General features: G+C 67.2%; 85 protein-coding genes and 1 pseudogene (2 of these 86 running past the window's edge). 39 read left to right on the top strand and 47 right to left on the bottom strand.

What is annotated here, in order from left to right:
• Positions 1–875 carry the 3' portion of a YyaL domain-containing protein gene (locus ULB03_RS25240; RefSeq protein ID WP_322485838.1) on the top strand. The gene continues 202 nt to the left of window position 1, outside the view, so only the last 875 of its 1,077 coding nucleotides appear in the window; the start codon falls outside the window, past its left edge; the stop codon is at positions 873–875.
• 12 nt (positions 876–887) lie between these two features.
• Here the strand turns inward: ULB03_RS25240 and ULB03_RS25235 are convergent, their stop codons facing one another.
• Complete coding sequence (locus ULB03_RS25235; protein ID WP_322485837.1) at positions 888–1,118, bottom strand: hypothetical protein; 231 nt, start codon at positions 1,116–1,118, stop codon at positions 888–890.
• Between the two features lie 414 nt (positions 1,119–1,532).
• Between ULB03_RS25235 and rfbB the strand changes: the two genes are divergently transcribed.
• The 3 genes from rfbB to rfbA are packed head-to-tail and all read left to right on the top strand — an operon-like array spanning position 1,533 to position 4,445.
• Entirely contained in the window at positions 1,533–2,603 is a 1,071-nt protein-coding gene (rfbB, locus tag ULB03_RS25230) for a dTDP-glucose 4,6-dehydratase (protein WP_322485836.1), read from the top strand.
• Positions 2,604–2,613: 10 nt separating this feature from the next.
• Positions 2,614–3,504 (top strand): dTDP-4-dehydrorhamnose reductase, encoded by an 891-nt coding sequence (gene rfbD / locus ULB03_RS25225; protein WP_322485835.1) that lies wholly within the window; start codon positions 2,614–2,616, stop codon positions 3,502–3,504.
• Between the two features lie 56 nt (positions 3,505–3,560).
• Positions 3,561–4,445: a glucose-1-phosphate thymidylyltransferase RfbA gene (gene rfbA / locus ULB03_RS25220; protein WP_322485834.1), complete on the top strand. Its 885-nt coding sequence runs from the start codon at positions 3,561–3,563 to the stop codon at positions 4,443–4,445.
• 131 nt (positions 4,446–4,576) lie between these two features.
• Here the strand turns inward: rfbA and ULB03_RS25215 are convergent, their stop codons facing one another.
• The gene (locus ULB03_RS25215; protein ID WP_322485833.1) at positions 4,577–5,377 is read right to left on the bottom strand and encodes a helix-turn-helix transcriptional regulator; all 801 of its coding nucleotides are present in this window, start codon (positions 5,375–5,377) and stop codon (positions 4,577–4,579) included.
• A gap of 194 nt (positions 5,378–5,571) precedes the next feature.
• Between ULB03_RS25215 and ULB03_RS25210 the strand changes: the two genes are divergently transcribed.
• Together ULB03_RS25210 and ULB03_RS25205 are read left to right on the top strand one after the other, a co-directional pair.
• Entirely contained in the window at positions 5,572–5,919 is a 348-nt protein-coding gene (locus tag ULB03_RS25210) for a ribbon-helix-helix domain-containing protein (RefSeq protein ID WP_322485832.1), read from the top strand.
• 209 nt (positions 5,920–6,128) lie between these two features.
• On the top strand, positions 6,129–7,574 hold the full coding sequence (locus ULB03_RS25205) for a methyl-accepting chemotaxis protein (RefSeq protein ID WP_322485831.1): 1,446 nt from the start codon (positions 6,129–6,131) through the stop codon (positions 7,572–7,574).
• 91 nt (positions 7,575–7,665) lie between these two features.
• Here the strand turns inward: ULB03_RS25205 and ULB03_RS25200 are convergent, their stop codons facing one another.
• Genes ULB03_RS25200 through dctP form a run of 4 tightly spaced genes read right to left on the bottom strand, consistent with a single transcriptional unit; the run spans position 7,666 to position 10,616 of the window.
• Entirely contained in the window at positions 7,666–9,012 is a 1,347-nt protein-coding gene (locus tag ULB03_RS25200; protein WP_322485830.1) for a TRAP transporter large permease, read from the bottom strand.
• Positions 8,999–9,547, bottom strand: coding sequence for a TRAP transporter small permease (locus ULB03_RS25195; protein ID WP_322485829.1), 549 nt, complete (start codon positions 9,545–9,547; stop codon positions 8,999–9,001). The genes ULB03_RS25200 and ULB03_RS25195 overlap by 14 nt, the downstream gene beginning before the upstream one ends.
• The gene (locus tag ULB03_RS25190) at positions 9,544–9,762 is read right to left on the bottom strand and encodes a type 2 periplasmic-binding domain-containing protein (protein ID WP_322485828.1); all 219 of its coding nucleotides are present in this window, start codon (positions 9,760–9,762) and stop codon (positions 9,544–9,546) included. Before ULB03_RS25190 ends, ULB03_RS25195 begins: the two co-directional genes overlap by 4 nt.
• A gap of 2 nt (positions 9,763–9,764) precedes the next feature.
• The gene (gene dctP / locus ULB03_RS25185) at positions 9,765–10,616 is read right to left on the bottom strand and encodes a TRAP transporter substrate-binding protein DctP (protein ID WP_322485827.1); all 852 of its coding nucleotides are present in this window, start codon (positions 10,614–10,616) and stop codon (positions 9,765–9,767) included.
• A 389-nt stretch (positions 10,617–11,005) separates the two neighbouring features.
• On the opposite strand from dctP, the gene ULB03_RS25180 reads away from it, so the two are divergent.
• The 3 genes from ULB03_RS25180 (at position 11,006) to ULB03_RS25170 (ending at position 14,337) form a co-directional block, all read left to right on the top strand.
• Entirely contained in the window at positions 11,006–11,158 is a 153-nt protein-coding gene (locus ULB03_RS25180; RefSeq protein ID WP_322485826.1) for a hypothetical protein, read from the top strand.
• A gap of 52 nt (positions 11,159–11,210) precedes the next feature.
• A complete protein-coding gene (locus ULB03_RS25175; protein ID WP_322485825.1) occupies positions 11,211–12,719 on the top strand; it encodes a malonyl-CoA decarboxylase in 1,509 nt (502 codons plus the stop codon).
• Positions 12,720–12,795: 76 nt separating this feature from the next.
• On the top strand, positions 12,796–14,337 hold the full coding sequence (locus tag ULB03_RS25170) for a malonate--CoA ligase (protein ID WP_322485824.1): 1,542 nt from the start codon (positions 12,796–12,798) through the stop codon (positions 14,335–14,337).
• 113 nt (positions 14,338–14,450) lie between these two features.
• On the opposite strand, the gene ULB03_RS25165 is transcribed toward ULB03_RS25170, so the two are convergent.
• Entirely contained in the window at positions 14,451–14,618 is a 168-nt protein-coding gene (locus ULB03_RS25165; RefSeq protein ID WP_081486311.1) for a YdcH family protein, read from the bottom strand.
• A gap of 408 nt (positions 14,619–15,026) precedes the next feature.
• Here ULB03_RS25165 and ULB03_RS25160 point away from each other — a divergent pair, with 408 nt between their 5' ends.
• On the top strand, positions 15,027–16,370 hold the full coding sequence (locus tag ULB03_RS25160; RefSeq protein ID WP_322485823.1) for an MFS transporter: 1,344 nt from the start codon (positions 15,027–15,029) through the stop codon (positions 16,368–16,370).
• A 293-nt stretch (positions 16,371–16,663) separates the two neighbouring features.
• Here ULB03_RS25160 and ULB03_RS25155 read toward each other — a convergent pair whose 3' ends face one another.
• Positions 16,664–18,196: a hypothetical protein gene (locus tag ULB03_RS25155; protein ID WP_322485822.1), complete on the bottom strand. Its 1,533-nt coding sequence runs from the start codon at positions 18,194–18,196 to the stop codon at positions 16,664–16,666.
• Positions 18,193–18,918, bottom strand: a pseudogene (locus ULB03_RS25150) (ABC transporter ATP-binding protein); the annotation flags it as partial. The gene ULB03_RS25155 and the pseudogene ULB03_RS25150, both read right to left, overlap by 4 nt.
• Positions 18,919–19,223: 305 nt before the next feature.
• Between ULB03_RS25150 and ULB03_RS25145 the strand changes: the two are divergent.
• A complete protein-coding gene (locus tag ULB03_RS25145) occupies positions 19,224–20,897 on the top strand; it encodes an alkaline phosphatase family protein (RefSeq protein ID WP_322485820.1) in 1,674 nt (557 codons plus the stop codon).
• 21 nt (positions 20,898–20,918) lie between these two features.
• Here ULB03_RS25145 and ULB03_RS25140 read toward each other — a convergent pair whose 3' ends face one another.
• Positions 20,919–21,890, bottom strand: coding sequence for an ion channel (locus ULB03_RS25140; protein WP_322485819.1), 972 nt, complete (start codon positions 21,888–21,890; stop codon positions 20,919–20,921).
• A 305-nt stretch (positions 21,891–22,195) separates the two neighbouring features.
• Here ULB03_RS25140 and ULB03_RS25135 point away from each other — a divergent pair, with 305 nt between their 5' ends.
• From ULB03_RS25135 to bfr, 3 genes are read left to right on the top strand one after another with little or no spacing between them, the layout of a single operon-like run.
• Entirely contained in the window at positions 22,196–23,506 is a 1,311-nt protein-coding gene (locus ULB03_RS25135; protein ID WP_322485818.1) for a potassium transporter Kup, read from the top strand.
• A gap of 14 nt (positions 23,507–23,520) precedes the next feature.
• Positions 23,521–24,090 (top strand): KUP/HAK/KT family potassium transporter, encoded by a 570-nt coding sequence (locus tag ULB03_RS25130; RefSeq protein ID WP_322485817.1) that lies wholly within the window; start codon positions 23,521–23,523, stop codon positions 24,088–24,090.
• Positions 24,091–24,134: 44 nt separating this feature from the next.
• Positions 24,135–24,611 carry a bacterioferritin gene (gene bfr / locus ULB03_RS25125; RefSeq protein WP_322485816.1) on the top strand — a complete coding sequence of 159 codons (477 nt, stop codon included), beginning with the start codon at positions 24,135–24,137 and terminating at the stop codon, positions 24,609–24,611.
• A 151-nt stretch (positions 24,612–24,762) separates the two neighbouring features.
• On the opposite strand, the gene ULB03_RS25120 is transcribed toward bfr, so the two are convergent.
• Together ULB03_RS25120 and ULB03_RS25115 are read right to left on the bottom strand one after the other, a co-directional pair.
• Positions 24,763–25,914, bottom strand: coding sequence for a catalase family protein (locus ULB03_RS25120; RefSeq protein WP_322485815.1), 1,152 nt, complete (start codon positions 25,912–25,914; stop codon positions 24,763–24,765).
• Positions 25,915–26,073: 159 nt separating this feature from the next.
• Positions 26,074–28,164 carry a di-heme-cytochrome C peroxidase gene (locus ULB03_RS25115; RefSeq protein ID WP_322485814.1) on the bottom strand — a complete coding sequence of 697 codons (2,091 nt, stop codon included), beginning with the start codon at positions 28,162–28,164 and terminating at the stop codon, positions 26,074–26,076.
• Positions 28,165–28,406: 242 nt separating this feature from the next.
• Between ULB03_RS25115 and ULB03_RS25110 the strand changes: the two genes are divergently transcribed.
• The 6 genes from ULB03_RS25110 (at position 28,407) to ULB03_RS25085 (ending at position 34,071) form a co-directional block, all read left to right on the top strand.
• A complete protein-coding gene (locus tag ULB03_RS25110; RefSeq protein ID WP_322485813.1) occupies positions 28,407–28,958 on the top strand; it encodes a hypothetical protein in 552 nt (183 codons plus the stop codon).
• A 10-nt stretch (positions 28,959–28,968) separates the two neighbouring features.
• On the top strand, positions 28,969–30,327 hold the full coding sequence (locus ULB03_RS25105) for a carbohydrate porin (protein ID WP_322485812.1): 1,359 nt from the start codon (positions 28,969–28,971) through the stop codon (positions 30,325–30,327).
• Between the two features lie 68 nt (positions 30,328–30,395).
• Positions 30,396–31,388: a hypothetical protein gene (locus tag ULB03_RS25100; protein WP_322485811.1), complete on the top strand. Its 993-nt coding sequence runs from the start codon at positions 30,396–30,398 to the stop codon at positions 31,386–31,388.
• A gap of 461 nt (positions 31,389–31,849) precedes the next feature.
• Positions 31,850–33,004 (top strand): helix-turn-helix domain-containing protein, encoded by a 1,155-nt coding sequence (locus ULB03_RS25095; RefSeq protein WP_322485810.1) that lies wholly within the window; start codon positions 31,850–31,852, stop codon positions 33,002–33,004.
• Positions 32,997–33,593: a hypothetical protein gene (locus ULB03_RS25090; protein ID WP_322485809.1), complete on the top strand. Its 597-nt coding sequence runs from the start codon at positions 32,997–32,999 to the stop codon at positions 33,591–33,593. The genes ULB03_RS25095 and ULB03_RS25090 overlap by 8 nt, the downstream gene beginning before the upstream one ends.
• Before the next feature lie 262 nt (positions 33,594–33,855).
• On the top strand, positions 33,856–34,071 hold the full coding sequence (locus tag ULB03_RS25085; protein ID WP_322485808.1) for a (2Fe-2S)-binding protein: 216 nt from the start codon (positions 33,856–33,858) through the stop codon (positions 34,069–34,071).
• A 130-nt stretch (positions 34,072–34,201) separates the two neighbouring features.
• Here the strand turns inward: ULB03_RS25085 and ULB03_RS25080 are convergent, their stop codons facing one another.
• Positions 34,202–36,478 (bottom strand): S9 family peptidase, encoded by a 2,277-nt coding sequence (locus tag ULB03_RS25080; protein WP_322485807.1) that lies wholly within the window; start codon positions 36,476–36,478, stop codon positions 34,202–34,204.
• A gap of 352 nt (positions 36,479–36,830) precedes the next feature.
• Between ULB03_RS25080 and ULB03_RS25075 the strand changes: the two genes are divergently transcribed.
• The 5 genes from ULB03_RS25075 (at position 36,831) to ULB03_RS25055 (ending at position 40,910) form a co-directional block, all read left to right on the top strand.
• Positions 36,831–37,298 (top strand): response regulator, encoded by a 468-nt coding sequence (locus ULB03_RS25075; protein ID WP_322485806.1) that lies wholly within the window; start codon positions 36,831–36,833, stop codon positions 37,296–37,298.
• Positions 37,299–37,315: 17 nt separating this feature from the next.
• Positions 37,316–37,489: a response regulator transcription factor gene (locus ULB03_RS25070; protein ID WP_322485805.1), complete on the top strand. Its 174-nt coding sequence runs from the start codon at positions 37,316–37,318 to the stop codon at positions 37,487–37,489.
• Positions 37,490–37,670: 181 nt separating this feature from the next.
• Positions 37,671–38,063, top strand: a complete 393-nt coding sequence (locus ULB03_RS25065) for a response regulator (RefSeq protein ID WP_322485804.1) — start codon at positions 37,671–37,673, stop codon at positions 38,061–38,063.
• Positions 38,047–38,646 carry a PDC sensor domain-containing protein gene (locus ULB03_RS25060; RefSeq protein ID WP_322485803.1) on the top strand — a complete coding sequence of 200 codons (600 nt, stop codon included), beginning with the start codon at positions 38,047–38,049 and terminating at the stop codon, positions 38,644–38,646. The genes ULB03_RS25065 and ULB03_RS25060 overlap by 17 nt, the downstream gene beginning before the upstream one ends.
• The gene (locus ULB03_RS25055) at positions 38,643–40,910 is read left to right on the top strand and encodes a hybrid sensor histidine kinase/response regulator (protein WP_322485802.1); all 2,268 of its coding nucleotides are present in this window, start codon (positions 38,643–38,645) and stop codon (positions 40,908–40,910) included. The genes ULB03_RS25060 and ULB03_RS25055 overlap by 4 nt, the downstream gene beginning before the upstream one ends.
• Here the strand turns inward: ULB03_RS25055 and ULB03_RS25050 are convergent.
• Entirely contained in the window at positions 40,907–42,115 is a 1,209-nt protein-coding gene (locus ULB03_RS25050) for a PAS domain-containing sensor histidine kinase (protein WP_322485801.1), read from the bottom strand. The genes ULB03_RS25055 and ULB03_RS25050 overlap by 4 nt on opposite strands.
• A 255-nt stretch (positions 42,116–42,370) precedes the next feature.
• Positions 42,371–43,699, bottom strand: coding sequence for a porin (locus tag ULB03_RS25045; RefSeq protein WP_322485800.1), 1,329 nt, complete (start codon positions 43,697–43,699; stop codon positions 42,371–42,373).
• Positions 43,700–44,353: 654 nt separating this feature from the next.
• Here ULB03_RS25045 and ULB03_RS25040 point away from each other — a divergent pair.
• Positions 44,354–45,760, top strand: coding sequence for an ammonium transporter (locus tag ULB03_RS25040; RefSeq protein ID WP_322485799.1), 1,407 nt, complete (start codon positions 44,354–44,356; stop codon positions 45,758–45,760).
• Between the two features lie 168 nt (positions 45,761–45,928).
• Positions 45,929–46,267: a P-II family nitrogen regulator gene (locus ULB03_RS25035; RefSeq protein WP_145731416.1), complete on the top strand. Its 339-nt coding sequence runs from the start codon at positions 45,929–45,931 to the stop codon at positions 46,265–46,267.
• 208 nt (positions 46,268–46,475) lie between these two features.
• On the opposite strand, the gene ULB03_RS25030 is transcribed toward ULB03_RS25035, so the two are convergent.
• Positions 46,476–48,791 (bottom strand): S8 family serine peptidase, encoded by a 2,316-nt coding sequence (locus ULB03_RS25030; RefSeq protein ID WP_322485798.1) that lies wholly within the window; start codon positions 48,789–48,791, stop codon positions 46,476–46,478.
• 134 nt (positions 48,792–48,925) lie between these two features.
• Positions 48,926–49,813, bottom strand: coding sequence for a MipA/OmpV family protein (locus tag ULB03_RS25025; protein ID WP_322485797.1), 888 nt, complete (start codon positions 49,811–49,813; stop codon positions 48,926–48,928).
• Between the two features lie 266 nt (positions 49,814–50,079).
• Here ULB03_RS25025 and ULB03_RS25020 point away from each other — a divergent pair, with 266 nt between their 5' ends.
• Complete coding sequence (locus ULB03_RS25020) at positions 50,080–51,669, top strand: S10 family peptidase (RefSeq protein ID WP_322485796.1); 1,590 nt, start codon at positions 50,080–50,082, stop codon at positions 51,667–51,669.
• Between the two features lie 64 nt (positions 51,670–51,733).
• On the opposite strand, the gene ULB03_RS25015 is transcribed toward ULB03_RS25020, so the two are convergent.
• From ULB03_RS25015 to ULB03_RS25005, 3 genes are all read right to left on the bottom strand, one after another.
• On the bottom strand, positions 51,734–52,258 hold the full coding sequence (locus ULB03_RS25015; protein ID WP_322485795.1) for a hypothetical protein: 525 nt from the start codon (positions 52,256–52,258) through the stop codon (positions 51,734–51,736).
• Between the two features lie 125 nt (positions 52,259–52,383).
• Positions 52,384–55,410, bottom strand: a complete 3,027-nt coding sequence (locus ULB03_RS25010) for a TonB-dependent receptor domain-containing protein (RefSeq protein WP_322485794.1) — start codon at positions 55,408–55,410, stop codon at positions 52,384–52,386.
• Between the two features lie 587 nt (positions 55,411–55,997).
• A complete protein-coding gene (locus ULB03_RS25005; RefSeq protein ID WP_322485793.1) occupies positions 55,998–56,927 on the bottom strand; it encodes a LysR family transcriptional regulator in 930 nt (309 codons plus the stop codon).
• 167 nt (positions 56,928–57,094) lie between these two features.
• Between ULB03_RS25005 and ULB03_RS25000 the strand changes: the two genes are divergently transcribed.
• The 5 genes from ULB03_RS25000 (at position 57,095) to ULB03_RS24980 (ending at position 66,128) form a co-directional block, all read left to right on the top strand.
• A complete protein-coding gene (locus tag ULB03_RS25000; protein WP_322485792.1) occupies positions 57,095–57,331 on the top strand; it encodes a hypothetical protein in 237 nt (78 codons plus the stop codon).
• 100 nt (positions 57,332–57,431) lie between these two features.
• Positions 57,432–58,634, top strand: coding sequence for a serine hydrolase domain-containing protein (locus ULB03_RS24995; RefSeq protein ID WP_322485791.1), 1,203 nt, complete (start codon positions 57,432–57,434; stop codon positions 58,632–58,634).
• Between the two features lie 250 nt (positions 58,635–58,884).
• Complete coding sequence (locus tag ULB03_RS24990; protein WP_322485790.1) at positions 58,885–61,284, top strand: ABC transporter permease; 2,400 nt, start codon at positions 58,885–58,887, stop codon at positions 61,282–61,284.
• 10 nt (positions 61,285–61,294) lie between these two features.
• On the top strand, positions 61,295–63,700 hold the full coding sequence (locus ULB03_RS24985) for an ABC transporter permease (protein WP_322485789.1): 2,406 nt from the start codon (positions 61,295–61,297) through the stop codon (positions 63,698–63,700).
• 13 nt (positions 63,701–63,713) lie between these two features.
• Positions 63,714–66,128 carry an ABC transporter permease gene (locus ULB03_RS24980; RefSeq protein WP_322485788.1) on the top strand — a complete coding sequence of 805 codons (2,415 nt, stop codon included), beginning with the start codon at positions 63,714–63,716 and terminating at the stop codon, positions 66,126–66,128.
• Positions 66,129–66,138: 10 nt separating this feature from the next.
• Here the strand turns inward: ULB03_RS24980 and ULB03_RS24975 are convergent, their stop codons facing one another.
• Positions 66,139–67,014, bottom strand: a complete 876-nt coding sequence (locus ULB03_RS24975; protein WP_322485787.1) for an alpha/beta fold hydrolase — start codon at positions 67,012–67,014, stop codon at positions 66,139–66,141.
• Positions 67,015–67,120: 106 nt separating this feature from the next.
• Between ULB03_RS24975 and ULB03_RS24970 the strand changes: the two genes are divergently transcribed.
• Positions 67,121–68,173, top strand: coding sequence for a P1 family peptidase (locus ULB03_RS24970; RefSeq protein ID WP_322485786.1), 1,053 nt, complete (start codon positions 67,121–67,123; stop codon positions 68,171–68,173).
• Here the strand turns inward: ULB03_RS24970 and ULB03_RS24965 are convergent.
• The 9 genes from ULB03_RS24965 to ULB03_RS24925 all read right to left on the bottom strand — a co-directional run bounded on the left by ULB03_RS24965 (position 68,161) and on the right by ULB03_RS24925 (position 80,742).
• Positions 68,161–69,762 (bottom strand): dipeptide ABC transporter ATP-binding protein, encoded by a 1,602-nt coding sequence (locus ULB03_RS24965; RefSeq protein ID WP_322485785.1) that lies wholly within the window; start codon positions 69,760–69,762, stop codon positions 68,161–68,163. The genes ULB03_RS24970 and ULB03_RS24965 overlap by 13 nt on opposite strands.
• 3 nt (positions 69,763–69,765) lie before the next feature.
• Entirely contained in the window at positions 69,766–70,614 is an 849-nt protein-coding gene (locus ULB03_RS24960) for an ABC transporter permease (RefSeq protein ID WP_322485784.1), read from the bottom strand.
• Entirely contained in the window at positions 70,611–73,190 is a 2,580-nt protein-coding gene (locus ULB03_RS24955) for an ABC transporter substrate-binding protein (RefSeq protein ID WP_322485783.1), read from the bottom strand. The genes ULB03_RS24960 and ULB03_RS24955 overlap by 4 nt, the downstream gene beginning before the upstream one ends.
• A gap of 4 nt (positions 73,191–73,194) precedes the next feature.
• Positions 73,195–74,592, bottom strand: coding sequence for a tetratricopeptide repeat protein (locus ULB03_RS24950; protein WP_322485782.1), 1,398 nt, complete (start codon positions 74,590–74,592; stop codon positions 73,195–73,197).
• A gap of 30 nt (positions 74,593–74,622) precedes the next feature.
• Positions 74,623–76,842: a TonB-dependent receptor gene (locus ULB03_RS24945; protein WP_322485781.1), complete on the bottom strand. Its 2,220-nt coding sequence runs from the start codon at positions 76,840–76,842 to the stop codon at positions 74,623–74,625.
• Positions 76,843–77,126: 284 nt separating this feature from the next.
• On the bottom strand, positions 77,127–77,426 hold the full coding sequence (locus tag ULB03_RS24940) for a helix-turn-helix domain-containing protein (RefSeq protein WP_322486239.1): 300 nt from the start codon (positions 77,424–77,426) through the stop codon (positions 77,127–77,129).
• Positions 77,427–77,452: 26 nt separating this feature from the next.
• On the bottom strand, positions 77,453–77,920 hold the full coding sequence (locus ULB03_RS24935) for a response regulator transcription factor (RefSeq protein ID WP_322485780.1): 468 nt from the start codon (positions 77,918–77,920) through the stop codon (positions 77,453–77,455).
• A complete protein-coding gene (locus ULB03_RS24930) occupies positions 77,913–79,367 on the bottom strand; it encodes a sensor histidine kinase (protein WP_322485779.1) in 1,455 nt (484 codons plus the stop codon). The genes ULB03_RS24935 and ULB03_RS24930 overlap by 8 nt, the downstream gene beginning before the upstream one ends.
• 736 nt (positions 79,368–80,103) lie before the next feature.
• On the bottom strand, positions 80,104–80,742 hold the full coding sequence (locus ULB03_RS24925; protein ID WP_322485778.1) for a GNAT family N-acetyltransferase: 639 nt from the start codon (positions 80,740–80,742) through the stop codon (positions 80,104–80,106).
• A gap of 289 nt (positions 80,743–81,031) precedes the next feature.
• On the opposite strand from ULB03_RS24925, the gene ULB03_RS24920 reads away from it, so the two are divergent.
• Both ULB03_RS24920 and ULB03_RS24915 read left to right on the top strand, forming a co-directional pair.
• A complete protein-coding gene (locus ULB03_RS24920; RefSeq protein ID WP_322485777.1) occupies positions 81,032–81,448 on the top strand; it encodes a hypothetical protein in 417 nt (138 codons plus the stop codon).
• Positions 81,445–84,180, top strand: a complete 2,736-nt coding sequence (locus ULB03_RS24915; RefSeq protein ID WP_322485776.1) for a KGGVGR-motif variant AAA ATPase — start codon at positions 81,445–81,447, stop codon at positions 84,178–84,180. The genes ULB03_RS24920 and ULB03_RS24915 overlap by 4 nt, the downstream gene beginning before the upstream one ends.
• A gap of 152 nt (positions 84,181–84,332) precedes the next feature.
• Here the strand turns inward: ULB03_RS24915 and ULB03_RS24910 are convergent, their stop codons facing one another.
• The 5 genes from ULB03_RS24910 to ULB03_RS24890 all read right to left on the bottom strand — a co-directional run bounded on the left by ULB03_RS24910 (position 84,333) and on the right by ULB03_RS24890 (position 92,476).
• Positions 84,333–86,528 carry a malate synthase G gene (locus ULB03_RS24910; protein WP_322485775.1) on the bottom strand — a complete coding sequence of 732 codons (2,196 nt, stop codon included), beginning with the start codon at positions 86,526–86,528 and terminating at the stop codon, positions 84,333–84,335.
• Positions 86,529–86,701: 173 nt separating this feature from the next.
• The gene (locus ULB03_RS24905; protein ID WP_322485774.1) at positions 86,702–89,554 is read right to left on the bottom strand and encodes an FAD-binding and (Fe-S)-binding domain-containing protein; all 2,853 of its coding nucleotides are present in this window, start codon (positions 89,552–89,554) and stop codon (positions 86,702–86,704) included.
• 6 nt (positions 89,555–89,560) lie between these two features.
• Complete coding sequence (locus ULB03_RS24900) at positions 89,561–90,214, bottom strand: LutC/YkgG family protein (RefSeq protein WP_322485773.1); 654 nt, start codon at positions 90,212–90,214, stop codon at positions 89,561–89,563.
• Positions 90,211–91,707, bottom strand: a complete 1,497-nt coding sequence (locus ULB03_RS24895) for a LutB/LldF family L-lactate oxidation iron-sulfur protein (RefSeq protein WP_322485772.1) — start codon at positions 91,705–91,707, stop codon at positions 90,211–90,213. The genes ULB03_RS24900 and ULB03_RS24895 overlap by 4 nt, the downstream gene beginning before the upstream one ends.
• Positions 91,697–92,476, bottom strand: a complete 780-nt coding sequence (locus ULB03_RS24890; protein ID WP_322486238.1) for a (Fe-S)-binding protein — start codon at positions 92,474–92,476, stop codon at positions 91,697–91,699. The genes ULB03_RS24895 and ULB03_RS24890 overlap by 11 nt, the downstream gene beginning before the upstream one ends.
• 621 nt (positions 92,477–93,097) lie before the next feature.
• On the opposite strand from ULB03_RS24890, the gene ULB03_RS24885 reads away from it, so the two are divergent.
• The gene (locus ULB03_RS24885; RefSeq protein WP_322485771.1) at positions 93,098–94,747 is read left to right on the top strand and encodes a lactate permease LctP family transporter; all 1,650 of its coding nucleotides are present in this window, start codon (positions 93,098–93,100) and stop codon (positions 94,745–94,747) included.
• 545 nt (positions 94,748–95,292) lie between these two features.
• Entirely contained in the window at positions 95,293–96,444 is a 1,152-nt protein-coding gene (locus ULB03_RS24880; RefSeq protein WP_322485770.1) for a hypothetical protein, read from the top strand.
• Between the two features lie 86 nt (positions 96,445–96,530).
• On the opposite strand, the gene ULB03_RS24875 is transcribed toward ULB03_RS24880, so the two are convergent.
• From ULB03_RS24875 to ULB03_RS24835, 9 genes are all read right to left on the bottom strand, one after another.
• Positions 96,531–97,106: a histidine phosphatase family protein gene (locus ULB03_RS24875; protein ID WP_322485769.1), complete on the bottom strand. Its 576-nt coding sequence runs from the start codon at positions 97,104–97,106 to the stop codon at positions 96,531–96,533.
• A 182-nt stretch (positions 97,107–97,288) separates the two neighbouring features.
• Entirely contained in the window at positions 97,289–98,209 is a 921-nt protein-coding gene (locus ULB03_RS24870) for a DUF6602 domain-containing protein (RefSeq protein WP_322485768.1), read from the bottom strand.
• 70 nt (positions 98,210–98,279) lie between these two features.
• Positions 98,280–99,053, bottom strand: a complete 774-nt coding sequence (locus tag ULB03_RS24865) for an FCD domain-containing protein (RefSeq protein ID WP_322485767.1) — start codon at positions 99,051–99,053, stop codon at positions 98,280–98,282.
• Between the two features lie 228 nt (positions 99,054–99,281).
• Positions 99,282–100,028 carry an energy transducer TonB gene (locus ULB03_RS24860; RefSeq protein ID WP_322485766.1) on the bottom strand — a complete coding sequence of 249 codons (747 nt, stop codon included), beginning with the start codon at positions 100,026–100,028 and terminating at the stop codon, positions 99,282–99,284.
• Positions 100,029–100,037: 9 nt separating this feature from the next.
• Positions 100,038–100,463: a TonB system transport protein ExbD gene (gene exbD / locus ULB03_RS24855; protein ID WP_322485765.1), complete on the bottom strand. Its 426-nt coding sequence runs from the start codon at positions 100,461–100,463 to the stop codon at positions 100,038–100,040.
• A 3-nt stretch (positions 100,464–100,466) separates the two neighbouring features.
• Positions 100,467–101,324 carry a tonB-system energizer ExbB gene (exbB, locus tag ULB03_RS24850; protein WP_322485764.1) on the bottom strand — a complete coding sequence of 286 codons (858 nt, stop codon included), beginning with the start codon at positions 101,322–101,324 and terminating at the stop codon, positions 100,467–100,469.
• Positions 101,325–101,392: 68 nt separating this feature from the next.
• Entirely contained in the window at positions 101,393–102,661 is a 1,269-nt protein-coding gene (locus ULB03_RS24845) for a PepSY-associated TM helix domain-containing protein (protein ID WP_322485763.1), read from the bottom strand.
• 4 nt (positions 102,662–102,665) lie between these two features.
• Positions 102,666–103,346, bottom strand: a complete 681-nt coding sequence (locus tag ULB03_RS24840) for a Fe2+-dependent dioxygenase (RefSeq protein ID WP_322485762.1) — start codon at positions 103,344–103,346, stop codon at positions 102,666–102,668.
• A 37-nt stretch (positions 103,347–103,383) separates the two neighbouring features.
• Positions 103,384–105,615, bottom strand: coding sequence for a TonB-dependent receptor (locus ULB03_RS24835; RefSeq protein WP_322485761.1), 2,232 nt, complete (start codon positions 105,613–105,615; stop codon positions 103,384–103,386).
• A 357-nt stretch (positions 105,616–105,972) separates the two neighbouring features.
• Here ULB03_RS24835 and ULB03_RS24830 point away from each other — a divergent pair, with 357 nt between their 5' ends.
• A complete protein-coding gene (locus ULB03_RS24830; protein WP_322485760.1) occupies positions 105,973–106,683 on the top strand; it encodes a hemerythrin domain-containing protein in 711 nt (236 codons plus the stop codon).
• Positions 106,684–106,762: 79 nt separating this feature from the next.
• On the opposite strand, the gene ULB03_RS24825 is transcribed toward ULB03_RS24830, so the two are convergent.
• The 3 genes from ULB03_RS24825 to ULB03_RS24815 form a co-directional block, all read right to left on the bottom strand.
• A complete protein-coding gene (locus tag ULB03_RS24825) occupies positions 106,763–107,404 on the bottom strand; it encodes a GLUG motif-containing protein (protein ID WP_322485759.1) in 642 nt (213 codons plus the stop codon).
• Positions 107,405–107,628: 224 nt separating this feature from the next.
• Positions 107,629–109,344: a thiamine pyrophosphate-dependent enzyme gene (locus ULB03_RS24820; RefSeq protein ID WP_322485758.1), complete on the bottom strand. Its 1,716-nt coding sequence runs from the start codon at positions 109,342–109,344 to the stop codon at positions 107,629–107,631.
• A gap of 5,564 nt (positions 109,345–114,908) precedes the next feature.
• Positions 114,909–115,343, bottom strand: partial view of a hypothetical protein gene (locus ULB03_RS24815; RefSeq protein WP_322485757.1) — the 3' end only. Its footprint extends 10,011 nt past the window's final position; the window shows 435 of its 10,446 coding nt (coding positions 10,012–10,446); its start codon lies beyond the right edge, outside the window; its stop codon occupies positions 114,909–114,911.

The raw sequence follows: 115,343 nt of genomic DNA, 5'->3' as shown, positions 1-115,343 counted from the left end.
TCGCCAGTCCGCCCTTGCCCCCCGGCTGGTGGGATGACGCGGCCGGCCAGTGGGCGGAGGACGCCTATCAGGATGGCAGCGCCACGGGCAATGTCATCTGGGCCGCGCTGGCGATGCTGACCTTGCATGAGGCGACGGGCCAAGCCATCTACCGCGACCGGGCCATCAGCCTGATGCGCTGGGTCGCGGACTTGATGGCGGACCCGGCCCAGCCGGGCGGGTTCATCGGCGGCCTGGATGGTTTTGATCCCGCCCAACGGCGCCTGAACTACAAGGCCACGGAACACAACATCGATGCGGCGGCGGCCTTCACCTGGCTGGCGCGCTTGACGGGTGACGCCGCGTGGACCCGCCACGCCGCCCTGGCGCGCGGCTTCGTGGCGGCGGCCTGGGACGGGACCGAGGGGCGCTTCCGTATCGGCACCAAGCCGGACGGCCGCAGTTGGGCGCCCGGGGCGGCGCTGGACATCCAGCTGTGGGCGCACCTCGGCGTCGCCGATGCGCTGGCGGAGTGGCGCCGGTCCCTGGCCTGGGTGGAAGCGCATCACGCCGTGGGAGGTGGCTTCGATTTCAATGACGATCGCGACGGCGTCTGGATCGAAGGCACGGCGCAGGCGGCGCTGACTTATAAGATGGTGGGGCAGGGCCAGAAGGCGGCTGCCGCCCTGGCCGTGATCCAGGCGGCAAAGGGACCTGACGGGCTTTTGTATGCCACGGCGGCCGGCACGGTCAGCACCGGGCTGGCGGTGGGGCCGTCCTCCACCACCGACGACTTCCGCTATTACCACCAGCCCCACCTGGGAGCCACGGCCTGGGCCGCCCTGGCGGAAACCGGCTGGAATCCGTTCACCGGTCGCCGCGTCGGTGGTAAATGAACTCGGGGTAGGTCAGCGGCGCACCAGCGCCGCGCCCATCAACACCACGCCCAGGATCAGGGCGGCGGGGCCGACGAAGGGGGGAATGACGTGGGTGTTCTCCTCCTTCGCGGTCACCTTCAGGTCGCCGATCTTGGCCAGTTCCTTGGTGTCCTTCGTGGTGAACATCGGTACGGCCAGGGCCAGCACACCCAGGCCCACGATAACGGCGCCGGTGATCAATAATCCGCTTTTGCCAGCCATGTCGTTCTCCACTTCTGTGTCGCTCTTGGTGTCCGTCGCCCTATATTCGTGGGCTGATTTGTCGCTCTCATCATTAACGGATTGGGGGTTCCCGTCACGGATGCTTTTGTCGTACGTCAATATCAAGGGCGACGGTGGTGTGATTTATAACGTTGGCTCATTGGCCTAGGCTTGCGTACTATTTTTAATTACCATCCGCCGGGATGATCGGCGAAGCGGCTAAGACCTGTGTTGGGGGGCGCCTCCTTCTCGGTCCACGTATGGTGCGCGGCGCTACCGGCATCCCCAGGGGGGGCGTTCCGGGCATGGCGTCGTCGGATTTGCATTTGCCTGGGGCTGAGTTGTATTTTCGGCCGCATTGTAGAGATCTGCCGCCCCCGGATGGCAGGACGTGGTCTTGAAGGAGTTTGGCGCGTGAAGATAATGGTGACGGGTGCGGCCGGTTTTATTGGGTCCGCGGTGTGCCGCCTGCTGGCGTCCGAAGGTCAGGACGACCTGGTGTGCGTGGACAAGCTGACCTACGCGGCCAGCCTGGAGTCCATCGGCGAGGTGTTGGCCGGCGGCCGCGCCGTGCTGGAGAAGGTGGACGTCGCCGATGTCGACGCGATGCGCGACGTTTTCAAGCGGCACCAGCCCGACGCGGTGATGCATCTGGCGGCGGAAAGCCACGTTGATCGCTCGATCGAGGGCTCTGGCGTCTTCATCCGCACCAACATCAACGGCACCCACGTGATGCTGGAAACGGCGCGCGAGTACTGGCAGGCCCTGCCGGAAGAGCGCAAGGCCGCTTTCCGCTTCCACCACATCTCCACCGATGAGGTCTACGGCTCCCTGGGTGAGGAGGGGCTGTTCCGCGAGGATACCGCCTATTCCCCCAACTCGCCCTATTCCGCCAGCAAGGCGGCGTCCGACCATCTGGTCAACGCCTGGTACCACACCTATGGCCTGCCGACGCTGCTGAGCAACTGCTCCAACAACTACGGGCCCTTCCACTTCCCGGAAAAGCTCATCCCCCTGATGATCCTGAACGGGATGGAGGGCAAGAAGCTGCCGGTCTATGGCAAGGGCGACAACATCCGCGATTGGCTGTTCGTGGAGGACCATGCGCGCGCCCTGGTGCTGATCGTGCGCAAGGGTGTGCCGGGCGAGCGCTACAACGTCGGCGGCAATGCCGAACAGCGCAACCTGCACGTCGTGGAAACCATCTGCGACCTGCTGGATGAGCGTTTGCCCAGCAGCACCAAGCGCCGCGACCTGATCACCTTCGTGACCGACCGCCCTGGCCACGACCAGCGCTATGCCATCGATGCGTCCAAGATCAAGCGGGAGCTGGGATGGGAACCGTCGGTGACCTTCGAGGAAGGCATCCGGCGCACGGTCGACTGGTATCTGGCGAATCGCTGGTGGTGGGAACCCATCCGTGAGGCCAAGTATTCCGGCCAGCGTCTGGGCGTGACCGCCCCCACCGCCGCCGCTGTCGGCTGAGGGCCAGGGCATGACCGGTGCGGGGAAGAACGTTCGCGTCTTGTTGCTGGGTGGTGCCGGCCAAGTGGGCCTCGCCTTTCAGCGGGTGGTGCCCACCGGATGGCAGGTGACGGCGCCCGGTCGCGAGGCGCTGGACATCGCTGATGCCGATGCCGTCCAGGCCGCGGTGTCGGCGGCTGATCTGGTGGTCAATTGCGCTGCCTACACGGCGGTGGACAAGGCCGAGACTGAGGTCGACGCGGCCTATGCCGCCAACCGTGACGGTCCGGCGGCGCTGGCCCGCGCCTGCGCCGTGCACAACACCCCCCTGCTGCACCTGTCGACCGATTACGTCTTTGATGGCACCAAGGTGGGCCCGTACGTGGAAACCGACCCCGTCGGCCCGGTCAGCGTCTATGGCGCCTCGAAAGAGGCGGGGGAGCAGGCGGTGCGGGCGGCGCTGCCGGCCCATGTCATCCTACGGACGGCCTGGGTCTATGGTCCCGACCGCGCCAACTTCCTCAAGACCATGCTGCGCCTGGGGGCGGAGCGTGAGGAACTGCGCGTGGTGGCGGACCAGCATGGCTGCCCCACCGCGGCGGCGGATATCGCCGACGCCTTGGTGGCGGTGGGCACCCGCATCCTGGATGGTCAGCGCGACGGTTTCGGCACGTATCACCTGTGCGGCACCGGTGCTACCACCTGGCATGGCTTCGCGGCGGAAATCTTCGCCCAGGCGCAGTCGCGGGGCGCCAAGGTGCCGCGCCTGGGGGCGATTGGCACGGCGGACTACCCGACCCCGGCCAAGCGGCCGGCCAATTCGGTGCTGGACTGCGCGCTGCTGGAACAGGTCTTTGGCTGGCGGGCGCCGGCCTGGGCCGACAGCCTGGCCCGCAGCCTGGACGTGCTGCTGCCGACCTGACCTGAGGCCGGACTTTAAGATTTTCCCTTAACCCTATAAGATATAAGGCTATTGATATGAAGGGCATCATTCTGGCGGGCGGCTCCGGCACCCGGCTGCATCCCCTGACCAAAAGCGTCAGCAAGCAGTTGCTGCCCATCTATGACAAGCCGATGGTCTACTACCCGCTGTCTGTCCTGATGCTGGCCGGCATCCGCGACATCCTGGTGATCAGCACGCCGCATCACCTGCCGCTGTTCCAGGATCTGCTGGGGGACGGCGCGCCGTGGGGTATCAACCTGTCCTACGCCGAACAGGCGGCCCCCAACGGCTTGGCCGAGGCCTTCATCATCGGCAAGGACTTCATCGGCAACGACCCCTGCGCCCTTGTGCTGGGCGACAACATCTTCTACGGCCATGGGCTCAGCGCCCAGGCGCAGCAGGCCACCCGCGTGGAAAAGGGTGCCACCGTCTTCGCCTACTGGGTGGAAGACCCGCACCGCTATGGCGTGGTGGAGTTCGATGAGCGGGGCCGCGCCATCAGCATCGTCGAGAAGCCCAAGGACCCGAAGTCCAACTGGGCTGTGACGGGCCTGTACTTCTACGACAACCAAGTCGTGGATATCGCCCGGGAGATCAAGCCGTCCCCTCGGGGCGAACTGGAGATCACCGATGTCAACAATGTCTACCTGCAGCGGGGCGAGCTGCTGGTGGAACGCCTGGGCCGGGGCACGGCCTGGCTGGACACCGGCACGCACGATTCGCTGCTGGAGGCGGCGGAATTCGTGCGCACCATCGAGCACCGGCAGGGCCTGAAGATCGGTTGCCCCGAGGAAATCGCCCTGGAGCTGGGCTTCGTGGATGAGGAGGCCGTGCTGGCCCAGGCCCGGGCCTATAAGAACAGCCCCTACGGCCAGTACCTGCAACGCCTGGTCAGCCGCCGTCGCGCGGCCCAGTTCTGATCCAGTTCTGATAGCGCGTTGTGCGGCGCCCACTCTCGCGAGGCCGTGCTATCGCCCAATGAGAAGGGCCCCCTGGAAGACCTCCGGGGGACCCTTTGCCGTTCAAGGTCAGAAATGGGGGCAGGCCGGGCTCAGGGATGGATCAGTCCCATCTGGATGGCCTTGGCCACCGCGTGGATCTTGGAATAGCAACCCAGCTTCTCCAGCGCGTTTTGCAGGTGGAAGGTCACGGTGCGGCCGGAGACGCCGATGATCTCGCCGGTTTCCTCCACCGTCTTGCCCCGGCTTGCCCACACCAGGGCCTCTTGCTCGCGCTGGGTCAGCGTCGGCAATTGGGTTACCGGTGTCAGCCTCATGCTGACCATGCGTTCATGCATATAAAGGGCGCTGAGGCGTAGCCAGGAGGGGGCCGAGTCCGGGTTGGTCAGGCCCTCCGGCTTTTGCGTCCAGAACAGGCTGACCACGGCGGATGCCAGGCGGCCCAGCGGATCCACGGTGTGCGTCGGGATGACGTACCCTTGCGTGTAGCCATGCTCGGCCGCCGCCGTCATGACGGCGATGGCGCGTTGCGTGTCCTGCTTGCTTCGCCCCCGGCTCGTCGACTCCAGTTTTGACACCGCCTGTCGGGTTGCCAGCTGGCTGGCGTGGTATTCCGGGACGTCGGCCCAGGTCAGGGGGGCCGCCTGGCGCTTCGCCATCGCGATCAGCGGATCATGATTGATGTACCCTTCGGACAGGTAGGTGTTGAGGAAGTCCTCCCGCACCGTCGTGCGCACGAAAAGCTCCGGTTCCCCGGGGGCGGGCTTGGGCCGGTTGTCAATATAACTGACGGCGGCATACCCGAGGTCACTGGCCAAGGCGCTGAAAGTATCGAATAAATCGTCCGGATTATCGGGCTGGCTCAACCGGTGGAGGGCTTCGTCCAGGATCATGGGGAACGTCCGAGGGTCGCCGTGGCGGTATGGGGTCGCGGGTCGCGGCACCCCATTTTCCCGAGAGGCGCCTAACCCTGTATGAGTCTACAGTTATGTAACGACGTTTTCACCGGTTTGATGAGGACTGCTACCATACCTCCCGAAAAACGTGCGTGGGCGCGTAATGGGGGGACTTGTTACGGAGTACGGACATGACCGTTCTGACCAGCCATCGCCTTCCGTTCCCGGTTATGGCCGCTGTCCATCAGGCAACGGCGCCGCGGTCCCTGGTGCCGCGCAGTGTCCGCGTGGGCAGCCGCCGCACGTCCATGCGCCTGGAGCCGCAGTTCTGGACGGGCCTTGACCTGCTGGCCCGCCAGGAGGGGTGCCAGATCTCGGAACTGCTGGACGTGATCGACCGCTCCCGCGATGCGGAAACCAGCCTGTCCAGCGCCGTGCGCGTGGTGGTTGTCAGCTATTTCCAATGGCTGGCGTCGGTGGAAACCCTGGCGACTCCGGTCCATGCGCCGCAACCCAACCTGAGCCAGGCGTTTTTCTGAGCGGCCCTGGCTTTTCCACCTCTGGTTTCCCGGGCGCCGGGTGCATGAAATCGCAACCCTGTTCATTGCGCATTAGTGATCCAGGTCAAGGCAGGGCGTACCGTGGAACGGTTATCTGGGAAAACCTTTTCCGGGAGATTGGCCCAATGCCTGCCGCATCCATCGCCTCCGACCCTCAAATCGATGTCCAACAGTCCCCTTTGGAGCGTGTGCGCCGTACCACCACCCTCTTGGTCCTGACGCTGCTGGTGGCGCAGGTCTTTGTTCTGGTCGCTGCCCAACTGGTGGTTCTGGGCGGGTTTGATTGGCGGCAGCCGGTGGCGACGCTGCTGGTCGTGATCGTGGCGGCGGGGGCCTGGGTGATGTTGCCGGCCACCGCCAGCCGTCTGGTCCTGGCGGCCTGCCTGCCCTTGGCGGGCGCCTTGTCCATCTGGGCGTTCGCCGGCAATCCCTGGCAGACCGGCATGCAGATCTATGTCTACATCCTGGTCGCCGTCTCCGCCGGCTTCTGTGACGCGCGCACGCTTGCGGCTTCGGCCGCGGCCGTGGCCCTGTTCTTCATCGTCGGCGGGCTGACGGTGCCCGAGGCGGCGGGTGTGCACGGCGGGGAATACCTGCGCATCCTCATGTATGTCTGGCTGGTGGTGTTTGAGGGGGCCTTGCTGGCCTGGCTGGCCCAGACCATGGCCCGGTCCTTCCAGCGGTCGGACGAGGCCCTGGCCGATGCCCGTCTGGCCCATGAGGAACTGGCCCGGGCCACCGCCGCGCGCGAGTCCGTCGCCGCGCAGGCGCGGGAGGAGCGCAGCCGCCTCATGATCGCCCTGGCGCAGCGTCTGGAAAGCGATGTCGGCGGCCTGGCGGGTGAGGTGGCGGGGGCCGCCACCGATGCCCGGGGCTGCGCCGACGACCTGCGCGCGCTGGTCCGCCGCGGTTCCGACAACGCCGGCGCCATCGCGGCCTCCGGCGGGGATGCCCTGGACAGCGCCTCTCAGGTGGCCGACGCCGCCTCGCAACTGTCCGAAGCCATCGCCGAGATCAGCAGCCAGGTCGCGCGCTCCTCCGGCGTGACGCGCCAGGCGGCGGAGCGGGCGCGGTCCGCCCAGGCCATCATCAGCGGCCTGTCGGACGCGGCGTCCAGCATCGGCAGCGTGCTGGCTACCATCAGCGAGATCGCGGAGCGCACCAACCTGTTGGCGCTGAACGCCACTATCGAGGCGGCGCGCGCCGGCGTGGCGGGCAAGGGCTTCGCCGTCGTGGCGTCCGAGGTCAAGAACCTGGCCGGCCAGACGGGCTTGGCGACGTCCGAGGTGGCGCAGAAGGTGGCCGCCATCCGGGACAGCACGCATGAGGCGGCGGAGGCCATCGAGTCCATCGCCACCGTCATCTTCGACGTCGATGCCGCCACCTCCGCCATCGCGGCGGCGGTGGAGGAACAGGACGCCGCCACCAAGGAAATCGCCCGCAGCGCGGCCGAGGCGGTACAGAGCGCCGGCGCCGCCGCCCGGGGATGTGAGGAGACGCTGTCGGCCTGGACCGATACCAACGGCTCCGCCGACGGCATCGCCGACCTGTCGAAGCTGCTGTCCGGCCGGGTGCAGCAGCTGCAGTCGGTGGTGACTGGCGTGGTGAAGCAGATCCGCACCGACGCGGCGTGAGGGTGGGCCGCTGGTCGGCGTGTGAGCCTGGAAAAGCGAAGGGGCGGCCCCATGTGGGACCGCCCCTTTTCTTTTTGAGGTCCAACACCCTTTAGCCGGCATAGACGGCGGCGGGCAGCCAGGTGGCCAGGCCGGGCACCAGGCACAGCGCCAGGATGGACACCAGCATCAGGGCCACAAAGGGCAACACCCCCATCACCACGTCGCGCAGGGGGATGTCCGGCGCGATATTCTTGATGACGAAGATGTTCAGGCCCACCGGCGGATGGATCAGGCCCATCTCCATGACGATGGACAGGATGATGCCGAACCAGATCAGGTCGAAGCCGGCGGCCTTCAGCGGCGGCAGGATGATGGGGGCGGTCATCAGGATGATGCTGACGGGCGGCAGGAAAAAGCCCAGAACCACCACCAGCAGCAGGATGGCGGTCAGCAGCACCCATTTCGACAGGTGCATGCCCACGATCCACTCGGCCGCCCCCTGGCTGATGTGCAGGTAGCTCATCACGTAGGAATAGAGCAGCGACATGCCGATGATCATCATCAGCATGGTGGATTCGCGCAGGGTGGACATCAGGATGGGGGCCACCTGCGCCGGCCGCCAGACGCGGTAGATGCCGGCCACCATCAGCAGGGCCAGCACGGCACCCAAACCAGCCGTTTCCGATGGGGTGGCGATGCCGCCGTACAGCGCGAACATGACGCCGATCAGCAGGATGACGAAGGGCAGCACACGCGGGATGGCGGCGAACCGTTCCCGCGCGGTGAAGGTGTCGGTGCGCAGTATCTCCGACCAGGCCCCGCCTTGTGCGTAGGCCGCGGTCGCCGCCACCTTTTCCTGGCGATAGCGGACGACGGCATAGATGGCGAACAGGACGACCATCAGCACGCCTGGGCCGATGCCGGCCAGGAACAATCGGCCCAGCGACTGTTCCGCCGCCACGGCATAGAGGATCAGGGTGATGGAGGGCGGCAGCAGGATGCCCAGCGTGCCCCCGGCCGCGATGATGCCGGCGGCGAAGCCCGGGGAATAGCCGCGACGCCGCATCTCGGGGATACCGGCGCTGCCGATGGCGGAACAGGTGGCGGGGCTGCTGCCGGCCATGGCGGCGAACAGGGCGCAGGCGAAGACGTTGGCGACGCCCAGGCCGCCCGGTACCCGGCCCATCCACACATGCAGCGCGGAATAGAGGTCCGAGCCGGCGCGTGACCGGCCGATGGCGGCCCCCTTCAGGATGAACAGGGGAATGGTCAGCATGGTGATGCTGGCCATCTCCTCATAGACATTCTGGGTGACGGTATCCAGCGAGGCCGCCGGCATGAAGACGTACATGAACACCACGGCGACGGCGCCCAGCGCGAAGGCGATGGGCAGGCCGGCGAACAGGGCCACCAGGGTGGCGCCACCATAGAGCAGGCCGATCTCAGCCGTGCCCATGGGCGTGTCCTTCCATGGCCTCGTCCGGCGCTTGTCGGGCCAGCAGCTGCAGGGCGATCTGCAGGGTCAGCAGGGTCATGCCCACCGACATGGCGAGGTAGGGAATCCACAAGGGGGGCGCCCAGGATGAAGAGGTGACATAGCCCTCCACCCAGGCCTCATGGCACAGCGCCCCCGATTTCCAGGAAAAGAAGCCGCAGAACAGGAGCGAGATCAGGTCCGCCACCCAGCGCCGTATCCGCTCCGCCGCCGGCGGCAGGAGGCCGCCCACCACCTCGATGGCGATGTGGCCCCTGCGGGACTGGACATAGGCGGCCGACAGGAAGGTGGCCCCCACCAGCAGGAAGATGGCGGCCTCGTCCTGCCAGTCCGCGGCCTGGTGCAGGAAATAGCGCGCAATCGCCTCCTCCGTCATGACGCCGCCGGCGGCGACCACCGCCATCGCCGCCACGGTGGCGATGGCGCGGTTGGTCCAGGCCAAAAGCGTGCCCGCCCAGCGCAGGGCGGCGGGCAATGCCGGTTCCGCAGCCCTCATGCCACGTCCTCGGCCAGCTTCAACAGGGTGGCCCCTTCGGGCACGCGTTCGGCGAAGTCCCTCCAGGCGGTGTCGCGGGCGATGGCGCGCCATTCCTTCATCACCTTGTCGTCCATGTCCACGACCGTCACCCCGGCCTTGGCGAAGATCTCGGCCGCGCGCTGGTCGTCCTTCTTGGCTTCTTCCTGCCCGAACGGCTCCAGCGCCTCCCCCACCGTCAGCAGCGCCTTCTGCTGGGCGGGGGGAGGGCGTCGAACACGATCTTGGACATCAGCAGCGGTTCCAGCATGTAGCAGAAGCCCTTTTGCCGTGCGGAAGTCAGGCTCTTGCACTGCTCCTCCAGCTTGAAGGAGATCAGGCTGGTGGAACTGGTGACGGTGGCGTCCAGGGCGCCGGTCTGCATGCCGGCATAGATCTCGTTGGATGGAAGGGACGAGACGGCGGCGCCGGCGGCCTTGAACATCAGGTCCATCTCCCGCGCCCCGCCCCGGATCTTGATGCCCTTGACGTCGGCGGGGTGCAGCACCGGGGCGCCGCGCGCCGCGACGCCGCCCGCCTGCCACACCCAGCACAGGATCTTCATGCCCTTGGCTTCCAGCGCCTTGGTCAGCGCCTCGCCAATCGGCTTTTTCTTCCAGGCCAGGCCCTGTTCGTACGTCGTCACCAGGCAGGGCATGAGGCCCAGGTTCATTTCCGGCACCTCACCCCCGCCGTAGGGCAGGGGGTAGAGGGAGAGGTCCAGGGCGCCTTTCCGCAGGGCCTGCAACTGCGCCACCGTCTTCATGAGGGAGGAGGCGGGATAGACCTCGAACTTCAGGGCGCCCTTGGTTTCCGCCTCCACCTGGACCGCGAACTTGCGGCATAGCCGATCACGGAAGTCCCCTTCCGTCAGCGTGCCCCCCGGGAATTGATGGGAGATCTTAAGGGTGGTCTGGGCCTGGGCCAGGGTGGGGAGCAGGCCGCCGGCGCTCAGCACGGTGCCCCCCAGGGTCAAGGTGGGGACGGCCGCCATACCCCCCAGCAGGGCGCGGCGCGACAAGGCGATGGTGGACGTCTGATCGGTCGACATGGGGGCGTGTTCCTTACCGTGGGCTGGCGCCGGCATTTTTCAGGAGCCGGCGTGAGGGTGGCCAGTAGCGTCGGTTAAAAAGGAAACATGAAATAATAACCCTGCTTCGACAATTCTATCAAGTGCAATACTGCTAAAGATCAGGCGTGCTTAACTGCTATTTTCCGTAATTGCTCAACAAAAGCCGCGACCATGAAAGGTTGTTATTTGCGTATACTTGGGATAGGTGGACGGACGAGGGCAATCTATGGGTGTCGAATCTGTGAAATGCCTCGTGGCTTTTCTTGCATGCATAGGGCCCACGGGTGTATGCGTGACCGTGGGAAGACTGCATCGGGCTCCGCCGGCCTTCAGGGGCTGGTCCGTCCCGCATGCGCCCTCGGATGAGGATGAGTCATGGTCCTGCCCGAACCCTGATGCGCCATCATATCGGCATCCAGGGCGACAGCCTGTCCGACTTCGTGTCCAATATGTCGACACCCCAGGCGGCCCCTCAACCGGCCTTGGCGGGTGCGCCGGGGCGGCCTACCATCGCCCGCTGACGGTACGGCGCAATCTCGTCTCCCCTGGTTCGCAATCCGCGAGGCCCAGCCCATGAGCAGCAGCACCTTCTTCCGGTCCATGTTGACCACCATCGCCGACCGCGGCCGCGCCCTGTTGCGCCGCCATGGACCGACGGTGGAGGATTTGCTGGAGGACGCGGCCAAGCTGATGCCGCTGTCGGGCAAGGCGCCGCCGCGCCGCGACCTGCCCAGCCTGTGCGACACCCTGCTGTCCGGCCGGGGAGAGGCCTCGGGCGTGGTGTTGGCTGGGCAGATCCTGGACCAGTGGGCGGCCCTGGACGCCGCCGGCCAGCGCGCCTTTCTTTTGGATTTGGCTTATCGTTTCGGTCCCGATCCCATCAAGCTGGACAGGGCCATCGACGCCTACCGCGCCGCCCCGGGGGCGGGCACGGCGCTGGTCCTGCACAACGCCGCCGAGGCCCGGCGGCAGGAGCTGTTCCGCCGCCTGAACCTGGCGCCGGGTGGGACCGAGGCCGTGGTGCGCATGCGCGAGGTCCTGTTCCGGGTCATGGCCGATGCCCAGGGGGTGGAGAAGACGGCGCTGGAGGCGGTGGACGCGGACTTCAGCCACTTGTTGGCGTCGTGGTTCAACCGTGGCTTCCTGGTGCTGCGCCACATCGACTGGACGACGCCGGCCAACATCCTGGAAAAGATCATCCGGTATGAGGCGGTGCACACCATCCGCGATTGGGATGACCTGCGCCGCCGCCTGGCCCCGTCCGACCGCCGCTGCTTCGCCTTCTTCCATCCCCAGCTGCTGGATGATCCGCTGATCTTCGTGGAGGTGGCGCTGGCGCCCGAGATACCGGCCAGCATCGACGCCCTGCTGGCCGAAGGGCGCGCGCCCATGGCGGCGGAGGAGGCGACCACCGCTGTCTTCTATTCCATCTCCAATTGCCAGGAGGGCCTGCGCGGCGTTTCTTTCGGTAACTTCCTGATCAAGCAGGTGGTGGAGGATTTGCGGGCCGAGCTGCCCAACCTGCGGACCTTCGTCACCCTGTCGCCTGTGCCGGCCTTCGCCAAGTGGCTGGGGCAGCAGCGCGCCGATCCGGCGTCCACCCTGCTGGCGCCGGCCGACAAGGATATCCTGGCGGCGCTGGACCGCCCGGGCTGGAACCAGGATCCCGCCGTGGCCGCCACCGTCTCGCCGGTGCTAATGCAGGCGGCGGCGCACTATTTCCTGAAGGCCAAAGCCCGGGGCAACAAGCCGGTGGACCCGGTCGCCCGCTTTCACCTGGGCAACGGCGCCCGGTTGGAGCGCATGAACTTCCTGGGCGACCTGTCGTCCAAGGGCTTGGCCCAATCCCATGGCCTGATGGTCAATTACCTTTATAAGCTGGACGACATCGAGACCAACCACGAGCGGTATGCCGACAAGGGGGAGGTGGTGGCCGCCGCCGCCGTCCGCCGCCACCTGAAGGCCGACACCACGCCCGATGATCCCAAGCCGCCCAAGAGCGATGGATCCAAGCCCGGCCGGCCGGACGCGGCGGCCAAACGGCCCAGTCCCGCCGCGGCCGACGCGTCAAGCCCCGTTTAGCCAACCGCCGTTTGATTGCCACCGTTCACCAGCAACGATAAAAAGCGCCTCAAGAAGAATCCGGAGTGTGACTGTCATGGCCAACCATCTCTTTTCCCTGATCCTGGGCCGCATGCCGGCGCGGGAGAAGCCGTTCATCATCCTTCCGGAAACCAAGGGCCAGCCTGAGCGGACCCTGACCTATGGCGACATGGTGGACCTGTCGGCGCGCATGGCGAACCTGCTGGTGGCCCGGGGCGTGAAGCCCGGCGACCGGGTGGCGGTCCAGGTGGAAAAGAGCGCCGAGGCCATCATGCTGTACCTGGCCTGCGTGCGGGCGGGCGCCATCTACCTGCCGCTGAACACCGGCTATACCTTGGCGGAGCTGGACTATTTCATTGGGGACGCCACGCCCCACCTGGTGGTGTGCGATCCCGCCAAGGCGGTGGCCATGACGGAGCTGGCCCGGGCCAAGGGTGTCGCCGCCGTGGAGACGCTTGGGGGGCAGGGGGCGGCGGACGCGGGCACCCTGTTGGCGGCGGCGCTGGAACAGTCCAGCACCTTCGCCGATGTCGCCCGGGGGGCTGACGATTTGGCCGCCATCCTCTACACCTCCGGCACCACGGGCCGGTCCAAGGGCGCGATGCTGAGCCATGACAACCTGGCCTCCAACGCCCTGACCCTGGTGGACTACTGGCGTTTCACCGAGGGCGACGTGCTGCTGCACGCCCTGCCCATCTTCCATACCCATGGGCTGTTCGTCGCCACCAACACCCTGCTGCTGGCCGGCGGCACCATGATCTTCTTGGCCCGCTTCGACGCGGACGAGGTGCTGCGGCTGCTGCCCCGCGCCACCACCATGATGGGCGTGCCCACCTTCTATGTCCGCCTGCTGCAGCATCCCGGCCTGACGAGCGAGGCGACGGCCCATATGCGGCTGTTCATCTCCGGCTCCGCCCCCCTGCTGGCCGAGACCCATGACAGCTGGCGGGCCCGTACCGGTCTCGCCATCCTGGAACGGTACGGCATGACCGAAACCAACATGAACACCTCCAATCCCTATGACGGCGACCGCGTGGCCGGCACCGTGGGCTTTCCCCTGCCGGGCGTGGCCCTGCGCGTGGTGGAACCGGAGACGGGGGCCGCCATACCCCAGGGCGAGATCGGCATGATCGAGGTGCGCGGCCCCAACGTCTTCAAGGGCTACTGGCAGATGCCGGAGAAGACGGCGGCCGAGTTCCGGCCCGACGGCTTTTTCATCACCGGCGATCTGGGCAAGATCGACGCCCGGGGTTATGTCCATATCGTCGGCCGGGGCAAGGACCTGGTCATTTCCGGCGGCTACAACGTCTATCCCAAGGAGATCGAGACGGAGATCGACGGCCTGCCCGGCGTGGTGGAGAGCGCCGTGATCGGGGTCCCCCACCCGGATTTTGGTGAGGGCGTGACCGCCGTGGTGGTGCGCAAGAAGGATGCGGCGGTGGACGAGGCCGCCGTGCTGGCCGCCCTGGACGGACGCCTGGCCAAGTTCAAGCAGCCCAAGCGCGTGCTGTTCGTGGACGATCTGCCGCGCAACACCATGGGCAAGGTGCAGAAGAACCTGCTGCGCCAGGAATACCAGGACCTGTACCGCAAGTAGGTCGGGACAAAAAAAGACCGGATGGGGTGCCCATCCGGTCGGTTACTTTTACTGTCCAGGGCCGGCGCCCGTCTTCGACGGGGCGCCGCCTGGGGGGTGATGGCCCGCGGCGCTTAGTGCCGCGTGTGTTCGTCGATCTTCTCTTTCAGCCTGAGCTTTTCAAATTTCATGCGCTGCACCAGGGCGCTGTCATGATAGGGGCGTGCCAGTTCGCTGTGGATGCGGTCTTCCAGACTGGCATGCTTTTGACGCAGGCTTTCGACGAAATTGTCAGTGGCCATAGTTCCCTCCAGCTATCTGTTCAAGGGATAAAGGCGACGGTGCCGTGAGTGCCTTAGACGATGGTCCGGTTCTGGCAGTGGTTCCATCCCGCTTTTTGTCAGCGCAACAAAGTTGGTGCGGACATATATTTGCTTTTATTGACGCATCCGTCACTGGGCGACGATCGTCGCCTTGAAGCGGTCATGCCGCGTTTCAAAAGCTTACGCCCCTCATAGGCCGAAGTCTTCAACAAAATTGGATAGTGCTAGACGAAGGGCAGGGGCGCGCTAAGCCATTGTCCGGCCGGCTATGACGGGTCGATGACAGCCATATGACACGCGAAAGGCGCTATGTTTCAAGGGCCCTTGCAATATGGGCAATTGCCCGTAATATGGAGCGCCTTCGTACCCCGATTGGATAAGTGCGCCATGACCGACGCGACCGTCCCCCAAAAATCCCATGGTTCCGCCCCAGCCCTGGCGCGGCGCCTGGCCCGGCGGGTGGATGGGCGCATGCATTACGGCTGGGTGGCGGCGGCCTTGGCCTTCACCACGCTGCTGGTGGGGGCGGGGGTGCGGGCGGCGCCGGGCGTGCTGTTCGTGCCGTTGGAGCAGGCGCTGGGTTGGGACCGCGCCACCATCGCGGCCGCGGTGTCGCTGAACATATTCCTCTATGGCTTCATGGGCCCGTTCGCGGCCGCCCTGATGCAGGCGGTCGGTGTCCGGCGCACCATCCTGACAGGGCTGGGCCTGCTGGCCGTGACGACCATCACCAGCACCCTGATGACCCAACCCTGGCAGATGATGCTGTCCTGGGGCCTGCTGGTGGGCCTGGGCACCGGCCTCACCTCCATGACCTTGGCGGCCACGGTGGTGAACCGCTGGTTCATCAAGCAGCGTGGCTTGGTCATGGGCCTGCTGACCGCCAGCTCGGCCACCGGCCAGCTGGTGTTCCTGCCGGGCATGGCCGCCCTGGCCACCCATTTCGGCTGGCAGGCGGTGGGCCTGGCCGTGGGCGCCGCCGCCCTTGCGCTGGCGCCCCTGGTGGCCCTGCTGTTGCCCGACAGCCCGCGTGCCGTGGGCTTGGCGCCTGTGGGTGGCACGCTGGAGGATGAACTGCCGCCATTTAATGCGCAGGGGGTGAGCGGCAACCCCATCGTCATCGCCTTCACCACGCTCGCCCGGGCGTCGAAGTCGGTGGATTTCTGGCTGCTGTTCGGCAGTTTCTTCGTCTGCGGCCTGTCGACCAACGGCCTGATCGGCACCCACCTCATCTCCGCCTGTTTTGACCAGGGCATTCCCGAGGTGATGGCCGCCAGCCTGTTGGCGCTCATGGGCCTGTTCGACCTGGTGGGCACCACCGGGTCCGGCTGGCTGTCCGACCGGGTGGACAGCCGCAAGCTGCTGTTCTGGTACTATGGCTTGCGCGGCCTATCCCTGTTTTATCTGCCCCTGTCGGGCTTCAGCCTTTACGGCCTGTCCGTCTTCGCCGCCTTCTACGGCCTGGATTGGATCGCCACCGTGCCGCCCACCCTGCGCCTGGTGACCGACCGCTTCGGTCGCCGTGACGCGCCTGTCGTCTTCGGCTGGGTGGGGGCGGGGCACCAGATGGGGGCGGCGCTGGCGGCCTATGGCACCGGCCTCATACGCACCGAATGGGGCAGCTATTTCCCGGCCTTCCAGGTTGCCGGCGTGGCCTGCGTGCTGACCGCCATCATGGTGCTGTTCATCAACCGCCGCCGCGGCGGCGCGGCACTCTCGCCGGCGGAGTGAAATGCTGTCCGATAAGGACGACAGCCATCCGCGTTAGAGCGAGATGCGATCATGTCTGATCGCATCTCGCTCTTAACCTGTTCATGATAGAGCGGAACACGATCAGGTGACTACACCTGATCGTGTTCCGCTCTAAATCAGATGCGGCCCGCTCTCACTGCGTTTGTCCGCGAGCAACTTCACGCTCCAATAGGCCGCGATCGCGGCCGCCGGACCTTTTCGGGGAGCGCCAGCGGACTGAAAAGGGAGGAAGCCAAGCCCCGGAGGGGGCGCCCGGCGATTGAGGGCCCGCGTTAAAGAGGCGCCCGCAGGATGGCCACCAGCCCCAGCAGGCCGCCCGCCACCAGCAGGGCGAAGGGGTTATGGTGCAGCATCATGACGGTGGCGGCCATCCAGCCATAGCCCATCAGCATTTCCAGCACGGTGCGCCCCACCACCTTGCCCCGCGCGCCCTTGGCGGGCTTCACCACGTCATTGATCATCGTGGCCCCTGTCACGGGCTGTACCCACAGGCTGGCCACCACGGCGCAGAAAATGGCCGCGACGCCGCAGCTGAGCAGGGTCAAGCTGCCCCACGGGCTGACGCCGCCGACGGCGGCGGCCACCAGGACGACCACCGCCAGCGGCGGTATGCTGGCGGCCTCCACCTTGGCTTGGCGCAGGCGCTTGGGCGGCACGGGGGCGGCGTTGATCAGGTCGGCCACACCGTCCGCCAGCGCCAGCTTGGCCAGCATGCCGGCGGCGAACGCCGCCATGGGCACCACCAGGGCGGCCAGCAGCATGGGCTCCTCCCGCCATTGGGCCTGCATGGAGATGGTCAGGATGATGGCACCGCTCATCTGCTGGAACAGCAGCAGGGACAATTGCGGGTGGCGCCGCATCAGGCGCCATTCCTTGCGACGCAGCGCCGGCCCCAGCGTGTCGTGGAAGCGGTGGGCCTTGATGGGGGCTTTGGCGCGCGGGCCGCTGGCGCCCGCCGCCGCCGTCGCCGTCGCGATGAAGGTCGCCCCCCAGCGCGTCGTGACCATGGCGAAGACACCGACGCACACGACGACCAGGATCAGCAAGGGCAGGGGTTCGCCCACCAGGGCGCGCCCCGGCAGCAGCAGGACGGAGGCCAGCGTCCCATGCGCCCAGCTCTGGCTTCGCGCCATCCAGTCCACCTGCGTGCCCAGCAGGCGGGGAATTTGCCCCGCCAGGCCCATGAGCATGCCGGTGAACGCGGCGACCACCTGGCCAACGGCACGGGCGCGGCGCACGCCGATCCAGCGCACCAGCACCAGCGCCACCATCAGCGCGAGGCTGGTCACCATCAGGGCCAGGGCGGGCAGGACCAGATAGGCCGCCAGCCAGTTGGGGTGGCCGAAGATGGCGCCCATGTTGGCGATGGGCAGGATCATGGCCGCCGGGAACACCAGCGCGCTGGCCACCACCGCCAGGGCGCGCGCCGGCAGGATGACCGAGGGCGACAGGGGCGACGACAGCAACAGGTCGTAGTCGCCCCGCGCGTAGATGGTGTCCATGGCGCGATAGATGGCCGTGCCGGCCATGAAGCAGCAGGCCAGCGCCGCCACCATGGCGCCGATCGCCGGCAGCGTGGCGGCGCCCCCCTTGCCGGCGTCGCTGTGGTCGGCGCCCAGGGCCAGGAAGGCGCCCAGGACATGGAACAGGATGACCATCAGCAGCAACGACACCCAGACGCCGGTCGACGACAGCTTGATGGTTCGCACGGCCAGGCGCAGTTCATGCCGCAACAGCCAGGCCAAGGTGCCGGGACGCAGCAGGGCTGCGCGCGCGGCGTCGGGGCGTAAGGTGCCCGCGGTCATGCCGGCGCCTGTTCGGCCATGGTCTGACCGGCCGGGGTCTGACCGGCGGGGGCATGGCCGGCCGGGGTGGCGACCAGGTCCAGGAACACCTCTTCCAGGGTACTGTCGCTGCGGCCCACGCGGCCGCGCAGTTCCGCCAGGGTGCCCTCTGCCAGTAACCGGCCGCCCTGGATGATGCCGATGCGGCTGACCAGCCGTTCCGCCACGTCCAGGATATGGGTGGTCAGGATGATGGTGGCGCCCGCCCGCACCCGTTCCGCCAGGATGTCCTTGACCTCGCGGGCGATGGCGGCGTCCAGGCCGGTCAGCGGCTCGTCCAGGATCAGCAGTTGGGGATCGTGGATCAGGGCGCCGGCCAGCGCCGCCTTCTGCTTCATCCCGCGCGAAAAGCCTTCGCACCGTTCCGCCCGGTGGTCCCACAACTCCAGGCGGTGCAGCAGCTCCTCCGTCCGCGCGCTGGCGGCGGCGGCGGGCACACCCCAGAGACCGGCGACGAATTCCAGGAACTCCAGCGGCGTCAGCTTGTCGTAGATCAACGGTTCGTCCGGCAGCCAGGCCACCTGCCGCTTGGCGGCGATGGGATCGGCCAGGGCATCGACGCCGAACACGCGCACGCTCCCGGCATCGGGTTTCAGCAGGCCGACGATCATGCGCAGCGTGGTGGTCTTTCCCGCCCCATTGGGGCCCAGAAGGCCATAGAACTCGCCCGGCGCGATGGTCAGGTCCAGGTTACGCACCGCCGGCCGGTCGAACGCCTTCGCCAGCCCGCGCACTTCCAACGCCGTCATTCAGCCCCCCGCTGCCCGTCCCCCGTTGCCCCGCCCAGCGTGGCGCTGGCGGGCCTCTTCCCCATCTCTCCACCTTAAGTCAGGGGCCGGGTGGCGGCAAGCGATGCGCTGTCGCAGAAGATCCATATGACATTTCAATGGCATCGCTAAACACATCTTGCGATTGCGCCATGGATGGAAAACAACGGCCCTGCTTCTGGCGGGCACATCCGCCACGGCGGAAGAGCAGGAGGGAAACTGTGACGCGTTGGTATTCCAAGATGACGGCCCTGTGTGCCGCCGCCGCCCTGTTCGGCGCCCTGCCTGGCGGTGCCATCGCCGCCGACGCCGGGCCGTCGGCGCCCGCGCCCAAGCTGGTGGTGCTGGTGTCGGTCGACCAGTTTTCCACCGACCTGTTCCAGCAGTACCGCAGCCATTTCACCGCCGGCCTGCGCCGGTTGACGGAAGGGGTGGTGTTCCCCAACGGCTATCAGAGCCACGCGGCGACGGAGACCTGCCCCGGCCATTCCACGCTGATGACCGGCGACCGTCCCGCCCGCACCGGCATCATCGCCAACGATTGGTACAGCTTCCGCGGTCCCCGGCCGGGCAAGATCTACTGCGCCGAGGATGAGAGCAAGGGCAGCTACAAGAGCTACGTCCCCTCCGACGTGCACCTGAAGGTGCCGACGCTGGGCGAGCGGCTGAAGGCGGCCGATCCGGACGTGCGCACCGTCTCCGTCGCCGGCAAGGACCGCGCGGCCATCATGATGGGCGGTCACGCCGTGGATGAGCTGTGGTTCTGGAAGGACGGCCAGGGCTTCATTTCCTATGAAGGCCGGACCGCGCCAGCGGCCGTCAAGGCGGTGAACGAGGCCGCCATGGCCGAGATCGCCAAGCCCGCGAAGGAATACGCCGAGCCGGAATGGTGCAGGGCCATCGACATGCCGGTCGCGGTGGAGCGGAAGGACGACGTCCTCACGGTCGGCGACGGCCGCTTCGCCCGCCAGCCGGGCCCCAAGGCGGAAGCGCAGTGGCGGGCGTCCCCCGCCTTCGACGCCGCCATCGTCGACCTCGCCGTCCGCCTGATCAAGGACATGAAGCTGGGCCACGGCAAGTCGATCGACGTGCTGACGGTCGGCGCCTCCGCCACCGATTACATCGGCCACAGCTACGGCACCGAAGGGTCGGAGATGTGCATCCAGGTGGCCAACCTGGACCGCACGCTGGGCAAGCTGGTCGCCGCCCTGGACGCCACCGGCGTGGACTATGTCTTGGCCCTGTCGGCCGACCACGGCGGCAACGACATTCCGGAGCGTGAGCGCCTGCGCGGCATGCCCATGGCGGCGCGCGTGGACGACGGCCTGGTGTCCGAGAACCTGGGCAAGAAGGTGGCGCCCCTGGGCGTGGATGGGTCTGAACTGCTGTTCGGCGGCGGCAACGGCGACGTCTGGGTGGGGCCCACGGTCGCGGGGTCGTGGCGGACCAAGGTCGTGAACGAGGCCCTGGCCCTGTACCGCGCCGATCCGCAGGTGGCCGCCGTCTACACCGCCGCCGAGGTGGCGGCGGCCCCGGTGCCCACCGGCGCGCCGGACGCGTGGAGCCTGCTGGACCGGGCGCGGGCGTCCTTCGACCCCGACCGTTCCGGTGACCTGGTCGTCTTCCTGAAGCCGCGCATCACCGCCATCCCGTCCAAGCCGGCGACCTACATCGCCACCCACGGCAGCCCCTGGGACTATGACCGGCGCGTGCCCATCCTATTCTGGCGCAAGGGCCTGACGGGCTTTGAGCAGCCCTTGTCCGTCGAGACGGTGGACATCATGCCCACCCTGGCGTCGCTGGTGGGCTTCAAGCTGGCGCCCGGCGATGTCGATGGCCGTTGCCTGGACCTGAATGGCGGGGCCGGCGACACCTGCGCCGCCACGGCGCCGTGACAGCAAGGCCGCGCCGCCGGTTCAGGCCGTCGGCGCGGCCCCTTCGGGCCTGTGGGGCGCGGGCTCGGTGGGCAGAATCGCGTCGGCCGGGGCCGCTGTGTTCAGGCGCTGCGGCTCCGTCTCATGGAAGCGGTCGAAGTCCAGCAGGCGGTAGCCGTCGTCGCGTGTGTTGATGATGTCGACGAAGCGGCGGCCCCATAGGGCGTCGTCCATGTCGTAGATTTTGCGGCCATAGACCGTCTGCGAATAGCTTTCGTCCGTGCCGCTCAGCAGCACGATGAAGTTGGCATGGCCCTGCCGCAGCGTCCATTCCGTCTGGCCGTACAGCGGGCTGGTCTCGTCGATGCGGTGGATGATGGTCCAGGACAGCGCGAACAGGGGCGATTTGGCGCGCATCAGCCTCAGCTCCTCGAAGCCGCGCATGTGCGTCCCTTCCTCCGTGATCCGCGTGGTGCTGACCGACACGCTGGCCTGCGCCTCCAGGATCTGGTTGCCGCGCGTGTTGCCCGCCCGCAGCATCAGCACGGGATAGCCGTCGTGCTGGGTGAACAGGATGTTGCGGCTGAACAGGATCATCGCGCGGGGGCGGGAGAAGCGGGCGAAGATCAGGCCGGTGATCTGGGCCACCCCCAGCATGCCGGTAAAGGATTCGGCCGCCGCCACGCTGTTGGCATAGACGGTCTTGGGCGCCATGACGCCATACCCCATCGTGCCCAAGGTCTGCACGCTGAAGAAAAAGGCGTCGGCGAAGGACCCGATGCGGGCGTTGGTCACGCCGCCCGGATCGGCCAGGTACAGCCAGGCGAAGATCAGGTTGGCGATAAGGTACACCGCCAGCGCCAGGCCGAAGAATCCGCCCCATGAGATGCTGAGCAAAAGGTGGTAGGGGTCCTGCCAGCGCAGGGCCGGAACCCCCTTCAGCGTGGCGAAGGGGCGGCCATCGACGGTGATGCGGCGCTGGTGCAGGCGGGCCAGTCTTTTACGGGGGGGCACGGGCGAAAAACCGTTGGTTCAGTTGGCGTTGGCGGGGCTTCGGCACCATAGCCGAAGCCAGGCGAAATGTCGTTTTTTCCGATCCAGGGACGGGCCCCCGAATGTTGCACCTGCGATGACGTTGTTGACTGACGCCGCAATCCGTCCCAGGGTGGTGGCGTGGTCGATCCGGCCGCTTTGCCACCGATGTCGTGTTTCAATCGTCGTTTCGTTGCTATTGGACCTCTATCTCTTTTAGCCATACCGCCCGACCGAATCCCGAACACGCCATCCTAACGCAGTCCACGCCGATCCCCTCCGTACAGATGCAATCCAGCCACTCTAGCGACCAGCACGACGCTGGACGCCGCCACTGGGCCCTGACCCTCGGGGCTTTGGGCGTCGTCTACGGCGACATCGGCACCAGCCCCCTGTACACCATGCACACGGCGTTTGACCCGGCGATCACGGGCATGCCGCTGAACGAGGCCAACATCTTCGGCTTCCTGTCGATGGTGGTGTGGTCGCTGGTGCTGGTGGTGACGCTGAAATACGTCGTCCTCATCCTGCGCGCCGACAACAAGGGCGAGGGCGGCATCCTGTCCCTCTCCACCCTGGCGCTCAGCGGCAAGGACCGCTCCCGCTCGCAACGCCGGCTGATGACCGTGCTGGCCATGCTGGGCCTGGCGCTGTTCTACGGCGACGGCATGATCACCCCGGCCGTGTCGGTGCTGTCCGCGGTGGAGGGGCTGGAGATTTCCGCCCCCGACGTGCAGCACTGGGTGGTGCCCATCACCGTGGTCATCCTGGTGGGCCTGTTCCTGATCCAGAGCGGCGGCACCAACACCGTGGGCCGGCTGTTCGGGCCGGTCATGTGCTTCTGGTTCGCCTGCCTGGGCGCCATGGGCATCGTCCACATCCTGCAGGTCCCGCACGTCCTGAGGGCGCTGGACCCTCGCTATGCCCTGGACCTTGCCTTCAATCACGGCTGGTCGGTGTTCTACATCCTGGGCGCCGCCGTCCTGTCCTTCACGGGGGGCGAGGCGCTGTACGCCGACATGGGCCATTTCGGCCGCCAGCCCATCCGCCATGCCTGGGTGGCCGTGGTCTTCCCGGCGCTGGTCCTGAACTACTTTGGCCAGGGCGCCCTGCTGCTCAGCAAGCCCGAGGCCATCGATAACCCCTTCTTCCTGCTGGTGCCGGAATACCTGCTGCTGCCCCTGGTGGTGCTGTCCACGGCGGCGACCATCATCGCTAGCCAGGCCGTCATCTCCGGCGTGTTCTCCCTGACCCGTCAGGCGGTGCAGCTGGGCTACATGCCCCGCATGGAAATCCGCCACACCTCGGAAAGCGAGATCGGCCAGGTCTATGTGCCGCGCATCAACTGGGCCCTGCTGGTGGCCGTCGTGGCGCTGGTCATCATGTTCGGCAGTTCCGCCAAGCTGACCGACGCCTACGGCCTGGCGGTGACGGGCAGCATGGCCATCACCACCATCATGGCCCTGTTCACCGCCCGCGACGTGTGGGGGTGGAGCCGGCCGCGCGCCGCGGTCGTCTTCGGCTTTTTCCTGTTCATCGACTTCAGCTTCCTGACCGCCAACTGCCTGAAGATCCCCAGGGCGGCTGGCTGCCCCTGACGGTGGGCCTGGCGGTGTTCGTGCTGGTCTCCACCTGGCGGCTGGGGCGCAAGGTGCTGTACGACCGCATCTACCGCGACGCCCTGCCCATGTCGCTGTTCCTGGAACGGGCGGATCGCACGCCCGTGCGCGTGGCCGGCACCGCCGTGTTCATGACCGGCAGCGTCGACAAGGTGCCCCACGCCCTGCTGCACAATCTGAAGCACAACAAGGTGCTGCATGAGCGCGTGGTGCTGATGCGGGTGCTGACGGAAGAGGTGCCGTGGGTGACGCGGGAACGCCGCGTCTCGATGGAAAAGCTGGGCAAGGGCTTCTTCTCGGTCACCGCCCATTTCGGCTTCATGGAACAGCCCAACGTGCCGCGCGCCCTGGCGGAGTGCCGGCCACTGGGCCTGGCCATCGATCTGGCGGAAACCTCGTTCTTCCTGGGGCGAGAGACGCTGGTGCCGTCCTCCCGTTCCGATCTCTCCCGGTGGCAGGAGCAGGTGTTCATCGCCCTGTCCGCCACCGCCCTGTCCGCCACCACGTTTTTCGACATTCCACCCAATCGCGTGGTGGAATTGGGAACCCAAGTCGAAGTTTAATCGCTCGTCGGCCCCGTCCGCCTCGCGCCTAAGGAGACAATATTATGAAGGGCGATCCGCAGGTCATCGTTCACCTGAATACGATCCTCACCAACGAATTGACCGCTATCAACCAGTACTTCCTGCATGCCCGCATGCTGAAGAACTGGGGCCTGCTGCGCCTGGCGAAGAAGGTCTATGAGGAATCGATCGGCGAGATGAAGCACGCCGACAAGCTGATCGAGCGCATCCTGTTCCTGGAGGGCCTGCCCAACCTGCAGGACCTGCTGAAGCTGAAGATCGGCGAGGACGTGCCGGAGATGTTCGTGGGCGACCTGTCCATCGAACGGCACAACCGCACCTGCCTGCAGGACGCCATGAGCTACGCCGAATCCGTGCGCGACTTCCAGAGCAAGGAGATCCTGCGGGAGATCCTGGAAGACACCGAGGAACACATCGATTGGCTGGAAACCCAGCAGGATCTGATCCAGCGCGTGGGCCTGCAGAACTACCAGCAGGAGCAGATGGGCGCGGAGTCCTAATAGGGGTTCTCTTGGCGCTGCCGTCCTCGTTGATCTGCTCATGGACAAACTCAGCGGGGGCAGGCCGCGTCTGATCTGACGCGGACGGCGCCAGCCAGTTCGCATCCCACAACGGCATGAGGCGGAGCCTCATGCCGTTGTCATTTGGGGCCTATTGCTGGCCCTCGGGGCGCTGTTCGAGGGGGCGCTGTTCAAGGGGGGCCGGCACCGGGTTCTGCGCCGTCTCGCGGCGCAGGGCGCTGATCCGCTGATAGATGGCTTCGCGCAGGCGGTTCACGGCGCCCAGCGGCTTGTGCTCCGGCAGGGCGTGCCAGGGGGAATAGGACAGGGCCTCGCACGCCGCGTTCTGGTCCGCCGTGTCGAAGATCTGCTGTTCCACCGTGATGGTGGCGACGGGGACGAAGGGTGCCTGGGCCTCGGGCCATTCGTAACGGGAATCCTCCACGCTCATGGCGTCCGATGTGCGCGGCTGCACCATCAGTTCCATGCAGGCGCCGCCCGCCGCCAGCGTGGCGCTCATGGCGTGACGCAGGTAATTGGGATCGTCGCCGCCGGGGATGACCACCGGCCGCTGCTGGCAGGGGCGGGCTGAATACTTCACCGCCTGGGCGTCGGCGCCCGTGCCCAGCTGGTAGGGCACCATGGACCAGTAGCGTGTGTTCAGCGGGTTGTCGATGAGGGAGCTGGTGGCGCCCAGCGCGTTCATCGTGCCCTTCCACCCGATGGCGGTGAACACCAGCAGGGGCTGGAGAAGTTGGGTCAGGCGGTCGCCACTGTCGACATAGCCCACCAGCGTCACGTAGTCGTCCGGCGATGCGACCAGGAAGGTGGGATAGTTGATCATGATGATGTCCTGCGACGGACGGTCATCGGGGGCGACGGTCAGCGGCTGGCCCGGCACGTCATAAATCTTGATGGCCATGCCCCGGCCATCCTTCTCATGGTCCGATCGTTGCACCGCCTCGTTGGCGTTGGAAAAGCGGATGATGGCCGGATACTCGGCCGGGGCGGCGAACAGGCCCCGGCGCAGGGCCTGGGGCACGTCGGCGTGTACGGTGACGGTGGCCCGCGCGCAGCCGTGGGCCTTGGGATGCGCGTCCCGCCGCACCGGGCCGGTGCCGTATAGATGCAGCAGATGGGCGTGGATGATGGCGGCCAGGCGCGCCGCGTCATCCGCCTCATGTGGCGCCAGCACCTCACCCGGTCCGTCCGCCTTGGGATAGTCGGCTTCGGCGATGGGGCGGTAATAGGCGGCCCCCCTCTCCGAACAGGCGGAGCCCAGGCAGAGGGCGACGGCCGACAAGGTTACCCGTAGGGCGGCATTCCGGCCTTTTGCTGATGACAGGTGCACAGATGGGGCTTTCCTGAAAGACGGGGAGCCGCGGGCGTTTCCGCCACTACGCCCGCGGCTCCTGCCAGACATCATGCACCCTGGTGATCACTCTGGCGATCACCCTGGAGATCACAGGGTCTTCAGGTACTCGATCAGGGCCTTCTTTTGATCCGCGTTCAGCTCGGTGCCGTAGGCGTGGCCGGAATGGCCGGAGTTCTTGTTGCCAGGCAGACGGGTGTCGAACTCATAGGTCGGGTGCGACGGATCCTCGGCGGTGGAATAGCCGACATCCACCGGATCGATTTCCCGGCTGCCGACGCGGAAGGTGGCGACGCGATCCTCCGCCGGGGTCAGCAACTGGGCCAGCGACGGCACGGAGCCGTTGTGCAGATAGGGGGCCGTGGCCCAGATGCCGGTCAAGGGGCGCGCCTTGTAGGACCGCTGGTCGCCGATGTCCGGCACGGTGCCGCTGTAGGTCTTGCTGAGGCGTGCCGCCGCGATGGTCGTCCCGAGGTCGGAGACCAGGACGCCGGCCACCTGGTCCACCAGCGCCACGCCGCGGGTTTCCAGCGTGGGGCCGTAAGACTTCCAGAACTCGACCACGTTCTGCGACTTGCCCTCCAGCTTGCCGCTTTCCCAGAACCGGGTGGTCCGGGTATTGCGCTCCAGCATGTAGTTGTCGGCCATCGCCGGATCGGTGCCCACCACCGAGGTCTGGACCAGGACGGCGTTGTAGGACTTGCCCTCATCCTCGAATTTCACGGCCTGGTGGCACGAGGCGCAGTTGACCCCCTCCACGCTTTTGCCGGTGTAGATGGCCTCGCCCGCCTGGGCCAGCGCCTTGTCGATGGGTGGCAGGACACCCTCCGGCCAGCGGGGGGAGCGCAGGTCGGACAGCCATTTCTCGATATGGCCAAGGTTGTTGACCAGCACCGTGTTGGCGAAACCGATGGTGGGCGTCGGCAGGTTCGGGGTCTCGAACGAGCCATCGGGCGTCGTCCACTGGCTCGGGTCCCTGGGCCGGACCTCGACACGGCCATAGACACCCAGCACCTCGCCCACGTTACGCCCCAGGGGGCCGACGCCCAGACCGAGAACCGAGGTGTTTTCGCCGAAGCCGTTCCATTGCACCCGGTCCGCTTGCGGCGCCCCCCAGAGGAAGGGATAGCTGACCGGCGCGTTGGAGGGCGAGTAGTTGGCGTGCGCGACCGCTATGTTGGGCCCGGCCACTTGGTTGAAGATGGCGCCGATGGCGTCGATGCGGCCGTTGCCGGGCAGGGGGACATAGCCCTTGCGGTACACCTCGTCCCGGTTGATGGCCTTGGTCGGTTCCGTCTTGGCCTCGTCCGTCAGGGCCTCGCGCACCGCGCGGTTGTTGGCGAGATAGGCATCATAGCTCGAGCCGCCCGAGGCGCGGGCCGTCTCCACCGCGGATTTGCCGCCGAGGCAGTCGCCGCCGTGGCTGTCGCCGCACAGATTGTGCTTCAGATAGTCGCTGAGCCATATCTCGTGCTCCGCCATCTGGCTCTGCAGCTCCTCGCGCGCCTGGCGCGTGTCCGCCGGCAGGAACTTGCGCTCCACCAGTGTCTTGACGAAGCGGTCGAACTTGGCCGGCTGTTCCGAGGTCGTGACCAGGGCGTCCAGCAAATCCATGTTCAGGTGGTAGAAATCGGCCAGCGACGGGGCGCCGTCGATGATCAACGCCTTGCCCTTGTAGGTGACCTCGTTGCTGTGGCACGCGGCACAGTTGGGGCCGGCCCAGGCGATGCCGGGCTTGCCGTTCTTGTCGGCCAAGGGGGGCGACACGGTGAAGCCGATCGGCAACCCGTCGGGATTCCATACGCTCTTGGGGGCCGGGATGTAGCCCAGGCGCGCCATGTTCTCCGGGGCCGTGAACGGGAGTTCGTTCCCCGACTGCTCCAGCGCCAGCAGCCAGCCATAGGGGATCATCCACGAGCCTTGGGGCGTGAACCAGAAGGCTTCGCGCTGCTCCAGCGTCCAGCCTTGATCGATCCCGTACCAACTGCCCCACGTGGTCGGCGTCGGCAACTGCTGCACCGCCCCGGTGGCCGGCTTGTCCGTCCAGGGCGGCAGGGGCAGGGTGCCCGTCCTGCTGGAGCCGATCTGGATCGTGTCGCTGGAGCCGCCGCAGCCGGCCAGCAACAGCACAGCGGTGAGCGGAAGGGCGGCCAGTCGCCGCGAGCCTGAAATAGAGCGCATGAGGGTCGTCTCGTCGTGAACTTGTTAATTCTTTGAACGGATTAGGATATGACTGATCTGTCTATCGCACGCTATAAGGGTATGTAAAAGAAAAATTCTCATCAGAGTGATTGTTGTGGGTGCCGCGCCGCCGCCCGGTCTGGGGCCCGGATTGTCGTTTTGTTACAATGGCTGGTTGCGGCGGTGGTGGTGCGAAAGCCGTGCTATCCCGTTGTCATCACGGCCGTCCCCAAGAGGATGCGATGATCGCCCGATCCACCCGCTTCCCCCGTCACCCGGCAACGCGCCGGGCCATGACCCTGGCCGCCGTGATGCTGGGCGCCGTGATCCTGGGGGCGGGCACGGTGGCGGCCGTTGGCGGCATGTCGAGGGGGGCTTGGGCACAAGGCGTTCCCCTGGCGGTGACGGCCCAGGGCGACCTGCCAGGCTTTCAACCGCAGGAGGTGGCGCCTTTTCTGGTCATGGTGATGAGCACCGCCGGCCAGAACACGCCGGGCGGCGGACAGACCTTCTTCGCCGCGGGCTTCGCGGCCGCTGACCGGGTGGAATGGACCTTCCGCCCCAATCCCTATGCCGGCGGCGCTTCGCGCTCCATCGGGCCGCCCCGACCCACCGCCGACCGGCTGTTCGGCCGCCATCGCCTGATGTCGGTGGAGCTGCGGCTTTACCGGGGCGGACGCTACCAGACCCAGGTGTTCGGCCAGGTGGAGATCCAAGGCGGGCGGCGCGACGCTGATCTGCAGACCTTCATATGCGACATGACCCGCCGTGTGCTCGATGCCGCGGCGCAGTGAGGGGACGGGGATGATCCGCCGCGCCCGGCCTTGGCCCGCCATCCTGGCCATCCTCCCGCTGGGCCTGGCGCCGGCGCAGGCGCAGGAGGAGGCCACCACCCCGCCCGGCTTCTGGCAACGCGACGTCCTGACCGGCGACTGGGGCGGCCTGCGCTCCCGGCTTCAGGACGACGGCCTGTCGCTCAACCTGGTCTATGTGGGGGAGGCGTTCGACTTGGCCCAGGGCGGCGTGAAGCGCGACACGGTGGGGGAGGGCCGGCTGGAGGCGACGGTGGAATTGGACGCCCAGGCGGCGTTCGACTGGCACGGCCTGCTGTTCCACGCCACCGCCTACGGCATCCATGGCCATGGGCTCAGCCGCTGCTGCCTGCAGAACATCGCCACCGTCAGCAACATCGAGGCGCTGCCCGGCCCGCGCCTGTTCACCCTATGGGCGCAGCAGTCGCTGTGGGACGGCCGGGTGTCCGTCCGCCTGGGCCAATTGGCGGCGGATGACGAGTTCGTCACCAGCCGGGGGGCGGCCCTGTTCGTCAACGGTACCTTCGGCTGGCAGGCCATCACCGGCGCCGACCTGCCCGGTGGCGGCCCCGCCTATCCCCTGGCCACGCCCGGCGCCCGCGTGCAGGTCGCGGCCACCCCGGAGCTGTCCTTCCTGGGCGCGGTCTTCGCTGGCGACCCGGCCGGAGGTGCGTCGGGCGACGCCCAGACCCAGGATACCAGCGGCACCACCTTCAGTTTTTCCGGCGGCGTCTTCACCATTTTGGAGGCCCAGTATCAGCCGCTGGCGGACGGGGCGGTGCCCATCGTCAAGCTGGGCGCGTGGTTCCACGGCGGCACCTTCAATGATGAGCACCACGCCAGCGACGGCCTGACCCTGGCCGATCCCCGGTCCAGCGGGGTGCCCGCCCGCCGGCGTAACGACTGGGGCGCCTATGGCGTGGCGGATGTACCCCTGTGGCGCGGCGGGGACAGGCCGGACGCGGGCCTGTCCGCCTTCCTGCGGCTGGCCGGCGCGCCGGCGGACCGCAACCTCATCACCGTCTATGCCGATGGCGGCCTGACCTGGAAGGGCATCCTGCCCGGCCGGCCGGAGGACACCGCCGGCCTGGCTGGGGCCTACGCCCAGATCGGTTCCGCCGCCGCCGGGCTGGACCAGGACTATCGCGCCTATGGCCGGCCGTTCTACCCGGTGCGCGATCATGAGGTGCTGCTGGAGCTTAGCTACCAGGCGGTGGTGGCGGGCTGGGCCACGGTGCAGCCCAACGTCCAGTACGTCATCCACCCCGGTGGCAACGTCCTGGCGCCCGGCCGCACCGTGCCCGTGGGCGACGGCCTGGTGCTGGGCCTGCGCACCAGCGTGCGGCTGTAGGCCCATAGGCCCTTCCGGTCCGATGCCGCTATACTCCCCATCAAGGATGCAATGGTGGGAGGCGAGGGGTGCGACGGGCACGGTTGGGCGCGACGCTGGGGCTGTGGGGTGCGCTGGTGATGCTGCCCGTCGGGGCGCCAGTAGGGGCTGAGGAGGCGTCCGCCCCGCCGGCTTGGCTGGCCCCTTATGTTGGGGAGGGCGCGGGCCAGATCGCCGCGCCGGTGCTGGCCCGCGCGCGGGCGCTGTACCTGCGCAAGGTGGCGGAGGGCGCGGCGCGCAATCCCTGCTACTTCGCCATGGACGCCACGCGCCCCAACACCGAGGAGGACGGGGCGCCCGGCCGCCGCTTCTACATGATCTGCGAGGCCGCGCGCACCTTCCAGGCCATGCCGGCCGGCCACGGCGCCGGGCGCCGGCTGGAGGGGCTGGCCGATTTCGCCAATGGGCGGGAGTGCGCGCGCCACTTCGGCAACGCCCAGGATTCTGAACTGACCGCCGGCGGCGCCTATGTCACGGCGGAGACGAAGGCGTCCTTCAAGGGCTATTACCTGGCCGCCCCGGGCCAGGACGTCCCCCTGCTGCGCGCCTTCGTGCAGTTCGAGGGTGAGGGCGAGACGGCGAACGCCCGCCAGCGCGCCATCGGCGGCCACGCCGCCGTGACGCTGAAAGGCCTGTGCCGGCGCCCGGACCGGCGCAGCCCCTACGCCGACGCGGACGGCTATGTCATCCAGGGCACGCTGGTGGACTATACCGGCGGCCGCAGCAACGGCTGCACCAGCTGGTCCCCGGCCGACGCCGCCGTTATCGGCGCCACGGTGAAGGACGCGCCCACCACGCTCTACATCTATCCCGAGGCCGCCGACATCGCCGCCGTCGCCCACGCCGTGGCGGCAGGCCGCCCGCCGTCGGACGCAGGCACCTATTGGAACGCCGCCTGCCTGCGCACCATCGGTTCCCCGGTCTACTGGCCTCAGGCGGCGCTGGCGCCCCTGATCGCCCAGTATCGCCGCGACCACCCCCCACCGCCGCCCCGCCCCCTGCCGCTGTGCGCGGCGCGGTGAGGGGGCAGTTCAGGCTTGAGTATTCGTTTCTCATCAGAGCCAAATCGCCTTGCGGAAGCGGAGTGCATCTCGTAGGATGTGCAACCGATGATTTAAGGTTTTTGCTCCTGGGGATTTAAAGAAATAGCAATGGATAGCCAAGTTCTTGTTGTTCAGATGTTGCTTTCCAACGAGAATTTTTGAAGTTCTTTTTAAAATTAAAAGCCATAAATGCGAAAATCATTGATGGTATTGCAGCGCTCGGCGTCGGTATTATTTTTTTGGTAGAATCCTGAATGTCGTTATGGCGGTGGGAATTGAATTTTTTATCGCTATTTCATCTTTCTATATCCTGTTTGATAAAAGGCGCTTCAGAATCTAGTTGAGGCGATAGCGCGGCGACCACGGCTCTGATCAATATAATTGCCGAATTTAGCGGCGCTCGGAGATAGGACGGCGAAATCCGCCGAAACGGTGCCTAGATGGCCTTTACGACCCAAGGGTTTGCCAGGAAGCTTCGGGGGCTGCGGGAACAATACAATAACACGCTGAGCGAAGTAGCCGAGCGCACAGGCATTGGCTCCCAGGCGCTTCAAGCGATGGAGGCTGGAAGTGCTACGCCGACCGGCGACGAGGTACTGATCCTTGCTGACTTCTTCAGGTGTGAATTTCCCTGGCTCATTGAGGACGACGCCGCCAATCCCGATGAGAACGTCACGATGCTGCTGCGATCGGAAGGCGGGCGACTAGCCGCGTCCGATAGGCACGCCATTGCCGAGTTCCTGCACCTGTGCAAGTCACAAGCCCTACTCGAGGAAATGAGCGGGCATCGAGCCATAGGAGAGAAATTCCAGTTCACCCCGCGTGGCAATTTCTTCAAAGGTCACGGTATCGATTGCGCTAAGGAACTACGAGCACATCACAAGCTAAAGCCTAATGCGATAATCCCCGATATTTTCGATTGGCTTCGGAAATCAGATCTTCGCGTGTTCCGTCGGTCGCTACCCAGTTCGACGATTTCAGGTCTGTTCGTACGTCACCCCGAGGCGGGGCGCTGTATCCTCGTCAACTACAACGACGATATCTACCGGCAACGCTTCAGCGCCGCCCATGAGGCGGGACATGCACTGTTGGATGCCGACAAGGGCTACAACGTATCCGACCTCAACGATGCCAACAGTGGGGAGTTTATCGAACTGCGAGCGAGCACGTTTGCGTCATGCTTTCTGATGCCTCCGGAGTTACTGAAGATGTTTGGGGACGCTGACCAGTGGCGACGGCCTGAAAAGGTGGCCGAGGTTGCCGGTCGTCTTTTCGTCTCGATCCCAGCCCTACTGTCGGCCTTGAAACGGGATAGACTTCTCGATGAGGAGGCTGTTGCCTTGATCAAGGACGCTAAACCCCGTCTTCCATACAAGCAAGAACCTGAATTGATGGGCGACTACACCGCCCGGCAATTAGAGCAGAAGACTGCGCTTCTCTCCAATGGGTTGCACGCAGCCTATGTGCGACAGGCCTTCGATGCGCATCGCCAGGGTCACATATCACTAGCTAGGGTTGCGGATATGCTGCTCGTTGAGCCTTCGGAGGTCGGTGATATAGCTATGCTGTTCGGGACGAGTTTACACCATGGTTGATGCTCCTCGTGACGAGGCGGTGCAATCATTTCCTTCCATCGCCGCCATAGACACCTGCGCCGTCTGGAACATTCTTTCCAGCCGAACCCTGACTACTGCCGCCAAAGGACGTTGCCATTTCATCCTGGCCGAATACGTCCGGTATGAGTGTTTGGTGAAACCCTGGAAGTCCCCAGAAAGAGCAGATCTGCGCAAGAAGCTCTCCGATGAGTTAGCGTCAGAAAAGCACTTCACCGTACATTCTTTGGCGATCGACGACCTTCGTGAATTGGCCGCAAATGTGAGCAAACTCGGGCGTTTTCACCGCGGCGAACTTGCCGCATTGGCTCTGGCCCGGAAGCTTTCCAGCGGTTTCCTGACTGATGATCGGACTGCTCGCAAGGTGGGAGAGAACACTCTCGGACTGGGCCGAGTTCGCACCACCCCACACCTCGTCGGTTGGCTTGTGTATCAAGGGCACCTGATGGATGGGGACATTTCGACCATCATTGCCGATAACGCCGTTCTGAATAAGCGATACGGGGCGTTGGGTGATTTCATCCAGGTATGCTACGAGCACGCTATGGGGCTGAGGCTTCTGACGCGTTAGGCTTTGAATTTCTTATTATTTCGGGTGTGGTAGCCGCCTCAATATTACACTCAGAATGACTGCTTCCGGGTGTGTGCGTCAGGCAACCTCTTGTTCCTTTTCGACACAAAATAGAAATAGGCTTCAGGGCCCAATTTCCGGGACAGCGGTAACATCACTTCCTACCCAGTTCCTTCCATCTACCCACCCGCGAATGCCTCGCAGAATCACTCTTGCCATTGCGAACGCCTCTCACTATCTTAGGTCCCAGATCAGCCTCTGGGTGGGTGCCCGCGCCATGTATGTCTGCGTCTGTAACGCCATCAACTGCCGTACCGTTCGCACCCATGTCGGGGCGGGGGCGCAGAGTGTCGGGGCGGTGTTCAAGGCCCAGGGGTGCGCGCCCCGCTGCGGCAAGTGCTTCGACACCATGCGCGAGATGATCCAGGAGGGGCAGACGGCCAATTCCTCCGAGCCGGTGCTGCGCGCGGCGGAGTAAGGCGGGCGGGGCAGCGGGCTGCGCGCCGCCGCCGCGTCTTCGCGCCCAGGTCAAAAGAAAAGCCACCGACCCGGCGGGATCGGTGGCTTTGTCGTTTCCGGGCGGGTATTGCCCGCCCGGATGGTGGTCCTTACGGCGTGCCGGCCTGCGGGGCGCCGCCCGCCGTGACCGCGCTGCCGGCCGGCCGCAGGGTGCGGTCGAAGAAGTCCAGCATGGTGTTATAGCGGTGGATGTTGGCGTAGGTGTCGTAGAAGCCGTGGCGCTGGCCCGGATAGGTCATCAGGTCGAACCGCGTCCCCTGCTGCTGCAGGGCGCGCAGCAGCTTGGTGGTGTTGTCGAAGAAGACGTTGTCGTCGGCCATGCCGTGGATCACCAGCAGGCGGCCCTGGATGTTCTTCAGGTCCTTGAAGACGCTGGAGTCCTCATACGCCGGGCCGTCCTTGGGATCGCCCAGGTAGCGTTCGGTGTAGGCGGTGTCGTACAGGCGCCAGTCGGTCACCGGGGCGCCGGCGGCCCCGGCGGCGAAGACGCCAGGCGCGCGGGTCAGCATGATGATGGTCATGAAGCCGCCGTGGCTGTGGCCGTAGAAGCCCAGGTGCTGGCCATCCACGAAGGGCAGGGACTTCAGGAAGTTGGCGCCCTTCACCTGGTCCGCCACCTCCACCGAGCCGAAATGGTGGTAGGTGGCCGATAGGAAGGCCTGGCCCCGGTGCGGCGTGCCCCGGTTATCCAGCACCATGACGACATAGCCGTTGCGGGCCAGCACCTGGGCGAAGCCGGACTGGGCGTCGCCCCAGGCGTGGCTCACCAGGGCCGCCGCCGGGCCGCCATAGGCGTTGACGATGGCGGGATACTTCTTGCCGCTCGTTTTCGCCCCCGGCGGCACCAGCATCATGTAATGCAGGTCGCTGCCGTCATCGGCCTTCAGCACGCCGAATTCCGGTTCGATCTCCCCGGCCAGATAGGGGGCGAAGGGGTGGGCCTCATCCAGCTTGTTCTCGATCAGCCAGGTGACGCGGTTGCCCTTGGCGTCCTCCACCGACAGCTGCGGCGGCTGGTGCGGGCCGGAATAGCTGTGCAGCCAGTTGCCGCCCTTGGCCGCCATGACGGCGCCGTGCCAGCCGTCCCCGGAGGTCAGGGCCTTCACGTCGCCCTTGGCCAGGCCCACGGAATAGACATGGTGGTCCAGCGGCCCCTCGCGGAAGCCAGTGAAGAACACGCGGCCGCCGGCCTCGTCCACGCCGACGACGGCGTCCACCATCCAATCGCCCTTGGTCAGGGCGCGGCAGTTGGCGGCCTCATGGTCGCACAGGTACAGGTGCTTGAAGCCGGTGCGTTCCGAGGCCCACAGGATCTTGCCGTTGGCCAGGACCCGCAGATCCTCGTGCAGGTTCAGGAAGGTCTTGCTCTGTTCCGTCAGCAGGGTGCGCACCGCCCCCGTGGCCGGGTTCACCGCCAGCAGATCCAGGCGCTTCTGGTCCCGGCTCAGACGCTGGACCAGCACCTCCGACGCGTCGCGGCGCCAGTCCACGCGGGCCAGGTAATAGCCGGCGGGGTCACCCAGGTTGACCTTGGTCACGGCACCCGTGGCCATGTCCATGACCTGCAGGGTCACCTTGGCGTTGGGGCCGCCGGCGAAGGGATAGCGCTGCGGCACCACCGTCACGCCCTCGGCGCCGTAATCATAGCGGCTGACCAGCGGCACGTCGGACTCGTCCACGCGGGTGTAGGCGACATAGCGGGCGCCGGGCGACCACCAATAGCCGGTGTTGCGCTTCAGCTCCTCCTGCGCCACGAACTCCGCCGTGCCGTAGGACAGGGTGCCGGCGCCGTCCTGGGTCAGGGCGCGTTCCTGCCCCTTGGCCAGGTCATAGACATAGAGGTTGTTGCCGCGCACGTAGCTGACCAGCGTGCCGCCGGGGGCGAAGCGGGCGTCGATGGCGGCGTCCTTGGTGGCGGCGCTGTTGGTGATGCGCGTCGGGCTGCCGCCCAGGGGCATGACGAAGACGTCGCCCGCCATGGGGAACAGCAGGGTGCGCCCCGCGTCATCCCAGCCATAGTCGACGATGCCGGTGTCGCGGATGCGCTGGCGCTCGCGGCGGCCGCGCTCCTCCTCGCTCTCCTTGGCGCTGAACTGGCTGCTGTCGACCAGCAGGCGGTCGGTGCCGGCCGCGATATCATAGGCCCACAGGTCGGTCTTGTTGGCGTCGTCGGCCTTGGCCTTCAGGTAGGTGACCAGGCCGCCGTCGGGGGAGAACTTGACGCCGCGCGCGCGGGGGCCGTTCAAGGACGGGCTGCCCAGCATGCGTTCCACAGTGAGAGCCGGGCCTGCCGAGACACCCGCCGCACTGTCGGCGGCCAGCGCCGGCATCGTCATCAAGGCGCCCGCCAGGATCGTGCCGGCCAACGCCCGGCGCCAAAGCCCCCTACCCGCGCCGCCGTGGCTGGCGCGCCCCACCATTCCCATATCGACCTCCCAAGGCGGCGCGTCCTTCAGGCGGGCGCCGCTGGTTTAGACCCAAGCTGCGCCGCACCGTATCCGATGCGGCCGAGGGCTGTAAACGGCGGCGCCATGGCGGTCCGAGGGCCCGCCCGGCGGGACACCCTATGCCAACGTACTGTTTTGAAACTGTTGTCTTGGTGGGACCATGGGCGGATGATGGCGGCAAAGAACAGTGCCGGCCAACGGACGCCACCGGTTGGGGTGTGGGGCTTGCGGGGGGGATGCCGTGGAACATGCCGCGAAAAGGCCGTTGCGGGTGCTGGTCGCCGATGACCATCCCATGTACCGCGACGCGCTGGAGCTGTACCTCATGCGCGACTGGCCGGAGGTCAGCCTGACCTCCGTCGGCTCGCTGGAGGAGCTGGACGCCCTGGCCCAGCGGCCGGAGGATCAGGATTTCGACCTGGTGGTCATGGACTGGCAGTTGCCGGGGGGCGAGGGTGGCGCGGGGCTGGACCGGCTGGACGCCGCCGGCATCGACGCGCCCGTCGCCGTGGTGACCGGCCATGACGACGCCACCGTGGCGCGCGAGGCGCTGACCCGAGGGGCCTGCGCCTTCCTGCCCAAGACGCTGCCCAGCGCCGCCCTGGTGCAGATGCTGAAGGTGGTGGCGGCGGGCGGCAGCGTGGTGCCGGTCGACGTGGCCCTGCGCATGGCGGGCGCCCTGGCGCCCATGCCACATGGTGTGCCCCCCATGGTGCGGGGCCTGATGGCGGGCTGCTGACGGAACGGGAATGTCAGGTGCTGGCCCACTTGGCCAGCGGCGCCACCAACAAGGAGATCGGCCGCGTCCTGGATCTGCAGGAGGTGACGATCAAGCTCCACACCCGCCGTATCCTGCGCAAGCTGGGCGCCAAGAACCGGGTGGAGGCGGTGACGCGGGCCCGCGATCTTGGCCTCATCGGACGCGCGTGATCCGCCGGCCCGCATGGCGCCCATGCCGGATCGTGGGATAGCGGCGCGCTATCCCCCACTATCCCAAATCCCCGGATCGATAGCCTTAACGACAGATGCCGCCGGCGAACGGTTGCGGTTTTATGCGGGGCCGCGAATCCCGCGCCGCCCGTTCCAGTTCATCGCCCGGAAGCCTATCCCAATGAGTGCCATCCTGATCGTCGACGACAACCCCTATTTCCGCGACTATCTGTGCGAGGCGGTGCGACGTTTGGGGGAAACCCCCATCATGGCCGCCTCGGCCCGGGAGGGGCTTCTTCTGCTGGCGACCCAACCGGTGCGTGCCGTCATTTCGGATCTGCTGATGCCGGAGATGGATGGATTGGAATTGGCCCGTGAGATCCGCGCAATTCACCCCGCCATGCCGCTGCTGATCCTCAGCGACGGGGCGGAGGTCATCACCGGCCCCTGCCTGCGCGCCGCGCAACTGATCTACGGCGCCGCCATCGCGGAAAAGAGCGGCGGCGGCCTGGGCGACGCGCTGGCCCGGTTCCTGGCCCAGCCAGGGAAGGAGGCGTGTGAGCCGGCCGCCTGACGCCCCCGCACGGGTTTCCCTGATCCGGGGCAGCATCACCACCCGTCTGCTGTTCATCCTGGTGCCGCTGGTCCTGCTGGCGGCGGCGGGCACCGCCTTCGTCGCGGTGCGCAGCAGCCGCGCCGTGGTGCAGCGGTTCGCAATCGATTACGGCCAGGATTTGGCCAACAAGCAGGCGGGCGAGATCGCCGCCATCACCCGGGAAAAGATCGCGTTCGTCGAGGGCCTCGCCCGCCAGGTGGAAAGCATGGTCGCCACCGGGGCCAGCGACCGGCGCGTGGTGGCCACCTATATCGCGCGCACCGCCTTGGCCCACCCCAACATGGTCGGCTTCTGGTTCCTGGCGGAACCGGACTTCATGGGGGCGGACCAGTCCTTCAGGAACGGGGACCCGGCCCTGGGCCTGCCCGAGAGCGGGCGCTTCGCCACCTATTACGTCTCCGACGGCCCGTCCGACGTTAAGCTGGGCGAGGTGCGGCCGGACTTCTACCGCGACGACTATTACGCCATTCCGGCCCAGAGCCGGCGGCGCCAGGCGGTCCCCCCTATCTCTACCCGGTGCTGGGCCGCCCCACCTGGATGATTTCCTATACCATCCCGGTCATCGTGGATGGCCGGCTGATCGGCGTGGCCGGGACGGACCTGTCGCTGGAACAGCGGGCGAAGGAACTGGATTCCCGCCGCCCCCTGGGCGGCAGCCTCTATATGATCAACCGCGAGGGCAATTGGACCTACCATCCCGACCATGCCTTGCTGGCCACCAAGGCCACGGTGGGGGATGGGCCGCAATTCCAGCTGGGCCCGGATGAACTGGACCGGGTGCTGAAGGTACAGTCCTATGAGGTGGAGCGGATGGACACCGCCGGCCATCGTGTGCGCCGCTATGCCGTGCCCATGACCTTCTTCCCGGGCGACAACCGCCGCCTGCTGCTGCTGGACGTGCCGGTGGAAGGCTTGAGCGCGCCCTTCGCCGGCATCGGCACCGCCATCATGCTGGCGGCCCTGGCGTCGGGCCTGCTGGTCAGCCTGGTGCTGGTGGCGGCGGTGCGGGCCATCATCGGTGTGCCGCTGGCGCGCATGGCGCGGGTCGTCGACACGTTGGAGCGGGACGAGGCGGCGCCCGTGCCGGACACGGAGCGGCAGGATCAGATCGGTGGCATCGCCCGCGCGCTGGTCCGCTTTCGCGGCGCGTTGGCCGAACGCGACCGCCTGCGCGGCCAGGTGGAGGAGCGGACCACGGCGCTGGAACGCATGCTGGCCGGCGTCGGCGCCGCCAAGGACGCCATCGTGCTGTTCGACCGGGACTACACCGTCCTTTATGCCAACCCGGCGGCGATATCCCTCTTGGGCGCGCCCGACGAGGCGGCGGTGGTGGGGCACCGGTGGTTGGAACTGCTGACGCCGGAGACGGTGGCCCTCGCGGAGGAGGGGCGGCTGCGCCGACGTGAGGACTTGCTGGCCACCGGCTACGCCCACACGATCAACGAGGGGTGGGAAAGCATCTGGGGCCGCACCATGGAGGTGTACGAGACGACGCTGAGCCTGCGGCCCAACGGGGACATCGTCCTGGTGCTGCGCGACGTCACCGCCACCCGCCGGGCGGCCCGCGAGCGGGAGGAGTTGCAACGCCAGGTCTTGCAGCAGGACAAGATGGAGGCCATCGGCCGGCTGGCCGGCGGCGTCGCTCACGACTTCAACAACCTGCTGGGCGCCATGCTGGGCTATGTCGAATTCCTGCTGGACGACCTGGATCCGAACGACAAGGCCCACAGCTATGTCGCCCGCATCAGCGCCGTGGGCAAGCGGGCCAAGGAACTGGTGAGCCAGATCCTGACCTTCGCCCGTTCCGACAAGGGGGAGTTGCAGGCGGTGTCGCCCGTGGCGGTGCTGGAGGATGCGCGGGGCATCCTGCGCTCCGCCGTGCCGGCGACCACGGAGATGATCTTCCAGATCGCCGGGACCGTGCCCAATGTGCGCGCCAATCCCACGCAGTTGGTCCAGGTGCTGATGAACCTGGTGCTGAACGCCCACGATGCCCGCCGGGGGGAAGGGGGGCGTATCCGTATCCGCCTGTTCCCCGGTCCGGCGCCGCAGGACGCCCGCGTGCAGGAGGGGCGGTGGGCCGAGCACGAGGCGCTGCCCTTCGATAAGAGCCGCCCGCATGTCGTGCTGGAGGTGGAGGACGAGGGGCATGGCATGACCATGGAGGTTATGACCCGCCTGTTCGAGCCCTTCTTCACCACCAAGGGCAAGGGGCGGGGCACCGGCCTGGGCATGCCTGTGGTCTACGGCATCGTCCGCGCCCATGGTGGCGGCATGATGGTGATGTCAGCGGAGGGCGAGGGCGCCTTGCTGCGCATCCTTCTGCCGATCGGCGGGCCGGGAACCGTCGCGGCCCCCCTGGCGGCGGCGCCCATCGTCAAGGCGACACCGCCCCGCCGGCTGCGCATCCTGGTGGTGGACGACGCGGCCGAGATGGGCGACATGCTGCTGGAGGGATTGTCCCGGCGCGGGCACGAGGTCGCCATCTGCGAAACCCCCGCGGAGGCGCTGGAGGTGTTCGAGGAAAGCCCCATGGCCTTCGACGCGGTCGTCAGCGACCAGACCATGCCCGGCATGACCGGCATGGCCCTCATCGCGCTGTTGAAGACGCGGCGCCCCGATATGCCTTGTGTGCTCTACACCGGCTACAGCGAACGGTCCGACGAGAAGGCGGTGCTGGCCGCCGGCGCCGACGCCTTCTTCCTGAAGCCGGTGGTGGTGGAGCGTCTGGCCGCGAAGGTGGAGGCGCTGTGCGCCGCCGGGCCGCCCGCCGTTCCCCCCAGCGCCGCCACGCCCAACAATTAGGACAAGCGCCCCGCCGGGGTCGGCAGGTACAGGGTGGCGACGGTGCCGTTCAGCAAGGAGCTGGCCAGGTCCAGCTGGCCGCCCAGCATCGCCGCGATGCTTTGCACGATGGGCAGGCCCAGGCCCAAGCCCTGCTGGCGCGAGCGGGCCTGCAGGATGACGCTGCCGAAGGGAACGGCCGCGGCCTGCAATTCCTCCGGCGACATGCCGCGACCCTGGTCGATGACGCGCAAGGTCACGCCCTCCCGTCGCTGGCCGATCTCCACCACCACCGCCTGGTCGAGTGGGGAATAGGCCAGGGCGTTGGCCAGCAGCTCTGTCAGGGCCCGGTTCAGCAGGTTGCCGTCAACCTCCAGCACGCAGGGCGCCGTCGTTTCCGCCTCGTGCTGGATGCGCACGCGCTTCTCCCGTCCGCCGCCCATTTGCCCGCCGCCCATCTGACGGATCAGGCGGGCGATGAAAGGTTCCAGTTCGATCAGTTGCAGCTCGCTGGCCGCGGCGCCGGAGGCCAGGCGGGTGTACTCCAGCAGGCGGTTGATGGTGCGGAGCAGCCGGTTGCCGGCACCAGTGATCTCCCGCAGGTAATCGTCCCGCTCCGCCACCTCATCCTGGTCGAGCTGGGCGATCAGGTCGCCGAAGCCCAGGATGGCGTGCAGGGGGGTGCGCAGCTCATGGGTCACCAGGGCCAGGAATCGCTCCTTGGCCTCATTGGCGCGCTGCGCCTTCTCATTGGCGGCGCGCAGGGCCTGCTCCGCCTCCTTGCGGATGGTGATCTCCTCCACCGTGCCTTCGTAATACAGGGGGTGGCCGTTCGCGTCGCGCACCTCCCGGCAGGTTTCGGCGATCCAGATGATGGTGCCGTCGCGCCGCCGGATACGGGATTCAAAGCCCTGGATGACGCCCCGCGCCCGCATTTCGGCGACGAAGGCCTCGCGGCGGCCGGGATCGACGTAGAGCTGCGCCCCGATATCGGTCAGCGCGCCCAGCATGTCTTCGCGGCTGTCATAGCCGTACAGCCGGGCCAGGGCGGGGTTGGCATCCAGATAACGGCCGTCGATGGTGGTCTGAAACAGGCCCCAGGGCGCCTGCTCGAACAGGCGGCGATAACGGTCGTCGGAATGGGTATCGTCGCTCGCGGCGAACGCGGGCTCGGTCGTCAGCCGAGCGGACGGCGTATCCAGGGGAACCGGGCTGGGAACGGTCATGGCCGATGGGGGCTCTATGCGCGAGGAAACCGGCGAACCTGTCAACAAACCACGCCTCCGCAAGGGCTCTCGCCGCCATGGGAAAGAACAGGACACGGCCTGCCCGGCCCCGGTTGGGGAGGGGCATCCGCATGCAAGTCCAAACGCACCAAACGAAACCGGCGCCGGCCCAGGCCCGCGCCGCATCCTGTTCATCCCTGAATTATAAGGGCGGGCAGGTCCAAAGGAACCGCCCGCCCCGAATATGGTAACGGATCAGCCGCCAAAAGGCAGGATCAAATCGACACCGAACGTGAACTGGTCGTCCTTGGTCAGGTTGTCGTAGGCGTTGTGGTTGGCCTTGTCGTAGCGCACCTCCGGCCGCAGGGTCAGGCCGTCCAGCACACCCAGGTCCGCCGGCTTCCAGGTCAGGCCCACGGTCAGCTCGCCATAGCTGGTGCCCACGCCGGTGCCGATGGCGCCCTTCTCCAGCGGCTCGCCCTTTTCCAGGTAGACGAAGTCGCGGTTGCCGGGGAAGGCGGCCACGAAGAAGCCATGGCCGTCCCGCCAGTATTCCAGGCGCAGGTTGGCCGTCAGCTCCGGCGTCAGGGTGTAGCTGACATATTGGGCGATGCCGCCGCCGTCGACGTTGAACAGATCGTCCTTGATGTAGTTCAGCTCGGTGATCAGCGTCAGTTCATCCGTCGCCTTGAAGGTGGCGGTGATATCGCTGATCCAGCGGTTCTCATTATTGGCGTCGGCATAGCCCAGCGGCGCCTTCAGGCTGGGATTTTCCGGGCCCACATGGGTCAGGGCCAGGACGGTCAGCTTGCCGTCCAGCAGGTTGTTGAGGCCGATGCCGAAGATGCCGGCGGCGGCGCTGTTGTTGTCGCCATCGCTCAGGGTCGTGTTCACGCCGCTGTCGATACCGCCATACAGGTCGATGTCCGGCGTCAGGTGCAGGGTGGCCAGGGCACCCGTGTGCTTCAGCGGCAGGCCGAAGTTGAAGATGTAGCTGTGGCTGTAGAACAGGTTCGACGGGGCGGCGATGACTTCCGCGCCCAGGGGGGTGGAGAACGCGCCGACCTTCAGGTCCAGGCCGCCGGCACCGGGGCTGGGGAAATGCAGCAGCACGTTGGCTTCCACCAGGTCGAGCTGGGTGCGTTCCTTGATGCCCGTGTCGAGGATGCCCAGGAAATGGGTGTAGCGCGCGTCGGTGCCGTAGAAGGCCTGGACCTTGAAGCCCCAGTCAAAACCCTCGGCCTTCGGGTCCAAATCCTTGGAAATGGTGCCGGACAACTGGTTCAGGACCAGTTGGTTGGTCTTGTCGGTGAACAGGTGGCCATAGTTGGTGCCGCCCGTGGGGCCGTTGCCGGCGAAGGTGGCGCCGGCTTCGGCGTAAGCCGACCATTTGATGCCCGGCGGCTCGGTGGGGGCCGCCTCGTCCGCCAGGGCCGGCGTGGCGATGGCGGACAGGCCCACCATCAGGCCGACCGCGGCGGCGGCGGTGGCCGACAGCAGGAAAGCCTTGGTGGTGCGTCCGCGCGGGGCCGGCGCGCGGTTGGCAATCGGACAGCCGACTTCAATCTCCCGAACTGAGGCCATTGGTTATTCTCCGTGAGGCTTGTTGTTATGTAGCGATGACTGCGTTTTGCGACGCAGCAAGATCGATGCCAGTTCCAGGCTGGTGCCCATAAAGCGGGCACCGACTCTGCCCGCTTGCACCGGGACGTTTGGCCGCAGGGTGGACAGTGCGGCCACAAAAGGTTGATTTGCTGCGGCCTGGGCGGGAAGAAGGCATTTTTACCCCGTGGGGTTGTAAGATGCCGCCGGCGGCGTGAAACTGGTTTCCATAAGTTGTGGTTTGGCGATCAATTTTGAAAAATATGCCCATCTTTTGGGCTGTCAGCGAAATCATTCGTTCGTCATTTACCGCGCCTGCTCAACCTTCACGGCCAGTCGCTTGAAACAGCTTCAAAAATAAGCTGAAACCGCAGGGTGTGGCTGGAAGGGTTATGCCTAAAAAGTGGGCATTAGCCGCTCTGGTCGCCTCGTTGACCCCGAATCGGTGCGGTTTTTTTAACCTTTTGGCAACAAATCCGCCGGGCGGGCGACCAGTGTTCCCGCGGTTCGCATGCCTATTGGGCTCGCGGCACGGACTTTGAAAGGGGGAACAGGTTGGCTGATGGCCGGACCGGTTCCTGGGGGCAGACCCGGGGGTGCCGGAACCGGCTTAAACGAACGGGAATGGGGAGCCAGATGAACCGTTTGCTTGGGAACCGTTTACTTGGATTGGCGGTGATGGTGCTGGCCGGCATGGCGCCGGCGCTGGCCTTCGCTCAGGACGCCGCGGCGCCGGCCGCGGCGGCGGCCGCACCTGCCGCACCCACCATCAGCGGTGGTGACACGGCATGGATGCTGACGTCCACGGCCTTGGTGCTGATGATGACCATCCCCGGCCTGGCGCTGTTCTACGGCGGCATGGTGCGGAAGTTCAACGTGCTGGCCATGGTGATGCAGAGCTTCGCCATCACCTGCCTCGTCACCGTGCTGTGGGCGCTGGTTGAATACAGCTTGGCCTTCTCCGCGGCCAGCGACGCCGCCGACGCCAAGGAATTCATCGGCGGCTTCAGCCGCGTGCTGCTGGCGGGCATGGACCCGACCGGCACCCACGCCCTGGCCCCGACGATCCCGGAGCCGGTGTTCATGATGTACCAGATGACCTTCGCGATCATCACGCCGGCGCTGATCACCGGCGCTTTCGCTGATCGCATGAAGTTCTCGGCCATGCTGGTGTTCATCACCCTGTGGTCGCTGGTCGTCTACGCCCCCATCGCCCATACTGTCTGGCACCCGAATGGCTACTTGGCCAAGCTGGGTGTGCTGGACTTCGCTGGCGGCACGGTGGTGCACATCAACGCCGGCATCGCCGGCCTGGTGGCCTGCCTGGTCATCGGCAAGCGCAAGGGCTACCCCAACGCCGACTTCAGCCCGCATAACCTGGTGCTGAGCCTCATCGGCGCCTCGCTGCTGTGGGTGGGCTGGTTCGGCTTCAACGCCGGCTCCGCCCTGACCGCCGGTCCCCGCGCCGGCATGGCCATGACGGTCACGCAGGTGGCCACCGCCGCCGCCGCCCTGTCGTGGGTGTTCGTGGAATGGGCCGTGAAGGGCAAGCCCTCGGTCCTGGGCATCATCTCCGGCGCCGTGGCCGGCCTGGTGGCCATCACCCCGGCCGCCGGTTTCGTCGACACGGTGGGCGCCTTCGCCATCGGCATCGCCGTCGGCATCATCTGCTTCTTCTCCGCCACCTCGCTGAAGAAGGCCCTGGGTTATGACGACAGCCTGGACGCCTTCGGCGTGCACGGCATCGGTGGCATCGTCGGTGCCATCCTGACCGGCGTGTTCGCCAAGATGTCCATCGGCAACAGCGAGGGCGCCTTCGCCGCCGCCCTGAAGGACGCGCCGGACACCAAGCTGGGCCTGATCGAGGGCAATGCCGCCCAGGTCATCACCCAGCTGGAAGGCGTCGCCTTCACCATCGTGTGGTGCGGCGTCATCACCTTCGTGCTGCTGAAGATCATCGACCTGGTGATCGGCCTGCGCGTCGATGAGGAAGTCGAGCGCGACGGCCTGGACATCGCCCTGCACGGCGAGTCCATCCACTGAGCGTCGGCCACTAAGCGTTGGGCGCGTGCCCCCGGGATGCCGTAAGCTATCCCCAAGGGACTGAAGTCTAAGCGGATCCGTGGGGTCCACGGCCGGCCGGCAAGGGGAAACCCGAACCGGCCGGCCCGCCCCGCGGCGATCACGAATATCCAATCAGGGAGTGGTCTGATGAAGTTCATTATCGCGGTGATCAAACCCTTCAAGCTGGATGAGGTGCGCGATGCCCTGACCGGCCTGGGGGTCCAGGGCCTGACCGTCACCGAGGTCAAGGGCTATGGCCGGCAAAAGGGCCAGACCGAGATCTACCGGGGCGCCGAATACGCCGTCAGCTTCCTGCCCAAGATGAAGATCGAGGTGGCGGTGCCCGATGACCTGGCCGACAAGGTGGTGGAGGCCATTCAGGCCGCCGCCAACACCGGCAAGATCGGCGATGGCAAGATCTTCGTGCTGGAACTGGCGCAAGCCGTGCGCATCCGCACGGGCGAGACCGACGCCGACGCGCTGTGATGCCAGGGCGCGATGGGTTGCCCCCATCGCGCCTTGATATCCGTCTTGCGGGCTTGTGGCGCCGTCATCCGGGCCCCATGTCGCATCCTTCCCTGCGATCAGACCCCCGGGGAAGGGGCGTGTCCCGTGTTGTCCGGTGGGGACCCTCCGTTAGGGGGCGGAATGGGGAAGGGCGGCGGCCAGGGGAGCTTGCCGCCCTTTTTCTTGTTCAACTCGCCGCCAGCAAGACCAGGGCGAAGGGTTGCGGCCCTTGCGGCACGTTGGCGCCGATGACCTGAACGGTCCAGGTGCCGGTCGCCGCTGCCGGCACGCTGATGGCCTCGACATTGTTGGCGCTGTCCATGGTCTTGCCATCCGGCGTCTGGCCATCCGGGCCGGTGTTGCCGGTGCGGGCGGTCCCGTCGGGCCCGCGCACCACCAGGTTCAGGTTGTTCACCAGGTTGGCGCCGGGATAGTCGCTGTAGGCCAGCGCCACCCGCAGGGGCAGGCCATCCGTCGTGATGTCCACGCGGTACTCGTAAAGATCGCCCGTCCCAACGCTGTTACCGTCCAGGAAGGTGGCGCGCACCGGGGCGGCCGGGGCCAGGAGGGTGTCCAGGTGGACACGGCCGAAGCCCTGGTTTACATCCGGCAACGGGCCTTCCGTGCCGCTAAGCGGCACTGCGCCGGCGACCAGCGCCGCCTTCAGCAGGGCCGCCGAGGGTGAGGGCAGGCCGACGCGGGTCCGCAGGTACTCGCGGATCAGGGTGACCGCCCCCGCCACCAGGGGAGCCGCCGTGCTGGTGCCGCTTTCATACATATAGAAAGGGGTCGCCGGGTCGTAATAAGGCGTCTGGCCGTTGTAGCTGGTCAGCCGTTGGGACCGTGTCGACAGGATGAAGGTGCCGGGCGCCACCACGTCGGGTTTCACCCGTCCATCCTGGGTGGGGCCCCGGCTGCTGAACGGGGCCATCTGGTCCGGCCCGCCGGCCACCAGGGCATCGACGGGGGCCGCCTTGGCGCCCCACTTCTTGCCATTGGTGATGGCGATGTCCTGGCGGCTGTTGGCACAGGCGCCCACGGTGATGCAGTTCTTGGCGGTGCCGGGTGGGGTAACGCTGCCGGGATCGATCTTGCCGTCCCCGTCGTTGTCGGCCCCGTCGTTGCCGGCGGAAAAGACGATGCAGAAATCGGGGTTGTTCCAGACGAAGGTGTCGATATCGGTGCAGTAGGAGTTGTAGGCCTGCTTCGTGCCGCCGCCCCAGGAATTGGAATGGACGCGCGCACCCTGCTCATAGGCCCAGCCGTACAGCACCTTCAGGTCGCTGGGCAGGCCGGCCAAGCCATAGGCGGGGCTGGTGGGGGTCTTCTGGTCGGGCTTCCAGTCCAGGAACTGCTCCACCGCCTGCATGATCACCTGCGCCCGGTGGGCCAGGCCACGCACGGGCCCCGCCCGGTTGGGTAGGTCGGCGCTGGCGGTCCCGTCCCCCAGCAGCGCCCCGGCGGTGTGTGTGCCGTGCCCCCGGTTGACGTCGGCGGGGCCGTCGTCGGCGCCGGGATTGTTGATGCGCGCGGCATAGCTGGGGCTGATGGGATAGCTTTTCAGCGCCAGGACGCGGCCCGCGAAATCGGGGTGGATGGTGGATGGATCGCCCGTGTCCAGCCCGGTGTCGCACAGCGCCACCACCTCTCCCGCGCCCGACAGATCCAGGCCTGGCACCCCGTCCAGCGCGGCGGCGGGGGCGATGATGCGGGTGGCCTGGTCCGTGGACAGCAGGGGCAGCACCTGGCGACCGATGCGCTTCACCCCATGCACCTGCGCCAGCGCCAGCAGTTTGTCGCGCAGCTCGCCCTCATCGGGTGCTGTCGTCCGCACCACCACCAGCGCGCTGCCTGGCGCCTCCTCCACCACGGTGAAGCCGGCGGCGGTGATGTCCGCCGCTCCCTGGCTTGCCTGGGCGGCCAGGAAGAATTCCACGGTGTAGGCGTCCGCCAGGGCATGTCCATGGTGGGTGCCCGGCGCCGGGGGGGCCGCCAATTCATCGATCTCATGGACCAGGCGGGCCGAATAGGGCAGGTGGCCGACCCAGCGGACAATGTTCAACTGGCTCAGCACGCCCGCCTCGTCGGCGGTGGCGCGGACGATGATGGCGAAATGCTGATAGGGCTCCACCACATCCGCGCCGGTCGCCGCCACGGCGGCCAGCCACGAGTCCTGGATGGGGCCGACGAACTGGACGATGTAGTGATGGACACCCGGCGGCAGCGCCGCCTGGTCCTCATAGGCCGGGTGGGCCTCATGGCTGCCGTCGGCGGCCACGCGGGGGATGTCGGTGTCTATGGGGGCGGCGCCGGTGTTGGCCATGGTCAGTGTGTATAGGGCGCTGATGTCCTCCGTCAGGCCGGTGGCCAGCACCGCGGTGGCGGCGGTATCATCGTCCACCTCCACGATGCGGAAGGCCGGATAGTCCTGTAGCAGACGGACACCAGGCAGGGCCGTCAAGGCCGGGGCCGACGCATCGAAAACCTTGATCACGCGGCGCATGGTGCGGCTCCCTCAAAGGCCCCGGCGGGGCCTAGCGTGCGCCAGCCTCCGCCAGGGCTGTATTTCCTGTGGTCGCACCATCTTATGGTCGCTGGGGTCGTGCTGCCAACCGCGTTGGCGTGAACATTGTGCGGTCAGAAGCGATAGGCCACGCTCAGGTTCAAGGTCAGTTGCGAATGGGCGCGGGTGATGGGGCTGTCGGCGGCGTCCCCCAACAGGCGTTGATAGGCGCCGTCCGCCGTCATGAACCAATGCTCCGTCCAGAACCAGACGGCGCTGGACCCGAAGCCGGCGCTGCTGAACCCGCTGCTGGGGGTGAATTGCCGGTATCCGCTGCGGATGGATTGGTTGGGATTGATGCCGAAATAGCGCCGCATGTAGGAGGAGTCGGCATAGGTCGCGGTCGGGCCGACGAAGACGAAAAAGCGGTCCGATCCGGCGACGGGCAGATAAGCGCTTATGTCCCCCACCCAGCCGTTGTTGCCGCCGAAGCCACGCCGCACGGCGGTGCGCAGCACCACGGGGAAAATGGTGTACTCCGCGAACACCTTGGCCTCCGGCGCGGGGGAGATGTCGCCCAGGCCGCGTAGCTGGGAACTGTCGTCCTGGTCGCGGCCGACATCGAAGCCCAGGGCGACGCCGGCGCGGAAATTCTCCCCGCGCAGCAGGTTGACGCCGACCCCTTCCCCCATGGAGAAGAAGGCGATGTCCTTGTAGCGCACATCCAGGTTGATGCCGGGCTGCACATGGTACTCCGAAGAACCGACATAGCGCGGCTGCAATGACGTGGCGGCGCCGACGCTGACATCCCAGGTCGGCAGCGGGTTCTCGAACTTGGACCGCAGCAGGACGCCGGCGGAATATTGCCATTCACTCAGGGGGGACGGTGTTTGCGCCTGGGCCTTGTCCGCTAGCAGGCAGAGCAGGCAAAGCGCCAGGCTGAGGAGCAGACCAGTCAGCGCGGGGCGGCGCAGGGGCCGCCCCAGGGGCCGCCGCAGGGTTGGGGCGCCGGGATTATCCATGATTTGTTTTTGCCTCCAGGGGGAGAGGGGTGTTTTGGACCGGGGGAAAGCGCCGAAAGCGCCACCGTCGGAAACACCTGATCCGCCCAAAGGTTCCCTTGCGGGGAGAACCGCCGCGGGTGATGCACGCGGAACGATGGGCCCGGGCCGGCGCGCGCCGGGCGATTGCGCACGTCCTCCAAGCGTCCGCTTAAAACTTTTATCGGAGCCCCTTTTTGCCGCCGCTTTTGCTACCCTGGCCGCCATAATGAAGAATGGGGGTTCCAGTGAAGAACAGGCGTTGGGGACTGCTGGTGGCGGCCGTGTTGGCCGTGACGGTGCCGGCGGTCATGGCTCCGGCCATCATGGGTGTCGCGCAGGAGAGGAAGGACGATAAGCAGGACCGCAAGGACGGTCCCCCGAAGGCGGGCCCCGATGCCGCCAAGCCTGATGCACCCAGGCGCGTGACGGTCGACCGCTCGGGCACCTTCAACGGCAAGCGCATCGACTACACCGTTTCCGCTGGTGAGACCTATCTGCGCGATGACAAGGGCGAACCCGTCGCCAGCATCTTCGCCGTCGCCTACACCAAGAAGGGGGCCAACCCGGCCACCCGTCCGGTGACCTTCCTCTATAACGGCGGTCCCGGCTCCGCCAGCCTGTGGCTGCACATGGGTGTGTTCGGGCCCAAGCGCGTGCAAATCCCGGCGGATGCCGAGAACCCGGGTCCGCCGCCTTTCCCCTTGGTGGACAACGCCTATTCCATCCTGGATGTGACGGACCTGGTGTTCATCGATCCGGTCGCGACCGGTTACAGCCATGCCATCGGCAAGGGGGAGGATAAGGACTTCCTGGGCGTGCGGGAGGACGCGAAATCCATCGCCCAGTTCGTGCGCGTCTGGCTGGGCGACAACAAGCGCTGGAACAGCCCCAAGTTCCTGGGCGGCGAAAGCTATGGCGGCATCCGCACCGGCGCCATGCTGCCGGAACTGAGCGGCACCACCTCCACCGTGTCCCTGAACGGCATCATCCTGATTTCGCCGGCCATGGACTACACCTCGCTGACCTTCGCGCGGGGCAATCTGGTGCCGTACTGGTCCTTCCTGCCCAGCTATGCCGCCACGGCCTGGTATCACAAGAAGGTGGCCGACACCTCCATGGGCTTCGACAAGTTCCTGGCCGACGCCCGCCAGTTCGCGGCGACGGATTATGCCTCCGCCCTCATCCTGGGCAACCGGCTGTCGCCGGACCAGCACAAGGCGGTGGTGGCCAAGCTGGCCCACTTCACAGGATTGTCCCCGGCCTTCATCGAGCAATCGCACCTGAAGATCCAGGACCATCGCTTCATGAAGGAACTGCTGCGCGACCAGGGCAAGAGCATCGGCCGCATCGACGGCCGCTATCTGGGCGACGACTACGACGCCTCCGGCGACCGGCCGGACAACGATCCCTCCCTGAACGGCATGAGTGGGGCGTTCAGCGCCGTGGTGAACACCTACTTCCGCAATGACTTGGGCCTGGACATGGGCGGGCGGGAGTACAAGGTGCTGGGCTCCCTCTACCGCCGCTGGAACTACGCCCAGGTGGATGGCGGCGGTGGCGAACCCTATCGCGGCACCGACGTCGGCCCCTTCGTCGGCGACGCCATGCGCCAGAACAAGGGCATGCGGGCCTTCGTCGCCATGGGCTATTACGACCTGGCGACACCGTTCTTCCACACGGAGAACAGCTTCAACGACGCGGGCGTGCCCACCAACCGGGTGTCGTTCAACTACTACCCCGGCGGCCACATGATGTACGTGCAGCCCCAGGCCATCGAGAAGATGACCCAGGATATCCGCAAGTTCATCGTCGCCGGCAGCCCGGCGCAGAACTGAGACGTGAATCGGAAAAGGCGGCGGGGGAGCGCTTCCCCGCCCCTCTTTCAAGCCGTCGCCATTATCAGCGCTCGCGCACCACGCTGAGGCTGTAGGACATGTCGCCCACCTGCAGCTCATAGCCCATGCCCAGCATGGAATGGGACACGGTGGCGACCTCATCGCCCTTCAGGTGAAGGCGGGCGCTTTCCTGGGAGCGCCAGACCTGGCCGTTCTCCAGGATGAAGATGGGCCGGCCGGCGGGGTCGGGACGCACCGACACGATGCGTGACTTTATGTTGTCCAGTTCCGCCGCCACGGGGGGCGGGGGTGGTTCATGCTTGCCGAACGTGGCCTCGGTCTGGTCGGCCTTGCTGGCGGCCGATCCGCCGAAGGTGGCTTCCACCGCCTTCTTCATGTCGGCTTCCAGTCCATCGCTGCTTTTGTCGAAGCAGGCCAGGCGCTGGTCCCGGTCGGCGATCTTCTTGCAGGCCACCACCTCGCCGGCGGCGCTGGTCGGGGCCGCCTGGGCCGGCGCGGCTGCCTGGGCAGGTCCGGCCAAGCTCAGCAGGGCCACCACCACGGGGGCGGCAATGTGGGCGTGCCTCATCCATCTTCTCCCATGCCCCGCCACCAAGGGGGGCTGAATGCGAAAAGGGCCGGACCGGTTTCCCGGTCGCGGCCCCGACGCTTTTGAGAATGGGGGCCTGGCGTCGCGCCCGGCCCCCGCCCTCATCAGAACTTCACCGTCGTGCCGACGAAGAAGGTGCGACCGACGATGTCGTACGAACCGCCGCCACCCGTGGTGACCGGGAACGTGGCGTACGAACCGCCCTGGTACGAGCCCTGGTACAGGTAGGGCACGGCCGGGGGCATCTTGTCCGCCAGGTTGTTGATACCGCCGAACACCGTGATGTTCTTCCAGCGGTAGCGGGCGGAGATGTCGTGGTACCAGTAGGTCGGGATCTTGTTGAAGTCCGCGATTTCGGCCGTGGAGTTCGGGAAGGTCTCGGACTCGCCGATGAAGCGGCTGGACCAGGTGACCGACAGGTTGTTCCAATCCCAGGTGCCGGTGAAACGGCCCTTCAGGTGCGGATAACCGATCGTGCCGGCGCGGTACAGCTTGTTCTCGGCGTGGGCCGGGTCCTGGATGATGATGCTTTCCGGCATCCAGGTGCCGGTGAAGCCCAGGTTCAGGCCGCCCATGTTCTGCAGGCCCACCTTGTCCAGCTCGAACGCGTAGTCGACCTGGAAGTCCAGACCGCGCACCACTTCCTTACCGATGTTGACGGTGTTGCCATAGATGGTGGCGATGGAACCGTCCGCACGGCGGGTGATCAGGTTGCACTGGGCGGTGGCGCCCAGGTCGTAGCAGTTGGTCAGGATGGAGTTGGAGGTCAGCGCCGCCTGGCCCTGGGTGATCTTCACCAGCCAGTAGTCGGCGGTGATGTTCAGGCCCGGCACGAAGGTCGGGGTGAACACGGCGCCGGCCGTCAGGGTGCGGCCGATTTCCGGCTTCAGGTTGATGTTGCCGCCCGTACGGGTGGACGGGTTGCTGAAGTCGTTGGAGTTGTAGCCCGCCGGCACGACCTTGGCGCAGTTGGCGGCGCGGGTGGCGTTGGCGTTGATGTTCTGGATCGTGCAGGGATCGCTGACGCCCAGGAAGTTGTCGCCGGCCGGGGTGAACAGGTCGTCGATGTTGGGCGCGCGCACCGCGCGGGCGATGCCGCCGCGCAGCTTCACGTCGTCATTGACGGCCCAACCGGCCTGGATGTTCCAGGTGCTGGCGGGACCGGCCAGGCTGTAGTCGGAATAGCGGTAGGCCAGGTCCAGGTCCACGGCCTTGGCGAACGGAATGTCGCGCAGGACCGGGATGCTCAGCTCACCATACCATTCCTTGGTATCGTAGCTGCCGGCCACGGAACCGTTCTGGTTGCCGTAGATGGTGCCGGTGGGCTGGTTCTGCAGGAAGTCGGTCTTGTCCACCGACTCTTCCTTCCGGTACTCGAAGCCGGCGGCGAAGCTGACCGGGGCAACGGTGCCGCTGAACAGCGCCGGGAACTTGAACAGGTCGCCGTTCAGGTTGAAGGCGGCGTCGTGCTGCTGCAGCGTCGCCATTTCCTTGGTGTAGGTGTAGGCGTAGGCCTTCTGCGCGTCGCTCAGCGGGCCGACGACGAAGGGGTTGATGGGCAGGCAGCCGTTGGCCTGGGCGGTGGCATCGCGGCAGACGATCTTGCCGCCCACGTTCACGGCGTCCAGCTGCTGGTTGAACAGGCTGGTCACACGGTCCGTGTTCACGAACGTGGTGCGGTTGCGGCCGTAGTCGTAATAGGCCTCGTAGTGCCACCCGTTGGTCAGGTCGCCGTTCAGGCCGAACACGCCGCGCATCACCTCGTATTCATAGGAATACTCGCGCGGGCCGTACCAGTCGTCGTTCAGGCGGGTCATGGTGAAGCTGGAGATCTTGTCGGTCGCCAGCAGGCTCTTCAGGTCAGACGGCAGATAGGCGTTGTCGGCCTGGATGGTGATCGCGCCGGTGGCGGAAACGCCGTTCGACCCCGTGGAGGGCGTGCCCGTGCCATTGGCCATGGGCGTGGACCGGCTGGTGCCGCGGCTGTTGGAATACTTCAGGTCGCTGAAGAAGTTCAGCGTGTCGATGGGGCCCAGATCCTGGGCCAGGCGGTAGTTGACCAGGGTGTCGGCCACCTGGCGCAGGTTGGGCGTGCGCAGCGTCAGGTACTTGGACGAGTTGTAGCCGTCCCCGCCGATGGAGGAGGTGTCACCGGCGCTGGTCTTGTTGCCGGCCGGAATGCCGTTGATCAGCGTGCCGCGGTTGAACGGGATCAGGCCCGAGCCATCGGGCTTGAAGGTGTAGCTGTACTGCGGGTGCGCCGCATCCAGCCAGGTGCGGATGACGGGCGCGCCGCTGGCCGCCAGCACCGACGACAGGGTCGGGGAGATGGTGATGCGGTCGGGAATGCCGTCGTTGGCGCCCTTGCTGGCCGGGTTGGCCACCAGGGTATAGTTGTACAGCGCTTCCGGCCGGTCGCGGCCGTACAGGCCCAGGTCATGGTTGTAGTCGAAGGCGAAGGTGATGTTGCCCTTACCGCCGTCGAAATTGTGGCCGATGATGGCGCTGACGTCGGTGGACTGGAAACCATCACCCTGCGACCAGTTGTGCTGGATGGTGGCTTCGGCGCCTTCGTAATTCTTCTTCAGGATGACGTTGACCACACCGGCCACGGCGTCGGCGCCGTACACGGCCGAGGTGCCGCCGGTGACGATCTCCATGCGCTCGATCAGCGCCGGGGGGATGCTGTTCAGGTCGACCAGCGAGGTGCCGCCCGAGCCGTTGCGGCCGGACAGCGACCCGACGTGGCGCTTGCCGTCCACCAGGGTCAGGGTGCGGTATTCGCCGAGGCCGCGCAGGTTGGCGAAGTTCACGCCGGCGCCGTTGATGAAGCGGGCGTTGTTCGACGGACCCATGTCGTTCTGGGTCTGCGGCAACTGGCTCAGCACGTCGACGGTCGAGGTCAGGCCGGAAGCCTGGATGGCCTCGGCGTTGATGACCTGGACGGGGGTGGGCTGCGTCAGGTTGGGACGCGCGATGCGCGACCCGGTGACGACGATCTCCTCCAGGGAATCATCGGCGGCGGCCTGCTGCTGGGCCTGGGCGGTGGTTGCGGCCAGCGCGATCAGGGCGCCCGCTGCGATGCCATGGCGCCACACCTTGCGGTGGGCGGCGACGGAAATCTCCCTCATGCCTCTCCTCAATCTCTCTTCTATCTTGATCGTTGGCCGGTCCCGTCATCGGGGGCCCAGCCAGCCCCGCACCCATATCGGGGCAGGATTGCGACCAATTTCTTTTGCAGAAGCGCGATTGAGTAAACGGCCGATTTTGTAACGATCTGTATCAACCGGATAGTGTGCGAATTTTGTCACATTTTTGCTAACAGCAGAAATGCAAATGTGTCAAAATTTGAAATCTTATTGCCTAAGGCATATTCCGTGACGTGTTGTCGCATCTGACGGACCGATTAAGGTTAACGCCCGGCGACGCAGCGCGAGACTCATTTGTTGTCTGGATATTGCATAAACCAATCAACTTATTGCGGTGATTTGTCGAAGTTTGCCATGAAGTTATAATCCTAACAATCTGTTAGTAACGCATCTGTAACCTATCCTTTAGAGCCAACGTTTGGCGGGCTTGCTCTATGCCTTTCGGCTGGGGCTGTGGGATTGGATTGGCGATGGTCGCGTCTGCGTTCGACGCCGGACTGACGGCGGGCGGGATTCCCGATCTGCCGATGTTGTGAAACCAACAGTTGCCCTACCATCCGCTCGCCCGATCATGCCCCCGGCGTTGGATCGCGGTCATTGATGGACGCGGTAGGCGTCGCGCTCAGCAGGTGGTCGGCCAGCAGCTTGGCGAAGCGGGGCAGGCGGGCCCGGCTGCGGGCACAGACCTTCAGGTCCCGCACCGCCCAGGCATCGGTCAGCGCGATGCAGCGGATGTCGGCCGTGCGGGCGGCGCGGCGGGCCGTCGTTTCCGGCACGATGCCGATGCCGACGTTCCCCTCCACCAGGCGGCAGATGGCGTCGAAGCTGCGCAACTGCACACGCAGGCGCAGGCGGCGGCCGGCCCGGGCGGCGCGGTCGGACAGGAAGCGCTGCAGGGCCGCCGCCCGGTCCAGGCCCACCAGGTCGTGGTCCAGCACCTCGGCGAAGGTCACGCTGTCGCGCCCGCCCAGGGGATGCGTGGGCGATGCCACCAGCACGAAGCGGTCCTGGCGAAAGGGGAAGGTTTCCAGATCGCCCGTTTCCACGGTGCCGGCGACGATGCCGATGTCGCCGGTGCCATCGGCGATGGCGGCCACGATCTCATCGCTCAACCGCTCCTCCACATCCACGGTAACGAGGGGATGGGCGGTGAGGAAGCTGCCCAGCAACTCGGGCAGGAATTCGGTCAGCGCGTTGGTGTTGGACAGGACGCGGACATGGCCCGCCGCCCCGCCGGCGTAAACGCTCAAATCCTCCCGCAGCCGATCCGCTTGGCCCAGGATGGTGCGGGCATGCGCCAGCAGGGCGCGGCCGGCGGCCGTCGGGGTCACGCCGTGGCGGCCACGGTCCAGCAGGGTGGTGCCCAGCGACACCTCCATATTGCGGATGCGCGTGCTGGCCGCGGCCAACGCCAAATGGGCCCGTTCGGCGCCCCAGGTGATGCTGCCCGCCTCCACCACGTCGCGGAACAGGGCCAGGTCGGTCAGGTCGAATTGCATGATGGTTCGCTCCCGGAACTTCCTTCGCCATCGGCGAAGGCAGACTGCGCGCAATACGCATTGTTGCCAAGGGTTCGGCGCCCGATACTTCGCTGGTGACGGAGCGAACCCGCCGGGCGGGCGCTCCTCCTCCCTGGAAATCCATTCACCGAACAAGGACTGTCGTCATGACCGGCCGCCTTCACGGCGGCGTCGGCGCCGTGCTCTCCCGCGCGCTGCTGGCGTTGCTGTTGCTTGCCCTCATCGTCCTGTTGATGCGCCGCCCGCCGCTGCCCTTGGCGGCCGACGCTCAAGGCCGTCCCTGCACCCTGGTCCGGGTGGTGCCCGACCCGGACCAGATGCCGCCGACGGTGGTGGCCAAGCCGGGGCCGCCCTCTTTCGGGCCGGATACCTATGGGGATTGACGCCCAGTACCCCTTGGTCATTGTACTGCGACCGTGGCGGTTGAAGGACGTGGCAGCCGGCCGCGCGGCCGGAGCCTGATCCGTGGGGGAGGGGTTGGAAATGAGCCTGCGGACAACATCGCCGCGGTCGGTCTTGCGATACCGCCGTATATCGTCTGTCGCCGCGCTCGTCGTCTGTCTGACCACCGTGAACTGTGCGGTGAAGCCATCGCCCAGTGTCATGCCATCCTCGCACAGCCGGATCTCATCGATCCCGGCATCCGCAGATACCGCGAGGCCGTCCCCGTCAGCGCGAAGCTGGCGGGAGGTCATCGACAAGGCGCGGGACGACGGGTTCAATGGCGTCGCGCTGATCGGTCACGGCGGAACCATCGACGGCATCGCCGCGATCGGCGTTGCCGATGTGGCCAACGGCGTCCCTGTGACCGACCGCACGCGGTTCGAGATCGGCTCGATGTCGAAATGGGTCGCGTCAGTGGTCGTGCTGCGACTGGTGGATCAGGGCAGGCTCGATCTTGATGCGCCGATTGGGCGGTACTTGCCCGACTATCGTGCCGATAATGGCGCGCGGCTGACGCTGCGGCGGCTCATGTGCCATTCCAGCGGTCTGCCCAACGATGTGCTGAAAGCGCGCCAGGCAGATCCCGCGAGCCGCGGCGTCGAATTGCCGATGGATGAGGCGGTGCGCCGCTACGCGAGCGGCGACCTGGCGTTCGTACCGGGCACGCAGTGGGACTATTCGCAATCCAACTGGATCCTCGTCCAGGCTATCGTCGAGCGTATCGGCGGCATGACCTACGCGTCGCTTGTCGACCGGCTGCTGGTGCGCCCTCTGGGGCTCAAGGACAGTGGCATCTATTCCGGCGATTCCGCAAAGACGGCCGGCATGGCGGTCGGCTATGCGGCGCTGACCCCCTCGCCACAGCCGAAACCAAATCCCATCCCCGGCTATATGGCTATGACGGGCGGCTTCTATACCAGCGCCCCCGATCTGCTGAACCTGATGAACGCGGTGCTGAGTGGCGACCTCCTCACCGCGCGAAGCCGTAGCGAACTGACGACGATTCAAATGCCAGACCAGCATTATGCTTTGGGTGGTCGCGTCCGGTCCGCCCAAGTCGGTGGCGCGATGCGCGAACTCGCATGGGAGGATGGCAGCAATGGCGGCTTTCGCATGGTCGCGCGCCGGGTGCTGGCGGATGGGCATACGGTCGTAACGCTCAACAACGCCAGTTGGGACTATCAGAAACTCGGCGATCTGGCCGACGCGTTGCTCGAGACGACGTATGTGAAAAGCAGATGATCCGGGCCGCGGACAACGGCGGCACGCTCCGAGCGGTCACGGCGGTGACCAAAGCGGCTTTGGCTTGTGATGCACACAGCAGGTGTCCGGCAACGGGGACGCTCCAGGTGTCCGCCTGCGGACACTGTTCGTGGGCGGACAGCGCCGGCCCGGTACGCTCTGTAATAAAAACAACAAGTTGAAGGCCGTTTCCCTCTTGGCGCACCTTTTGCTTTGGCGGTAGACCCAGATGCGCCAAGGGGAACGCCGAATGACCGTCCTGCCACCCTTCTTCCGCCGCCACGCGCTGGTCACCCTGCTGAACCTGTTCGGGCTGGCGGTGGGGATCGCCGGCTTCCTTATGGTCAGCCTGTATGTGGCCGGGGAATTGACGGTGGATCGGGGGTTCACCGGGGCCGATCGGCTGTACCGGGTGGCCAGCTCCCTGTCGCTGGGGGGCAACACGGTGGTGCTGGGGGCGTCCACGCCGCTGTTGGCGGAGCCGCTGGCGCAGGATTTCCCGGAGGTGGAGGCGGTCACCCGCGCCTCGGAGGAGGATGTCGACCTGCGGCAGGGGGACCGGACGCTGACCGTGCCCCTGCTCTGGGCGGACGCCAACCTGCTTCAGGTGCTGGACTATCCCTTGGCACGCGGCGACGCCGCCACGGCGCTGTCCCGTCCCGATGGGCTGGTGGTGACGCCGGATCTGGCCCGCACCCTGTTCGGTGACGCCGATCCCATGGGACGCACGGTGCCGGTGGCGGACGGCCAGCTCCTGACGGTGACCGGCGTGCTGAAGCCCCTGGCCGAAACCCATCTGAAATTCACCGGCATCGCGGCGGACAGCGGCCGGGGGGACAAGACCTGGGCCCATATGGTGGGGGAGCAATGGTCCCATGTGGGGGAAACCGCCGTGTATGCGCGCTTGCGTCCCGGCGCCTCGGCATCGGCGGTGGAGGCGCGGCTGGCGGATTTCGTGCGCCGGCGCGCCGTGCTGACGCAGTTGCCGGAGGATGTGCGGGCTGGCTTCCTGACCTTGCGCCTGGACCCGGTGCCGGCCATCCACCTGCACGTCAAGACCTTCAACCAGCGCAAGACGGGCGGCGACGTGGGCACCCTGGGCATCCTGTCGGCCGCCGCCCTGCTGATCCTGGGTGTCGCCATCGCCAACTACACCAACCTGGCGACGGCGCAGGCCATCAACCGCGCGCGCGAGGTTGGTATCCGCAAGCTGGCGGGGGCCAGGCGCTGGCAACTGGTGGCGCTGTTCACGGGGGAGTCGGTGGGGCTCGCCATGGCCGCCACGCTGGCCGCCCTGGCGATGGCGGAGGTGTCGCTGCCCGCCTTCCAGGCACTGGTGGACCGGTCCTTCGGCATCGCCCCCTTGCTCAACGGCGGCCTGTTGGCCGTGGTGCTGGGCACCCCCCTGGCGGTTGGCGTGCTGGGCGGTCTTTATCCCGCCCTGGTGCTGTCGGGCTATCGCCCGGCGGAGGTGCTGAAGGGGGGCGTGGCGCCGGCGGCCGGCCGGTTGCGCGCGGTGCTGGTGGTGGCGCAGTTCGCTATTTCCATCACCCTCATCATCGCCACGGCGACGGTGCTGCGCCAGGTGGACCACGCCCGCACCGCCAAGCTGGGTTTCCTGCCCGAGAACCTCTACACGGTCAGCGACCTGCCGTCCGACGCCCGGCGCGCGGCCACGATGAAGGCGGAGCTGGCCAAGCTGCCCGGCATCCTGGGGGCCACCTTCAGCGGCCTGGCCCCGGCGTCCATTGACCAGAGCATGTCCCCGATGACCGTGCCGGCCGACGCTCATGGGGCCACGCCGGGCCAGACCTACATCGCCGAATTTTCGGCCGACCCGGATTTCATCGCCACCTATGATCTGAACCTGAAGGCCGGTGTCGCCTTGCCACCCGGTTGGCGACCGCCGGCGGAGGGGGGACGGCGCTATGTCTGGCTGACGGAGGCGGCGGCCCGCCGCCTGGGCTACGGCCATCCCGCCGACGCGGTGGGCGACCGCTACACCGATGAGGAGAACAGGACGGTGGAGGTCGCGGGCATCCTGGGCGATGTCCGCTTCCGCACGGCGCGTGACGCGGATGAGGCCCTGATGTTCGGTATCGGCGCCACCGGCGGCACGCTCACCGTGCGCCTGGCGGCGGGCGATCCCCGGCCCGCCGTGGCGGCCATCAACGCCCTGGTGGATACCCTGTATCCCGAGGCGCGCCGCGCGCCGCGCGGCTTCGTTGATGAAAAGCTGGAGGCCCAGTACCGGACGGAGGAGCGGCAGGCCAAGGTCTTCGCCCTGTTCAGCGCGCTCGCCATCGTTCTGGCCAACCTGGGCCTGTTCGGCCTGACCGCGCTGGCGGCGGCGCGCCGCACGAAGGAGATCGGTTTGCGCCGGGTGGTGGGCGCCCGGGTGCTGGACATCGCCTGGCTGCTGGCCTGGCAGTTCGCGCGGCCGGTTCTGACCGCCAACGTCATCGCCTGGCCCCTGGCCTGGTGGGGACTGCACCGCTGGCTGGGGCAATTCGCCGTGCGGGTGGACCAGGGGCCGGGGACCTTCCTGGCCGCTGGCGCCGTGGCGTTGGCCGTGGCGCTGGCCACTATCGCCCTGCACGTCGTCCGCGTGACCCAAACGCCGCCCGCCGGCGCGCTGCGATATGAGTGAGGGGGCCACCATGAATCACCTTCTTCCGGCCTTCCTGCGCCGCCATGCGCTGATCACCCTGCTCAACATCGCCGGCCTGGCCGTAGGCATCGCCGCCGTCATTTTGATGCTGGTGTATGTGGTCGCTGAACTGCGGGTCGATCGCGGATTCACCGCCGCCGACCGTCTTTACCGCGTCGCCACCACGCTGACCGTGCCGGGGCAGGGAACCATGCTGGCGGCGGGGTCTCCGCCGCAAATGGCCGCCCCTTTGCTGGCCGAGTTCCCGGAGGTGGAGGCCGCGACGCGCGTCTTTCAGGACCAGGTGGTGCTGAAGGTGGGGGACCGGCCCTTCGACGTGCCGCTGCTGTGGGCCGATGCCAACTTGCTTCAGGTGCTGGATTATCCCCTGGCGCGGGGCGACGCCGCCACAGCGCTGTCCCGGCCCGACGGCCTAGTCCTGAGTCCGGAGCTCGCCCGCCGCTTGTTCGGCGATGCCGATCCCCTGGGGCGCGTCGTGCAGACGCGCGACGGCACCCCCTTGACGGTGACAGGGGTATTGGCGCGGCTGGCGGAGACCCACCTGGATTTCACCGCCATCGCCGCCGAAGCCGCGCGGGGGCCGAATGCCTGGGCGCGCCAGACGGTGGACGATTGGAGCCAGCCGACGATCAACACCTATGTCCGGCTGCGTCCCGGCGTCTCGGTGGATGCCGTACGGGCGCGCCTGCCGGATTTTCTCGACCGCCACAACACCTTGCCGCCGCAACTGCTCAAGCTGGCCCTGCGCCTGGACCCGGTGGGCGACATCCATCTGCATGTGTCGGCGTTGGGCGACCACAAGCCGGGCGGCGACATGGCCATGCTGCGCATCCTGGCCGGCGTGGCCGCCCTGATCCTGGGCGTGGCCGTCGCCAATTACACCAACCTGGCGACGGCCCAGGCCATCAACCGGGCGCGCGAGGTGGGTGTGCGCAAGCTGGTGGGCGCGCGCCGCCGCCAGTTGGTGGCCCTGTTCCTGGGAGAGGCCATGCTGCTGACGCTGGTGGCCACCCTGCTGGCCCTGGCCTTGGTCGAACTGGCGCTGCCCGTCTTTCAGGATCTGCTGGGCCGGACTTGGCCCACGGACGTGCTGCGGCAGGGGCCGTTGCCCTTCATGATCATGCTGACCCCCGTGATCGTCGGCGCCCTCGGGGGCTTCTATCCCGCCATGGTGCTGTCAGGCTATCGCCCGGGAGAGGTGCTGAAGGGCAGGGCCCAGGCGCCCCGCGCTGGCCGCGTGCGGGCCGTGTTGGTGGTGACCCAGTTCGCCGTGTCCATCGCCCTGATGATCGTCACCCTGACGGTGTATCGCCAGGTGGAGCATGCCCGCGCGGCGGATCTGGGATACCGCGCCGATGACCTCTACACCCTGGGCCGGTTGCCCTCGGGTGACGCGCGGGCGGCGACGCTGAAGGCGGAGGTGGCGCGCATTCCGGGTGTCCGCTCCGTCAGCCTGACCAGCCTGGTCCCGGCCAACCAATCGCGCGCCGCCCTTTCCATCCGGCCACCGGAAGGAACGGCCGGGGCGGGCCGGGACCAGAGGGTGTCGCTGGCCTGGTTCATGGTGGATGAGGATTTCATCGCCACCTATGGCGCCACCCTGGTGGCGGGATCGGGCACGCCGGCGGGGTGGAAACCGGGGGCGGCTCGCCCCGACGGGGCGACCGACTATGCCCTGGCGACGGTGGAGGCCACCCGGCGCATGGGCTATGCGCGGCCAGAGGACGCGGTGGGCCGCAGCTTTCGCTTCCTGGACACCGACCCGCCGACGCGCATCGTGGGGGTGTTGGCCGACATGCGCTTCCGCTCCGCCCGCGAACGGCCGGAAGCGCTGCTGTTCACCGTGGGTGGGGACGCGTCCTTCCTGAATGCCCGGTTGGCCTCTGGCGACCAAGCGGCCGCCGTGGCCGCCATTGATGCCGTGGTGCAGCGCCTCTATCCGGAAGTCGAGCATTGGCGGCGCGGCTTTGCCCAGGATCAGATCGCGGCGCTTTATGCGGGGGAGGACCGGCAGGCGAAGGTCTTCGCCCTGTTCAGCGCACTCGCCATCGTTCTGGCCAACCTGGGCCTGTTCGGCCTGACCGCGCTGGCAGCGGCCCGTCGCACCAAGGAGATCGGCATCCGCCGCGTGGCGGGGGCGCGGGCCCGCGACATCGCTTGGCTGATGACCTGGCAGTTCGCCCGGCCGGTGCTGCTGGCCAACCTGCTGGCCTGGCCCTTGGCCTGGTGGGGCCTGCACCGCTGGCTGGGGCAATTCGCCGTGCGGGTGGACCAGGGGCCGGGGACCTTCCTGGCCGCCGGTGCCGTCGCGCTGGCCATCGCTGCGGCCACCGTCGCCGTCCATGTTCTCCGCCTGACCTTGGCGCCCCCCGCCGGCGCGCTACGGTACGAATAAGGGGGGACGCCAGATGCCCGTGTTCGCCTTCTTCCACGTCCTGCGCCGCCAGGCCCTGACCACACTGCTGAACGGGGTGGGCCTGGCCTTGGGCATCGCCGCCTTTCTACTGGTCAGCCTTTATGTCGCAGAGGAAGTGGGCGTGGACCGGGGGTTCACCCATGTCGATCGGCTTTATCGCCTGGACGGCGCCTTCGACATCGGCGGCCAGGCTATCGTCATGGATTCCGGCCCCACGGATTTGGCGTTGACGGTCCGGCAGGAACTGCCGGAGGTCGAGGCCGTCACCCGGGAGGAACCCGACCGGGTGATGCTGGGGGAGGGCACCCGTTTTTTTGAACAGCACCTGTTGTGGGCCGATCCCAATTTCCTGCAAGTGTTGGATTATCCGCTGGAACGGGGCGATGCCGCGACGGCGCTGGCGCGGCCGGATGCGGTGGTGGTGACGCGGTCCTTGGCCCGCACCCTGTTTGGTGACGCTGATCCCATAGGGCGCACCATACAGGTAAGCCACGGGCCGGTACTGACCGTCACCGGCGTGCTGGCGCCCATCGCGCGCAGCCACCTGGTGTTCGCGGCCGTCGCCGCCGACGCGGCGCGGGGCGAGAAATCCTGGTCCAAGGCCGAGGCGCGGCCTTGGAGCGATCTGGAGGGCGTCGTCACCTATATTCGCCTGGCTCCGGGGGTATCCGCCGACACGGTCGCCGCTGGCCTGCCCGCCTACGTGAAGCGCCACACGGCGCCCAAAGCCAACGAAAGTGGCGGCAACGAAATTATCCTAAGACTGCGGCTGGACGCGGTGCGGGATATATATATGGGGGTCAAGGCGATCGGCAGTAACGGACCCGGTGGCGATATAGATACATTGCGGGTTCTGGGCGGTGTCGCGCTCCTGATCCTGGGAGTCGCCATCGCCAACTACACCAACATGGCCACGGTCCAGGCCATCAGCCGGGCTCGGGAGGTTGGCATCCGCAAGCTGGTGGGTGCCCGCCGCCGGCAACTGGTCCTGCTGTTCACGGGGGAGGCGGTGCTGTTGGCGGCCATCGCCACCCTGGCGGCGCTGGCCCTCATGGAATTGGCCTTGCCGGTGTTTCAGAACCTGGTGGGGCGGGAGCTGTCGCTGGCGCCCCTTACCCATGGAAAGCTGATGCCCCTGCTGCTGGGCACGCCGGTCGTCGTGGGCGTACTGGGCGGTTTTTATCCCGCGCTGGTGCTGTCAGGGTATCGCCCGGGAGAGATCCTGAAGGGCAGGGCGCAGGCGCCGGGCGCCGGATGGGTGCGGGCGGTGCTGGTGGTGGCGCAGTTCGCCGTCTCCATCGCCTTGATGGTGGCGACCCTGACTGTGCAGCGTCAGGTGGCGCATGTGCAGGCGGTCGGCCTGGGTTATCAGCCCGCTAACCTTTATCTGGTCAGCAACCTGCCGACCGACACGGCCCGCGCCGCCACCTTGAAGGCGGAGGTGGCGCGCCTGCCCGGGGTCGTGGCCGCCAGCCTGTCGACCCTGGTGCCGGCCGACCCTTCAGGCAGTATATCCGTCTTTGATTTGCCGGCGGACACCCGCAGCACCTTGCGCCGGGCTGAAGGCATCCACTCCTTCGCCGCGGATGAGGATTTTTTCGCCACCTATGGCGCCCATCTGGTGGCGGGCAAAGGCCTGCCCCAGGGCTGGAAGCCGGCCGAGGGCGACCAGAAGGCGCCGCGCTATGCCATCCTGACGGAGACGGCGGCGCGGCGCATGGGCTACAAAAAACCCGAGGATGCCGTGGGGGAACGCCTGCTGGTGAACGGTGAGACCCCCACCGAGGTCGCTGGCGTGGTGGCGGACATGCGCTTCAGCTCCGCCCGGGAGTCCGACCGTCCGCTGATGTTCCTGATCAAGCCCAGCGGCCGGCACCTGACGGTGCGCCTGGCCGCTGGCGATCAACGCGCCACGGTCAAGGCGTTGAACGCCGTGGTCGACCGGCTCTACCCCGATGTCGAATATCTGGGGCGCGCCTTCGTTGATGAGCGGATCGAAAGCCTCTACCAGTCGGAAGAGCGCCAAGCCTGGGTGTTCGCGGCCTTCGGCGGCTTGGCCATCGTGCTGGCCAATCTGGGCCTGTTCGGCCTGACCGCCTTGACCGCGGCGCGGCGCACCAAGGAAATCGGCATGCGCCGCGTCGTTGGCGCCGGTGTCGGCGACATCCTGCGCCTGCTGGCCTGGCAGTTCACCCGGCCCGTCCTGCTGGCCAACCTGGTGGCCTGGCCGGTGACATGGTGGGCCCTGCACCAATGGCTGATGCAGTTCACGGTGCGGGTGGACCAGGCGCCGCTGACCTTCATGGCGGCGGGTGCCCTGGCCTTGGCCGTGGCGCTGGCCACCGTGGCCGTCCACGTCATCCGCGTGGCCAGCGCTCCGCCCGTGGGGGCGCTGCGGTATGAGTGACCGCGCGACGTCAGCCCCTGACCAGGTCCAGCAGCAGGGCGCTGGCCTCCGCCGGTCGCTCCAGCATGATCTGGTGGCCGCAGCGCTCCAGCTCGACATAGGTGGCGTTGGGCAGGCGGCGGGCCAGGTCGCGGGCGCCGGCCGGGGGCGTCAGGCCGTCGTTGGCCCCCGCCACCACGGTGATGGGCAGGGTCAGGGATGACAGCGCCGCCGGGTCGGGATGGGCCGCCTGGCTCATCAGCGCCTTCATCATGAACAGGCTGTTGCCCTTCGTCGCCTGCTCCTCGAACGCGATCAGGGCGGCGTCGGTGTCCGGATGCCAGGCGAGCGAGCGGAACTTGGCGGAAATGATGGGGCGGATCCATTCCAGGATGAAGGGCGGCAGCCAGCCCAGCGGATTGGCCCCCAACTGGGCGACCGGGCTGGGCGGGCCCAGCAGCAGGGCCGCCGCCACGCGATCCAACCGCCCCTCCGCCGCCAGGCCCTGCAGCAGGCTCAAGCTCAGACGGCAGCCATAGGAATGACCCGCCAGGATGACGCGGCCCTGTCCTGGCGGTGGGCCATAGGTGTCCAGGATTTGGCGATAATCGGCCACCAGATGGTGGCCGTCGTACGCCGCCCAGTCGCGCGGCTGCGGGCTCTGTCCATGGCCGACGAAATCCCAGGCGACGATGCGCACGCCCTCCGCCACCAGGGCGGCCCATTGGTGGCGCCACTGGTTCTTGTTGCCGCCACTGCCATGGCAGAGGAATACGGTGGTGTCGGCCCGGGCCCCGCCCTCATGCACCAGCAGGCTCAGGGGCGGGCGGCCATCACGCACCGTCACCGTGTCGGGCGTGACCACCAGGCGGTTGGTGGCAAGCGGCAGGTCAGGGACGTCGGGCATGGTGCTTTCCTTTGGGGACTACCCCTTGTGGCGTTTCCCGTTGAAGGAGCAGGGGCGAAGGGGGACTATCCGCGACCGCGTTAACGATGTGCTGGAAAACCGTACCATGCCCGCCCCTGGACCGCGCCCCGGTTTGCGCAACGCCATCACCGATGTCCCCGGCCTGACGGTCGGCCACGCCACGGATGAACGGGTGCGTAGCGGCGTCACCGTCCTGCTGTGCGGCGGGGCCAGGGGGGCCGCTGGCTGGGCCGGCGGCGTGGACGTGCGCGGCGGCGGCCCCGGCACCCGCGAGACCGAGATGTTGGCGGCGGAGAACCTGGTGGGGCGTGCCCATGCCGTGGTCCTGACCGGCGGGTCCGTCTTCGGCTTGGCGGCGGCGGACGGGGTGGCGGCCGTGCTGTCGCGGCGCGGGATGGGCCTGACCCTGCGGCCCGGCACGCCCGCCGTGCCCCTGGTGCCGGCCGCCGTGCTCTATGACCTGGCCAATGGCGGCGACAAGGACTGGGGCCTGACGCCGCCCTACCGCGACCTGGGGATATGCGCGGTGGAGGCCGCGGGCCTGGACGTGGCCCAGGGGCCGGTGGGGGCCGGCCGGGGCGCCATGGCGGGGCTGATCCCCGGCGGCATTGGCACTGCCTCCATCGATCTGGGCGATGGCCTGGTGGTGGGCGCCCTGGTGGCGGCCAACCCCCTGGGCTCCGTCTTCATGCCCGATGGCCGCACCTATTGGGCCTGGCCTTTCGAGATTGATGGCGAGTTTGGCGGCCGGACGCCCCAGGCCCCGATGGATGCCAGTGACCCGGTGCCCGACCTGTCGCGCCTGGGGGTGCATCGCCAGCCCACCGCTGGCGCCAACACCACCATCGCCGTGGTCGCCGCCTCCGCCGACCTCAGCACGGCGGAGTGCAAGCGGGTGGCGATGATGGCGCAGGACGGTATCGCCCGCGCCGCGCGCCCGGCCCACACCCCCTTCGACGGCGACGCCGTGTTCGCCGTGGCGCGAGGACCTGCCTTGTCGGCGGACGCCGGCAGCCGTTGGGCCCAGGTGGCGCGCATCGGTTCCGCCGCCGCCGACTGCCTGGCCCGCGCCATCGCCCGCGCGGTGTTCCATGCCGGGGATGGTCAAACGGGCGAGGATGGCCATCAGGCGACCTGAGCCGCCAGGGTGGGCGTGGCCGCCACCAGGCTGGCGGTATAGGGGTGGCGCGGCTGGCTCAGGACTTGGACGGTTGGCCCTTCCTCGACAATGCGGCCGTCCTGCATGACCAGCAGGCGGTCGGTCAGGGCCCGCACCACCGCCAGGTCGTGGGATACCACCAGATAGGCCAGGCCCAGGCGCCGCGACAGGTCGGCCAGCAGGTCCAGGATCTGGGCCCGGGTCAGCATGTCCAGCGCCGACGTCGCCTCATCGAGGGCGATCAGGTCGGGCTGCACCGCCAAGGCGCGGGCGATGGCGATGCGCTGGCGCTGGCCGCCGGAGAATTCATGGGGGTAGCGGTCGGCATCCGCCGGCGCCAAACCCACCTGGGTCAGCAGTTCCTCGACCCGGCTGCGCCGCAGGGCGGGCGACAGCGGCGCGTCCAGCAGGGCCAGGGGCTCGGCCACCAGCCGCTCCACCCGCCAGCGCGGGTCGAAGCTGCCCACCGGGTCCTGGAAAACCATCTGCACATGGCGGCGCAGGGGGCGGCGGGCGCCCTCGCTGGCCGCCGACCAGTCCTGGTCCAGCAGGCGCACCGTGCCGGCCTGGGGCCGGTCCGCGGCCAGCAGGGTGCGCAGCAGGGTGGACTTGCCGGACCCGGACTCGCCCACGATGCCGACGCTTTCGCCCCGGTGGACGGCCAGGCTGACCCGGTCGACCGCGCGCAGCGTGCCCGGCTTGGCCCACAAGGTGGGGCGGGGCAGGGTATAATCACGGACGATGTCCTGGGCGGTTAGCAGCGGGGGCTGAACCGGGGCGGGGGGCGTGTCCGGTCGCTGCCTCAGCGGCATCGCCGCCGCCAGCAGGCGGCGGGTGTAGGCATGCTCTGGTGACCGCAGGATGACGCTGGGGGGACCTGATTCCACCACCGCGCCGTCCTGCATGACCACCACCCGGTCCGCCACGCGGGACACCAGGGCCAGGTCGTGGCTGATCAGCAGCAGGCCCAGGCCATCCTGACGGACCAGATCGACCAGCAGGTCCAGGATGCGGGCCTGGGTGGTGACGTCCAGGGCGGTGGTGGGTTCATCGGCGATCAGCAGCTTGGGCTTGGCGGCCAGGGCGGCGGCGATGGCGACGCGCTGACGCTGCCCGCCGGACAGTTCATGAGGGCGCCGGCTGCGGGGGAAGCGCTCGTTGGGCAGGCCGACGCGGGCTAGTGTCAGGTCCGCCACGCGCGCCGCCTCCGCCCGGCTGGTGCTGCCGTGCACGCGCACTGTTTCTGCCACCTGGGCGCCGATGGACAGCACGGGGTTCAGGGCGGTCATGGGCTCCTGGAACACCAGGCCGACGTCGCGGCCGCGCACGGCATCCATCTGATTGTCCGTCAGCGCCGTCAGGTCCCGGCCATCCAGGTGGATGCTGCCCTGCGGCCGGGCACCGGCCGGCGTCAGGCCCAGCACCGACAGGGCGGTCATGGACTTGCCGGAGCCCGAGGCCCCCACCAGGGCCACGATCTGGCCCTGGTCCACCGTCAGCGACATGGCGTTGAGAAGCGGGCGACCATCGACCGACAGGCTGAAATCGCGGATGTCCAGCAGGGCCATGGCTTAGGCCCCCCGCCTGGGATTGAGGTGGGCCCGCAGGCCCTCGCCCAGCAGGTTGAAGCCCAGGACGGCGGCCACCACGCCCAGGCCGGGGCACAGCACCAGCCAGGGCGCCAGGTCGGCCAGGGTTTGGCTGTCCGCCAGCATGCGCCCCCAACTGGGCCGGGGCGCTTGGGTGCCCAGCCCGACGAAGGACAGTCCGGCATCGGCGATGATGCCCAGCGACAACTGGATGGTCGCCTGGACCAGCAGCAGCCCGGCGATGTTGGGCAGCACATGGTCCAGCGAGATGCGGCTGGCGCCCTTCCCGGCCAGGCGCGCGGCCAGGGTGTAGTCGCGCGCCCAGACGCCCAGCGCCGCCGCCCGGGTGACCTTGGCGAAGACGGGGATGTTGAACAGGCCGATGGCGGCGATGGCGTCGATCGCCCCCGGACCGCACAGGGCGGCGATCAGCACGGCGGTGATCAGGGCGGGGAAGGCGAAGACGATGTCGCTGCCGCGCATCGCCACTTCCTCCACCCATCCCCGCCGCCCGGCCGCCAGCAGGCCCAGCGGGACGCCGCAGCCCAGGCCCACCCCAACGGCGGCCAGGGCGACGGCCAGGGCGCTTTGCGCGCCGGCCAGCACCTGGGAGAAGACGTCGCGGCCATAGGCGTCGGTGCCGAACCAGTGCGCGCCCGACGGCGCCGCCAGGCGGCCGGCGACGTTGATCGCCGTGGGATCGTAGGGTGTCCAGGCCAGGGACAGCAGGGCGGCGCCCACCACCAGGCCGCTCAACACCAGGCCGGCGACCAGGGCCGCGCTATGCCGGCGGCCGTCGGTCGCGGCCTCCACCGTGATCATGACGGTCATGGGCGGCGCCCCCCGGTCAGGCGCGGGTCCACCGCGGCGTTGGCGAGATCGACCAGGAAGGTGACGATGACGACGGCGAACACCAGGCTGACGGTGACGCCCTGCACCACGATCAGGTCGCGTTGGGCCACCGCCTGGAACACCAGGCGGCCCAGGCCCGGCAGGAAGAATACGTTCTCGATGATCACGCCCCCCGCCAGCAGGAAGGAGAACTGCATGCCCAGGATGGTCAGCGCCGGCACGCACGCGTTGGGCAGGGCGTGGCGCAGCAGGGCCTGGCGCAGGCTCAGGCCCTTGGCGCGGGCGGTGCGGATGTAATCCTGGCCCATCTGGTCCACCAACTCGCCCCGCAGCACCCGGGCCAGAATGCCCGCCTGGGGGGCGGCCAGGGCCACCGCCGGCAGGGTCAGGGCCTTCAGCGCTGGCCAGAACCCGGCGTCCCAGCCGGGGAAGCCCCCGGCGGCGAACCAGTGCAGGCCGGCGGCGAAGACCAGGGCCAGCACCGTGCCGGCCCAGAAGTTGGGCACGGCGATCAGCAGTTGCGCGATGCCGCCCAGCAGGGCGTCCACCACGTTGCCCTTTACCAGTTTTCCCCGCCGCCCCCGCACGGCGGCCAGCGCCGCCGTCACGCCCAGGACGACGGCCAGCCCGGTGGACAGCGCCACGGCGTACAGCGTCAGGGGCAGGGTCACGGCCAGACGCTCCGCCATCAGCGTACCGACATCGACCCGGTAGGTGTAGCTGAGGCCGAAGTCGCCCCGCGCCAGACCGGCCAGCCAGGCCAGATAGCGCTGCGGCGCCGGCAGGTCCAATCCCATCTGGTGGCGCAGGGCGGCCAGGGCCGCGGGGTCGGCGCTCATGCCCATCATCACCCGGGCGGGGTCGCCGGGGATGACCTGCAGCACCAGGAAGATGCCCAGGCTGGCGGCCAGCGCCGTCAGCAGCAGAACGGCCAGGCGGCCGGCGACATAGCGTGGGCCGGCCTTGGCCGCGGCCAGGGCGACCGCGCCCGCCGCCGCCAGGCCCAGCAGCCAGGCGATGCCGCCCGCGCCGGACAGGCCGCCGGTGGCCCCTCCCGGCCCGGCCTGGTCGAACCGCGCCGTCGCCAGGTCCACCAACTGCACCGGGGTGGGCAGCCAGATGTCCCGCAGGCGGGTGTCCCACACCCCGAAATAGGGGTATTCGAACAGGAAGACGTTGACCGCGTCGTTGGCCAGGGTGCGCTGGATGTCGCCCAGCACGGCCAGGCGCCGCGTCTCGTCCACCGTGGCGTCCAGTGTGGCCAGCAGCGCCTTGTAGGCGGGATTGGAATAGCCGAAATAATAATCGTCGCGGCCATAGATGTCGTAATCCATGGGCTCGACATGGGCGACGATGGTCATGTCATAGTCGTGGCGGCCATAGACCTGGGAAATCCAGGTGGCCCATTCCACATCCTCCAGCACCACGGTCACCCCCGCCTCCGCCAACTGGGCGGCGATGATCTCGGCCGCGCGCTTGGCGTAGGGCAGGGGCAGGACGCGCAGGGTGGCGGTGAAGCCGTGGGGGTAGCCCGCCTCCGCCAGCAGGGCCTTGGCCTTGGCCACGTCGTGGAGGTAAAGGCCCGTCAGGTCGACATAGCCGGGGTTCTGCGGCGGGTAATGGCTGCCGATGGCGGCGCCATAGCCGAACATGGCGCCTTGGATGACGGCCTGCCGGTCGATGGCGTGCGACAGGGCGCGGCGCACCAGCACATTGTCAAAGGGCGGGCGCTTGTTGTTCAGGGCCAGCAGCGTCTCCCCCTCCGACGGGGCGACGTCGACGGTGAAGCGGGGATCGGCCTTCAGCGCGGTGATGGCTTCCGGCGCGGGGAAGGCGGGGAAGCCCTGGATGTCGCCGGCCTTCAGCGCCGCCGTGGCCGCCGCCGGGTCGGCGATGAAGCGATAGATGACGCTGGCCAAGTGGGGCGCGGGGCCCCAGTAGGCCGGATTGCGCGCCAGGGTGACAGCGTTGCCGCGCTGCCACGCCGCCACGGCATAGGGGCCGGTGCCCACCGGGTGGGTGACGTTGCCGGCGGCGCTGGCGGGTGAGACCATGACGGCGGCCGGCCAGCCCAGCACCTGCAACAGGCTGCCGTACGGCGCCTTCAGGTGGATGGCGGCGGTCAGCGCGTCGACCACCTCCACATGGTCGATGTGCGACAGCGCCACCTTCTGCGGGTTGGTGCTGGCGGGGGCGATGGCGCGCTCCAGCGAGAACTTGACCGTTTCGGCATCGAAACCAGTCCCGTCCTGGAAGCGGACGCCGGGCCGCAGGTGGAAGGTGTAGGTCAGGCCGTCCGGTGCCACCGTCCAGTCGGTGGCCAGCAAGGGCGCCACCGTGCCGCCCACGCCCAGGTGCACCAGGCCCTCGAACACGGTGGGGAAGACCACGGCCGGAATGGCGGCGGAGGCCTCCGCCGTCGGGTCCAGGCCGGGCGGCTCCAGTTGCAGGCCTAGGGTCACGCTATCGCGCGCGGCGGCCAGGGGCGCCACGGCCAGGGCGGCCAGGATCACCACGGACTTGATCAGATGCTTGAGGATGGTCGGCCAAGCCATTGTATTACGCGGACAAGAGTGGGGTGTCGTGGCGGTGCGCGTCGGCCGTGCCGCGCGCCCGTGACGCCGCCTGTTGCGCCAGGCTGGGCAGGCCCAGCGCGTCGTAGACCTGGGCCAGGGCGCGGTTCACGGGCACGCCCTCGGGGTCATGGCCCCGGCGCAGTTCCAGCATCTGCTGCGCCGGCGTCCAGCGACGGTCCTTGAGATAGGCGTCCAGCACCACCTGCTCGAACAGGTCGCGTTGGGCGTGGCTGCCGCCGATCTCCACCAGGCGGGGCAGCACGGGGCCCAGGCGGCGCACCGCCGCGCGGCCATCGCCCCGGTAATAGGCGGCCAGCCCTTCGGCGGCGGGAACGGCGACGTCCGTCCAGGTTTCACGGCTATGATCGGGGGCGCTGTCGGCCTGGGCGCGGATGGCGGCCAGCAAGGTGTCGGCCTCCGCCCGCCCGGCCCGCGCCAAGCCCATCAGGTACAACAGCGCCAGGAAGGGCTGGGCCGTGTCGGTGGCGCGGGCGGCCAGGTGATCGGCCAGGTCGGTCCAGCGGTCGCCCACGTCCACGCCGGCCAGTTCCAGCCGGCTCAGCAGTTGCACCGCCCCCGCCTGGTCCTGGGAATAGCCCTTGTCGACGCCCCACACCCGGGCGTCATAGGTGGCCAGCGCCTCCGCCTCCCGCCCCTGGCTCAGCAGGAACAGGGCGTAGTGCCACCACAGGTGCGTGGACATGAAGGAGTTGAGGTCGGTCCAGCTGTCGTGAACGCCGCGCAGGAAGGCCGCCCCCTGGTCGATCTCACCGCGCGTCAGCATGACATGGGCCAGGGCGTGGTGGGCCCAGGGCTCCTTGCGCTTCAGGGTGATGGCCCGGCGGGCCGCCGCCTCCGCCTCATCCAGCAGGTGGCATTGCTCATAGCCGAAGGCCAGCATGCCATGCAGATAGGCGACGTCGCCGGCGCGGGGCAGGACCTTCAACCCGATGCGCACCATGTCCGGCGACTGGCCACGGTTGAAGTTCAGGTACTGGTGGACCTTCACCGCCGCCAGGTCGCGGGGAAACTCCTCCGCGATCTGGTCGCCCAGCGCCAGGGCGCCGGGGATGTCGTCGCGCCACCAGGCCTCCAGCATCGCGGCGTTCAAGCGCTCCCGACGCGTGCCGTGGCGGGCGGCGGCCAGGGCGCGGCCGACATAGGGGGCGGCGCGGCCGGGGCCGTCGGTGGATTCCAGGAACATCCACAGCATGCCGGCATAGGTCTGCACCAGAGGCAGGTCCACCGCCTCATCCGCCACGGCCAGCAGGTTCACGGCCCGCGTTTCGTAGGACAGCAGGCCGCCGACGAAATCGTCGATCAGGCCGGCGCTGTGCGCGCCGTCCGTCGTGATGGGGTTGCCCAGGAAATCTTCGTCCATGGCGGTTTCGGTCCCGGCTGCGGTGACGGTTCAGTACTGGTAGCTCAGGCGGATGCCCCAGGTGGCCGGGCGGCCGGGGATGGCGATGTCGGCGTTGGTGAAGAAGTTGCGCAGCAGGTCATAACGGCGGTCCAGGATGTTCTGACCGTAGAGGGTGGCCGTCCACGGCCCCCGCTCCGGCGCCAGGGTGACGGCGGCGTTCACCAGCCAATAGCCCGCGACGTTGTAGCGGCTGCCCAGCAGCGAGCGTTCGCTGCTGCGATAGCTGTAATCCGCCTCCGCCGTCACTGTATAGCCCGACAGCGCCCAGTCATAGCTGGCGCCGCCGTTGTAGGTGATGCGGGGGAAGCCCAAATCCCCGCCCGCCTGGTCGGTGTAGACGGCGCGGCAGGGATAGCAGGTGGCCAGCGAGGCCGCCGTGTTCACGGCGTTGAATTCCGTGAACTCGCCATGCGACAGGCCCAGCGCCTGGGTGACGCGCAGGCCGGTGTGGGCCGGGGCCCACTGCACCTCCAGCTCGGCGCCGTAAATCTCCGACCGGGGGGCGTTCACGATCTTGCCGATGGCGCCGAAGGTGGGGTCGATGATGACCGACTGCACCTGCTGGTTATGATAGTCGTAGTAATAGGCCGACGCGTTCAGGCGCACGGTGTGGTCGGCCAGGTCGGACTTCACGCCCGCCTCATAGGCCCACAGCACCTCTGGCCGGAAGGGGGCCAGGCCGCTCAGCGCCAGGGTGTTGTAGGCGGTGAAGCCGCCGGACTTCACCCCCCGGCTGACGTTGGCGTAGAGCAGCGCCGCGTCGTCCAGCTTGAACTCCACCCCCGCCTTGCCCGTGGTCTGGGTGAAGCCGGTGGGCACCTTGTCCACGGCCACCCCGAGGCCGGTCTCCGGGAGGGTGGTGGTGCTGAAGGTCCGCAAGGTGCGGTCCTCATGCTCCTCCCGCAGGCCCAGGACCAGCTTCAGCCGGTCGGTGACGGCGTAGTCGGCCTGGCCGAAGCCGCTGATGGATTCCGCTGTCTGGGCATAGCGGGTGTTGGCGATGAAGCCATAGACGTCCGTGAAGTCGGACAGGAAGGCCTCGCGCAGCGTCTCGTGCGCGTAATAGAGGCCGCCCACCCATTGCAGCCGGCCCGTTCCGCTGGAGGCCAGCCGCACCTCCTGCGACACGTCCTGGGCGCGGCTGTTGAAATACTCATCCGCGTCGTGGTAGGCGGTCGCGTCCCAATCGTTGAACTCCTTGCGGTTCAACGCCTCCCACGCCGTGATGCTGGTCAGCGTCACGTCCTCGAAGCGATGCACCACCGTCAGGTCGGCGCCGCCGCTGGTGTTGTTGCGGAAGGGCTTGGCGTTGGGGTCGGCGCCGATGACCTTGGCGAAGGCGGGCGACAGGCTCCACCCCGTCTTCGACGGGTCGGTGTCGGCCGGCAGCGTGCCCACGCCCGGCTGGACGACGGGGTTGAAGAGATAGCCGCCGCTGCCGTCCGACAGGTCGCGGCCGTAATGCAGGTTCAGCGTCGCGTCCGTGTCCGGCGTGGCCGCCCAGGCGATCTTGGCCCGCACGGCGGTGCGGTTGGCGTTGCCCAGATCCTGGCCGGTCACGCGGTTGGTCTGCCAGGCGCCGCCCTGCTGCGTCATGGCTGACAGGCGCACCTTCACCGTGTCGCTGACGGGGCCGGAGACGTAGGCCTCGACCTTGGCGGCGTCGTAGCTGCCATAGTCGGCGGTGATGCCGGCGTGGGCGGTGTCGGTGGGGTTGGCGGTCAGGATGTTAATGGCGCCGCCGGTGGTGTTGCGGCCGTACAGCACGCCCTGCGGCCCGCGCAGCACCTCCACCCGGTCCACGTCATAGACCAGGCCCTGGGTCATGATGGGCAGGGGGTAGGCGACCTCATCGACATAGACGCCCACGGTGGGCGTGTTGTTGGAGGCATAGTCGTTGAAGCCGACGCCCCGGATGCGGAACTGCGGCTGGCCGCCGCCGAAGGCGTTGGTGACCTCCAGCCCCGGCGTCATCCTCTGCAAATCGTTGACCGAGGTGACGTGGTGGGCGGCCAGGTCCGCCGCCGACAGCACGGACACGGACAGGCCCACCTCCTGCACCGACTGCTCGCGGCGCTGGGCGGTGACGATGATCTCGGGAATGCCGCCGCCCTCCGGCGCCGGCCCCTCGGCCAGGGCCATGCCCCCCGGCAGCGCGCCGCCGATCATGATGCCGCCCATGACGGCGCGGACGAATGGAGCCTTCATCCTTCGCAACTCCCCCTTCTTCTTCGGCGTGGGCCCCTGCGGGCTCTTCTTGCAAATGCCGAATTGCACGTTATTTCGGTGTGTTATTTTATTAACAACACTGTAACAGCAGTAAACAAGGGGAATAACGCTCCGGTCAATCGCGTAAATTGCCGGCGGCCGCGCGACCGCCGCAATGGCGGTGCATGGCTGTCATGCTGCATGTGCTCACGCCCCACACCCTTAGGCGCGACGGCGCGTCAGCGCAAGCATCACCTTGGTTGTGGATGGAGGGCGCGCGCCCTTCAGGGCGACGCCGTCGCGTCGCCAGCGGCGGGGCCGGTTGCGGTGCCTGTGGCCAGCCCGGCGGCGGCGCCCGTGGCGGGGCGGAAGGTGTAGCCGACGCCGTAGATGACGCTGACCGGCAGTTCCTCCCCCACGGACTGAAGGACCTTGCGCCGCACGCGGCTGATCAGGCCGTCCAGGTTGCGGTCGTTATAGCGCATGGACGGCCGGTCCAGGGCGGCGATCAGGTCGGCGCGGGGGGTCACCGCGCCGCGGTTGCCCATCAGCTTGGCCACGCAGGCGTATTCCGTCGCGGTCAGCTGCGTCGTGGCGCCCTGCGGGCTGGTCAGGCGCCAAGTGGTGGTGTCCAGGTGCCAGTCGGGGGCGGCTGGCGGGGGCGGGGGACGGCGGCGGGGACGCCGGCGGCGGGCTCCTCGACGCGACGCAGCAGGCTGCGGATGTTGGCCTCGATCTCGCGCAGGCTGGCATGCTTGACCAGATAGATGTCCGCGCCGCTGGCCAGCCCCTCCACCTTGTCGTCCACGCTGCTGAACCCGGTCAGCATGATGATGCCGCAGGCCAGGCCGTGGCGCTGCCGCACCTCGCGCGCGAAGTCGAAGCCGTGGCCGTCCGGCAGGCCCAGGTCCAGCACGATGACCGAGGGCAGGGCCCCGTCCCGTGCCGCCTGGTCCAGCACGGCCCGGGCGGCGGCGGCGGTGCCCGCGCCCGTGACCTGGAACTCCTTCAGCGCCAGGTAATCGACCAGGTCGGCGCGCGGGCCCTCATCATCCTCGACGACCAGAACGCTATGCATGATGCTTCTCCCGCCCGTAATCCGGGTCTTCCCATTGGGCCGGCCGCAGGGGCAGCACGACCGTCGCCACGGTGCCGACGCCGTTGGGGCCGCCGGTGTGGCTCAGCGTTCCGCCCATCTCCGTCAGGAAGCGGCGGACGATGAACAGGCCCAGGCCATTGCCGGGGTGGTTGTTGGCGTTGGACGCCCGGTAGAAACGGCGCCCGATGGACTGGCGCTCCATTTCCGGGATGCCGATGCCCCGGTCGGTGACGCGGATGACCACGTTGGCCGTGTCCTCCCCCGCCTCCACCGTCACGGGCGCGCCCTCCGGTGAATACTTCAGGGCGTTTTCGATCAGGTTGCGCAGCACGGCGATCAGCATGCCCGGATCGGCCATGAACAGGATGGGGCTGGCCGGCGGAACCACCGTCACCCGCCCGGCGTTCAGGTGGCTCAGGCCCTGGATCACGGTCTGCACGCTGTGCATCCACTCGATGGGCTGCGGCTGGGCCGCCATGTGGCCCTCGCGCTCGCTGGCCATGATGCGTTCCACCAGGCCGGTCACGCGGTGCACGCCGTCGCGGATGGCGCCCAGGCGCCGGCGCGCCGGTTCCGGCACGCTGCCGGGCAGCACCTGCAGCATCTCCGCCGCGCGGTCGATGCCGGCCAGGGGGGTGCGGATCTCGTGCACCACCACGTCCAGCAACTGCCGGTGCTCGGCATGGATCTGGCGTTCCGCCGCCAGCGTCGCCGCCAGCTGCTGCTCCAGATGGCGGCGGGTGTCGACCTCGTGCGCCAGTTCCTGGTTGCGCTGGGTCACGTTGCTCTGCAGCCGCGCCCCCAGCATGATCAGGAAGCAGACGAACCACAGGTGATGGGCCACGGCCGTTTCCACCACGGTCCAGGGATAGAACATGGTGGGGTCGGCGGTGCCCGACAGCCACTGGTCCAGGCGGTGGAGGGACCAGCCGCCCTGGATCACCACATGCAGGACCAGCACGGGCAGCAAGGTCCAGCGCAGCCAGGCGCAATCCCCCCGCGCGCGCCACAGCGCCGGCATCACCGAGGTGAAGGCGATCAGGGTGGTGAAGGCGTTGATGGCGGACCGGGGGGCGCCCGAGTCCGGCCACAGGTACAAGGACAGCGGCCAGTACAGCAGGGGGAAGCCGACGCAGAACCCCAGCAGCCATTTGCGCGGCCGTTCCCCCAGGAAAATCATGACGCCGTTCAGGCACAGGCCCAGCGACCCGAACACCAGCGTGTTGGGCACATAGCCGGTCATGCCGGCCAGGAAACCCGGCCCCGGACGATAGAACAGCCCCAGCACGGCCGCGCACCCGCCCATCATGAAGCTGAACGCGATGGTGCGCACCCCCGCCAGATGGCGATAGGCGGTCCAGATCAGGGCCGAGGCGACCCCGTTCAGGATGGTCAGGATGAGAATGAGCGAGAGCAGATCGGTCATCGTCGGGTCGTCGTTCCGCGGCACCGGTGGCGCCAGGAGCTGCTGGTGGGCCAGCGGGGATAAACCAATGGGCTAAGGGCCAGTGGGGTAGGGGTACGTCACGCTGCGTCGCTGTTACCGGGTTCGCTTACCCTGTCATTATCCGTCTGCCAAGACCGTGGATTATTTACTTTAAGAGTATGGCGCGCCGAAATATGAAAAAGTTTCGGCGACAGCATCAGAATTTAACACAATCTCACGGCCGCGCGCATGAATAATTTCAGGGCCCGGCCCGCTAAGTCCCTGGCCGGCGGCTGTTTCCGGCGCTTGGTACTGGTCAGGCGCCGGGCCGTTGTCTTGGCTGGAAAAGGCCATCCGCACCATTAATTCACGCGGTTCATCATTGGTTAACGGTATACTCGCGTAGGGAAGGGAAATGCGGTATTCGCATCTCGTTTAATACGCGCAAGACCGCTAAATATTTCCCATGCATTTCTTTATCGCGCCCGCTGTCATGGACGGTCGCGAGTCATACAGGCCGCGTACAGGCGGCGCCCGACTATTGCGACGGGTGCGATGGCGCGCGGTGTCCCGACCGGCTTCCCTGGCAAGGGCGCGCGGCGGTGTTGGCCCCGATGGGACTGGCCAGGGCCGGTCAGGGCCAAGCAAGGTTGAGGACGCCCAGGGTGGGGAAGTCCCAGGTTGGGAGGGCTAAGGTTGGGAGGGCTCGGGCTGGGAAGGCTCAGGTTGGGAAGGCTCAGGGCTGGGCCAGCCGCGCCAGCCGGTCCTTCACCGCCGGCCACTCGGCCGCGATGATGGAGAAATAGACGCTGTCGCGCAGGCGGGCGGGCAGGGCCTCACCCTCCGGCCCCACGCGGGCCGGCACCACGACGTGGGACCGGAAGATGCCTTCCTGCGTGGCGCCGATGCGGGCGATGGCGGCGCGGGACTGCTGGTTCAGCGCGTCGGTTTTCAACTCCACCCGGTGGACGCCCAGCACCTCAAAGGCGTGGGTCAGCAGCAGGCGCTTGGCATCGGTGTTGGCGCCGGTGCGCTGGTGCGACCGCGCCACCCAGGTCCACCCGATCTCCACCCGCCGGTTGGCGCGGTCGATGTTGCCATAGCGCGTGCTGCCGATGACCTGGCCGCTGGCCCGGTGCACGATGGCGAAGGGCAGGCTGACATGCCGGTCCCGCTCCTCCAGCGCCGTGTGGACATAGGCCCGCATTTCATCGGGCGTCGTCACCTGCGTCGGCACCCAGCGCCACAGCACCGGGTCCAACCCCACCGCGATCAGCCCCGGCAGATGATCCTGGCTCAACGGCTCCAACCGCACCACGGCCCCCATCAGGGTGACGGGGCTGACGGTCATGGGGCGGGTGTCGATCTCGGCCATGGGGGCTCTCCGTGGACAGGGGCTCCTGGTTCGATACGAGCGCCAGACGGCTGGGGCAAGGGCGGGATTGTCTGGGGGACAAGGTTGGGGGGGGCGGCCTAGTTCTAAGGCTCGCATGGCGAGAGAAAATTACTTAATTTTCAGACACTAAATGCCGTCCTGTGGTATCTGAGTAGATGTAAAAGTCTGCGCAGGTGCCTAAAGTGGATAGCGTCGACTACGTGCCCGCTGAGCTTGACAACCTTCTTTCAATGATCAAATTACAGGTGAAAATTGTTCTGGTGCTAACTTGATCAACCCGCCTGCCCTGACGCTGCGTCGCCGCTCTGATCAGCTTTTTGCATCCGCCGAACGCGCACGGCCATACGATATCGAGTCTGCGGCGTTGCTGCTTTTTTATGCTGCGGAATGTGGCCTCAAGGCAGCGTATATGCTGCAAAATAATTTAAAAAATACCAGCGAAGTTCGCGGTGGTGCAAAGTCTGCGCGCAGCTATGGGCATGATCTTCGTAGTTTAATACATGCTCTCAACATTTCGCGTATGACCATTAAACCCCACCCTCTTATCACGGTTAGTCGTACGGGTTCATCGGGTGACGTAACGATCTTGCACGAGGCATGGCGCTATGGCGAGAAAATCCATGATACCAACGCAGTGTGCGAGTGGCTAACATCCATCGTTGAATGGTGTAGGAACAATCGATGAGCATCCCCAATCAGTCGCCATTAACTTGGCTGGACGTTGCGCGGCGGCTGGCTGCAATTGTGCCGGGCGGTTCGCCGTTTCCTCCAGTGGTAACCGCCGCGCGTGTAGGCTGGTTTGGACTGCTGCTCGAAGCTGATTCCGCGCCTGAGCCTGGTGATATTGCCAAAGCGCTCGAGCATCTCTTCCCCTCGCGTGTGAAGCGGGACCCGCTGAGAATAGAACTTGAGGGCGGGATGGCTAGCGCTGTCCTCCCCGTCGAGGTAGAAGTTGGTCACCCCCCTCATGGTGTTCGCCAACCGTTCGGCATCGTCGATGGTGTCATTGATTTTCGGCAACCGCCACCCCGGCGAAGCAAACGTGGTATTCCCATCGTAGCCGCCTTAAGCGTTAAAGGGGGAACCGGAAGAACGACTACTGCAGTCGCGTTTGCGCTTCACTGGGCAGAAACTGTGAAGCGGCCGATCTTGCTCGTTGACGCTGATCTCGAGGCACCTGGGATCAGCTACCTCTTTGAGGCGTTTGCCGGAAGGCCGAAAATCTCACTCGAAGATCTAATTACTTTGGCGCATGCTGAAGATGCAGATGGTGCACCGGCAACTATACGTTTTGTTGCTGAACGTCTGCGTGATCATCATGTGCCTGGCAACATATTTGTACTGCCTTTAAGGCGCGATATTTCCGAGCTCGCTAGTTCCTCAGTCCGTCCTGAGCATCTATCGACCCCAGAACGTCCGTTTGCTCTCGCGGATCTCTTATCAAGCGTGGCTGAACAATTGGGCGCGGCTGGCGTTGTCGTGGATGTTCGCGCAGGGCTTGTGCCAATTGGTGTGAACCTCGCTATGGATCCCGACGTTTCGCCAATTATTGTTACCAGCCTATCCGAACAGTCAATTCGAGCGACCTCCGGATTTGCCGGATTCTTGGCGCGAGAATTCCGCCGTGCAGGGGCGGTTCCGCAACGATCTTTACTCGTGGTCAACCGCGTTCCACTTATCTTCCGTCAAACTGGGATGGACAAAAAACTCACGGAGCCACTGGCTGCGGAGCTCGTCAATTCACTGGTAGTCGATGTATCCGACGAAATAAGCGCGAGTGAGGATATTTACGCGAGCGTTCCAGAGATTGAGCCATTCATTCAGGTTGATGTCCCAGAGCTTCCGGACATGCAAGTGCCAACTGGCGGTTGGCGTGAATTTATTGATCAGTTACGGAATAGTGGCTTCATGCGTGCGCTTGCCGATGGTAGCGACAAGTTCCTTGCAACAGAGTTGTCCCGCGAGGGGCGAGGCAAGCCTTCGCCGGTTTCGACGCCGCCAAATGGAGAGGGCCGCCACGCGCTTGGGGCATTTGCAAACCAACTGATCGCAGCCGAAAATGTCCAGGGTAAAGTGCCTCGCCCCCTCGTTACCCAGCCTTTGGGCGCGCTTGCGTCCCGCTATAAGTCCGAAGTGCCAATTGCAATCGCTGAAGGCGCCAAGGGCACGGGAAAAACGCTGGCGGCGCGTTTTATTGTATCAAAGAAAGAGTGGAGTGCAGTCGTCGCCGATTTGATCGGTGAGCACGATGCTATTTCCGCACAAGTTATTCCAATTGTCGCATCTATCCAATCTAGCGAATCATTTCTACGCGAAGCAAATGAAGCGCGGCAGGAAGCTGGTAGTGCCTTGGGTTTTCAGGAGCCGTTAAATATTTACGACACGACGGCCTTCCTCAAAGAAAAACTTGCTGCAGGTCTTGGCGAGAGTGCCTGGGTTTCAGTTTGGTTGGATATAATTGCTTGGAGCTTGGGATTCAAGAAAAGTGAAGCAGGGGCGGGTGAGGAATTATTTGAGGAACTCCGAGGGCGTGGAAAGTCCATTGTGGCGATTTTTGAAGGACTTGAGGAACTCTACACGGCGGTAAGTGATCCGGGCGTTGAGCTGGCGATGCGTGCACTGCTTATTTCTTTACCGCAGAAGCTAAGATCCGAGCCGCGCCGTCCAATCGGCCTCCTAATTTTCGTTAGGCGCGATACTGTGGAAGCAGCAGTGCGTCAAAATCTTGACCAGTTTCGCCGTGAATATACGCCGTTCGCGTTGACTTGGACCGAAGACGATGTGCTTGAGCTTGCAGCATGGCTTGCTGCACAGTCCGGAGCAATCCCCAGCTTATGGTCCGACCAGTTCCATATATTGTCTTCGGCTGAGCGGGCCACTAAGCTTGAGCCGCTTTGGGGAACCAAGCTCGGTCCGGATGATGTACTGGGTCGCCGGACTCGAGAAGCATATACCGCGACATGGATCGTGGCGGTGCTATCCGATCTTCGTGGGAGGCTAGTGCCCCGCGACTTGGTTCGCCTGCTTGCTAACGCAGCGAAAGTCGAACCCGACACTGAAGAACTTGCAACTTATAAAAGCCGCCTTTTGATTCCCCGCTCTCTGCGTACCGCTGTCGATTCAACAAGCAGTGCCAAAGTTAACGAGACAGAAGAAGAGATTGGCGAGCTCAAGCCTGTTTTTGCTAAGTTCAAATTGCAGGCTGATGAACTCTCTGTACCTCTCACCGAAGAGGTAATCAGTCAGCTGGGGCTGAATCCACAAGAGGTCTCTGCACTTATTCGCCATGGCATCATTTTTGGGGAAAAGCCACCTTACGAGGTTCCAGAGCTATTTCGGCGCGGTCTTGGACTTAAGCATTCAGGCGCTCGGCGAAGCGTCGTCAATCTTTACAACAGGGCACGTAGATTGTCGTGAATCTCTAAATGGCTGCTAATTTTCCTGGCGATATTAGTAAGTATGGGTGTAGCTAACATTTTATAAGAACCTGGGCCCCCAGCTCCAAAAAAGGGGCGGAACCTCGCGGCTCCGCCCCCTCTCAAACCTCACTCCAAATCCAACCCCAGCCCCTAAGCCCCCGCCTGCCGCGCCTTCGCCTCCGCGCGGCGGCGGTGGAGCACCGGCTCGGTGTAGCCGTTGGGCTGGCGCACGCCGTCGAACACCAGGTCGCAGGCGGCCTGGAAGGCGATGCTCTGGGCGTAGTGGGGGGCCATGGGGGTGTAGGCGGGGTCGCCGGCGTTCTGCTGGTCGACCACGGCGGCCATGCGCTCCAGGGTCGCCCGCACCTGGTCTTTGGTGCAGATGCCGTGGTGCAGCCAGTTGGCGATGTGCTGGCTGCTGATGCGCAGGGTGGCGCGGTCTTCCATCAGGCCGATGTTGTTGATGTCCGGCACCTTGGAACAGCCCACGCCCTGGTCCACCCAGCGGACGACATAGCCCAGGATGCCCTGGGCGTTATTGTCCAGTTCCTGCTGGATCTCATCCTCCGACCAGTTCGTGCCCTGGGCCAGTGGGGGCGTGAGGATGTCCTCCAGCTTGGCGCGGCGGTGGCCGGCCAGCACGGCCTGACGGGCGGCCACGTCCACGGTGTGGTAGTGCAGGGCGTGCAGCGTGGCGGCGGTGGGGGACGGGACCCAGGCGGTGTTGGCGCCGGCCTGGGGGTGGGCGATCTTGGTGGCCAGCATGTCCGCCATCCGGTCGGGCATGGCCCACATGCCCTTGCCGATCTGCGCCCGGCCCTTCAGGCCGCAGGCCAGGCCCGTGTCGACGTTCCAGTCCTCATAGGCCTTGATCCAGGCGGTGCCCTTGATGTCGTTCTTGCGCACCATGGGGCCGGCTTCCATCGAGGTGTGGATCTCGTCGCCGGTGCGGTCCAGGAATCCCGTGTTGATGAACACCACCCGGTGCTGGGCGGCGCGGATGCATTCCTTGAGGTTGACGGTGGTGCGCCGCTCCTCATCCATGATGCCCATCTTCAGGGTGTTGGCCGGCAGGCCCAGCATCTGCTCCACCGCGCCGAACAGGCGGTTGGCGAACGCCACCTCCTCGGGCCCGTGCATCTTGGGCTTCACGATATAGACGCTGCCGGCGCGGCTGTTGCGCACGGCCGGGGTCTCGCCCACGCCGTCGCGCCGCAGGTCGTGCAGGGCGATGGTGCTGGTCAGGACGGCATCCAGGATGCCCTCGGGGATGTTGCTCCCGTCGGCCAGCAGCACGGCGTCCGAGGTCATCAGGTGGCCGACGTTGCGCACCAGCATCAGGCTGCGGCCCGGCAGGGTCAGGGTCTGGCCGCCGGGGGCGGTGTAGACGCGGTCCGGGTTCAGGTGGCGGTCCACCGTCTGGCCGCCCTTCTCGAACTGGGCGGTCAGGGTGCCGTTCATCAGGCCCAGCCAGTTGCGGTAGGCCAGCACCTTGTCGGCGGCATCCACCGCCGCCACCGAATCCTCGCAATCCATGATGGCGGTGATGGCGGACTCAAGGACGATGTCGGCCACGTGGGCCTTGTCCTCGCGCCCGATGCGGTGGCCGGCATCGATGTGGATTTCGGCATGCAGGCCATGCCGGCACAGCAGGATGACGGTGGGGGCGGCGGCGTCGCCCTGCCAGCCGGACAGGCGGCTGGGGTCGGCCAGGCCGGTCTGGGCGCCGCCCTCCAGCGTCACGGCCAGGGCGCCGTCCATGATGGCATAGCCGGTGGCGTCGCGGTGGGAGCCCTGGGCCAGGGGGAAGGACTGGTCCAGGAAGGTGCGGCCGAAGGCGATGACCTTGGCGCCGCGGATGGGGTTGTAGCCGCGGCCCCGCTCCGCCCCGTCATCCTCGGGCAGGGCGTCGGTGCCGTAGAGCGCATCGTACAGGCTGCCCCAGCGCGCGTTGGCGGCGTTCAGGGCATAGCGCGCGTTCATCACCGGCACCACCAGCTGCGGGCCGGCGATGGTGGCGATCTCCGCGTCCACGTTGGCGGTGCTGACGCTGAAGTCCGGCCCCTCCGGCTGGATGTAGCCGATGGCGGACAGGAAGGCGCGATAGGCCGCACCGTCGAAGGGCCGGCCCTTCTGGCCGCGATGCCACTCGTCGATCTGCTGCTGGATGGCGTCGCGCTTGGCCAGCAGGTCGCGATTCACCGGCGTCAGCTCATGCGCCAGGGTGTCCACCCCCTGCCAGAACGTTTCCACCGACAATCCGGTGCCGGGCAGGACCTCGTTCTCCACGAAGTCGAACAGTTCCTGCGCCACCTGAAGATGCCCGGCCGTAACCCGTGCCGTCATGGTCACTCTCCCCTGAGGTCTCTCGATCATGCGCGGCCGTTGACCGGCCCGCGCGTGGATTTTGACGCACTGTGTTGCCGACGCCCGATATGGGTAGGCGGCGGCGCCGCCGCCGTCAACGGCGCGTAAGGTCTCGCCCGGACATAAGCCCTTCAGCGGCCCATTGGGGCCCGTCAGCGCGTGGCCCTGTCGACCAGGTAGACCAGATGGCGATAGGGCACGCCGGCATGGTCGGCCAGGCCGATCTCGCAGGTCCGGTTGCTGGAATAGCCGGCGACGCAGCCCGCCGGCACCTGGGGCGCCAGGAAGCGCAGGGCGTGGTCGTTCAGCTCCGGCTCATGGAAGCCCTTGTCGCCGGCGAAGCCGCAGCAGCCCACCCGCTCCGGCACCACCACCTGGGTGGCGCAGGCCTTGGCCACCGCCGCCGCCTGCGGGTCTATGCCCATCTTGCGGGCGGCGCAGTTGAGGTGCAGCAGCACCGGCTCCGCCTGCGGCGTGGGCGTCAGGCGGGGCAGGGCGTCCTGGGCCAGGAACTCCACCAAATCCTTCACCGGCAGGCGGCCGGCCAGGTAGGTCTTCATGCGCTGGGTGCAGGCGCTGGCGTCCATGACGATGGGGATGCGGCCGTTGTCGCTGGCGATCCGCAGCGCCGCCTCCATCTCCGCCGCCTTGGCGTCCGCCGCCTCGGTCATGCCTTCGGACTCGAAGGCCAGGCCGCAGCACAGGCTGGGCAGCTTGTCCGGCACGATGGCGCGGAAGCCCGCGCGCTCCAGCACGCGCAGGGTGACGGCGGGCAGGGGATCGGTCTCCGCATCCTCCACCGCCGGGCCGAAGGTGCGGCCGGCGCAGGCGGCCAGGTAAACGACGGGCTCGCCTGCGGCATTGGCCGGGGGCAGGTCCTTCAGCCAGGCCATGCTGGCCCCCTCCGGCAGGTTGGGGCCGACATGGGGCAGGCGGTCGCCCGACAGTTTGCGGGCATAGGCCGCCAGGCTGGCCACCTTCCGGGGACCCACGGCCTGGGCGGCGAAGGCAGCCAGGTTCAGGGCGCCGCGCGTGGCGGCCAGCACTGTGCCGAAATGGCGGGCCATCACCCCGGCCAGGGTGCGCGCGGTCTGGCCATGGCGGCGGGCGCGCAGGGCCTTGGTCATCTGCCCGGTCTCGATGCCCACCGGGCAGGCGGTGGCGCACAGGCCGCAGGCGGCGCAGGTGTCGATGGCGTGGTGGTCGTAGAGGTCCTTCAACTCCGTCGCCGGGTCACCCAGGGCGGCCAGGCGCGCGATCTCCCGCAGGCCGGTGATGCGCTGGCGCGGGCTCAGCGTCATGCCGTGGGACGGGCACATCTTCTCGCAAAAGCCGCATTCCATGCAGGTGTCGACGATGATGTGCGCCGGGGGCAGGGGCTTCAGGTTCTCCAGGTGCAGGCGCGGGTTGGTGTTCAGCAGCACGCCGGGGTTCAGCAGGTCGGCCGGGTCCAGCAGGCGCTTGATCTCCCACATCAGCGCCGTGGCCGCCTGGCCCCACTCCAGCTCCACGAAGGGGGCCATGTTGCGGCCGGTGCCGTGCTCCGCCTTCAGCGAGCCGTCGTACTTCTCCACCACGATATGGACCATCTCGTCCATGAAGCGGGCGTGGCGCTCGATCTCCGCCTCGGTGCTGAAGTCCTGGGCGAAGACGAAGTGCAGGTTGCCGGCCAGGGCGTGGCCCATGAGGATGGCGTCGGGATAGCCGTGCTTGTCGAACAGCATCCGCATGTCGCGGCAGGCGTCGGCCAGGTCCTCGATGCGGAAGGCCACGTCCTCGATGATGACGCTGGTGCCGGTCTGGCGCATGGCGCCGATGGTGGGGATCAGGCCCTTCCGGATCTTCCACAGCTTGGCGTATTCCGCCGGGTCGGTGGTGAAGGCCGGGGGCCGCAGCAGGGTGACGCCGGCGAGCAGGTCGCCGATGGCAGCGATGTTCTGGCGCAGCGCCTCCGGGCTGACGGCGCGGGTCTCGACCAGCAGGGAGGCCACGTCCTCCCCCATGCTGTCGATCTCGGGCGGCAATCCCGGCTGGCCCTTGGCGCTGCGCAAGCTGGCGCGGTCCATCAGCTCCACCGCCGCCACCGGGCCACCGTTCAGCAGGCAGGCGGCGCGCCCGGCCTCCACGATGTCGGGGAACAGCAGCAGGGCGCTGGCCTTGTCGGCCAGTTCCGGCACGGTGCGGTAGGTCACCTCCGCGATGAAGCCGAGCGTCCCCTCCGACCCGATCAGCAGGTGGGCCAGGATGTCGACCGGGTCCTGGTAATCCACCAGGGCGTTCAGGCTGTAGCCGGTGGTGTTCTTGATGGCGAACTTGCGCCGGATGCGGTTGGCCAGCGCCTCGTCATCCCGCACCCGCTGGCCCATGGCGTCCAGCTTGGCCAGCAGGTCGGCATGGCTGACACGGAAGGCGGCCACGCTGGCCGGGTCGCCGGTGTCGACCAGGGTGCCGTCGGCCAGCATGAAGCGCAGCGACAGCATGGTCTTGTAGGTGTTCTCGTGCGTGCCGCAGCACATGCCCGAGGAGTTGTTGGCGGCGATGCCGCCGATCTTGCAGCTCTCGATGGAGGCCGGGTCCGGCCCGATCTTGCGGCCATAGGGCGCCAGGCGGCGGTTGACCTCCGCCCCGATGATGCCGGGCTGCACCTTGATGACGCTGCCGTCGTCATTGATGACCGAGCGGTGCCAGCCGTCGCCCAGCACCATCAGCAGGCTGTCGGTGATGGCCTGGCCGGAGAGGGAGGTGCCGGCGGCGCGGAAGGTGACGGGCGTGTTGTGCCGGCGGCAAGCGGCCAGCACCTGGCTCACCTCCGCCTCGCTGTCCACCCGCACCACCAGCTTGGGCACCAAGCGGTAGAAGCTGGCGTCCGTGCCATAGGCCAGGCGGCGCAGCGGGTCGGTGATCAGCCGGTCCGCCGGCACCACGTTCGCCAGCTCGGCCCGCAGGGCGTCGTAATCACGGATGGCGGCGGGGGCCGCGGCGGGGTTCAGGATGCTGTCCGGCATGGCCGCTCACTCCCCTTTTTTCACCAACAGGATGATCAGTTCCTTGGGGCCATGGACCCCGTAGGCCAGCGTCTGCTCGATATCGGAGGTCTTGGACGGCCCGGAAATCAACAGGGCATTGGTGGGCATGCCCGCCGCCGCCCAGCCCTGGTCCCGAACCGCCGCCGCCAGCGTGTCGTGCAGCGCGTCCTCCTCCAGCACGGCGATGTGCAGGGGCGGCAGCAGCGACAGCAGGCGCGGCTCCTGCGCCGTGGGCCACAGGATCAGGGTGCCCGTCTCGGCGATGGCGCCGCGCGTGCCGGTCAGGCCGGCGTCCACCTGGTGCACCAGGGCGTCCTTCAACGCCTCCACCGCGCGGTCATAGGGCACCAGCGGCGGCAGGGGCACGCCCTGGGCCGCCGCCTGCAGCAGCGCGTCGCCCCGGGGCGTGCCGGGGGCGATCATGAGACTGCGCAGGCCGCGGTTGTTCAGGATGCTGGCCAGCCGCTCCGGCCAGTTGGACGCGGTGACGTCATGGATTTCGGCGTGGTTGGCCTCCGCCATCTGGCGGAAGCGGGCCAGCTTGTCCGCATAGCTGGGCGGCGTCCACGGCGGCAGGTCGGGGCCCGGCCGGCCGGGGGCGGCCTTCAGGCGGCCCAGGATATTGGCGCGGGCGTTCATTTCGGCACCTCATCCAATTCCAAGCGATTGGGGTAACCGCGCTCCCGCGCCAGGTCGTGCAGGGTGCGCGGCTTGAAGCGGGGCCTGGCCCGCGCCTTGGTCCAGTCGCGCATCAGCGGGGCGCTGGCCGGCACCCAGTTGCCGCCCCAGGCCAGGGCGCGGGTGACCATGCGGTACAGCAGCGGCCTGGTGTAGACCAGGCGCCAACCGGCCCAGACCAGGCTTTCCTTCCACGACCGCTCCGCCCCGCCGTCCTTGACCACGGGCAGGTGGGTGGCCGGCGTCTCCGTCGGCCGCACCGCCTCGCGGCGCAGGCGCACCAGCAGGTCGGGGATGGGGATCTTGACCGGGCAGACCTCGGCGCAGGCGTTGCACAGGGTGGAGGCGTGCGGCTGGTCGCCGGCGGCGTCCAGGCCCTGCAACTGCGGCGTCAGGATCTTGCCGATGGGGCCGGGGTAAATGGCGTTGTAGGTATGGCCGCCGACGCGGGTATAGACCGGGCAATGGTTCATGCAGGCCGCACAGCGGATGCAGCGCAGCGTGTCCGCCAGCTCCACATCCTGATAGACGCGGCTGCGCCCCGCATCCAGCAGCACCAGATGGACGGCCGTGGGCCCGTCCTTCTCCCACGTCTTCCGGGGGCCGCTGATCATGTTGACATAGGTGGTGATGGGCTGGCCGGTGGCGGACCGGGTCAGCAGGGCCAGCAGGGGCGGGACGTCGTCCAGGAACTCCACCACCTTCTCGATGCCGGTCACGGCGATGTGCAGCGGCGGCAGGGTGGTGGACAGGCGGCCGTTGCCCTCATTCTCGATCAGCACCAGGGTGCCCGTCTCGGCCACCGCGAAGTTGACGCCGGAAATGCCGGCGTCGGCGTTGGCGAAGCGCTCCCGCAGCACCCGGCGGGCGGCGGCGGTCAGTTCATCCACGTCATCGGTATGGGGCTGGTCCGGAATCTTCTCCGCGAACAGGTCCGAAATCTCGGCCTTGTTCTTGTGGATGCAGGGCATGACGATGTGGGACGGTGTCTCCCCCGCCAACTGGATGATGTATTCGCCCAGGTCGGATTCCACCGCCTCGATGCCGTGCCGCTCCAGATGAGCGTTCAGGTGCATCTCCTCCGACACCATGGACTTGCCCTTGATGACGGTGCGGGCGCCGGCCTGCTGCAGGATGCCCAGGACGATGGCGTTGGCCTCCTCCGTCGTCTCCGCCCAGTGCACCTGGACGCCGTTGGCGGTCAGGTTCGCCTCAAGGCGTTCCAGCAGCTCCGGCAGCTTGGCCAGGGCGCGGGCCTTCACCGCCGCCCCGCGCGCCCGCAGCTCCGCCCAATAGGCGGGGTCGGGGAACTGGGCGGCGCGCTTGGCCATCAGGCCGTCCATGGCCCGGCGGAAGTTGCGGCGCAGTTGCGGGTTGTTCAAGGCATCGGGCGCGCGCTCGGCAAAGCGGGGGCCGTGGTGCTCTCCATCAGGCGCCCCCTTCTCACTGAGCATGACAGCGCTCCATCAGGAACTCGGCGATGTGGCGGCAGCGGGTGCCGTCGCCCACCTTCTCCGCATGGCCGCCGATGTTCATGAGGCAGCCGCAGTCGCCCGACAGCAGGGTGCCCGCGCCCGTCTCCCGGACGCTGGCCAGCTTGTCCGACACCATGGCGGTGGACACGGCCGTCTGGCGCACGGCGAAGGTGCCGCCGAAGCCGCAGCACTCCCGCTCCCGTTTGTTCTCCACCAGGGTGACGTTGGCCAGTTGGCGCAGCAGGGCCTTGGGTTCCTCCACCACGCCCATCTCGCGCAGGGAATGGCAGGAGGGGTGCCAGGTGACGGTCACCGGCGCGCCCTTGTCCTCCAGTTTGACGCCCAGCACGTTGACCAGGAAGGCGGTCAGCTCATGCACGCGGGCGGCGAAGGCGATGGCGCGCGGCTGGTCGGGGTCGCCCTCGAACAAATGGGGGTAGTGGGTCTTCATCATGCCGGCGCAGGAGCCGGAGGGCACGACGATGGGAATGTCCCCGGGGAAGGCATCCAACTGCGCCCGCGCCACCTCGCGTGCCTCCTCCAGGTAACCGGAGTTGCGCGCCGGCTGGCCGCAGCAGCTCTGCCCCTCGGGGAAGATGACGCGCACGCCGGCGTGGCGCAGCAAATCCATGCCGGCCAGCCCGGCTTCCGGATACAGCATGTCCACCAGGCAGGTGCCGAAGAAATAGACCGTGTCCGGCTTGGCCCCGGTCGCCGGCGTGGCCGGGGCTGTGAAGGTCGATGGCATGGCGGCGGTCAAAGGCCCATCCCTCCCGGGGGTTTCGCCCCTGGCGCGTTCCGGTATGCGGTCCGGGCGCCGGGGAAATTGTCGGCGCCATATTTTACCAGACGCCATATTTGGTCAAATCATTTTACCAACGCTGGGCGCTTTCAGGCGGACGCCACCCCTGCGGCACGGCGCTCATCCCATATGTGGCGCGCCAAACCATTCCAGCGCCTCATTTCCCAGGCCGATTTCGCCCTTTTGGCGAGGGGGCGGGGCGCGCCCGTTTTTCCGTTTGCGCGGCGCCCGCCGCACGGGTTATCCATCATGACATCCATGGTACAGTAATTTGACCACGGAGGCATCGGTCCGGGTGAACCCGTCCGATGCAGGGCACGCCTGAAGACAAGAGCGCCTGAGAAAGATGTGAGGAAGCCGGCGGGCGCCGGCGGCTCGCGATCCCGGGCGCCGGGGCGCCATGCCAGGTCATCACCGTCCATGAGCGGGGCGGTGGCGTACCGGCGTGGGATGATGCCACCCCCGGCCCTGACGGTCCGCACCCATCCTGCCCGCCCGGTCGTGCCCATGCGGCGCGCCGCCCCGTTCGGGCGGCCGGCCGATCCGACAAACAACAGGGGGAAGGCTATGCAGCCTTGGGTCCAGGTCTACGACCCGTTTGGGAACATGGTGGTGTCCGCGCTGGTCGCGGTGGTGCCCATCGTTTTCTTCTTGGTGGCGCTGGCCGTGTTGCGGCTGAAGGGCTATGTCGCCGGCACGCTGACCGTGCTGATCGCCCTGGTGATCGCCATCGCCGCCTATGGCATGCCGGCCTCGTCGGCCATCGCCGCCGTGGCCTACGGCTTTTTCTACGGCCTGTGGCCCATCGCCTGGATCATCGTGGCCGCCGTCTTCCTGTACAAGATCACGGTGAAGACAGGGCAGTTCGACGTCATCCGCGCCAGCGTCATCTCCATCACCGAGGACCAGCGCCTGCAGATGCTGATGGTGGGCTTCGCCTTCGGCGCCTTCCTGGAGGGGGCGGCCGGCTTCGGCGCCCCGGTGGCCATCACCGCCGCCATCCTGGCCGGGCTGGGCTTCAACCCGCTGTACGCCGCCGGCCTCTGCCTCATCGCCAACACCGCCCCCGTGGCCTTCGGCGCCATGGGCACGCCCATCATCGTCGGCGCCCAGGTCTCGGGCCTGGACGTCTACAAGGTGGCGGCCATGACCGGGCGGCAGTTGCCGGCCCTGTCGGTGTTCGTGCCCTTCTGGCTGGTCTTCATCATGGATGGGTTCAAGGGCGTCAAGGAAACCTGGCCCGCCATCCTGGTGACGGGCGCCAGCTTCGCCGTGGGGCAGTACTTCACCTCCAACCACATCGGGGCGGAACTGCCGGACATCATCTCCGCCCTCATCAGCCTGGTCTGCCTGACCGTGTTCCTGAAGTTCTGGAGGCCCAAGACCGTGTTCCGCTTCAAGGACCAGGAAACGGCGGTGGAGCGGGGCGCCCACGCTTACACCGCCGGCCAGGTGATCAAGGCCTGGTCGCCCTTCCTCATCCTCACCGCCGTCGTGACGATCTGGAGCCTGAAGCCGTTCAAGGCCCTGTTCGCCAAGGGCGGCGCCCTGGTGGACACGGTGTTGCTGGTGGACGTGCCCAGCCTGCACAACATGGTGACCAAGGTGGCGCCCATCGTCGCCAAGGCCACGCCCTATGCCGCGCAGTACAAGCTGGACCTGGTGGCCGCCACCGGCACCGCCATCCTGGTTTCCGCCCTGCTCAGCATGATCGTGCTGCGCTACGGCCCCGGCCGGGCGCTGGCCACCTTCGGCGAAACGGTGGTGGAACTGAAGTGGCCCATGTACACCATCGGCTCCGTCCTGGCCTTCGCCTACATCGCCAACTACTCCGGCCTGTCCGCCACCCTGGCGCTCATGCTGGCGGAGGCGGGCAAGGGCTTCCCCTTCTTCTCCCCCATCCTGGGGTGGCTGGGCGTGTTCCTCACCGGGTCCGACACCTCCAGCAACGCCCTGTTCGGCGCCCTGCAGGCCACGACGGCGCAGCAGATCGGCGTGTCCGACCTGCTGCTGGTCGCCGCCAACAGCAGCGGCGGCGTCACCGGCAAGATGATCTCCCCGCAGAGCATCGCGGTGGCCTGCGCCGCCGTGGGCCTGGTGGGGCGGGAGGCCAACCTGCTGCGCTTCACCCTGAAGCACAGCATCTTCTTCGTCTGCATCGTGGGCGTCATCACCCTGCTGCAGGCCTATGTCTTCACCGGCATGATCCCGCAGTAAGGGCGCGAGCCCGCAGGCATGGTACGACAGCCCCGGCGGGTGACCGCCGGGGCTTTTCTCATGGGTGCGCCAGGGCGGGAAGAGGGCGATGCTCCCGGCCATGGGCCCGGCACCGGCGCCATTTCTAAAAGCGAAGATTTCATTCGTTTTTGAGTATTCCCCGCTGAAAGGGCGCCATTCTGATCTTTTATGATAAATGGCAAATACTAAATACTTTATCACGTAAAGAGTGTATATAACCATCCATTACCGCGACGCCTCCGGGACACCCGCTTCGGTTTGCGCCGGCACCATCGCCATTGCCACCCAATAGGGTTGGGCCGTTGGCACGGCCCCCCGCATTTGGTTCTCAACGCGCCGTCCTCGTGATGCCGCAACCCGTTGTCATGCCACTTTTCAGATAAAGGGGAATTCAGATGAGCTCGCTTAAAACACCCGCCATCATCCATAATATAGTGAAAATGGAAGATTTTAATAAAAGCGGCATCCATGTGAAACCGACGATCGGTGACGGGAAAACCCTCTGTAAGGGCAGGAATTTCCAGGTGGATACCGGATCATCCGGCATAGTGGTCGGACTGGATGATTTCCACCTTAAGGGATATGAGGAGCTGGACGGCAAGTATCCGTGCTTCGGCGTCTACACGATGCATTATTATCCCAGCACCATTTCCCATACCGGAAAGTGGTATTATATGCCCGTGTCCTTCCCCGGCACGGATTCCTCCGCCACGCCGGTCGCCGTCACCATTGAGTCCCATGCCATGGTCCTGGTGTGCCCGGGGTCGGTCGGCATGATGGGGGTTTCCGCCAAGGGGGAGAACCCGGCCTTCAACGTGTTCCTCCAGGCGTCGATGTCGGCCCCAGGCTATGCCACGGTTCCCCTGGACCCGGGCTATACGCTGTTCCGCGAACGCGTGCTGCTGGGCACGACGACCTCTAACATGAAGGGGTATATCGGCTCGTCCCTGACCATGGTGTCCCCGCCCCCATTGCCGACGCCGACCAACGATGTGACGTTCACCCCGCCGTTCCCCTCCAGCCCCACCAGCCGGGATGGGCAGCCGCAGGACACCGCCTGCTGGACGGTGCCACCCGCCACCTTGCAGATCACCCCGCCGGGTGTGCCTCCCGGTGCCCTCATCGCCCCCGACTCCGCCTCCGCCCCCGCTTATCCGCTCTGCTTCGAATTGGACACCGGCATCAACCAAGTGCTGATCGCCATGCCCAATGACGTCATGTTGCCGACCGGAAACCCGCTGCCGCCGACCGCCCTGGGCCAATACAACGCCGGCGCCGGCCAGTGGTTCTTCGCGCCCGGCACCACGCTGTCGGTCACCTTCCCGGCCGGGGCCTCCTCGTCCGACGGCATCAGTTATGAATGGACGGTGGGCGTGGCGCCGACGGCGGGGGAGGCGGGTCCCACGGGGCCGACCCTGTACATGGGCCCGCCGACCTACACCTCCACCATGCCGCAACCCCAGGGGCCGACCAAGCTGCCGCCGCTTTCCGGGAACTTTCCGCCCGAGCTGCTGCCCCCCGGCTTAAAGCCGGCGCCGGAACACCACACCGCCGCCGCGCAGCCGCAGCAGAACAACAACTTCCCCCGCGTCAATGTCGGGCGCTGCCCCCTGAACAGCTGGAGCTATATGTTCGACGCCCAGAACGGCTTCATCGGTTTCAAGGCGATCGGCTGATCGACCCTGGTGGCCCGGGGCGGGAAAGACGCCCCGGGCCTACCGGCCAGGCCACCCCGGAGGCGCGGGCCAAAGGGCGCCCGCCGTCACAGGGGCGTGTCGCTGTCACCGGCCAGCAGGCGGGGATACATCTCCTTGAAGGCGAAGCCGTCACTTTTGCCGCCCTTGCCGCCGTCCTTGCGCTTGAAGCGCAGCACGACGTCGAAGCGGTCCTCCGGCCAGACCGTGGGCGGCTTGCCCCGGCGGACGGGCAGCAGGGGGATGATGCTCTCCACGATGGCCTGGTGTTCCCAGCACACCAGCACCACGCCGGACAGGGTCAGCAGCTCCTTGACCAAGTCGGCCTCCTGCCCTTTGCCATAGGTGGTGTTGGGCCCCTCCAGCCCCAGCCGCGCCGCCAGCGGCGTGGCCGTCTCGAACGGCCGCTTGCTGGGCCCCTTGTTCGCCACCGTGCCGGGGGTGGCGGCATAGACCGCCTGCGGCGTGTCATAATCCTTGTCCAGCCCCGCCCCGAACAGCGCCGCCCAAGCCCCCGCCCGCTGCCAGCCGCGGATGACCAGGGACTCCTTGTCCTTCGCGCCCTCCAGGGTCAGGCCAGGACCGGGCCAGTCACCCTCGGGCTTTTCGGCGTGGCGTATGAAGTAGATGGTCAGTTTGCTCATGGATGGGCTCCTGTATTTTGTTATTTAAACAAATGATGGAAATGGCAATATTAAATAAATATATAAATTGATATCGTGATATTATTTCGTGTGGGCAATTTTTAAAAAAAATTAATACTAAAAATATTTCTAGCTCTGAATTTTTTTAAGTTTTAAAGAATTTTTCCGCAAATTACGGCAATCTATTGTTTCATGTTTGGTGTGTTTGTATCGATTATTTCTAAATCCGCAATAGCTTTTTCTTGGTATTGTCGTAGTATTTCATTGCGTCTAGCTGGTTCATTTTCGTGGGTTATGGAAGTTATGTAACTAATGGCCATTTGAAATTCCTTATTGTCTTTTTTCCAGTCAAATCCCGGGTGCCCAGTCATGGCTCTAAAATGCATTAGGTGTACGAGAATATAGCGAAATAACATATCAAGGCTATTTTCCCCTGCATCGACTGCAGACGCAGCAATATGCGTTCCTTCGCTTTTGGGCCCGCCGAATCCCTGAAGCATTAGTGTTGTCCACGGCTGTATGTTGTCAATCTTCCCAGCTAGAGTTATAACCCCTTTATCTAATATCATTATCACATCAATATGGTAACCTATCCCAAATTCGACTATCATTTCCCGGTAGTGTTCCAAAATCTTATTAAGCTTTAATGGCGTATCGAATGCAAATAAGCAGAACATCGTCTGGGTAGTAACAAATGAAGATGTTTCTGAATAAGCCGTTTTTGCTAGAGATTTTACTGATCTGGCATGTTCAAATGCTTCTCTTAATTTTTGCTTATCTATCTTCGCCTTCACTTCAATAACAACTGCCGCATTATCGCTCGGGATAATTGACGCGGAATTTGATGCCCTATATGATGGACAATTTAAGGAGTCATAAATTATTATATCTGATTGTTTTGATGTTTGATCGAGCTGGTCAATGATAATGCCACCAGCAACGTCAAATCTTTTAGGTATCTTTTCCTTAAAGAAATTTTTCACAACTTCCTCTAATTCGCTACCTCGCAATCCATTGTGAGGAACTGCTTTTGCCTCAACAAAGTCTGCGCGTAACTTTTTTGCAGCCAGTCTGAATAGTTCATTGCGGGTAATCTTCGACATTTTTAATGCCTATTATTTTGTTTTAATTGCGAAATGAGAAGAAAATTTAAAGATATATCAACTGATGTATTTATTTTTCCGCCACGATATCCCCACCCGCAATCCTCCTCAACGACGCTTCCAGCCTAGCATCCGCGCGCGAAATTTCAACCAGAGCGTCACGGATGAAGTTGATGTGCGCCTCCGCCGCCGCGCGGGCTGACGCCGGGTCGCCCTTCATGATGGCGTCGTAAAGGGCGCGGTGCTGGCTCAGTAGCAGTTGGCGCACGCCGGTGCGCTGGTACAGCTTGGCGCGGTTGAAGAACACGTCCTGGCGCAGCATCTCGGACAGGGCGCGCATGATGTGCAGGATGACGACGTTGTGGGTGGCCTCGTAGACCGCCAGGTGGAAATCGGCGTCGGCGTCCGCCTCCTCCTTGGCCACATCCAGGCCGTGGGCGGCCTCCATGGCCTCGAACCGGGATTGGATTTGGGCGCGGTCCACGTCGGTGGCGCGCAGGGCAGCGTAGTAGGCGGCCGCCCCCTCCACCTCCGTACGGAACTCCAGGTAGTCCAGGGTGGTCTCGGGCCGGGCGGCCAGCACGGCGTGCAGCGGCTCGGTGAAGGTGGGGCCCAGCAGGGGGGCGACGAAGGTGGCGCCGCCCCGGCCGCTTTGCAGCAGGCCGCGCTGTTCCAGTTTCTCCAGCGCCTCACGCAGGGAGGGGCGGGAGACGTTGAAGCGCACGGCCAGTTCCCGCTCGGGCAGCAGCTTCTCGCCGGGGCGCAGGCTGCCCTCCACGATCAACTGTTCCAGATGCTCGGCGATGGTGTCGGCCAGCTTGGCCGGGCGGATGCTGTCTTTCATGTCCCGTATGCCATGGTCCCCTCTGCCATGGCCCCGTCCGCCATGGTCCTGGGCACCCGCCGGCGGGCGGCCGGGTGCTCCGGTCAAAATAATTGACCAGCGCCCCGGCGCCGCGCAACGGAAATGACGCCGCCTCCGCCCATGGTCGGGGCGGGGCGGCCGTGCCGATTCAACCGCTTGTGTTTTCCGCGCAGTCCGTCCGGTGCCGGGACGCCGCCGCCGGACGCGTCAGTTCAGCGAGAACTCCACCGGCACCACCAGTTCCAGGGTGGTCCCCGGGCGGTCGTCCGGCATGGCGGGCAGGGGATCGGCGCGGCGCACCAGGGCCAGCGTCTCCTCATCCAGCAGGGCGGCGCCGGCGCTGCGGTCCAGCGACGCGGCCAGCACATGGCCGGAGCGGTCGATGGTGAAGCGCAGCAGGGCGGTGCCGGTCTGGTGCCGCTGGCGCGCCTGTACGGGATAGCGCTTGAAGCGGTAGAGCTGCGCCATCACCCGGCCCTCATAGGTGTCCGGCCCCTTGGAGGGCGGTACGGGTGGCGCCGGCGGGGCCGGCGGTGCGGCGGTCTGCACCGCCGTGCTGGGCGGCGGCTCGGGTTGCGGCGTCGCAACCTCAGCGGGCTGGGGGGGTGCCGGCGTCGGCGGCAGGGCGATGGGCTTCACCGCCACCGGCTTGGGCGGCGTCGGCTTGGGGGGCGCCGGTTTGGGCGGCTCGGGCTTGGGCGGTTCCGGCTTCGGTGGTTCCGGCGGGGGCGGGGCCGGCGGCGGCAGGTCGATCTGCATCGCCGGCGGCGGGGGCGGCACCTCCTGCGTCGACCGGGCCATCAGCCAGGGCAGGGCCAGCGCGTGGGCGGCCAGCACCACGGCCAGGCTGCCGCCCCAGACCAGGCGGCGGTTGCCGCCGGCCGGGTCCGCGTCCACTGGGCCATAAGGGGCCGTTTCCCGGGGGGCCAGGTTGTCGGAAGAAGGGTGCGCCATCGCCATGGCTCAGGGCGCCCCGCCGCCATCCAGGCCGACCAGCGACACCTTCAGGTATCCGGCGCTGCGCAGGCTGTTCATCACCGCCGTCAGGTCGCCATAGGACACGGCGCGGTCGGCGCTGAGGGTGATGCGCTCCTCCTTGTCGCCGCCCGTGGCCTGGTCCAGGGCGGGGCCCAGGGCGTCGCGCGCGACGTCGCCGCCGTCCAGCGCCAGGGTCAGGTCGGCGCGGATGGTCAGGGTCACGGGCTTTTCCGGATGCGGCCGGGGCGGCGCGTTGGAGGAGGGCAGGTCCACCGGCACGTCCACGGTGGCCAGGGGGGCGGCCACCATGAAGATGATCAGCAGCACCAGCATCACGTCGATGAAGGGCGTGACGTTGATCTCGTGGGTTTCGGCCAGCTCATCGCCGCCGTGGGACAGACGGGCGGCCATGGCTCACTCCGCCGCGCGGCTGCGGACGCGGGGCAGGGCGCTCTGGACGCCGGCCTGTTCCCGGTCCGCCTCTTCCCGGTCCAGGTCGCGGCTGACCAGGCGCAGCACGGCGGCCGACACGTCGGCCAGCAGCACGCGGTACCCATCCACCTTGCGGGCGAAGACGTTGTAGACCACCACCGCCGGGATGGCCGCCACCAGGCCGGTGGCCGTGGCCAGCAGCGCCTCGGCGATGCCGGGGGCCACCACCGCCAGGCTGGTGGTCTGCGTCTTCGAAATGCCGATGAAGCTGTTCATGATGCCCCACACCGTGCCGAACAGGCCGACGAAGGGGGCGGTGGCGCCGATGGTGGCCAGGATGCCGGTGCCGCGCACGATGGCGCGGCGGGCCTTGGCCTCCAGCCGCTCCAGCCGCAGGATCACGCGCTCCTTCACGCCCTCCGCCGGCAGGCCCTCGGACAGCGCGCGCTCCGCCGTCGCCGCGCGGGCGAAGGCTTGGGCCAGGGCGTCGCCCGCGCCGGTCAGTTGGCTGGCCGCCACGTCCAGGCTGACGGCATCGTCCAGCTTGTCCAGCGAGCCTTGCAGGCGGCCGCGCGCGGCGCGCAGCTCCAGGCCCTTGGCCAGCAGGATGGTCCAGGTGACGACGGACGCGGCCAGCAGGCCCAGGATGACCGCCTTCACCACGCCGTCGGCGTTCATGAACATGCCCATGGCCGACAGGTCGTGCGGCACCGCCGCCGCCACGCGGGCGGCCCCGTCCGGGGCGCTTTGGGCCAGCGCGCCCGTGGCGGCCAGGCACAGCGCCGCCGTCAGGCCGGCGGCCGCCCGCTTCAGCGCCCGCTTAAGCAAGGTGTTTGCCATGATGATCGTGCCCCTTTTCAAGGACGCGGCGCCCCTGGCCGCGCGTGTCGTGTGTCGGTTGCTCATGCTCATTCCGCGGCGGATTGCAGGATGGCGGCGGCCCGCGCCGCCCCGGCCTTGCGGTTCCGCCGCTTGATCCACCACATGGAGGTGCCGGTGATGGCGAACAGCAGGGGCAGCAGCCCGCTCAGCGCCACCAGGACGCGATAGAGGGAGCCCAGCCCCTCACCCTCGTGCAGGGGGCGCATCCAGCCGGTGACCTTGTTGCCGGCGGGCTGGGCGGACGGGTCGCGCACCTCCACCACCTGGCGGGCCCAGGGGTCGACCATCAGGGTGACGGTGCTGGTCATGGCGCCGCCGGGCGGGGCCAGCACCACGCGGATGGCCTGGTCCGGGCTTTGCGGCAGGCTGGCGGAGCGCAGCGCCAGGCCGGGCCGGGGAGAAGCCGCCAGGGCGATGGCCACGGCCTCATCCACGCCGGCGGGCTCCCCGCCCTCCTGCGGTGTGACCTTGGGCACGGCGAAGCCTTGGGTCTGCGCCGCCATGGGCAGCAGCGATCCCACGCCGGCGGCGATGGTCTGGGGGAAGGCGATGGCCACGCCGGTGACGCTGACCACCAGGAAGACGACCAGGCCCCAGATGCCCACGGCGCCGTGCAATTCGCGGTGGAAGCGGGCGCCCTTGGCCGCCTTGCGCACGATGAAGGCCTGGCGCCACTGGCCGGGCCGGGGCCACCACAGCACCAGGCCGGTGAGGCCCAGCGCCGACATGACGATGCCCAGGTAGCCCACCAGGTCGCGGCCGCTGCGGTCCTGGATGAGCAGGTTGCCGTGCAGGCGGTGGAACCAGCCGATGGTGGCGTCGAGGCCGGGGGTGCGCACCACCGCCAGGGTGACGGGGTCGATGTGGACGCTGATGCCCGGCATCCCGCCGCCGGGGCCCTGCGGACCCCGCTGCGGTCCGCCCTGGGCCGGGCCATTCTGGGAAGGGCCATTCTGGGAGGGGCCGCGCGCCTCGCCGGCGGGCCGCCCGCCGCCATCGCCGTTGGGCCCGCGGCGCGGAGCCTGGAAGCGCACGGTGGCCGTGCCGCCCGGTTCGGTGGCGGCGGTATAGGTGGCCGGCTTGGCGCCGGGCGGGGCCACGGCCGCGGCGGCGGCCACCACCTCGGCCACGCTGTGCGCGGCGCCAGTATCGGCCGTCGCCGCCGGCGACGGGGTGAACAGCCCGCGCAATTCAGGCTCCAGCACCAGCACGGTGCCCGACAGCCCCAATGCCAAAAGGGGCAGGCCCAGGATCAGGCCCACCCACAGGTGCAGGAAACGCAGCGTCTTCATCATGGCGTCAGGCCTCCGCCCAGCGGCGCAGCAGGTTGTGATAGATGCCGGTCAGGCGCACCACCGCCGGCTGGCCGGCAGCCTCGCGGTTCAAATCCTGGATGGTCGTGTCCAGATCGAACAGCAGGGTGCGTTCGCCATCGTCGCGCACCATGCTCTGCATCCAGAAGAACGAGGCGATGCGGGCGCCCCGTGTCACCGGCGCCACCCGGTGCAGGCTGGTGGACGGGTACAGCACCATGTCCCCGGCCGGCAGCTTCACCTCATGCTCACCATAGGTGTCCTCCACCAGCAGTTCCCCGCCGTCGTATTCCTCGGGATCGGCCAGGAACAGGGTGGCGGACAGGTCGGTGCGCACCCGGTGCGGCGTGCCGGGGATCTGGCGGATGGCGTTGTCCACATGGATGCCGAAGGACTGGCCCCCGGCATAGCGGTTGAACAGCGGCGGGAACACCTTCAGCGGCAGGGCCGCCGACAGGAACAGGGCGTTCTTTTCCAACGCCGCCAGGATCATGTCGCCCATGGCCCGGGCCGCCGGATGCTCGGCCGGGATCTGGGCGTTGTTCTTGGTCATGGCCGACTGGTGGCCGGCCGTGACGCGGCCGTCCACCCAGTCGGCGGTTTCCATCTGTCGGCGGCACCAGGCCACTTGCTCCACAGTCAGGACGCCGGGGATATGAAGAAGCATGGTGCCGCCTTGGAGGATTCTTGAGTTAAGAGGTTGATCAGAAAGCGACGTTCAGGGTGACCTGCGCCGTCCGCCCCTCGCCCGGGACAAGGTGGGCGGGGTGGATCTGGTCGATGTAGTCCCGGTCCAGCAGGTTGGTGATGTTGGCCTGGATGCTGATCTTTTCCGTGATGTCGTACTTGGCCATGGCGCTGAAGGTCCAATAGCCGGGCACGGTGTTGATCAGGTTGGTGGCCGCCACCGGGCTGGAGCTGCCCACCCGCTGCGACACCGCGTTGGCGCCGCCGCCGATCTGCAGGTCGTGGGTCAGCTGATAGGTGGACCACAGGCTGAAGGTGTGGTGCGGCACGTTGGCCAGGGCGCGGCCCACCTGGCTGTACGTGGTCGACTTGATGACCCAGCCGTCCATGTAGGCGTAGCTGCTGCTGACCTGCCAGGCGTCGGTGATGTGGCCGGTCACCTCGATCTCGGCGCCCTGCACCTTCTGGTCGCCGCCCAGGACGTTCAGGGTGGAGTTGTTGGGGTCGGTGACGCGGGCGTTGTCCTTTTCCGTCTGGAACAGGGCGGCGCGGACGCTCAGGGCGTCATGCAGCAGGTCGACCTTGCCGCCGACCTCATAGGTCTTGTTGCTTTCCGGGTCGAGGTTGGCCGTGGCGGCGGACAGCGACAGCTGCTCGGCCGACGGGTTGAACGAGGTGCCGAAGCTGGCGTAGACGCTGCTTTCCGGCGTGGGCTTGAACACCAGGGCGGCGCGGCCGGACGGCAGGCTGTCGGTGCGGGAGAAGGCGGCGGCCGGGGCCACGGTCTGCTTGTAATCCGTGTCCAGGTGGTCGTAGCGGATGCCGCCGACCAGCGACCATTGCTCGCTGAACTTGATGGTGTCGATGGCGAACACCGCCACCGTGTCCACGGTGGTGCTGACGCGGGACGAGATGGTGGGCGTGCCGGCGAAGGCCTGGTACTCGTTCGGGTTCAGCAGGGTGGTGGTGGGCACCCCGCTCCAGGTGGTGCGCGTCGGGTCCGAGGTTTCACGCGACAGCTCCACGCCCGCCACCAGGTGGTGCTCCAGGAAGCCGGTGTTGAACCGGGCCGAGGCCGTGGCCTGGTCGTCCAGGGTGGTTTCCACGCTGCGCGCCGTGATGGCGTTGCGCTTGATGGCCACGCCCGACAGTGGGCCGACCGTGGCCGGCGTCACGTTGGCGTTCACCAACTGCGGCTCGGTGATGCGGACGTTGCGGTAGTAATTGCCGTAGCGGAACTGGTTTTCCAGGGTGATACCGGACGTCAGGTCGTGCTGCACGTCGGCGGTCACGACATTGGCGTCAGTCTTCAGGTAATCGCTCTGGAAACCGTAGTAGGTGCGGTAATCCACCGGCGCCGGCTTGCCCAGCAGGAAGGGGATGCCATAGTCCGGCCGGTCGTTCTCGGACTGGTGCAGATAGCTGATGGTGACGCGGGTGGGCGTGCCGATGCCAAACGATACGGAGGGGGCGAAGCCATAGCGTTCGTTCTTGGCGCCGTCGCGGCCGGTGACGAAGCTGCTGGTGCCCATGGCGTTCATGCGCACGGCCGTGGTGGCGTCCAGCGCCCGGTCCACGTCGGCCGTCAGGCGCTTCATGCCATCGGTGCCCAGGGTGGCGGTGCCGGCGGTGATGGATTCCAGCGTGGGCGTCTTGCTCACCTGGTTGATGGTGCCGCCGGTGGAGCCGCGGCCGAACATGGCGCTGTCCGGGCCCTTCAGCACCTCGGCCGACTGGTAGTTGAAGCTGTCGCGGTAATAGCTGCCGAAATCGCGCAGGCCGTCCAGGAAGATGTCGGAGCGGGCGCTGAAGCCGCGCAGGGTCAGGCTGTCGCCCTGGGCACCGCCTTCACCCGCCGCCAGGCTGATGCCGGCGACGTTGCGCAGGGCGTCGCGCAGGGTGGTGACGCCCTGGTCCTTCATCTCTTGGCTGGAGATGACGCTGACCGACTGCGGGGTGTCCAGCAGCTTTTCCGTCAGCTTCACGTTGGCCGACCGTTCGGTGCGGTAATCCGGCGCCGCGGCGGCGTCCTGGTCCTGCACCGACAGGGTGGGCAATTGGACGGTGCCGCCCTGCTGCTGCGCCGGGGCGGCTTGGGACGTCTGGGCGGCGGCGGTCTGCGCCTGCGCGTCCAGCGAAAGAAGGGTGCCGCCCGCCAGGCCGACGCTGGCCAGGCCCAGGGCGGTGCGCGCCAGCGTGCGGGGCGCCTTGGCCCGGCTGGCGATGATGATGGTACGCTTGCTCGACATTACGGTCCCCACCTTATGCCACGCTTATGATTGGCTCCCGCATGGCACCCATTTCGGGGTCCCGCGGTTATATCGTTCGTTAAGATTGCGAGCGACTCTTATTTGCTGATCAGAGGCCTGTCAACGGTTGCTGAGAGTGATTATCAGAATCCGTTGCAGAAAAACCGCAGGGTGGCTTCATGATGCGGCGACACGCGGCAGAGGCGCTTTGGTCGCCAAATCATTCGCCACTTCCTTCCCGGGAAGGTGTGGAACCATGGCCGGCAAGCGATGTTCTGCGGCGTATCGTCGTCTGCGTGCGGTGCCTGTGCGCAGGGTGGGCCCGCCGGCGCGGGCTTCAGCGAAGGGAAGGTGCCCATGAATACCCCGGATCAGAGCCGCCGCACTTTCCTGCACCTCGGTTCCGGCGGCATGGTTGCAGCCACGGGCTTGGCCTTGACCGGGTGCGGGGGCGAGAAGGATGTCGGTGCTGTCGAGGATTTGATGCGGGAACACGGCATCCTGCGCCGCGCCCTGTTCGCCTATACCGAGGCCACCACCCGGCTACGGGATGGTGCGGCACTGGTGGATGCCGGGGCGCTCCGCCGCGCGGCGATGCTGTTCCGCACGTTCGGCGAGGATTACCACGAGCGCCTGTTGGAGGAGGCCCATATCTTCCCGGCGATCCGCAAGCTCCAGGGTCCGGTGGCCGCCTATGCGGACGTGCTGACGGCGCAGCACCAGCGCGGGCGGGAGATCACGGACTATATCCTGGGCGTGACCGGCAGGGGGACGATCGGCGTAGCCGAGCGGGAACCGATGGCGCGCGCCATGGAAACCCTGGTCCACATGTACCGGGTCCATGCCGCCCATGAGGACACCGTGGTCTTCACGGCCTGGAAACAGGCCCTATCGGGGCACGAACTGGAGGAGATGGGGGATAAGTTCGAGGAGATCGAGCACCAGCAATTCGGCAAGGACGGGTTTGACGACGCGGCCCACCAGATCGCGGACATCGAACAGGCCTTGGGATTGGCCGACATCGCCCAGTTCACGGCACCGGTGATCACGGCACCCGCCCCTGCCTGACGGCGTTTTATCGCCGTGGCCTGGGAAGGGCCGGCCCCTTGCCCGATGAGCCGGCCCTTCAAGGGATTTTGCCGCTGGTTCAGAACCCGGTGCCCCCGATCTGGGCGGTGGAGCCGCCGACGATGGTGCCGGTGGTCATAGTGCCCGTGCCGGCGCTGTTGACGATGGTGCCGCTGGTGTGTTGGTAGCCGATCAGCAGGCCGGCGTAGTAGGGCGGGTCGCTGGTCAGGATGTCGCTGACACTGCCGCTGTTCACCACCGTGCCGCTGTTGTTGCCAATGAGGCCGCCGACGATGCTCAGGCCCGAGATGCTGCCGCTGCTGCGGCTGTCGGTGACCGTGCCGTTGTTGGTGCCCACCAGGCCACCGACGGCGTTGTCGGCCTGGGCGTTGACGGCGCCGGTGGCGTAGCTGTGGCTGATCAGGCCGTTGTTGGTGCCCACCAGGCCGCCGATGGCGCCGCTTTCCGGCGCATTGAAGACGTCGCCGGTGGCATAGCTGTTCGTGATGGTGCCGCTGTTGGAACCGACCAGCCCGCCCAGACCATAGCTGCCGTAGCCGCTGTCCCTGATGGCGCCGGTGGCGTAGCTGTTGCTGACCAGGCCCAGGTTCTGCCCCACCAGCCCGCCGACATAGACGCCGGCATAGCCGGGGAAGGTGGTGACGCCGGCGACCGTGTCGCTGATGGTGCCGGTGGCGGGCTGACGCGGGGAGGGCGCCACAGGGTTCCAGGCCGGACAGGCGCGCGTGCGGCGACCGCGCTGGTGTAAGCAGCGTGGTCGGAAATCGGGTCGTCTTTCAAAGAAGGCGCGGGTGGGCGCGGCTGGTGGCGGTGGCCTTGTTTACGGCGTTGCTCCCTGCCTGCGATAGTAGGTGCTGCGCCACCGGCCGGCCTGTGACCAACCGGTGGCAATCAACCTTTGGGTGCGTCGGTGCTCGATTCAGGTCAGGGGCGCATCGCCCCCTCGAGCAGCTCGAACACCTCGCTTCCCCGGCCGGCCAGGATACCCTTGACGGAATAGAGGGCGGTGCCCATCACCTGGGCCATTTCCACCTTGGGGGGCATCACCAGTTCATAGCGGTCGACCTTCACATCCAGCAGGGCGGGGCCGGGGGTCGCCAGCCAGTCGCGCACAGCGTTGTCCAGCCCCTGTGGCCGTTCCACGCGGCGCCCCCAGAGGCCCATCGCCTCCGCTACCCGCGCGAAGTCCGGGTTCTTCAGGTCGGTGTAGGCGTCCAACAGGCCCTCGACCTTCTGTTCCAGTTCCACGAAGCCCAGGGAACCGTTGTTGTACACCACCACCTTGATGGGCAGGTTTTCCTGCACCGAGGTCAGCAGGTCGCCCATCAGCATGGACAGGCCCCCGTCACCGGACAGGGAGATGACCTGGCGGTTGGGGAAGGCGGCTTGGGCGCCCAAGGCCTGGGGCATGGCGTTGGCCATGGTGCCATGACAGAGGCTGACGACGGTGCGGTTTTGCCCGGTGGCGGGCACATGACGCAGGCACCACACCATGGGTGATCCGCCATCGGCGGTGAAAACCGCATCGGTATTGGCGTGGCGGGCCACCGTTTCCGTCAAGTATTGCGGGTGGATGGTGGCGCCGTCGCCTGCCACGGCCCGTTTCTCCAGCTTGGCATCGGCCTTGGCGGCATGGTCCAGCGCCGCGTTCAGGAAGGTTCTATCCTCTCGGGGGGCCAGGCGCGGCAGCAGGGCGTCCAGCGTGGTCCGCACGTCACCCACAACGCCCAGGTCCACGGGATGGCGGCGACCCAGGTGGGTGCCATCGATATCCACCTGGATGATGGTCGCCTTGTGCGGATAGTATTGCCGCCAGGCGAAGTCGCAGCCCAGCAGCAACAGGGTGTCGCAGTCCATCAGCGCCTGATAGCCGCCGGCTGTGCCGAAGATGCCGGTCATGCCCACATCATAGGGGTTGGCCGGCTCCAGGAAATCCTTGGCACGGGAGGTGCGTGCCACCGGCGCCTGCAACCGTTCCGCTAACGCAACGACCTGGTCATGCGCGTCCTCGCATCCCGCGCCGCCATAGATGGCGATCTTGCCGCCGGCGTTCAAAAGCTCAGCCATGCGGTCCAGCTCGGCGTCGCTGGGGCGGACCACGGGCCGGGGGTGGTGGGCGGCGAAGGCGGGTTCATCGGGCGCGTCGGCGCTGGAGACGTCCACAGGCACGATCAGCACGGCCACGCCCCGCTTGGTCAGGGCGGCCTGCGCCGCCATGGCCGTCATGCGCCGCGCCTGGGTGGGGGTGCGGATCTCCTCGCAAAAGACGCTGGCCACGCTGTACACGGCCTTGAAGTCCACCTCCTGCGGGAAGTCGAAACCCAATTCGTCGCGGGTGATCTGGCTGGCGATCAGGACCACGGGCGCGCGGTTGCGGTGGCTTTCGTACAGGCCGTTGATGAAATGCAGGCCGCCGGGCCCGCACGATCCGGCGCACAAGGCCAGCTCACCCGTCAGCAGCGCGTCGGCCCCCGCTGCCATGGCGCCCGCCTCCTCATGCCGCACATGGATCCAGCGCATGTCGCTGCGACGGATGGCGTCGGTGATATGGTTCAGGGTATCCCCGGCCACGCCGTAACAGCGCCGGGCGCCGGCGGCGGCCAGGGTTTCGACGATGATGTCGGCGACGGTTGCGCTCATTGGTCCCTCCTGCTGCTGTGGCGGGGGAGGAACACCCGAGGCGCGCGCGAGGGTCCCCGGGCGCGGCGAAATGTCCGGGCTCTTCGAAAATGCCAGGAAAAAGCCCCGCCGGATCGCTCCGGCGGGGCTTGGTTCCGATCAGGATGACCGGGCTCAGAAGTTCCAGCTGGCGCGCAGGACGCCGCCGTGGCTCTGGTAATCGCGGCGGTATTCGCCGTTGTATTCCAGGCGCAGGCTGAAGTTGTCGCTCTGCTGCAAGGTGGTGCCGAGGTTGACGGCCAGGCCGTCGGTGTTGACCCGGCCGGTGGTGCTGGCGAAGGCGACGCCGGCCAGCACGCCCGTGGTGGGGATGGGGGCATCGCGGAAGTCGTGCACCCAGGCCACCCGCAGGTCGGGCAGCAGCGTGCCGAAGCCCGTGTTCCACTGCGTGTCCACCTTCACGCCCAGCTCCTGCGTCAGGGCGTTGGTGCCCAGCGTGTCCACCTTCAGGTTGGCCGGACCCGCGTCGTGTTCCTGGTAGGCATGGTTCACCAGGCGCACGAAGCGCAGGCTGTACTGCGGCGTGAAGGTGAACGCCCCCTGCTGCGGCAGGTCATAGCCCACCGTCACCTTGCCCAGGTACTGCTCGCCGCCATAGTTGGCGTTGGCGCGGGCGCCCAGGAAGGCGATGTCGCGGCGCTGGTCGAAGTGGTTGTAGCCGAAGCCCACCTGGCCCTCGACCGACAGCTTCTGGTCGGCGAAGTCCGGACGCCAGACGCTGTAGGCGGTCAGCTGGTAACTGCCCACCCGCGTCAGGCTGCCGGCCATGACGCCCTGGCCGACCGAGGCGCTGTTGATCCAGCTGAAGGCCAGGCCGGCCATGACCTCATCGCTGGCGAACCAGTCGGCGCCCAGCACCACGCCGGAGCTGCTGGCGCGGTAGCCCGCGGCCTCCGTCGTCGTGCCGCGCAGCACGCCGGCGCCCACGACCTCGCCCCAGATCACGCCCTCGCGCCCGTTGGAGCCGGCGGCGGCACCCTTCTCGCTGCCGTCCATCAGGCTGGCCACCGTCTCCTGGTGCTGGCTGATGGCCGTGGTGGTGGGCGTGACCGAGGTAGCCGTCAGCTGCGGCGTCAGCTGGCTGGGCGACAGCTGCGCCACCGCCACCTGCTTGGCCGCCGGCGTCAGGGTGGCCAAGGGCGCCAGCACCTGCTGCTGGAAGGCCGCCACCTGGGCGTTGGTGGTGATGCTGCTGCTGGCCAGCGCCGCGATCTGGTCCAGGGCCGAGCCCGTGCCCACCGCGGCACCACCCTGGGCGGTGCCCACCGCCGTGTAGTTGGTGGCGGTGCCCGCCACCTTCACCACCAGGTCCGTGTTGCTCCCCACCGTCACCACGTCGCTGGTCACGGTGTAGCCGGTGGCGCTGAAGCTGACGCCGCTGAGGCTCAGCCCGTTGCCCGCCGCCGCGATGGTGTAGGTGCCGGCCTGCAGGGCGTTGCCGCCCGCCCCCTGCAGCGTCACCGACCCGCCCGTCAGGCTGGCGCTGCCGCTGATCACCAGGTTGCCGTAGCTGGTCTGCGACGTGGCCCCGATCACCAGGCCGCCGGCCGTCTGGCTGTAGCCGCCGGTGATGTTCACAGCGCTGGTCACCAGCAGGGTGGCCCCGCTGTTGACCACGCTGTGGCCGCTCACGTTGACCGCGTCGGCCAGCCGCACCGCGCCGCTGGTGAAGCGCAGGTTGGACAGGCGGTTGTCGATGGTGCCGCCGGTGAACACGCCCGGCGCCGTGGTCGTGGCAGCGCCCGTGACCACCAGGTCGTTGGCGCTGAGGTTCACCACATTGCCGCTGATGGTGCCGCTGTTGGCCAAGGCGCCCAGCGTGCCGGTCGAGGCGATGTACAGCGCCGTGGCGCCGCCGGTGGTGTTGGCCAGCGTGCCGGTGACCGCCAGGCTGGCCAGGCTGGCGCCGATGTAGTCGTTGCCCGCCGCCGCCAGCAGGTTGCTGCCGCTGGTCAGCGCGGTGGCCGACAGGCCGGTGATGCCGCTGGTGACCGTGGCGCCGGTGTAGGTGGAGCCGGTGCCGCCCTGGATCAGGGTGACGCTGTCGCCCACCAGATAGTTGGCGGTGCCCGTCAGGCCGGCGTCGACCACGCCGCCCGTCACATTGGCAGCATTGCTGACGGTCAGGACATGGCCGCCCGTGGCCAGCGTGCCGCCGCTCTGGGCGAAGTTGCCCGTGATGCCGACATTGCTGGCCAGGGTCAGGCTGGCGCCGGCGTTGCTGACCGTGTGCGTCGCCACATTGAGGGCATCGCCCAGGCTGATGGCGCCGCTGGCGAACACCACGTTGCTGGCGGTGTTGGTGATGGTGCCGCCGGTGAAGCGGCCTACCGTGCCGTTGCCACCGGTAATCGTCAGATCCCGTGCCGACTGGTTGACCACGTTGCCGATGAGGACACCGCTGTTGGCCAGGCTGCCCAGGGTGCCGGTGCTGGCGATGTACAGCGCCGTGGCGCCGCCGGCGGTATTGGCCAGCGTGCCGGTGACGTTCAGCGTGTTCAGGCTGGCGCCGATGTAGTCGTTGCCCGCGACCGCCAGCAGGCTGGTGCCGCTGGTGGCCCCGGTGGCGTCCAGGCCGGTCAGGCCGCTGGTGACCACGGCCCCGGTGTAGGACGAGCCCGCCCCACCCTGGATCATGGTCACGCTGTCGCCGACGAAATAGTTGCCGGCGCCGCCGATCCCGGCATTGACCGTGCCGCCGCTGACCAGCGCCGGGCCGCTGACCGTCAGCACATGGCCGCCCACGGCCAGGCTGCCCGCGCTCTGGGCGTAGGTGCCGTTGACACCCACATCCGTGGTCAGGGCCAGGGCCGCCCCGATGTTGCTGACCGTGTGCGTGCCGCCCACGTCGATCTGGTCGCCCAGGGCGACCGCACCCGAGGCGAACACCACGTTGGCACCGGTGTTGCGGATGGTGCCGCCGCTGAAGCTGCCCACCACCGTGCCGCTGCCACCGGTAATCGTCAGATCCCGCGCCGACTGGTTGACCACGTTGCCGCTGACGGCGCCGCTGTTGGCCAGGCTGCCCAGGGTGCCGGTGCTGGCGATGTACAGTGCCGTGGCGCCGCCCGCCGTGTTGGCCAGCGTGCCGGTGACGGCGAGGGTGGCCAGGCTGGCGCCGATGTAGTCGTTGCCCGCCACGGCCAGCAGGGTGCTGCCGCTGGTGCTGCCGGTGGCGTCCAGGCCGGTCAGACCGCTGGTCACGGTGGCGCCGGTATAGGTGGAGCCAGTGCCGCCCCGGATCAGGGTGACGCTGTCGCCCACCAGGTAGTTGGCGGTGCCCGCCAGGCCGGCATTGACCACGCCGCCCGTCACCTGCGCCGCGTCGCTGACGCTCAGGACATGGCCGGCCACGGCCAAGGTGCCGGCCGTCTGGCTGTAGGCGCCGCTGATGCTGACGTCGCTGGCCAGGGTCAGGCTGGCGCCGCTGTTGCTGACGGTGTGGCCGGTGGCGTCGATGGCGTCGGCCAGGCTGACGGCCCCCGACGCGAAGGCCAGGTTGCTCAGGCTGTTGCGGATGGTGCCGCCCGAGAAGCTGCCCACCGCGCCGTTGCTGCCGCCCACGATCACCAGGTCATTGGCGCTGTTGTTGACCACGTTGCCGATGATGGCACCGCTGTTGGCCAGGGTGCCCAGGCTGCCGGCGCTGGTGATCAGCACCGCCGTGGCGGCGTTGATGGTGCCGGTGTTGCTGAGCGTGCCCAGGGTGCCGCCGACATAGTCGCTGAGCAGGGTCAGCAGCAGGTCGGTGGCGGCACCGTTGGCGCCGGTGCCCAGGGTGGCGCTGAAGCCGCTGGCGGCGGCGGTCAGGCCGCTGGTGCTCAGGGCGCCGCCCACCTCGGCGATGGTGTAGCTCTGGCCGGCGATGAGGTTGCTGCCCGACAGCGCCGTGACCGCCACGGTGCCGCCGGTGAAGGCGGCGTCGCCGCTGACCAACAGCTCACCCGCCGTGCCGCTGCCGATGCCCATGGCAAGGGTGCCAGCCGACTGGCTGTAGTTGCCCGTCACGCTGATGACGTTGGTCAGCAGCACGTTGGCGCCGCTGTTCACCAGCGTGCCCGTGCCGACGTTGACCTGGTCGTTCAGCAACAGAGTGCCGCTGGCCAGGGTGACGTTGGCACCGGTGCTGGTGAGGGTGCCGATGGCGCCGTTGCTGCCCGTCAGGGTGCCCACCACCGTGCCGTTGCCGCCAGTGAAGACCAGGGCGTTGGCGCTGGTGTTGACCACGTTGCCGGCGATGACGCCGCTGTTGGCGATGGTGCCGATGCTGCCCTGGTTGTACAGGGCGGTGACGCCGGCGATGGTGCCGCTGTTGCTGACCGCCCCGATGGTGGCGCCGCTGGTGTTGCGCAGGGCCCGGCCGGTGACGGTGTCAGTGGCGCTGATGACGCCGCTGTTGTCGACGCTGCCGATGCTGCCGCTGTTGAACAGACCGTAGGCGACGCTGCTGATGCTGCCCTGGTTGGTCAGGACGCCGATGCTGCCGGCGTTGTTCAGGCCGGCGGCCTGGGCCGAGGGCGCGTCCTTCAGCAGGCCGGTGTTGACCACCGTGCCGATGGTGCCTTGGTTGTACAGGCCGATCAGGCCCGTGGCCGTGCCGCTGTTGCTGACCAGGCCCACCGTGCCGCGGTTGCGGATGCCGTACTGGGCGCCGTCCAGCAGGCCGCTGTTGGCCAGGGTGCCCAAGCTGCCGCTGGCGGCGATGTAGGCCGCCGTCACCACGCCGGCGACGGTGCCGGTATTGTTCAGGGTACCCAGGCTGCCGCCGACATAGTCGTTCACCGCCGCCAGCACCAGGTCGACGGTGGACCCGATGGTGGTGACGCCGGTGCCGATGGTCAGGCCGGTGATGCCGGAGGCGACGGTGACGCCGGTGTAGTTGGAGCCCGCCCCACCCTGCACCAGGATGACGCCAGTGGAGGCGCCCACGACATAGTTGCCCAGGGTGTCGAGGGTGGTGCTGACCACGCCGCCGCTGATGCTGGCGACGCCGCTGACCGAGGCCGAGAGGGTGCCCAGGGCCAGCGTGCCGCTGGCCTGGCTGTAGTTGCCGGTGATGACCAGGGTGTTGGCCAGGTTCAGCGTGGCGCCGCTGTTGACCACCGTGTGGCTGCCGACATTCATCGCGTCGGCCAGCACCTGGCTGCCGCCGGAGAACACGACGTTGCTGGCGGTGTTGGTGATGGTGCCGCCGGTCAGGGTGCCGCCGGCACCGCCGATGACCAGGTTGGCCGCCGACAGGTTGACGATGTTGCCGCTGATGGTGCCGCTGTTGGCCAGGACGCCCAGGGTGGCGCCGACACCGTTGTACAGGGCCGTTGCCCCCGACAGCAGGCCGCTGTTGGCCAGCAGGGCGATGGTGCCTGTGTTCCGGATGCCGATGGCGCTGCCGGTGATGGTGCCGGCCTGGGCGAACACCGTGCCCATGACGCCGCTATTGTCGATGCCGATGCTGCCGGAGACTTGGCCGATGTTGACGAACAGGCCGACCATACCGGCGTTGTTCACACCGCTGGTGGCGCCGGTCATGGTGCCGGCGTTGCCCAAGGCGAACAGGACGTTCTGGTTGTCCACGGCCGCTCCGGTGGTGCCGGTGATGGTGCCGTAGCTGACCAGCGTGCCGATGCTGCCGCTGTTGGCCACACCCACCGCACCCACCATGACACCCAGCGTCCCCACAGTCCCCCCAACGTGCCGTTGAGGATGGAGTTGATGGAGCCCAAGTTGTTCAGCGCGGCGTTGGCGCCCTGCAGGGTGCCGCTGTTGGTGAGGCTGCCCAGGCTGCCTGTCGCCGCCACGTAGACGGCGTTATTGGCATTGATGGTGCCGCTGTTGCTGAGCGTGCCCAGGGTGCCGCCGACATAGTCATTGATGCCGGCCAGATAGAGGTTGTTGCCGCCGACGCTGCCCGTGACCTCCATCCCCGCCACGTCGCTGGTGTAGCTCAAGCCCGTGTAGCT

This window comes from Nitrospirillum goiasense (assembly GCF_034427435.1).
Classification (GTDB): domain Bacteria; phylum Pseudomonadota; class Alphaproteobacteria; order Azospirillales; family Azospirillaceae; genus Nitrospirillum.
Note: the sequence above shows the minus strand (reverse complement) of the source record. Positions and strands in the feature narration are given on the sequence as shown.

Coding starts and splice junctions, on each gene's coding strand:
- ULB03_RS25215 (WP_322485833.1), bottom strand. CDS start 5,377: ATGATCCTGGACGAAGCCCTCCACCGGTTGAGCCAGCCCGATAATCCG.
- exbD (WP_322485765.1), bottom strand. CDS start 100,463: ATGGCCGCCCGTCTGTCCCACGGCGGCGATGAGCTGGCCGAAACCCAC.
- ULB03_RS24990 (WP_322485790.1), top strand. CDS start 58,885: ATGACCGTCCTGCCACCCTTCTTCCGCCGCCACGCGCTGGTCACCCTG.
- rfbD (WP_322485835.1), top strand. CDS start 2,614: ATGACCGGTGCGGGGAAGAACGTTCGCGTCTTGTTGCTGGGTGGTGCC.
- ULB03_RS24970 (WP_322485786.1), top strand. CDS start 67,121: ATGCCCGCCCCTGGACCGCGCCCCGGTTTGCGCAACGCCATCACCGAT.
- ULB03_RS24885 (WP_322485771.1), top strand. CDS start 93,098: ATGCAGCCTTGGGTCCAGGTCTACGACCCGTTTGGGAACATGGTGGTG.
- ULB03_RS25155 (WP_322485822.1), bottom strand. CDS start 18,196: ATGACCGCGGGCACCTTACGCCCCGACGCCGCGCGCGCAGCCCTGCTG.
- ULB03_RS24870 (WP_322485768.1), bottom strand. CDS start 98,209: ATGTCGAAGATTACCCGCAATGAACTATTCAGACTGGCTGCAAAAAAG.
- ULB03_RS24875 (WP_322485769.1), bottom strand. CDS start 97,106: ATGAGCAAACTGACCATCTACTTCATACGCCACGCCGAAAAGCCCGAG.
- ULB03_RS25115 (WP_322485814.1), bottom strand. CDS start 28,164: ATGCGCTCTATTTCAGGCTCGCGGCGACTGGCCGCCCTTCCGCTCACC.
- ULB03_RS24950 (WP_322485782.1), bottom strand. CDS start 74,592: ATGGACGAAGATTTCCTGGGCAACCCCATCACGACGGACGGCGCGCAC.
- ULB03_RS24965 (WP_322485785.1), bottom strand. CDS start 69,762: ATGGCCCTGCTGGACATCCGCGATTTCAGCCTGTCGGTCGATGGTCGC.
- ULB03_RS25040 (WP_322485799.1), top strand. CDS start 44,354: ATGAACCGTTTGCTTGGGAACCGTTTACTTGGATTGGCGGTGATGGTG.
- ULB03_RS25065 (WP_322485804.1), top strand. CDS start 37,671: ATGAGTGCCATCCTGATCGTCGACGACAACCCCTATTTCCGCGACTAT.
- ULB03_RS24895 (WP_322485772.1), bottom strand. CDS start 91,707: ATGCTCAGTGAGAAGGGGGCGCCTGATGGAGAGCACCACGGCCCCCGC.
- ULB03_RS25170 (WP_322485824.1), top strand. CDS start 12,796: ATGGCCAACCATCTCTTTTCCCTGATCCTGGGCCGCATGCCGGCGCGG.
- ULB03_RS24860 (WP_322485766.1), bottom strand. CDS start 100,028: ATGGCGCACCCTTCTTCCGACAACCTGGCCCCCCGGGAAACGGCCCCT.
- dctP (WP_322485827.1), bottom strand. CDS start 10,616: ATGTCGACCGATCAGACGTCCACCATCGCCTTGTCGCGCCGCGCCCTG.
- ULB03_RS25095 (WP_322485810.1), top strand. CDS start 31,850: ATGGCCTTTACGACCCAAGGGTTTGCCAGGAAGCTTCGGGGGCTGCGG.
- ULB03_RS25090 (WP_322485809.1), top strand. CDS start 32,997: ATGGTTGATGCTCCTCGTGACGAGGCGGTGCAATCATTTCCTTCCATC.
- ULB03_RS24930 (WP_322485779.1), bottom strand. CDS start 79,367: ATGACCGATCTGCTCTCGCTCATTCTCATCCTGACCATCCTGAACGGG.
- ULB03_RS25200 (WP_322485830.1), bottom strand. CDS start 9,012: ATGGGCACGGCTGAGATCGGCCTGCTCTATGGTGGCGCCACCCTGGTG.
- ULB03_RS25050 (WP_322485801.1), bottom strand. CDS start 42,115: ATGACCGTTCCCAGCCCGGTTCCCCTGGATACGCCGTCCGCTCGGCTG.
- ULB03_RS25015 (WP_322485795.1), bottom strand. CDS start 52,258: ATGAGGCACGCCCACATTGCCGCCCCCGTGGTGGTGGCCCTGCTGAGC.
- ULB03_RS24890 (WP_322486238.1), bottom strand. CDS start 92,476: ATGCCATCGACCTTCACAGCCCCGGCCACGCCGGCGACCGGGGCCAAG.
- ULB03_RS24830 (WP_322485760.1), top strand. CDS start 105,973: ATGAATACCCCGGATCAGAGCCGCCGCACTTTCCTGCACCTCGGTTCC.
- ULB03_RS24915 (WP_322485776.1), top strand. CDS start 81,445: ATGAGCATCCCCAATCAGTCGCCATTAACTTGGCTGGACGTTGCGCGG.
- ULB03_RS24975 (WP_322485787.1), bottom strand. CDS start 67,014: ATGCCCGACGTCCCTGACCTGCCGCTTGCCACCAACCGCCTGGTGGTC.
- ULB03_RS25035 (WP_145731416.1), top strand. CDS start 45,929: ATGAAGTTCATTATCGCGGTGATCAAACCCTTCAAGCTGGATGAGGTG.
- ULB03_RS25180 (WP_322485826.1), top strand. CDS start 11,006: ATGAGTCATGGTCCTGCCCGAACCCTGATGCGCCATCATATCGGCATC.
- ULB03_RS24935 (WP_322485780.1), bottom strand. CDS start 77,920: ATGCATAGCGTTCTGGTCGTCGAGGATGATGAGGGCCCGCGCGCCGAC.
- ULB03_RS24905 (WP_322485774.1), bottom strand. CDS start 89,554: ATGCCGGACAGCATCCTGAACCCCGCCGCGGCCCCCGCCGCCATCCGT.
- ULB03_RS24995 (WP_322485791.1), top strand. CDS start 57,432: ATGAGCCTGCGGACAACATCGCCGCGGTCGGTCTTGCGATACCGCCGT.
- rfbA (WP_322485834.1), top strand. CDS start 3,561: ATGAAGGGCATCATTCTGGCGGGCGGCTCCGGCACCCGGCTGCATCCC.
- ULB03_RS24835 (WP_322485761.1), bottom strand. CDS start 105,615: ATGTCGAGCAAGCGTACCATCATCATCGCCAGCCGGGCCAAGGCGCCC.
- ULB03_RS25175 (WP_322485825.1), top strand. CDS start 11,211: ATGAGCAGCAGCACCTTCTTCCGGTCCATGTTGACCACCATCGCCGAC.
- ULB03_RS25105 (WP_322485812.1), top strand. CDS start 28,969: ATGATCCGCCGCGCCCGGCCTTGGCCCGCCATCCTGGCCATCCTCCCG.
- ULB03_RS25160 (WP_322485823.1), top strand. CDS start 15,027: ATGACCGACGCGACCGTCCCCCAAAAATCCCATGGTTCCGCCCCAGCC.
- ULB03_RS24985 (WP_322485789.1), top strand. CDS start 61,295: ATGAATCACCTTCTTCCGGCCTTCCTGCGCCGCCATGCGCTGATCACC.
- ULB03_RS24945 (WP_322485781.1), bottom strand. CDS start 76,842: ATGAAGGCTCCATTCGTCCGCGCCGTCATGGGCGGCATCATGATCGGC.
- ULB03_RS25195 (WP_322485829.1), bottom strand. CDS start 9,547: ATGAGGGCTGCGGAACCGGCATTGCCCGCCGCCCTGCGCTGGGCGGGC.
- ULB03_RS25025 (WP_322485797.1), bottom strand. CDS start 49,813: ATGGATAATCCCGGCGCCCCAACCCTGCGGCGGCCCCTGGGGCGGCCC.
- ULB03_RS24925 (WP_322485778.1), bottom strand. CDS start 80,742: ATGGCCGAGATCGACACCCGCCCCATGACCGTCAGCCCCGTCACCCTG.
- ULB03_RS25010 (WP_322485794.1), bottom strand. CDS start 55,410: ATGAGGGAGATTTCCGTCGCCGCCCACCGCAAGGTGTGGCGCCATGGC.
- ULB03_RS25235 (WP_322485837.1), bottom strand. CDS start 1,118: ATGGCTGGCAAAAGCGGATTATTGATCACCGGCGCCGTTATCGTGGGC.
- ULB03_RS24955 (WP_322485783.1), bottom strand. CDS start 73,190: ATGGCTTGGCCGACCATCCTCAAGCATCTGATCAAGTCCGTGGTGATC.
- ULB03_RS25210 (WP_322485832.1), top strand. CDS start 5,572: ATGACCGTTCTGACCAGCCATCGCCTTCCGTTCCCGGTTATGGCCGCT.
- ULB03_RS24960 (WP_322485784.1), bottom strand. CDS start 70,614: ATGACCGTCATGATCACGGTGGAGGCCGCGACCGACGGCCGCCGGCAT.
- ULB03_RS25165 (WP_081486311.1), bottom strand. CDS start 14,618: ATGGCCACTGACAATTTCGTCGAAAGCCTGCGTCAAAAGCATGCCAGT.
- ULB03_RS25045 (WP_322485800.1), bottom strand. CDS start 43,699: ATGGCCTCAGTTCGGGAGATTGAAGTCGGCTGTCCGATTGCCAACCGC.
- ULB03_RS25110 (WP_322485813.1), top strand. CDS start 28,407: ATGATCGCCCGATCCACCCGCTTCCCCCGTCACCCGGCAACGCGCCGG.
- ULB03_RS25055 (WP_322485802.1), top strand. CDS start 38,643: ATGATTTCCTATACCATCCCGGTCATCGTGGATGGCCGGCTGATCGGC.
- ULB03_RS24865 (WP_322485767.1), bottom strand. CDS start 99,053: ATGAAAGACAGCATCCGCCCGGCCAAGCTGGCCGACACCATCGCCGAG.
- ULB03_RS24820 (WP_322485758.1), bottom strand. CDS start 109,344: ATGAGCGCAACCGTCGCCGACATCATCGTCGAAACCCTGGCCGCCGCC.
- ULB03_RS24910 (WP_322485775.1), bottom strand. CDS start 86,528: ATGACGGCACGGGTTACGGCCGGGCATCTTCAGGTGGCGCAGGAACTG.
- ULB03_RS24900 (WP_322485773.1), bottom strand. CDS start 90,214: ATGAACGCCCGCGCCAATATCCTGGGCCGCCTGAAGGCCGCCCCCGGC.
- ULB03_RS24980 (WP_322485788.1), top strand. CDS start 63,714: ATGCCCGTGTTCGCCTTCTTCCACGTCCTGCGCCGCCAGGCCCTGACC.
- ULB03_RS25000 (WP_322485792.1), top strand. CDS start 57,095: ATGACCGGCCGCCTTCACGGCGGCGTCGGCGCCGTGCTCTCCCGCGCG.
- ULB03_RS25005 (WP_322485793.1), bottom strand. CDS start 56,927: ATGCAATTCGACCTGACCGACCTGGCCCTGTTCCGCGACGTGGTGGAG.
- exbB (WP_322485764.1), bottom strand. CDS start 101,324: ATGGCAAACACCTTGCTTAAGCGGGCGCTGAAGCGGGCGGCCGCCGGC.
- ULB03_RS24840 (WP_322485762.1), bottom strand. CDS start 103,346: ATGCTTCTTCATATCCCCGGCGTCCTGACTGTGGAGCAAGTGGCCTGG.
- bfr (WP_322485816.1), top strand. CDS start 24,135: ATGAAGGGCGATCCGCAGGTCATCGTTCACCTGAATACGATCCTCACC.
- ULB03_RS25030 (WP_322485798.1), bottom strand. CDS start 48,791: ATGCGCCGCGTGATCAAGGTTTTCGATGCGTCGGCCCCGGCCTTGACG.
- ULB03_RS24845 (WP_322485763.1), bottom strand. CDS start 102,661: ATGATGAAGACGCTGCGTTTCCTGCACCTGTGGGTGGGCCTGATCCTG.
- ULB03_RS25135 (WP_322485818.1), top strand. CDS start 22,196: ATGCAATCCAGCCACTCTAGCGACCAGCACGACGCTGGACGCCGCCAC.